At 60.6% G+C, this 112,748-nt stretch carries 112 protein-coding genes, 1 other RNA gene, 1 pseudogene and 1 riboswitch (2 of these 115 running past the window's edge); of the genes and pseudogenes, 48 read left to right on the top strand and 66 right to left on the bottom strand.

The window, feature by feature from the left end; genetic code table 11:
- From glmM to ybgC, 10 genes are all read right to left on the bottom strand, one after another.
- A protein-coding gene (gene glmM, locus C5748_RS08980; RefSeq protein ID WP_105741590.1) for a phosphoglucosamine mutase crosses the window boundary here: on the bottom strand, positions 1-710 show its 5' portion. 643 nt of this gene lie to the left of the window's left edge; only the first 710 of its 1,353 coding nucleotides appear in the window; its start codon is at positions 708-710; its stop codon lies off the left edge, out of view.
- Positions 711-1,050: 340 nt separating this feature from the next.
- Entirely contained in the window at positions 1,051-2,982 is a 1,932-nt protein-coding gene (ftsH, locus tag C5748_RS08975) for an ATP-dependent zinc metalloprotease FtsH (RefSeq protein WP_105741589.1), read from the bottom strand.
- A gap of 128 nt (positions 2,983-3,110) precedes the next feature.
- Positions 3,111-4,553: a tRNA lysidine(34) synthetase TilS gene (tilS, locus tag C5748_RS08970; protein ID WP_105741588.1), complete on the bottom strand. Its 1,443-nt coding sequence runs from the start codon at positions 4,551-4,553 to the stop codon at positions 3,111-3,113.
- On the bottom strand, positions 4,528-5,574 hold the full coding sequence (ybgF, locus tag C5748_RS08965) for a tol-pal system protein YbgF (RefSeq protein WP_245428905.1): 1,047 nt from the start codon (positions 5,572-5,574) through the stop codon (positions 4,528-4,530). The genes tilS and ybgF overlap by 26 nt, the downstream gene beginning before the upstream one ends.
- Positions 5,575-5,846: 272 nt before the next feature.
- Positions 5,847-6,353 (bottom strand): peptidoglycan-associated lipoprotein Pal, encoded by a 507-nt coding sequence (gene pal / locus C5748_RS08960; RefSeq protein WP_105741586.1) that lies wholly within the window; start codon positions 6,351-6,353, stop codon positions 5,847-5,849.
- A 214-nt stretch (positions 6,354-6,567) separates the two neighbouring features.
- Positions 6,568-7,881, bottom strand: coding sequence for a Tol-Pal system beta propeller repeat protein TolB (gene tolB, locus C5748_RS08955; protein WP_105741585.1), 1,314 nt, complete (start codon positions 7,879-7,881; stop codon positions 6,568-6,570).
- Positions 7,882-7,936: 55 nt separating this feature from the next.
- Entirely contained in the window at positions 7,937-9,001 is a 1,065-nt protein-coding gene (locus tag C5748_RS08950; protein ID WP_105741584.1) for a cell envelope integrity TolA family protein, read from the bottom strand.
- 7 nt (positions 9,002-9,008) lie between these two features.
- On the bottom strand, positions 9,009-9,455 hold the full coding sequence (gene tolR, locus C5748_RS08945) for a protein TolR (RefSeq protein WP_105741583.1): 447 nt from the start codon (positions 9,453-9,455) through the stop codon (positions 9,009-9,011).
- Between the two features lie 30 nt (positions 9,456-9,485).
- Positions 9,486-10,199: a protein TolQ gene (tolQ, locus tag C5748_RS08940; protein WP_105741582.1), complete on the bottom strand. Its 714-nt coding sequence runs from the start codon at positions 10,197-10,199 to the stop codon at positions 9,486-9,488.
- Positions 10,200-10,446: 247 nt separating this feature from the next.
- On the bottom strand, positions 10,447-10,935 hold the full coding sequence (gene ybgC, locus C5748_RS08935; RefSeq protein ID WP_105741581.1) for a tol-pal system-associated acyl-CoA thioesterase: 489 nt from the start codon (positions 10,933-10,935) through the stop codon (positions 10,447-10,449).
- 57 nt (positions 10,936-10,992) lie between these two features.
- Between ybgC and C5748_RS08930 the strand changes: the two genes are divergently transcribed.
- Entirely contained in the window at positions 10,993-12,255 is a 1,263-nt protein-coding gene (locus C5748_RS08930; protein WP_425350227.1) for a glycoside hydrolase family 5 protein, read from the top strand.
- Between the two features lie 52 nt (positions 12,256-12,307).
- Here the strand turns inward: C5748_RS08930 and ruvB are convergent, their stop codons facing one another.
- The 6 genes from ruvB to C5748_RS08900 all read right to left on the bottom strand — a co-directional run bounded on the left by ruvB (position 12,308) and on the right by C5748_RS08900 (position 17,955).
- Positions 12,308-13,348, bottom strand: a complete 1,041-nt coding sequence (ruvB, locus tag C5748_RS08925) for a Holliday junction branch migration DNA helicase RuvB (protein ID WP_105741699.1) — start codon at positions 13,346-13,348, stop codon at positions 12,308-12,310.
- A 262-nt stretch (positions 13,349-13,610) separates the two neighbouring features.
- Positions 13,611-14,228: a Holliday junction branch migration protein RuvA gene (gene ruvA / locus C5748_RS08920; RefSeq protein ID WP_105741580.1), complete on the bottom strand. Its 618-nt coding sequence runs from the start codon at positions 14,226-14,228 to the stop codon at positions 13,611-13,613.
- On the bottom strand, positions 14,225-14,740 hold the full coding sequence (ruvC, locus tag C5748_RS08915; protein ID WP_105741579.1) for a crossover junction endodeoxyribonuclease RuvC: 516 nt from the start codon (positions 14,738-14,740) through the stop codon (positions 14,225-14,227). Before ruvC ends, ruvA begins: the two co-directional genes overlap by 4 nt.
- A 103-nt stretch (positions 14,741-14,843) precedes the next feature.
- On the bottom strand, positions 14,844-15,368 hold the full coding sequence (gene rcdA / locus C5748_RS08910) for a protease adaptor protein RcdA (protein ID WP_105741578.1): 525 nt from the start codon (positions 15,366-15,368) through the stop codon (positions 14,844-14,846).
- A gap of 452 nt (positions 15,369-15,820) precedes the next feature.
- On the bottom strand, positions 15,821-17,023 hold the full coding sequence (locus tag C5748_RS08905; RefSeq protein ID WP_105741577.1) for an OpgC family protein: 1,203 nt from the start codon (positions 17,021-17,023) through the stop codon (positions 15,821-15,823).
- A gap of 164 nt (positions 17,024-17,187) precedes the next feature.
- A complete protein-coding gene (locus tag C5748_RS08900; protein ID WP_105741576.1) occupies positions 17,188-17,955 on the bottom strand; it encodes a sulfite exporter TauE/SafE family protein in 768 nt (255 codons plus the stop codon).
- Between the two features lie 169 nt (positions 17,956-18,124).
- On the opposite strand from C5748_RS08900, the gene C5748_RS08895 reads away from it, so the two are divergent.
- The 7 genes from C5748_RS08895 to C5748_RS08865 all read left to right on the top strand — a co-directional run bounded on the left by C5748_RS08895 (position 18,125) and on the right by C5748_RS08865 (position 25,586).
- Positions 18,125-18,781: a thiamine phosphate synthase gene (locus C5748_RS08895; protein ID WP_105741575.1), complete on the top strand. Its 657-nt coding sequence runs from the start codon at positions 18,125-18,127 to the stop codon at positions 18,779-18,781.
- Positions 18,782-18,784: 3 nt separating this feature from the next.
- Positions 18,785-19,774, top strand: a complete 990-nt coding sequence (locus tag C5748_RS08890; protein WP_105741574.1) for a tetratricopeptide repeat protein — start codon at positions 18,785-18,787, stop codon at positions 19,772-19,774.
- 144 nt (positions 19,775-19,918) lie between these two features.
- Entirely contained in the window at positions 19,919-20,482 is a 564-nt protein-coding gene (efp, locus tag C5748_RS08885) for an elongation factor P (protein ID WP_105741573.1), read from the top strand.
- A gap of 124 nt (positions 20,483-20,606) precedes the next feature.
- Positions 20,607-21,407: an inositol monophosphatase family protein gene (locus tag C5748_RS08880; RefSeq protein WP_105741572.1), complete on the top strand. Its 801-nt coding sequence runs from the start codon at positions 20,607-20,609 to the stop codon at positions 21,405-21,407.
- A gap of 219 nt (positions 21,408-21,626) precedes the next feature.
- On the top strand, positions 21,627-22,664 hold the full coding sequence (locus C5748_RS08875; protein WP_105741571.1) for a MotA/TolQ/ExbB proton channel family protein: 1,038 nt from the start codon (positions 21,627-21,629) through the stop codon (positions 22,662-22,664).
- A gap of 3 nt (positions 22,665-22,667) precedes the next feature.
- A complete protein-coding gene (locus C5748_RS08870; protein ID WP_105741570.1) occupies positions 22,668-23,699 on the top strand; it encodes a peptidoglycan -binding protein in 1,032 nt (343 codons plus the stop codon).
- Between the two features lie 228 nt (positions 23,700-23,927).
- Positions 23,928-25,586 carry an FAD-binding dehydrogenase gene (locus C5748_RS08865; RefSeq protein ID WP_105741569.1) on the top strand — a complete coding sequence of 553 codons (1,659 nt, stop codon included), beginning with the start codon at positions 23,928-23,930 and terminating at the stop codon, positions 25,584-25,586.
- 230 nt (positions 25,587-25,816) lie between these two features.
- Here C5748_RS08865 and C5748_RS08855 read toward each other — a convergent pair whose 3' ends face one another.
- Entirely contained in the window at positions 25,817-27,604 is a 1,788-nt protein-coding gene (locus tag C5748_RS08855; protein WP_105741698.1) for an ABC transporter transmembrane domain-containing protein, read from the bottom strand.
- A 222-nt stretch (positions 27,605-27,826) separates the two neighbouring features.
- Between C5748_RS08855 and rpmE the strand changes: the two genes are divergently transcribed.
- Positions 27,827-28,048 (top strand): 50S ribosomal protein L31, encoded by a 222-nt coding sequence (rpmE, locus tag C5748_RS08850; RefSeq protein WP_105741567.1) that lies wholly within the window; start codon positions 27,827-27,829, stop codon positions 28,046-28,048.
- Positions 28,049-28,171: 123 nt separating this feature from the next.
- Here rpmE and C5748_RS08845 read toward each other — a convergent pair whose 3' ends face one another.
- Positions 28,172-28,921 carry a YebC/PmpR family DNA-binding transcriptional regulator gene (locus C5748_RS08845; RefSeq protein ID WP_105741566.1) on the bottom strand — a complete coding sequence of 250 codons (750 nt, stop codon included), beginning with the start codon at positions 28,919-28,921 and terminating at the stop codon, positions 28,172-28,174.
- 268 nt (positions 28,922-29,189) lie between these two features.
- Between C5748_RS08845 and C5748_RS08840 the strand changes: the two genes are divergently transcribed.
- From C5748_RS08840 to C5748_RS08825, 4 genes are all read left to right on the top strand, one after another.
- Complete coding sequence (locus C5748_RS08840) at positions 29,190-30,041, top strand: MBL fold metallo-hydrolase (RefSeq protein ID WP_245428900.1); 852 nt, start codon at positions 29,190-29,192, stop codon at positions 30,039-30,041.
- Positions 30,042-30,108: 67 nt separating this feature from the next.
- Positions 30,109-30,777, top strand: coding sequence for a GntR family transcriptional regulator (locus C5748_RS08835; protein WP_105741565.1), 669 nt, complete (start codon positions 30,109-30,111; stop codon positions 30,775-30,777).
- A gap of 219 nt (positions 30,778-30,996) precedes the next feature.
- Positions 30,997-31,578 (top strand): biotin transporter BioY, encoded by a 582-nt coding sequence (locus C5748_RS08830; protein ID WP_105741564.1) that lies wholly within the window; start codon positions 30,997-30,999, stop codon positions 31,576-31,578.
- A 9-nt stretch (positions 31,579-31,587) separates the two neighbouring features.
- Complete coding sequence (locus tag C5748_RS08825) at positions 31,588-32,010, top strand: DUF1284 domain-containing protein (protein ID WP_105741563.1); 423 nt, start codon at positions 31,588-31,590, stop codon at positions 32,008-32,010.
- Positions 32,011-32,017: 7 nt separating this feature from the next.
- Here the strand turns inward: C5748_RS08825 and C5748_RS08820 are convergent, their stop codons facing one another.
- From C5748_RS08820 to C5748_RS08795, 6 genes are all read right to left on the bottom strand, one after another.
- On the bottom strand, positions 32,018-32,770 hold the full coding sequence (locus C5748_RS08820; RefSeq protein ID WP_105741562.1) for a TerC family protein: 753 nt from the start codon (positions 32,768-32,770) through the stop codon (positions 32,018-32,020).
- Positions 32,771-32,874: 104 nt separating this feature from the next.
- Positions 32,875-33,699, bottom strand: coding sequence for a TIGR00282 family metallophosphoesterase (locus C5748_RS08815; protein WP_105741696.1), 825 nt, complete (start codon positions 33,697-33,699; stop codon positions 32,875-32,877).
- Between the two features lie 12 nt (positions 33,700-33,711).
- Positions 33,712-34,317 carry a 5-formyltetrahydrofolate cyclo-ligase gene (locus tag C5748_RS08810; RefSeq protein ID WP_105741561.1) on the bottom strand — a complete coding sequence of 202 codons (606 nt, stop codon included), beginning with the start codon at positions 34,315-34,317 and terminating at the stop codon, positions 33,712-33,714.
- A gap of 76 nt (positions 34,318-34,393) precedes the next feature.
- Positions 34,394-34,551, bottom strand: a non-coding RNA gene (ssrS, locus tag C5748_RS08805) — 6S RNA.
- 121 nt (positions 34,552-34,672) lie between these two features.
- Positions 34,673-35,041: a cell division protein ZapA gene (locus C5748_RS08800; protein ID WP_105741560.1), complete on the bottom strand. Its 369-nt coding sequence runs from the start codon at positions 35,039-35,041 to the stop codon at positions 34,673-34,675.
- A gap of 19 nt (positions 35,042-35,060) precedes the next feature.
- Entirely contained in the window at positions 35,061-35,333 is a 273-nt protein-coding gene (locus C5748_RS08795; protein WP_105741559.1) for a DUF4164 domain-containing protein, read from the bottom strand.
- Positions 35,334-35,665: 332 nt separating this feature from the next.
- On the opposite strand from C5748_RS08795, the gene tkt reads away from it, so the two are divergent.
- The 5 genes from tkt to C5748_RS08770 all read left to right on the top strand — a co-directional run bounded on the left by tkt (position 35,666) and on the right by C5748_RS08770 (position 41,866).
- Positions 35,666-37,660, top strand: a complete 1,995-nt coding sequence (gene tkt, locus C5748_RS08790) for a transketolase (protein WP_105741558.1) — start codon at positions 35,666-35,668, stop codon at positions 37,658-37,660.
- A 168-nt stretch (positions 37,661-37,828) separates the two neighbouring features.
- Complete coding sequence (gene gap, locus C5748_RS08785; RefSeq protein WP_105741557.1) at positions 37,829-38,839, top strand: type I glyceraldehyde-3-phosphate dehydrogenase; 1,011 nt, start codon at positions 37,829-37,831, stop codon at positions 38,837-38,839.
- Between the two features lie 4 nt (positions 38,840-38,843).
- Positions 38,844-39,413 carry a putative glycolipid-binding domain-containing protein gene (locus C5748_RS08780; RefSeq protein ID WP_105741556.1) on the top strand — a complete coding sequence of 190 codons (570 nt, stop codon included), beginning with the start codon at positions 38,844-38,846 and terminating at the stop codon, positions 39,411-39,413.
- Positions 39,414-39,484: 71 nt separating this feature from the next.
- Positions 39,485-40,678, top strand: coding sequence for a phosphoglycerate kinase (locus tag C5748_RS08775; protein ID WP_105741555.1), 1,194 nt, complete (start codon positions 39,485-39,487; stop codon positions 40,676-40,678).
- 162 nt (positions 40,679-40,840) lie between these two features.
- On the top strand, positions 40,841-41,866 hold the full coding sequence (locus tag C5748_RS08770; protein ID WP_105741554.1) for a class I fructose-bisphosphate aldolase: 1,026 nt from the start codon (positions 40,841-40,843) through the stop codon (positions 41,864-41,866).
- Positions 41,867-41,916: 50 nt separating this feature from the next.
- Here the strand turns inward: C5748_RS08770 and C5748_RS28530 are convergent, their stop codons facing one another.
- On the bottom strand, positions 41,917-42,087 hold the full coding sequence (locus tag C5748_RS28530; RefSeq protein WP_199194740.1) for a hypothetical protein: 171 nt from the start codon (positions 42,085-42,087) through the stop codon (positions 41,917-41,919).
- 153 nt (positions 42,088-42,240) lie between these two features.
- On the opposite strand from C5748_RS28530, the gene C5748_RS08765 reads away from it, so the two are divergent.
- The 5 genes from C5748_RS08765 (at position 42,241) to C5748_RS08745 (ending at position 46,615) form a co-directional block, all read left to right on the top strand.
- Positions 42,241-44,142, top strand: coding sequence for a propionyl-CoA synthetase (locus C5748_RS08765; protein ID WP_105741553.1), 1,902 nt, complete (start codon positions 42,241-42,243; stop codon positions 44,140-44,142).
- Between the two features lie 63 nt (positions 44,143-44,205).
- Positions 44,206-44,991: an SDR family NAD(P)-dependent oxidoreductase gene (locus C5748_RS08760; protein WP_105741552.1), complete on the top strand. Its 786-nt coding sequence runs from the start codon at positions 44,206-44,208 to the stop codon at positions 44,989-44,991.
- Between the two features lie 89 nt (positions 44,992-45,080).
- On the top strand, positions 45,081-45,281 hold the full coding sequence (locus tag C5748_RS08755; RefSeq protein ID WP_105741551.1) for a hypothetical protein: 201 nt from the start codon (positions 45,081-45,083) through the stop codon (positions 45,279-45,281).
- Positions 45,282-45,314: 33 nt separating this feature from the next.
- Positions 45,315-45,902, top strand: coding sequence for a DJ-1/PfpI family protein (locus C5748_RS08750; protein WP_105741695.1), 588 nt, complete (start codon positions 45,315-45,317; stop codon positions 45,900-45,902).
- Positions 45,903-45,907: 5 nt separating this feature from the next.
- Positions 45,908-46,615, top strand: a complete 708-nt coding sequence (locus C5748_RS08745) for a helix-turn-helix transcriptional regulator (protein WP_105741550.1) — start codon at positions 45,908-45,910, stop codon at positions 46,613-46,615.
- 95 nt (positions 46,616-46,710) lie between these two features.
- On the opposite strand, the gene C5748_RS08740 is transcribed toward C5748_RS08745, so the two are convergent.
- Complete coding sequence (locus C5748_RS08740; RefSeq protein ID WP_105741549.1) at positions 46,711-47,409, bottom strand: DUF1013 domain-containing protein; 699 nt, start codon at positions 47,407-47,409, stop codon at positions 46,711-46,713.
- 223 nt (positions 47,410-47,632) lie between these two features.
- Between C5748_RS08740 and C5748_RS08735 the strand changes: the two genes are divergently transcribed.
- Positions 47,633-49,846: an esterase-like activity of phytase family protein gene (locus C5748_RS08735; RefSeq protein WP_105741548.1), complete on the top strand. Its 2,214-nt coding sequence runs from the start codon at positions 47,633-47,635 to the stop codon at positions 49,844-49,846.
- 50 nt (positions 49,847-49,896) lie between these two features.
- Here the strand turns inward: C5748_RS08735 and C5748_RS08730 are convergent, their stop codons facing one another.
- A complete protein-coding gene (locus C5748_RS08730) occupies positions 49,897-50,901 on the bottom strand; it encodes an NAD(P)H-quinone oxidoreductase (protein WP_105741547.1) in 1,005 nt (334 codons plus the stop codon).
- Between the two features lie 146 nt (positions 50,902-51,047).
- Between C5748_RS08730 and C5748_RS08725 the strand changes: the two genes are divergently transcribed.
- Both C5748_RS08725 and C5748_RS08720 read left to right on the top strand, forming a co-directional pair.
- Complete coding sequence (locus C5748_RS08725) at positions 51,048-51,236, top strand: DUF1192 domain-containing protein (RefSeq protein ID WP_105741546.1); 189 nt, start codon at positions 51,048-51,050, stop codon at positions 51,234-51,236.
- Between the two features lie 157 nt (positions 51,237-51,393).
- A complete protein-coding gene (locus C5748_RS08720) occupies positions 51,394-52,638 on the top strand; it encodes an MFS transporter (protein WP_105741545.1) in 1,245 nt (414 codons plus the stop codon).
- Positions 52,639-52,741: 103 nt separating this feature from the next.
- Here the strand turns inward: C5748_RS08720 and C5748_RS08715 are convergent, their stop codons facing one another.
- The gene (locus C5748_RS08715; protein ID WP_199194745.1) at positions 52,742-52,924 is read right to left on the bottom strand and encodes a YdcH family protein; all 183 of its coding nucleotides are present in this window, start codon (positions 52,922-52,924) and stop codon (positions 52,742-52,744) included.
- Here C5748_RS08715 and C5748_RS08710 point away from each other — a divergent pair.
- The 6 genes from C5748_RS08710 (at position 52,914) to C5748_RS08685 (ending at position 56,194) form a co-directional block, all read left to right on the top strand.
- Positions 52,914-53,153 (top strand): hypothetical protein, encoded by a 240-nt coding sequence (locus tag C5748_RS08710; RefSeq protein ID WP_105741543.1) that lies wholly within the window; start codon positions 52,914-52,916, stop codon positions 53,151-53,153. The genes C5748_RS08715 and C5748_RS08710 overlap by 11 nt on opposite strands.
- Before the next feature lie 154 nt (positions 53,154-53,307).
- Positions 53,308-53,511 (top strand): YdcH family protein, encoded by a 204-nt coding sequence (locus C5748_RS08705; protein WP_105741542.1) that lies wholly within the window; start codon positions 53,308-53,310, stop codon positions 53,509-53,511.
- 110 nt (positions 53,512-53,621) lie between these two features.
- Positions 53,622-54,119 carry a 5-(carboxyamino)imidazole ribonucleotide mutase gene (gene purE / locus C5748_RS08700; protein WP_105741541.1) on the top strand — a complete coding sequence of 166 codons (498 nt, stop codon included), beginning with the start codon at positions 53,622-53,624 and terminating at the stop codon, positions 54,117-54,119.
- Positions 54,120-54,121: 2 nt separating this feature from the next.
- Complete coding sequence (locus C5748_RS08695; protein ID WP_105741540.1) at positions 54,122-55,195, top strand: 5-(carboxyamino)imidazole ribonucleotide synthase; 1,074 nt, start codon at positions 54,122-54,124, stop codon at positions 55,193-55,195.
- Positions 55,196-55,338: 143 nt separating this feature from the next.
- A complete protein-coding gene (gene ykgO / locus C5748_RS08690; RefSeq protein WP_105741539.1) occupies positions 55,339-55,464 on the top strand; it encodes a type B 50S ribosomal protein L36 in 126 nt (41 codons plus the stop codon).
- A gap of 97 nt (positions 55,465-55,561) precedes the next feature.
- Entirely contained in the window at positions 55,562-56,194 is a 633-nt protein-coding gene (locus tag C5748_RS08685) for a tetratricopeptide repeat protein (RefSeq protein WP_105741538.1), read from the top strand.
- 65 nt (positions 56,195-56,259) lie between these two features.
- Here the strand turns inward: C5748_RS08685 and pyk are convergent, their stop codons facing one another.
- Both pyk and C5748_RS08675 read right to left on the bottom strand, forming a co-directional pair.
- Positions 56,260-57,696: a pyruvate kinase gene (pyk, locus tag C5748_RS08680; RefSeq protein WP_105741537.1), complete on the bottom strand. Its 1,437-nt coding sequence runs from the start codon at positions 57,694-57,696 to the stop codon at positions 56,260-56,262.
- Entirely contained in the window at positions 57,693-58,151 is a 459-nt protein-coding gene (locus C5748_RS08675; RefSeq protein WP_105741536.1) for a DUF1036 domain-containing protein, read from the bottom strand. The genes pyk and C5748_RS08675 overlap by 4 nt, the downstream gene beginning before the upstream one ends.
- Before the next feature lie 265 nt (positions 58,152-58,416).
- On the opposite strand from C5748_RS08675, the gene C5748_RS08670 reads away from it, so the two are divergent.
- From C5748_RS08670 to C5748_RS28820, 5 genes and pseudogenes are all read left to right on the top strand, one after another.
- Positions 58,417-59,238: an N-formylglutamate amidohydrolase gene (locus tag C5748_RS08670; protein ID WP_105741535.1), complete on the top strand. Its 822-nt coding sequence runs from the start codon at positions 58,417-58,419 to the stop codon at positions 59,236-59,238.
- Positions 59,235-59,540, top strand: coding sequence for a DUF1244 domain-containing protein (locus C5748_RS08665; RefSeq protein WP_105741534.1), 306 nt, complete (start codon positions 59,235-59,237; stop codon positions 59,538-59,540). The genes C5748_RS08670 and C5748_RS08665 overlap by 4 nt, the downstream gene beginning before the upstream one ends.
- Positions 59,541-59,668: 128 nt before the next feature.
- Positions 59,669-59,932, top strand: a complete 264-nt coding sequence (locus tag C5748_RS08660) for a DUF2312 domain-containing protein (protein ID WP_105741694.1) — start codon at positions 59,669-59,671, stop codon at positions 59,930-59,932.
- Between the two features lie 77 nt (positions 59,933-60,009).
- Positions 60,010-60,312, top strand: a pseudogene (locus C5748_RS08655) (aldo/keto reductase); the annotation flags it as partial.
- Entirely contained in the window at positions 60,222-60,446 is a 225-nt protein-coding gene (locus C5748_RS28820) for a hypothetical protein (RefSeq protein ID WP_245428938.1), read from the top strand. The pseudogene C5748_RS08655 and the gene C5748_RS28820, both read left to right, overlap by 91 nt.
- A gap of 323 nt (positions 60,447-60,769) precedes the next feature.
- Here C5748_RS28820 and C5748_RS08650 read toward each other — a convergent pair whose 3' ends face one another.
- The 3 genes from C5748_RS08650 to C5748_RS08640 all read right to left on the bottom strand — a co-directional run bounded on the left by C5748_RS08650 (position 60,770) and on the right by C5748_RS08640 (position 63,753).
- Complete coding sequence (locus C5748_RS08650; protein WP_105741533.1) at positions 60,770-62,587, bottom strand: ABC-F family ATP-binding cassette domain-containing protein; 1,818 nt, start codon at positions 62,585-62,587, stop codon at positions 60,770-60,772.
- A gap of 137 nt (positions 62,588-62,724) precedes the next feature.
- Positions 62,725-63,006: a hypothetical protein gene (locus C5748_RS08645; protein ID WP_105741532.1), complete on the bottom strand. Its 282-nt coding sequence runs from the start codon at positions 63,004-63,006 to the stop codon at positions 62,725-62,727.
- An 84-nt stretch (positions 63,007-63,090) separates the two neighbouring features.
- On the bottom strand, positions 63,091-63,753 hold the full coding sequence (locus C5748_RS08640) for a thiamine diphosphokinase (protein WP_105741531.1): 663 nt from the start codon (positions 63,751-63,753) through the stop codon (positions 63,091-63,093).
- 126 nt (positions 63,754-63,879) lie between these two features.
- A riboswitch (TPP riboswitch) is annotated at positions 63,880-63,994 on the top strand.
- Positions 63,995-64,038: 44 nt separating this feature from the next.
- On the opposite strand from C5748_RS08640, the gene thiB reads away from it, so the two are divergent.
- From thiB to C5748_RS08615, 4 genes are all read left to right on the top strand, one after another.
- Positions 64,039-65,043: a thiamine ABC transporter substrate binding subunit gene (thiB, locus tag C5748_RS08635; protein ID WP_105741530.1), complete on the top strand. Its 1,005-nt coding sequence runs from the start codon at positions 64,039-64,041 to the stop codon at positions 65,041-65,043.
- Between the two features lie 193 nt (positions 65,044-65,236).
- Positions 65,237-66,877: a thiamine/thiamine pyrophosphate ABC transporter permease gene (gene thiP / locus C5748_RS08625; RefSeq protein ID WP_105741529.1), complete on the top strand. Its 1,641-nt coding sequence runs from the start codon at positions 65,237-65,239 to the stop codon at positions 66,875-66,877.
- On the top strand, positions 66,874-67,602 hold the full coding sequence (gene thiQ / locus C5748_RS08620; protein ID WP_105741528.1) for a thiamine ABC transporter ATP-binding protein: 729 nt from the start codon (positions 66,874-66,876) through the stop codon (positions 67,600-67,602). Before thiP ends, thiQ begins: the two co-directional genes overlap by 4 nt.
- Before the next feature lie 235 nt (positions 67,603-67,837).
- A complete protein-coding gene (locus C5748_RS08615) occupies positions 67,838-69,316 on the top strand; it encodes a M48 family metalloprotease (protein WP_425350226.1) in 1,479 nt (492 codons plus the stop codon).
- Positions 69,317-69,350: 34 nt separating this feature from the next.
- Here the strand turns inward: C5748_RS08615 and C5748_RS08610 are convergent, their stop codons facing one another.
- From C5748_RS08610 to C5748_RS08580, 8 genes are all read right to left on the bottom strand, one after another.
- The gene (locus C5748_RS08610) at positions 69,351-70,301 is read right to left on the bottom strand and encodes an RNA polymerase factor sigma-32 (RefSeq protein WP_280953474.1); all 951 of its coding nucleotides are present in this window, start codon (positions 70,299-70,301) and stop codon (positions 69,351-69,353) included.
- Between the two features lie 344 nt (positions 70,302-70,645).
- Positions 70,646-71,221 carry a CarD family transcriptional regulator gene (locus tag C5748_RS08605; RefSeq protein WP_105741525.1) on the bottom strand — a complete coding sequence of 192 codons (576 nt, stop codon included), beginning with the start codon at positions 71,219-71,221 and terminating at the stop codon, positions 70,646-70,648.
- A gap of 405 nt (positions 71,222-71,626) precedes the next feature.
- Positions 71,627-71,965 carry a ferredoxin FdxA gene (gene fdxA / locus C5748_RS08600; protein WP_105741524.1) on the bottom strand — a complete coding sequence of 113 codons (339 nt, stop codon included), beginning with the start codon at positions 71,963-71,965 and terminating at the stop codon, positions 71,627-71,629.
- 240 nt (positions 71,966-72,205) lie between these two features.
- Positions 72,206-72,610 (bottom strand): RNA-binding S4 domain-containing protein, encoded by a 405-nt coding sequence (locus tag C5748_RS08595; protein WP_105741523.1) that lies wholly within the window; start codon positions 72,608-72,610, stop codon positions 72,206-72,208.
- A gap of 1 nt (position 72,611) precedes the next feature.
- The gene (locus tag C5748_RS08590) at positions 72,612-75,785 is read right to left on the bottom strand and encodes a helicase-related protein (protein WP_105741522.1); all 3,174 of its coding nucleotides are present in this window, start codon (positions 75,783-75,785) and stop codon (positions 72,612-72,614) included.
- A 382-nt stretch (positions 75,786-76,167) separates the two neighbouring features.
- Positions 76,168-76,392: a hypothetical protein gene (locus tag C5748_RS27805; protein WP_146119493.1), complete on the bottom strand. Its 225-nt coding sequence runs from the start codon at positions 76,390-76,392 to the stop codon at positions 76,168-76,170.
- On the bottom strand, positions 76,393-77,118 hold the full coding sequence (gene phbB / locus C5748_RS08585) for an acetoacetyl-CoA reductase (protein WP_105741521.1): 726 nt from the start codon (positions 77,116-77,118) through the stop codon (positions 76,393-76,395).
- Positions 77,119-77,178: 60 nt separating this feature from the next.
- Positions 77,179-78,372, bottom strand: a complete 1,194-nt coding sequence (locus tag C5748_RS08580) for an acetyl-CoA C-acetyltransferase (protein ID WP_105741520.1) — start codon at positions 78,370-78,372, stop codon at positions 77,179-77,181.
- A gap of 224 nt (positions 78,373-78,596) precedes the next feature.
- On the opposite strand from C5748_RS08580, the gene phaR reads away from it, so the two are divergent.
- Together phaR and C5748_RS08570 are read left to right on the top strand one after the other, a co-directional pair.
- A complete protein-coding gene (phaR, locus tag C5748_RS08575) occupies positions 78,597-79,220 on the top strand; it encodes a polyhydroxyalkanoate synthesis repressor PhaR (protein WP_105741519.1) in 624 nt (207 codons plus the stop codon).
- Positions 79,221-79,348: 128 nt separating this feature from the next.
- Complete coding sequence (locus C5748_RS08570; RefSeq protein ID WP_105741518.1) at positions 79,349-79,780, top strand: GlcG/HbpS family heme-binding protein; 432 nt, start codon at positions 79,349-79,351, stop codon at positions 79,778-79,780.
- A gap of 98 nt (positions 79,781-79,878) precedes the next feature.
- Here C5748_RS08570 and rpmF read toward each other — a convergent pair whose 3' ends face one another.
- Positions 79,879-80,061 carry a 50S ribosomal protein L32 gene (rpmF, locus tag C5748_RS08565; protein WP_105741517.1) on the bottom strand — a complete coding sequence of 61 codons (183 nt, stop codon included), beginning with the start codon at positions 80,059-80,061 and terminating at the stop codon, positions 79,879-79,881.
- A 166-nt stretch (positions 80,062-80,227) separates the two neighbouring features.
- Entirely contained in the window at positions 80,228-80,956 is a 729-nt protein-coding gene (gene mtgA / locus C5748_RS08560; protein WP_199194739.1) for a monofunctional biosynthetic peptidoglycan transglycosylase, read from the bottom strand.
- A gap of 217 nt (positions 80,957-81,173) precedes the next feature.
- On the opposite strand from mtgA, the gene C5748_RS08555 reads away from it, so the two are divergent.
- Positions 81,174-82,094, top strand: a complete 921-nt coding sequence (locus C5748_RS08555) for a polyprenyl synthetase family protein (RefSeq protein ID WP_105741515.1) — start codon at positions 81,174-81,176, stop codon at positions 82,092-82,094.
- Between the two features lie 205 nt (positions 82,095-82,299).
- Here C5748_RS08555 and ispG read toward each other — a convergent pair whose 3' ends face one another.
- On the bottom strand, positions 82,300-83,571 hold the full coding sequence (gene ispG / locus C5748_RS08550; RefSeq protein WP_105741514.1) for a flavodoxin-dependent (E)-4-hydroxy-3-methylbut-2-enyl-diphosphate synthase: 1,272 nt from the start codon (positions 83,569-83,571) through the stop codon (positions 82,300-82,302).
- A 227-nt stretch (positions 83,572-83,798) separates the two neighbouring features.
- On the opposite strand from ispG, the gene C5748_RS08545 reads away from it, so the two are divergent.
- A complete protein-coding gene (locus C5748_RS08545) occupies positions 83,799-84,581 on the top strand; it encodes a 3-hydroxybutyrate dehydrogenase (RefSeq protein WP_105741513.1) in 783 nt (260 codons plus the stop codon).
- Positions 84,582-84,587: 6 nt separating this feature from the next.
- On the opposite strand, the gene C5748_RS08540 is transcribed toward C5748_RS08545, so the two are convergent.
- The 12 genes from C5748_RS08540 to C5748_RS08485 form a co-directional block, all read right to left on the bottom strand.
- The gene (locus C5748_RS08540) at positions 84,588-85,805 is read right to left on the bottom strand and encodes an MFS transporter (RefSeq protein WP_105741512.1); all 1,218 of its coding nucleotides are present in this window, start codon (positions 85,803-85,805) and stop codon (positions 84,588-84,590) included.
- Positions 85,806-85,819: 14 nt separating this feature from the next.
- Entirely contained in the window at positions 85,820-86,635 is an 816-nt protein-coding gene (locus C5748_RS08535; protein WP_105741693.1) for a DeoR/GlpR family DNA-binding transcription regulator, read from the bottom strand.
- A 309-nt stretch (positions 86,636-86,944) separates the two neighbouring features.
- Positions 86,945-90,433, bottom strand: a complete 3,489-nt coding sequence (gene pyc / locus C5748_RS08530; protein WP_199194738.1) for a pyruvate carboxylase — start codon at positions 90,431-90,433, stop codon at positions 86,945-86,947.
- 314 nt (positions 90,434-90,747) lie between these two features.
- On the bottom strand, positions 90,748-91,863 hold the full coding sequence (locus C5748_RS08525; protein WP_105741510.1) for a branched-chain amino acid ABC transporter substrate-binding protein: 1,116 nt from the start codon (positions 91,861-91,863) through the stop codon (positions 90,748-90,750).
- Positions 91,864-92,054: 191 nt separating this feature from the next.
- On the bottom strand, positions 92,055-92,417 hold the full coding sequence (locus tag C5748_RS08520; protein WP_105741692.1) for a DUF6867 family protein: 363 nt from the start codon (positions 92,415-92,417) through the stop codon (positions 92,055-92,057).
- Between the two features lie 16 nt (positions 92,418-92,433).
- Positions 92,434-93,165, bottom strand: a complete 732-nt coding sequence (locus C5748_RS08515) for an ABC transporter ATP-binding protein (protein ID WP_105741509.1) — start codon at positions 93,163-93,165, stop codon at positions 92,434-92,436.
- Complete coding sequence (locus C5748_RS08510; RefSeq protein ID WP_105741691.1) at positions 93,165-94,229, bottom strand: ABC transporter ATP-binding protein; 1,065 nt, start codon at positions 94,227-94,229, stop codon at positions 93,165-93,167. Before C5748_RS08510 ends, C5748_RS08515 begins: the two co-directional genes overlap by 1 nt.
- Positions 94,230-94,246: 17 nt before the next feature.
- The gene (livM, locus tag C5748_RS08505; protein ID WP_105741508.1) at positions 94,247-95,626 is read right to left on the bottom strand and encodes a high-affinity branched-chain amino acid ABC transporter permease LivM; all 1,380 of its coding nucleotides are present in this window, start codon (positions 95,624-95,626) and stop codon (positions 94,247-94,249) included.
- 2 nt (positions 95,627-95,628) lie between these two features.
- Complete coding sequence (locus C5748_RS08500; RefSeq protein WP_105741507.1) at positions 95,629-96,537, bottom strand: branched-chain amino acid ABC transporter permease; 909 nt, start codon at positions 96,535-96,537, stop codon at positions 95,629-95,631.
- A 295-nt stretch (positions 96,538-96,832) separates the two neighbouring features.
- Positions 96,833-97,834: a 4-hydroxyproline epimerase gene (locus tag C5748_RS08495; RefSeq protein ID WP_105741506.1), complete on the bottom strand. Its 1,002-nt coding sequence runs from the start codon at positions 97,832-97,834 to the stop codon at positions 96,833-96,835.
- A gap of 12 nt (positions 97,835-97,846) precedes the next feature.
- Complete coding sequence (locus tag C5748_RS08490; RefSeq protein ID WP_105741505.1) at positions 97,847-99,106, bottom strand: NAD(P)/FAD-dependent oxidoreductase; 1,260 nt, start codon at positions 99,104-99,106, stop codon at positions 97,847-97,849.
- A 70-nt stretch (positions 99,107-99,176) separates the two neighbouring features.
- Positions 99,177-100,070, bottom strand: a complete 894-nt coding sequence (locus C5748_RS08485; RefSeq protein ID WP_105741504.1) for a dihydrodipicolinate synthase family protein — start codon at positions 100,068-100,070, stop codon at positions 99,177-99,179.
- A gap of 99 nt (positions 100,071-100,169) precedes the next feature.
- Between C5748_RS08485 and C5748_RS08480 the strand changes: the two genes are divergently transcribed.
- Positions 100,170-100,847, top strand: a complete 678-nt coding sequence (locus tag C5748_RS08480) for a GntR family transcriptional regulator (RefSeq protein WP_105741503.1) — start codon at positions 100,170-100,172, stop codon at positions 100,845-100,847.
- Between the two features lie 98 nt (positions 100,848-100,945).
- On the opposite strand, the gene C5748_RS08475 is transcribed toward C5748_RS08480, so the two are convergent.
- Positions 100,946-101,230 (bottom strand): hypothetical protein, encoded by a 285-nt coding sequence (locus C5748_RS08475; protein WP_105741502.1) that lies wholly within the window; start codon positions 101,228-101,230, stop codon positions 100,946-100,948.
- A 204-nt stretch (positions 101,231-101,434) separates the two neighbouring features.
- Between C5748_RS08475 and C5748_RS08470 the strand changes: the two genes are divergently transcribed.
- The gene (locus C5748_RS08470) at positions 101,435-101,863 is read left to right on the top strand and encodes an ElaB/YgaM/YqjD family protein (RefSeq protein WP_105741501.1); all 429 of its coding nucleotides are present in this window, start codon (positions 101,435-101,437) and stop codon (positions 101,861-101,863) included.
- Between the two features lie 75 nt (positions 101,864-101,938).
- Here C5748_RS08470 and C5748_RS08465 read toward each other — a convergent pair whose 3' ends face one another.
- From C5748_RS08465 to C5748_RS08430, 8 genes are all read right to left on the bottom strand, one after another.
- The gene (locus C5748_RS08465; protein WP_105741500.1) at positions 101,939-102,400 is read right to left on the bottom strand and encodes a MarR family winged helix-turn-helix transcriptional regulator; all 462 of its coding nucleotides are present in this window, start codon (positions 102,398-102,400) and stop codon (positions 101,939-101,941) included.
- 223 nt (positions 102,401-102,623) lie between these two features.
- Positions 102,624-103,031 (bottom strand): F0F1 ATP synthase subunit epsilon, encoded by a 408-nt coding sequence (locus C5748_RS08460; RefSeq protein ID WP_105741690.1) that lies wholly within the window; start codon positions 103,029-103,031, stop codon positions 102,624-102,626.
- Between the two features lie 163 nt (positions 103,032-103,194).
- Positions 103,195-104,754 (bottom strand): F0F1 ATP synthase subunit beta, encoded by a 1,560-nt coding sequence (atpD, locus tag C5748_RS08455; protein ID WP_105741499.1) that lies wholly within the window; start codon positions 104,752-104,754, stop codon positions 103,195-103,197.
- A gap of 77 nt (positions 104,755-104,831) precedes the next feature.
- Entirely contained in the window at positions 104,832-105,722 is an 891-nt protein-coding gene (locus C5748_RS08450) for a F0F1 ATP synthase subunit gamma (protein WP_105741498.1), read from the bottom strand.
- 21 nt (positions 105,723-105,743) lie between these two features.
- Positions 105,744-107,273, bottom strand: a complete 1,530-nt coding sequence (atpA, locus tag C5748_RS08445; RefSeq protein WP_105741497.1) for a F0F1 ATP synthase subunit alpha — start codon at positions 107,271-107,273, stop codon at positions 105,744-105,746.
- On the bottom strand, positions 107,273-107,833 hold the full coding sequence (locus C5748_RS08440; RefSeq protein ID WP_105741689.1) for a F0F1 ATP synthase subunit delta: 561 nt from the start codon (positions 107,831-107,833) through the stop codon (positions 107,273-107,275). The genes atpA and C5748_RS08440 overlap by 1 nt, the downstream gene beginning before the upstream one ends.
- 241 nt (positions 107,834-108,074) lie before the next feature.
- The gene (locus C5748_RS08435; RefSeq protein ID WP_105741496.1) at positions 108,075-108,464 is read right to left on the bottom strand and encodes an AGROH133_08824 family phage infection protein; all 390 of its coding nucleotides are present in this window, start codon (positions 108,462-108,464) and stop codon (positions 108,075-108,077) included.
- Between the two features lie 126 nt (positions 108,465-108,590).
- A complete protein-coding gene (locus C5748_RS08430) occupies positions 108,591-110,777 on the bottom strand; it encodes a primosomal protein N' (RefSeq protein WP_105741495.1) in 2,187 nt (728 codons plus the stop codon).
- A gap of 102 nt (positions 110,778-110,879) precedes the next feature.
- Here C5748_RS08430 and fsa point away from each other — a divergent pair, with 102 nt between their 5' ends.
- Positions 110,880-111,533 (top strand): fructose-6-phosphate aldolase, encoded by a 654-nt coding sequence (gene fsa, locus C5748_RS08425; RefSeq protein ID WP_105741494.1) that lies wholly within the window; start codon positions 110,880-110,882, stop codon positions 111,531-111,533.
- Between the two features lie 421 nt (positions 111,534-111,954).
- On the opposite strand, the gene C5748_RS08415 is transcribed toward fsa, so the two are convergent.
- Positions 111,955-112,748, bottom strand: partial view of an AAA family ATPase gene (locus C5748_RS08415; RefSeq protein ID WP_105741492.1) — the 3' portion only. 304 nt of this gene lie beyond the right edge of the window; 794 of the gene's 1,098 nt are visible here — the last part of the coding sequence; its start codon lies off the right edge, out of view; it ends in the stop codon at positions 111,955-111,957.

The raw sequence follows: 112,748 nt of genomic DNA, 5'->3' as shown, positions 1-112,748 counted from the left end.
TCGGCCCGCACCTCATGCACCTTCTTCTTAAGGCCAATGGGATGGGTCGAGCCGCAATCCACGTTGATATTGATGCCGTTCGGCTCGTCATTGATCGTGACCACCTCCGCACCCAACTCCCAAAGCGCCGTGGGAGCGACCTTGTAGGCTGCGCCATGCGCGCAGTCGACGACGATGCGCAGTCCGGAAAGCGACAAATTGCGCGGCAGGGTCCGCTTGGCGAATTCGATATAGCGGTAGATATCGCCATCGACACGCTTGGCCCGCCCGATCTCGCCATTGCTGGCCAGCTTGCTGCTCATATCCTCATCGATCAGCTTTTCGATTTCCAGTTCGAGTTCATCGGAAAGCTTGAAACCGTCGGGACCGAAAAGCTTGATGCCGTTATCATAATAGGGATTGTGCGAGGCGGAAATCATCACGCCGATATCGGCGCGCAAGGAACGGCATAGCATCGCCACGGCCGGCGTCGGAATAGGTCCGAGCAGGAACACATCCATGCCGGTCGCGGTGAAGCCGGCCACCAGCGCATTCTCCAGCATATAGCCGGAAAGCCGGGTATCCTTGCCGATCACGACACGGCTGCCCTGGCCGGAGCGTTTGAAGGTCAGGCCGACGGCCATGCCGACTTTCATGGCGATATCGGGCGTCATGGGGAAACTGTTGGCTTTTCCGCGGATGCCGTCCGTTCCGAAATATTTGCGACTCATGATTGTGCCTTATATGAGCTTGGCCAATTTTTGGCTATTTTATCGCAGAAATAGCAACTCTGCGCAATTTCACCTTTGTAAGCAGCCTACATCATACCGGTAATGGGTGAAAAAGATGCAAACGGAGTTATAGACCCGAAATCCTTGATCAAGGCTTTCAATCTGCTTTGCCGGCAATCTGCTTTGCCCGCCCGGTGCAACCATGGCGTATGGGAGCGCGGTGCGTCCTTTTTAGGGCGCCACGCAACGACCTCGTAACTTTTTACTGAAGGCGCATCGGCTCAAACGAAACAGCCGGACTTTCGCCCGGCTGCTGTTCGTTGGAAATATGAATCCAGTCTTATGACTGCGGCTGCGGCTCCATCCCGGTATCGGGTTCGTTGCCCTTGCGCTTCTTGGCGGCACCGGCTTTGGGGACGCTGGACCCGCGCGAGGGCGGTGTGTCGTCGCCCATATCACGCGCCGGTTTCTTGCCGGCAATCAGTGCCTTGAGCTCTTCGCCGGACAACGTCTCATATTCCAGCAGCCCTTCGGCGATGGCGATCCATTCCTTCTTCTTCTTGGTCAGGATGCCGCGAGCCTCGGTATAGGCGTTTTCGATCAGCACGCGGACCTCCGCATCGATCAGCTGCGCGGTTTCTTCCGATATGTTCTGCTGGCGGGCAACGGAGTGGCCCAGGAAGACCTCTTCCTGGTTTTCTCCATAGGCCACCTGGCCGAGCTTGTCGGAGAAGCCCCAGCGCGTCACCATGGCACGGGCAAGCTTGGTCGCCTGCTCGATATCGGAGGATGCGCCCGAGGTGATGTTCTCCTTGCCGAACTTGATCTCCTCGGCAATGCGGCCGCCCATCATGATGGCGAGCCTGGAAACCATCCACTTGTAGCTCATCGAATATTTATCGCCTTCCGGCAGCTGCATGACCATACCCAGCGCCCGGCCACGCGGGATGATGGTGGCCTTGTGTACCGGATCGGCAACGGCAACGTTCATGGCGACAACGGCATGACCGGCTTCGTGATAGGCGGTCAGCTCTTTTTCTTCCTGCGTCATGGCGCTCGACCGGCGCTCCGCGCCCATCATCACCTTGTCCTTCGCATCCTCGAATTCGAGCATGGTCACGAGGCGCTTGTTGCGCCGCGCCGCCATCAGGGCGGCCTCGTTGACGAGGTTCATCAGATCCGCACCGGAGAAACCGGGCGTACCGCGCGCCAATATCTTGAGATCGACATTGGGCGCCAGCGGCACGTTGCGCACATGAACCTTCAGAATCTTTTCGCGGCCGGCGACATCCGGGTTCGGCACGACCACCTGACGGTCGAAGCGGCCCGGACGAAGCAGCGCCGGGTCGAGCACGTCGGGACGGTTGGTCGCGGCAATGAGGATCACGCCCTCATTCGCTTCGAAACCGTCCATTTCCACGAGAAGCTGGTTCAAGGTCTGCTCGCGCTCGTCATTGCCGCCGCCGAGACCGGCGCCGCGATGACGGCCCACGGCGTCAATCTCGTCTATGAAGATAATGCAGGGTGCATTCTTCTTCGCCTGCTCGAACATGTCGCGCACACGAGAGGCACCAACGCCGACGAACATTTCGACGAAATCGGAGCCGGAGATGGTGAAGAAGGGCACGTTCGCTTCGCCTGCGACGGAGCGGGCGAGCAGCGTCTTACCTGTTCCGGGCGGGCCGACAAGCAGCACGCCACGCGGAATCTTGCCGCCGAGCCTCTGGAACTTCTGCGGATCACGCAGGAACTCGACGATTTCCTCGAGATCTTCCTTGGCTTCGTCCACACCAGCCACGTCCTGGAACGTGACGCGGCCATGCGCTTCCGTCAAAAGCTTGGCCTTCGACTTGCCGAAGCCCATCGCCCCGCGTGAACCGCCTTGCATCTGGCGCATGAAGAATATCCAGACGCCGAGGATCAGGATCATCGGCAGCCATGAAAGCAGAATGCCGATGAGCGAACTGGAGCCGTCACTTTCGGGACGCGCCGTAATAGCCACACCCTTGCCCTCGAGCCGCGAGACAAGCCCGGTATCGCCGGGAGAGTAGGTCTGGAAGGTGGTGCCATTATCTGAGTAGGACCCGCTGATCCGCTCTCCGGTAATGGTCACCGACTTGACCCGCCCGTTCGCAACATCATCGATGAACTGTGAATAGGAGATTTCGCGTGACGACGTGCGCTGCGCCGGGCTCTGGAACAGATTGAAAAGCGCAATCAGAAGAAGGGCAATAATCGCCCACAGGGCGAAGTTGCGATAATTCGGGTTCATAACGGGTCCAATCGGTCATCACATCCATTCCAGAAATACCCGGAATAGCAATTTCATCTAACATAGGATCGAAGCAAGGCCTTGCCAAGGCGGACCAGACATGTTGCAGCGATTCTTATCACTCTGGTTTACAACATATTTGGTGATCTTGGGGGCTCCGGATAAGGCCCCCGCGCGAACAGATGCGCCGCGGCATTTGCAAGCACGAGATCGTGCCCTGGCAGGACCTTGTCGAACAGGGCTATATAGCGCGTCACCGTCAGCCCGGCAGGCAGGAAGCGGTCGCCCGTCAGCGAGGGAATATCCACCATTTCTCCTCCAACACATACCCCGGGGCCCGTCAAGGCGGCGGCGCGATAAAACGTCCCGCGCTCAATCCCGCGATCCGTGCAAAACGTGTCGAATTCTGCCGCAGATGGCGGCGCGATCCGCACGCTCTCGCCGCCTGGAATATTGTTGGCGATCCGGTAGCGTCCATCCCAGGCAGCACTTTCGCCGCAAGCGAGCACCAGTTCCGGCAGTCCCCGCGCCTCACGCCAGATACGATGCCGCTTCGTCCCGAACTGGATGATACAGCCGCCGAGACCAAGTCTGGCTGATCCGCCGCCCTTCGCTGCGAGGTGGGATGCCAGACGCTCGCGCTCCGCTTCGCCAGGCAGGAATCTGCGTCCGCCGATGATGGCGACGAGGACGCCGAGTGACAGAGCAGCGACATCTTGTCCCGCATCTGCGAGCCATCCGGCGTCGACGACCGCCACTTCGCCGGGTTCGACATGTACCTTGTCGCTTTCCCCGGACAGAAAAGCCGCCGCCGCGCGACTTTGCGCCTTGCGCGCCGCCGTTCGTGCCGCGATCTCCTCGAGAGCAGCGCCGGCTTCCACCTCGCCGCTGCGGCTGCGGATGCGCGGGCGTTCGAAAGCCATGTTCTCATTGGTCGGGTCATCGAACCAGTCGATCTGCCGTTCCAACAGAAATGCGCGCAGATCCCCCCTGCGCGTGCCCAACAATGGACGCAGGAGCCAGACATGGCCATCGAGCCCATGACCGTTAAGCCCATGACCGTTAAGCAATGTCAGATTCGCCATTCCCGCCAGCCCCCGTTCGCCGCCGCGCGCCTTGCGCATCAGGAACGTCTCGATCTGGTCCTCCCGCGTGTGGCCGGTGAAGACAAATCGGGCGCTGGCATCGCGCGCCGCCTCCGTCAACAGACGATAACGGGCATCGCGCGCTGCCGCCGGAATGCCGGCGATCGGCTTCTCGCCCTCCCAGCACAGGATGCGGTGGGCAATGCCATGGCTGAGGCAAAGCTTTGCCACTGCCGCCGCTTCGTCCCTTGATTCCGGCCGCAGACCATGGTCGACGGTAGCCGCGATCAGTTGCGGCGGATCGCCCATCCCTGAGAGATAGTCCTTGAGAAGAAAAAGCAGAGCCAGCGAATCGCCGCCGCCCGAGACCGCCGCCATGACGGTACGCTCATTGCTGAAATCGATCGGCGCAAATATCCGGGCCGGATCCACCGGAGAAAAATCATCCGGGGGAAATCGATCAGCAGCGATTCTTGGTACGCTCATCCGTGACTCGATCCAGAACGGCTGGTGATGCGCTTGGATAACGCGTCGGAACCTGGGCGAGCGTGGCGCAGGCGACGTCGTGATCCTGCAACTTCGCCAGGGTCATGCCAAGCTTCAAAAGATTTTCGGCGCCACGTTTCGATTGTGGAAAATCGCGCTGCGTGTCGATGAAGACTGTCGCAGCTTCGGGATAGCGCTCCTGGCCATAGAGTGATTCTCCCAGCCAGAACCGCGCGTCGGCGGTGGAAGGATCATTGGGGAACCGGTTGATATGCTCGCGGAAAGCCGTTTCCGCCGCGCGGTAGTCACCCGCCAGAATATACTGATAGGCAAGCTGATAGAGCTCCTGCGGATTATCCGTCTCGGGGAGCGAGGCAATGGCGTTGCCGCCCTTCGGCACGATGGGCAGTGCACCGTTCGATCCCGCAGCCTCGTCCATCGTTTCGCCGATTGCATTGCCATTGGCGTCAAAGCGGATAGTACCGAGCGAACGGGGCGAGATGCCCTGGTCCGCTTTCGATGCGCTTTGCGGTTCAATGGCAATGGAATCGGCGCCGGCGGATTGTCCATTCGAAGCAGGCGCGGACACCGAAGCGGTCGAAGAGGCATCTCCCGATGCCCCAACCTTACCGGTGCCGTGGGCGGCGGAAGCCGTCGCCCTGTCCTGGCGCCCGCCCGCATCCGAACGCTTGCTCTTCTCAAGCTCCTCAAAGCGGAATTCGTTGTCCTCCTGCACCTTGCGCATCTGCTCCTGCATCTGGAGTATCTGGAAATTCAATTCCTCGACCTTGCCGGTCAGGTTGCGTATCTGCTCTTCGAGCTGGCTGACGCGCGGGTCGGCAGCCTGCGCCAACTGCACCTGACCATGCGCCGCGGAACCTTCCGCATCGGATTTCTGCGTGATCCACGCCGGCAGAAGCTTGTCTGCGAGGGTCGCGCGCGGAGCCTGCACCGGTCCGCCCTCATGACCGGCACTCGCGGCGAGTACCGGCGCTCCGACAAGCAACGGTAGCAGAGCCATGCTTAACATCAGTTTTTTCAATGGTCCGTTCATTCCTCTTTGGCCCCTTTGTCGGCCCCTATGCCGTGAGAAGAAACACCGCCACATCGGTCGGCTTGCTCATTTATGAGTCCATGCCCTATTTGAAGGCAAGCGAGTTCGGCCAAAATTTGTTGAATGGAGAGACGAAACAAAAAAGCGGCCGATAAGGCCGCTTTTCATGATCCATATGTGGCTTTTTTGCAAGTCCCGCCCGAATGCCTGCGGCAAAGGGGCGATTTTTGAGACTTGTCTCAGCTTCCCGCACCACCGAGAACGGTGACGGCGCGACGGTTCTGCGACCAGCAGGAAATATCGTCGCAAACGGCGACCGGACGCTCCTTGCCGTAGGAAATGGTGCGCATGCGGCTGGCGGGAACGCCCTGCGAGGCGAGATAGTCGCGCGTGGCGGCGGCACGGCGCTGTCCAAGCGCAAGGTTGTATTCGCGTGTACCACGCTCGTCGGCATGGCCTTCGACGGTGATCGCATAGTTCGGATAACGCGAAAGCCACTGAGCCTGCTTCGAGAGCGTCTGCTGCGCATCGGCGCGGATGACCGAGGAATCGGTATCGAAGAAAATACGGTCACCGACATTGACGGTGAAGTCCTGCGCCGAACCGGCAACAGCTCCATTCGCGCCCAACCCAAGATCACCGGCATTGTTCGGGAGATTTTTCTTGGAAGCGCATCCGGCAAGGGCAAGCGACATGAAAAGAGCAACCGCAATCGGGCTGCGTGCAATCGATTGGATACGGCGCATGAGCCGGAACTCCTTGAAATTTTAAAGTGTTGCGGTGAACAACCAGTAACCATATCGAGGTTAAGACGCACCCAAGAAACGTGGTTAATTATTTCTTGAGAACCGCTCCCGTCCCCGGCGGCCTTAGTGTCCGCAGATTAAAAAACAATGCGGCGGAAAGACGGCCAGCGGCAGGAAATCGCCGCTGTGCCGCCCGATTGTGACAGGACCGACGCTAATCGAGCAGAGGCGACCAGGCCGGATCCGAAGCAAAGTTCGGCGTCTGGATCTGGCGTTCGTTGCGCCCCGTCACATCGATCGTGAAAAGACGCGATCCGGCACCGGGAGGCTGGCGGAAGAACATCAGCACCCGGCCATTGGGCGCCCAGGTCGGCCCCTCATTGTGGAAGCCTGTGGTCAACAGCCGCTCGCCCGAACCGTCGGTCTTCATCACACCGATGGAGAACTGGCCGCCGGACTGCTTGGTGAAGGCGATCAGGTCGCCGCGCGGCGACCAGACCGGCGTCGAATAGGTGCCGTCGCCAAACGAGATGCGGCGCGGATTGGAACCGTCGGCGCCCATCACGTAGATTTGCGGACGGCCGCCGCGGTCCGACTCGAACACGATCTGTGTGCCGTCCGGCGAATAGGACGCCGAGGTATCGATCGCCGAACTGCTGGTGAGACGCGTGGTCGTGCGGCTGCGCAGATCCATCGTGTAGATATTGGCGCTGCCATTGTCCTGAAGCAGGCTCATGATGACCTTCTGCCCATCGGGAGAAAAGCGCGGTGCGATCGTCATTCCGGGAAAATTGCCGACGATCTCGCGCTGCCCGGTATCGAGTTGCAGGAGATAGACGCGCGGCCGGTCGCCGGCGAACGACATGTAGGTGATTTCCTGGCGGTTGGGCGAAAAACGCGGCGTCAGCACCAGATCGCGGCCGTCGGAGAGATAGATGACGTTGGCGCCATCCTGATCCATGATGGCGAGGCGTTTGACGCGCTTTTCCTTGGAGCCCGATTCATCGATGAAGACGATGCGCGAATCGAAATAGCCCTTCTCGCCGGTGAGACGCTCATAGATGGCGTCGGCGATGATATGCGCGATGCGGCGCCAATTATCCGGCGAGGTATAGAATTGCTGCCCGGCAAGCTGCTGCCCGGCAAATGTGTCCCACAGGCGGAATTCCGCTTTCAGCCGTCCATCCGCCTCCTTGGTGACGCGGCCCGTCACCAGCGCCTGCGCATTGATGACCTTCCAGTCCTCGAAACGCGGCGTGGCGTCGGGATTGGTGATCTTCTCGATGAATGCGCCCTTGTCGATCGGCGCGAACAGTCCGGAGCGCTCCAGGTCTGCGGCAATGATCGAGGAGATCTTGGTGCCAAGCTGGTCGCCCGATAGAAAGTCGGTGATCGCGATCGGCAGCGGCTCCACATTGCCTTTGTTGATGTCGATCTCGACGACAGCGCGGGCAGGCAGAACCGCCGCTACGCTCACCGCCATGAACACGGCAAAAGCCGAAATAAACGTCCGGATCATTGTCTTCATAATGTCGGGGACCTCGTTTGTCCTTGGCACTCGATTGGCAAAGCTGTTGAAATTGTCAAAACATTTCACTGGGGTCGAAATTGACGATCACATCGGCCCAGGCGTCATATTTGTCGCGCGGCAAATTGTAGGGGGCACAGCGGATGACTGCACGACGTGCGCTTTCCGCGGCGACCCGGCCGATGCCGGAATTCCCGCCGCCGGAAACGACCTGGGGCGAACCTTCGATATCACCTGCTTCGGTGAGCTTCATTTTCACCGTGACGCGCAGCCCCTTGGCGTCCACCGCCCCGGCAGGCACGTTCCAGCACCGGGATATCTGACCGCGCAGCGCGTCCATTTCGCTCTGGCTGAGCTTCGACCCGCCGGTCGTCTTCCGACCGCCGAGCGAGGCCTGTTCGGTCGAACGCTTCGCACCGCCGCCGGCAGCCTTTTCGCGGTTGAGAAGAGCCGTGACCTCGTCTGCAATGGCGTCTTTTTCCTCAGAGGAGTTCTTCGCCGACGATGTCGTCTTCTGCGTCTGCTCGGTCTGCTTGCGATCCGGCGTCTTGGCCGTCTGCGCCTGCGGCGGCGTCGGTTTCACATCGGGAGCGGGAACCTTGTCGGGAAGCTTGATGGTCTCGGCGTCGGGGCTTTCCGTCTGCTTTTCGATCGCCTCGGCCACGGCGTCGGGCTTGACCTCCTGCCTGGGCTCGGGCTCGGGCTGAACTTCGGTTGCCGGAACAGCGGCGGGTTCGGGCTTCGGCTCCGGCTTGGGATCGGGAAGCGGCTCCGGCTTTTCGACCGGCTTCGGCTCGGGCTTGGCGGCTTCCGCCGTCTCCACGGGTTTGGCCTTCAAGTCCGGCTTGGGCGGCGTTTTCAGATCAAGGTCGTTGTCGCCGGCGTTTTCGGCATTCTCGGTCGTTTTCGGCTTGGTTGTCGGCTTCGGCGCCGGCTTTTCCGTCAGCGCCGCCTTCTTTTCACCCTGCTGTACCTGCGTGATCGATTCGATCGGCACGACGTCCACCGGCAGCGCCTCGGCATCGGACACGTCAAAGGCCTGCGGCGACGAGAAGGAAAACAATCCCCACCCGATGACGACGGCATGCAATATAGCGGAGGATGTCAGGCCAGCCTTCATGATGGCGTCAGCTATCCTGCTCCTGGAGTGTCACAAGACCGATATTCTTGAAACCGGCCGCCGAAATCCGCGCCATGACCCGCATGACGGTACCATAGTCCGCCGTCCTGTCGCCGCGCACGAAGATGCGTTCCTCATAGCCGGTCTTGGAGATGGCCTCGAGCTTGGGCACGACTTCATCAAGGCCGATTTCGGTCTCCTGGAGATAGATCTGGCCCTTGTCATTGACCGAAACGGTGATCGGCTGCGTCTGGGCGTTCATCGCCTTCGCCTGGGTTTCGGGCAGGTCGATGGGAACACCGACGGTCAGGAGCGGTGCCGCAACCATGAAGATGATGAGCAGCACCAGCATCACGTCCACGAAAGGCGTGACGTTGATCTCGCTCATCAGCGCTTTCCTGCGGCGACGACGACGACCCGACTGCAGTCCCTGATTTCCCACCGACATGCCCATGGCATAGCTTCCTGCGTCTAGAATCTGCTGTTACGGATTGCGAGGTGCGAGCTTCTCATCGATTTGCCGCGAGAGTATGGCGGAAAATTCGTCGGCGAAGCCCTCCATGCGCGCGCTGATCTTGCCGGCATCGCCTGAAAGCTTGTTGTAGGCGATAACGGCCGGAATAGCCGCCAGAAGGCCGATCGCTGTGGCGAGCAAGGCTTCCGCAATGCCCGGCGCGACCACCGCCAGATTGGTCGATTTCGAAGCGGCGATGGCCTGGAACGAGGTCATGATGCCGACGACCGTGCCGAACAGGCCGATGAACGGCGCGGCCGAACCGATGGTGGCGAGGAAGCCGAGCCGGGCTTCCAGCTTGTCGCTCTCGCGTGCCAGTGCGACGTCCATCGCCTTGTCGATGCGCATCTGCAGGGCGATCGGGGAACGTGCGCCTTTCTCGAACGACTTCTTCCACTCGCGCATCGCCGCCATGAAGATAGCGCTCATTCCCGTCGCGCGGCGGTCGCCGAGATTGCGATAGAGCTCCTCGAGCGACTGCCCGGACCAGAACACCTGTTCGAAGCGGTCGAGCGCGCGCCGCGCCCGGCCAAAGCCGAGCGTCTTGTCGACGATGATCGCCCATGTCCAGATCGATGCGAAGAGAAGCCCGAGCATGACGAGCTTGACCACCCAGTTCGCCTGAATGAACAGGCCCCAGAGAGTGACGTCAGCGCTGGGCGCCGCAAGCGCAATGTTTTCCATAAGTCCACCATCCTCGAATCCAAACGCCCGGCTGGTCACCGGGCGGCAAGGGTCGCATTCATTGTCGCAATCGCCGCTTTTATAAGGGTCCGATAGCCCTAGTGCGGCTTCTTGCGGCTAAATTTGGTGAAAGGAAGGCGCTTTAGTAAAACGCACCTTCCCACTCAGCCCGTTCCTTCGCCATTGATGGATTGTTATGGTTAAGAATGCGTTAGGATTCCGGATAATTCTGAGAGGCCCGAAACAATCATAAGACCTTGAACAGAAATACGTCTTTCCATTCCTTCGGAAAACGGCGCGGCCTTCCCTGATTGTTTGTCAGCGCCGCTTCGACCTCCGCCTCGATCAACAAGGTGCTCTCCCTAAAAATTGCCTGCCGCATATGGATGCGAGCGCCGGAAACATCCTCCACCCGGGTTTCGATCGCCAGAACGTCGTCGATGCGCGCCGGGGCTCGAAAATCGATTTTCATGCGCCGGACGACCCAGACAAGCTGCTCGCCATGCAGCCCATCGGCCAACTCCGAATGGTGGATACCCGTCAGGCGCAGGAAATCCGTGCGACCGCGCTCGAGGAATTCGAGATAGCGGCCATGATAGACCACACCGGAAAAGTCGGTATCCGCGTAATAGACCCGCGCAAGAAGCCGATGGCCGCCATTCACCAATGTACCGGAAAGCAGCTTTTCATCCCCGGTCTTTGCATTATGATCCGCGAGCCGGTTCCGTTCGATCATCCCGCTTTCCTTTCACTGGAAGCATTCTCTAGCAACATTACTGGCGACGGGAAAGCGATGGCGCTCTTACCAATCATATTCAGGAAGTTATCGACGCTCAGGCTGGTATTGGGCCTGCTGACCGCAGCCGCATTCTGCATGCCGGCCGAGGCGGCGACATTCAAGATGAAACGCGGCGTCAATCTCGACATCTGGACAACCTGGCCGGATGAAAGCCGCTGGAGCGACGAAAGCGTGCTCCTGCCTTACCCTGAATGGCGCAAGACACTCACGCAAAATAACTTGCACGCCCTGAAGCAGGCGGGCTTCGATTTCGTCCGCATCCCCGTCGATCCCTCGCCCTTCCTTTCCGGCCAGACGGCGGCGTTTCGCGATCGCCTTTATCAAAGCGTGCTGCAGTCCGTCCGCCTGGTCAATCAGGCGGGATTGAAGGCGATCGTCGATCTTCACCTCATTCCAACCGGCGGCAACCGCGGCGCCGGAATGACCGAGGTCATGGAAGACCCCGCCGTCTTCGAGCGCTATCTCGAAATCGTCCGCACGATGGGCCGCACCCTTGCGCAGGAAGCGCCGGAGCAGGTGGCGTTCGAACTGATGAACGAGCCGGTCATCGATTGCGAACCGGAAATCTTTGCCCAATGGCCGGAGAAGCTGCGTCAGCTTTTCACCGCTGCGCGTTCCTCGGCCACGCAACTGACCCTGGTGTTATCAGGCGGCTGCTGGGCGAAGGCCGATTTTCTGGCGAGACTTGATCCAGGAGATATTCCCGATGACAACATCATCTGGACATTCCATTCCTACGAACCGTTCCTTCTGACGCATCAGGGCGCGCTATGGGCGGGAGATTTCATCCGCTACGTCACCGGCATTCCCTATCCGCCCTTCAGCGTTCCGCAGCCACAACAGCAGAAAATCCTCAATGATATCCGCCGGCGCATAGAGGAACAGGCGCCGCCGGAGCGCCAAGCCGGCATGCTCGCTTATCTCGACGAGCAATATGCGCTCATCGATACGCCGGAGAAGCTGTCCGCAATCATGCAAGCACCCTTCAAGAACGTGAAGGCCTGGGCGGAGAAATATGGCATCGACCAGGAAGATATCTTTCTCGGTGAGTTCGGCATGATCCGGCAGGAATATGAAAACCCTTACAGGATGCCCGCAAAATGGCGCGCCGCCTATCTGCGCGACGTCACCACATTGTCGGAGCGCTATGGATATGCCTGGGCAGTCTGGTCATGGGGCGGTGCATTCGGCATTACCACCGACGACAAGCGCGGCACATTGGACCCCGTCATCCTGAAAGGGCTGGGGCTGCAATAGCCTCTTCCAAGAACCTTCCGCTCGAGGAGAACCGTTCCAGCCGGATTGACGCTCAATCGTCGTCCTCAAACAGCCTTATCTGGGTCTGGGCGAGATCCGACGGCGCGGTCAGCCCGAGATGCTTCCACGCATTGACGGTCAAAACCCGCCCGCGCGGCGTGCGCTGGATGAAACCCTGCTGGATCAGATAGGGCTCGATGATATCCTCGATCGCATCGCGCGGTTCGGAAAGGCCGGCGGCGATGGTTTCGATACCCACGGGACCGCCGCCGAAATTCCTGGCGATCATGTTGAGGTAGCGCCGATCGAGCTGGTCCAAACCGATGCTGTCGACCTCGAGCCGCAACAGCGCCTCGTCGGCAATCTTGCGGTCGACGGTGTCGGCACTCGCCACCAGCGCGAAATCGCGCACCCGCCGCAACAATCGCCCGGCGATGCGCGGCGTGCCGCGCGCCCGTCGCGCGATCTCCAGCGCCCCGTCATCGGAGATGCCCAATTGCATGATGCGGGCGCCGCGCCGCACGATATGCTCCAGCTCCGGCACCGTATAGAAATTGAGCCGCACGGGAATGCCGAAGCGGTCGCGCAGCGGCGTGGTCAAAAGGCCAAGCCGGGTGGTCGCGGCGACCAGGGTGAACCGTGACAGGTCGATCTTGACCGAACGTGCCGCCGGTCCCTCGCCGATGATGAGATCGAGCTGGAAATCCTCCATCGCCGGATAGAGGATTTCCTCCACCGCCGGACTGAGCCGGTGGATCTCATCGATGAACAGCACATCGCGGTCTTCGAGATTGGTCAAAAGCGCTGCGAGATCGCCCGCCTTGGCGATCACCGGACCGGAGGTGGACCGGAAATTGACGCCCAGCTCCTTCGCCATGATCTGCGCCAGCGTCGTCTTGCCAAGCCCCGGCGGTCCGACGAAGAGCACATGGTCGAGCGCCTCGCCGCGCGTCCGCGCCGCCTCGATGAACACTTTCAGATTGGCCCGCGCCGCCGCCTGGCCGACAAAATCGTCGAGCGTCTGCGGCCGCAGCGACGTGTCGATATCCTCGCCGCGCTTATCGGGGGAAATCAGGCGGTTGGCATCGTTCATGCCGCTTTCCTCGCAAAGGCCATACCCCTCATCCGACCGCTTCGCGGCCACCTTCTCCCACAAGGGGAGAAGGAAGGAGCATTGCATTGACCTAGCTGCCAAACACCAACGTTTACGATTGGCAAATGCGTCGATGCAGCATCTCCCTTCTCCCCTTGTGGGAGAAGGTGGCCTCGCCCCCGGGTCTTGCCTCCGGCAAGCCCGAGGACAGGCTGTGCGAGGTCGGATGAGGGGTATCGGAAACCCCGACGGATCAGAGAGGTCACCGCGACAATTCCTTCAAACCAAGGCGAATGAGCTTTGCCGAATCGGCCCCCTCGCCCGCCTCCCGCAACGCCGCCACCACCGCATTGGCCGCCTGGTCGCGCGAATAGCCGAGATTGCTGAGCGCTGAAACCGCATCGGCAACCGGCGCTGGCGCCACGCCTTCGCCCAGTTCCTGCTTCAGGCCGATGGCACCAGTTGCCTCGCCGGCGAAGGTCGGAGCCTTGTTCTTCAATTCGGTGACGATACGCTCCGCCACCTTCTTGCCGACGCCTGGCGCGCGACTGACCATGGCGATGTCGCGCAGCGCGATGGCATTGGCAAGTTCCGAGGTCGTCAGCGTGCCGAGCACGGCGAGCGCCACCTTGGCGCCGACCCCTTGCACGTTTTGCAACAGGCGGAACCACTCGCGCTCCAGCCTGGTGCCGAAACCATAGAGCCGGATCACATCCTCGCGCACATAGGTCTCGATCAGCAGTGTCGCCGCCTCGCCCGGTCCCGGCAGATTGCCGAGCGTGCGCGTCGAGCAAAAGGCGATATAGCCGACGCCGTGCACATCGATCACCACATGGTCCTCGTCGATCTCGTCGACCGTCCCTTTGAGCTTGCCGATCATGCGATTGCCGCGAGCCTCCCGCTTCCAAGAAAACTTTGCCTGTTATGGGCATGGCAGACCGCGATGGCCAGCGCATCCGCGGCATCGTCACTGTCGAAGGAGGCCTTCGGCATCAGCACTTTGACCATCATGTGGATCTGCCGCTTTTCGCCATGCCCGACGCCGATCACCGCCTTCTTGACCGCATTCGGCGCGTATTCTGCAACGCGCAGGCCGGCCTGCGCCGGCACCAGCATGGCGATGCCGCGCGCCTGGCCGAGCTTCAGCGTCGCGGTCGCATCCTTGTTGACGAAGGTATGTTCCACCGCCGCCTCCTGCGGCATGTGCAGATGCAGGATCGCCGAAAGCCCCTCATGCAACTGGCAAAGCCTGGAAGCCAGATCCGTCTTATCGTCGGACTTGACCGTGCCGGCCGCAATGAAGCGCAAAGAATTGCCGAGCGTTTCCACCACGCCCCAGCCCGTGCGCCGCAGCCCCGGGTCTATGCCGATGATCCGAATCGCTTCCTTCATGTGCAGACCTTATCTTTTGACAGGCGCACTTGACAGCAGAAATGTGAACAAAAGAGAAACAGACGCCCGCAGCCGGACGGCGTCTGCGAACTGATAACCGCGGTCAGCGTCCGCCGAAGGCCGTCTGCAGCAGCACGAGCTGATCCGATACCGGATTGCTGTTCGCCACGGCCAGCGAACGGCGGGGCTCGCCATAGATCTCATCGTCCATGCGCCGCACGCGGGCTTGCAGCCGCAGCGACCGTTCGATGATGTCGGTGAAATTTTTCGGCATTTCCGCCCAGCCCGGCAGCACCTGGGCTGCCGAGAGCGTATCGAGGCGGACCTTGGATTTTTCCAGCGCCACCTGCTCGCGTGTCAATTCACCACTGCGGGCGGCACGCTGCAGAAGAAGCCATGACGCCACCTGCATGAGCCGCGTCGTCAGGCGCATCGATTCCGCAGCATAGAATGTCGCTGCGGTCCGCGACAGGGATTTCGCCTCGTCACGACCGGCGCCATCGAGATAGGCTGCCGCTTCCTCGACCAGGCTCATGCCCTCCTTGTAGAGAGGCTTGAACGAATCGGAGAAAACGACACGCTCCGCCAACCGAATGGTATTGTCGTCCCGGCACTCATGCTCAATCATGATATTCTTCGCAACCTCGTATCGCCGCTATCCATGGCAAGTGATCGTCAAGTCCGTCACCAAAGTCCACCGCGGTTCCAATCATGAACCCAAGGCGGACGGAACAGGCACTGCCATGAATTCCACTGCAAACTGCATCGCAATACACTGCTGCGCAAGAGTATGTTTAAGGAAAGGTTAATGCAATCCACTCCCTCCCATAAAATTGTGAACAAAAAAAGAGCCGCATAGGCGGCTCTCAGGAGTTTAACAGGGAGGCGTCAAACAGAGTGGCAAAACCACTCGGTAAGTATCCAGACGAACTGGATAGCAAGCATTTGACACGCTTAGGATTAATGAACGGTTAACGCGGTTAAGGATTTCCGAACCATCTGCATCGATTCTGGACGGAAGCCTGTCCAGAACAGAAAAACGGCGCGGCGATCTCCTCGCAGCGCCGTTGATATCCGGGATCAGACCGGTTGGAGAACCGGCTTGGCAGCGGGAAAATCATTGCTCGGTACAGGGCCGTGCCCTCCAGCCGGCACGACCGTTGCCGCCGGTTTCGACGCGCTCTTGCCACCCCAGCCGATGCGCGGCAGCCACTCCAGATAATAGGCCAGCGCGAACTGCACCACGATCCCCGTGGCAATCAGCAGCGTGTCATAGGGAATGCCGCCCGGATTGACGAGCTTCAACGCCTGCGCCGTCATTGAAAGGATTGTGCCCGCGATGAAGACCGGCAGCGAATGTTTGCCGAGGATCGCCAGCGGATGATCGGGCGCGGTGCGCGCCAGATTTGAAATCGCCGGGATCGCCACGATCAGATAGCTCAGCGCCAGAACGTGCAACAACCGCGGCGCAGACAGGAACGTCTTGTCGAAGCCTGTCAGCACAGCCGGCAGGCCCATCGAAACATCGATGCCCCACAATGGCAGGCGCACCCAGGCAAGGGCAAGCAGGAGATAGGCCGCCGAAGCGCCGATCAGCCAGGGATTTGCCGAAATGCGTCCGCCGCGGCGCACATGGAGGATTCCGGCGATGCCGATGACGAACAGGAACTGCCATGACAGCGGGTTGAGAAACCAGAATCCGTTATTTGGATAATTGGCGGGTGCGATGTGGAAAATACCTGCCAGAAGCCAGAGGACGCCCGAAACGCCGACCATGAGCGACAGGCTTGTTCTCGCCAGGAACAGGAAGATGGGCGCCATCAGCAGTAGCACCGCATACATCGACAGAATGTTGTTGTAGCCGAGTTGATGACCGAGCGTGATGATGCCGAAGAGCGCCTCCACCGGACGTTCCATCACCGGCCCGATATTGATCTTGGACAGGAACTCCGGGCGTTTGAGGAAGATCGCGGTGCCGCAGAAGATGGCAAGCGTCACCATGGTCGTCATGATGTGGGTGGTATAGAGCACACCGGCCCGACGCCACATCTTCAGCCCGATCAGAAGACGGCTGCCGGGCTGGAATTTCGTCCCGTAGGCAAGCCCGACCGCGATGCCCGAGATGAGCACGAAAGCTTCCGCCGCATCGGAAAAGCCCAGATTCCTGTGGGTCAGGTGCTCGTAGATCGTACCGGGCACATGGTTGACGAAGATCGTCAACAGCGCCAGCGCCCTGAATACGTCGATACGGGTGTCCCGCTTATGGAGAACTTGCATTGTCATTTCTGTAAAAGCCTAAGAAGAAGCCCAGGTTTCATGCGCCAACTTCGAGTTGAATTCGTAGCCAGCTGGATAATCGTATACCGACATCAACAAAGCCGATGAAAGCCATTTTCCCATGAAAAGGGCCCGAATTCGGTATTGAGGCGATCAACTTTAATTCCAGCTCAAAACATACTGACAACGCCGTCATAAATCAGCTTGATCCCGGTCAGGAAGACCATGACGTACATGAAGGGATAGAAAACCTCCGGTTTCATCCGGCGCACGATCCACGCTCCGGCGAAGGGCGCCGCCAGCGCCAGCGGCGCGAGAGCGGCGGAAGCAGACAGATTGGTCGCGTCGAACTGGCCCTGTTCGAAATAGGGAACGACCTTCACGGTATTCATGATGGCAAAGAAGATGACACTGGTGCCATTGTAGATTTTCGGATCCTGTCGCAACGGCAACGCATAGATCTGATAGGGCGGTCCGCCGGCATGGGCGACGAAGCTGGTGAAACCGGCCACCATCGACCAGCCGGTCGCGGCGACGAAATTATGCGGCTTGGCCTTCGCCCGCCCGGCTGCGCCGGCAAGCACGTAGCGCAGCACGAACAGCACCGCGACCGCGCCGACGATCAGCCGGACCATGCCGTCGGTCACCACCGCCACCATCAGCCAGGCGATCCCGATGCCGATCAGCCCGCCGGGCAGCATGTATTTGAGCGTCTTCATATCGCGATAGCCGCGCCAGGTCCAAAGGCTCGCCACGTCCATCACCAGGAGGATCGGCAGCATGATTGCCGCCGCCTGCACCGGCGCCATCACCAGCGTCATCAGCGGCACGCCAAGCTGTCCCATGGCTCCGCCGAGCCCGCCCTTTGAAAGGCCGACGAGAATCACCGCCGGGACAGCGGTCGCATAAAACCAGGGATTGGCGAGAAGGTCGGGCATGGAAGATACTCTGCGGAAACAACGGTTCATAACCATCTGCCGCACCAATGGCGAGACGTGTTTTCTTGGAAAGGACCTGTTCAACACTTTACATGAAGGGGACTGTTCAACCGGCAAACCATGCTCTATGCCCGAATTCGATCACTTTCTTCCGTTTTAGGCTTCACCCATGAATGCGTCCAACCAAGCCGACCGCTGTCGTATCGTTCTCGTCGCTCCGCCGCTCGGCGATGGCGATGCTCTTGCCGGCCTCCTCAAAAAGGCGCTTTCCGGCGGCGATGCGGCAAGCGTGATACTCGATTCCTCCGGACTGGACGAAGCGATGTTCCAGGCGGCGGCGCAAAAAGCCGTTCCCGTTATCCAGGATGCGGGCGTGGCGGCGCTGATCCTCAATGATACGCGCGCCGCCGGCCGCGTCGGTGCCGATGGCGTACATGTCGAGGGCAAGATTGCCGACCTCGCGGAAGTCATCGAGCGCCATTCGCCCAAGCTGATCGTCGGCATGGGCAATCTGCGCGACCGTCACGGCGCGCTGGAGATCGGCGAGTTGCAGCCCGATTACGTCATGTTCGGCAAGGTCGGCGCCGACAAGAAGCCCGAACCGCATTCGCGAAATATCAATCTTGCCGAATGGTGGGCCTCGATGGTCGATATCCCCTGCATCGTGCAGGCCGGGAATACGCTGGCGAGCATAGAGCGGACGGTCGCGACCGGCGCGGAATTCGTGGCGCTTGGCGCCGCCATTTTCGAAAGCGCCGATCCCGCGGAAGCGATGCGTGAGGCAAATCGGCTGCTTGACGAAACCGCGCCGCGTTTCGAGAATTGAACGATGAGACGACTGCCGATCATTGCTCTTGCGATATCCGCCGTCATGCCGGGGGCTTTTGCGCAGGCGGCAGCACCCACGGAAAAAGACGACAAGCCGGTCATGCTGCGGCAACCGGCATCGACCGACGCCGTGCCGACCATCGACCCCAACCGCTTCGGCGATAAGCCGGCGGACGAGGCCTTCGGTGCATTTCAGCGCGGGCTCTATCTGACGGCGCTCAATCTGGCGCTGCCGCGCGCGCAAAAGGGCGATCCCGCGGCACAAACGCTTGCCGCCGAAATCTATGCGCGTGGGCTTGGCGTCCCCATCAATCAGACCGAAGCAGCGCGCTGGTACGGCGAAGCAGCCGAGCAGGGTGTCGTCGAAGCGCAATTCCGTTATGGCGCCATGCTGCTTCAGGGCAGATATGTGCCGCGCGACAAGGCCAAGGCCGAAAAGCTGATGAAAGCCGCGGCGGAAGCTGGAAACCGCATGGCGCAGTTCAACTACGGTCAGCTGATGATGGTCGATCATCCCGGCGACGCTGGCCTCGACGAGGCGTTTCCATGGTTCATGAAAGCGGCAGGAGCCAGGCTTGCCGACGGGGAATATGCGGTAAGTCAGATCTATGCCAACGGCACCCTGAAAATTCCGCGCGACGATAAGAAGGCCAGAGCCTACCTCGAACGGGCGGCAAAGCAGGGCTACGACACCGCGCAGCTCGATCTTGCCGCATGGTATATCGAGGGGCGCGGAGGCCCGCGCGATTACCAGACCGGCTTCCGCTGGATGCACCGCGCCGCCATCACCGGCAATGTGGCGGCCCAGGCCCGCCTTGCCAGGCTCTACCGCGACGGCATCGGCACCGATGGCGATTCCATCGAAGCGGCCGCATGGTACATCGTCGCACGCCGCGCCGGGCTCGCCGCCCACGATCTGGATTCATTCATGGACGGCCTTTCTGAGGATCAGATCAAACAGGCCATGACCCGCGCCAACAGACTGCGTTGACGCAGAGTTCCGGTTGCAACAGGTGAATCCGCCTCTATCTCTTGCGTAATTCCCCATTTTATGGTCTTGGAAGCCCGATTGCTGCGGCTTAAGTCGTCCCGGCACTACCGCGCCCCTCTTTCAGATAAGATCCGGAACAACCCCATGAAGATCAATGGTAACGAAATCCGCCCCGGCAATGTCATCGAACACAATGGCGGCCTTTGGGCCGCGGTGAAGACCAATGCGGTGAAGCCCGGCAAGGGCGGCGCCTATAATCAGGTCGAGTTGAAGAACCTCATCGACGGCACCAAGCTCAACGAACGCTTCCGCGCTGCCGAAACGGTCGAGAAGGTTCGCCTCGAACAGAAGGATTTCACCTTTCTCTACGAGCAGGGGGAAGCGCTGGTTTTCATGGATTCCGAAACCTACGAGCAGCTCGAGCTCCAGAAGGAGTTCGTCGGCGACCGTGGCGCCTTCCTGCAGGACGGCATGCTCGTGACCGTCGAGCTCTACGAGGAAAAGCCGATCGGCATCTCATTGCCCGATTATGTGACGCTGACGATCACCGAGGCGGATCCCGTCGTCAAGGGTCAGACGGCGGCCTCTTCCTATAAGCCGGCCATCCTGGAAAACGGTATCCGCATTCTCGTTCCGCCCTTCATCGGGTCGGGCGAGCGCGTGATCGTCGATACCAACGAGCTGACCTATGTCCGCCGCGCGGATTGAGACATTAGGGGAGTAAGGGAATAGGGAGTAGGGGAATATGTTTGGTATATAACATATTCCCCTACTCCCTTGCTCCCCTACTCCCTTTTGAAATTGCATCAATAACAAAAGGTACCAACTCGAAATGGCGCGTTCGGCGATACTCAATGTCATGGTCCAGGCCGCGATGAAGGCCGGGCGGTCCCTGGCGCGCGATTTCGGTGAGGTGCAGAACCTTCAGGTCTCGCTGAAAGGTCCCGGCGATTACGTCAGCCAGGCGGACAAGCGCGCCGAAGGCATCGTCCACACGGAACTGAGCCGGGCACGGCCCGACTACGGCTTCCTGATGGAGGAGGCCGGAATCATCGAAGGCCGCGACAGCCAGCACCGCTGGCTGGTCGATCCACTCGACGGCACGACCAATTTCCTGCACGGCATTCCGATCTTCGCCGTCTCCATCGCGCTGGAGCGCCAGGGGCAGATCGTTGCGGGCGTCATCTACAATCCCGTCATGGACGAGCTTTACACGGCGGAACGCGGCGGCGGCGCCTTTTTGAACGACCGCCGGCTGCGCGTTGCCGCGCGAGCCAAGCTGCCGGATGCCATCATCGGCACCGGCGTGCCGCATCTCGGCCGCGGCCATCACGGCAATTATCTGCTCGAACTGCGCAATGTCATGGGCGAGACGGCGGGTATCCGCCGCCTTGGCGCTGCGGCGCTCGACCTGGCTTATGTCGCAGCCGGACGCCTCGACGGCTTCTGGGAAGAGGCGCTTTTCCCCTGGGACATCGCTGCGGGCATGATCCTCATCCGTGAGGCAGGCGGGTTTCTCTCCGACAAGAACGGCGGTCACGACATGTTCGAGACAAAGTCCATCGTCGCCGGCAACGAGGCTATCCATTCCGCGCTGCTGAAAGTCCTGAAGAAGCCCGTCAAGCCGGAGTGACCGCTGTAAGTCAATTCAATCTGCGCAGCGCGCTTCAAAGCGCCAGCGCCTTTCCAGATCAATCGCACAGCGCCACCAACAAGATATAAGGACAACAGGAACGGAAGCCTCCGTTTCGTCCTTTCAATTTCGCCGCAATTTCGGTTAGGCTCCGCATCCTGTAGCATTGTCCCATGGCATTGCTTAGGCAGGCGCGGGTTTGGCTGGGAGTTGGAATATATGGCGAGATCAAGAGCATCGAAGACGGAACTGGACATCGGAGAGGACTTCGATCTCTACAGGCTCTCCAGTCCGCGCATTGTCGTTCTGTCGATGGTGATCTTCCTGATCATCGTGGCCTTTCTCGCCGCCATTCTGTTTCGCCAGATACAGAGCTTCTTCATGACCAATCCCGGACTGAACGGACTGATCCTCGGCGTCCTCCTGGTCGGCATCCTGCTGGCCTTCGGCCAGGTTCTGCGTCTGTTTCCCGAGATCCGATGGGTCAATTCGTTTCGCGGCGGCTTCGAGGAAAAAAGCAACCGGCAACCGGTCCTGCTCGCGCCCATGCGGGCGCTGATCGGCCGCCGTCAGTCGATGGCGCTTTCCACGAGCTCGATGCGCTCGATCCTCGATTCGATCGCCACCCGTCTCGACGAGAGCCGCGATATTTCGCGCTATCTGATCGGGCTTCTGGTCTTCCTCGGTCTGCTCGGCACCTTCTGGGGCCTGCTCGAAACCATTGGCTCGATCGGTCAGACGATCCAGTCTCTCGACCCGAGTTCGGGCGACACCAGTGATGTCCTGGATGCGCTGAAGGCAGGGCTGCAATCACCGCTGCACGGTATGGGCACGGCGTTTTCCTCATCCCTTTTCGGTCTGTCCGGCTCGCTCGTCCTCGGCTTTCTCGACCTGCAGGCGGGCCGGGCCCAGAACCGCTTCTACACGGAGCTGGAAAACTGGCTCTCCTCCGTCACCGACCTTGGCTCGGATCTGATCTCTCCGGAAAGCGCCACCGGTTCGACGGAAGAGATACGCGTTCTCACCGAACGCCTGCAATCCATGCACGACACCGGCGGTTCCAGCCAGCGTACCACCGCGGCGCTGGCCAATCTCGCAGAGGGTATTCAGGGTCTGGTCAAGAATATGCGCAGCGAACAGCAATTGATGCGCGACTGGGTGGAGAAGCAGGCGGAAGAGCAAAAGGCGATCCGCACGACGCTCGACAAACTCGGCACCGCCATCGCCAAGCAGCAACAGCACCGCGAGGTGAAATAAGCCATGGCGCTCGCCCGCAACCGTCGCCAGAACAGGACCATCGACTACTGGCCGGGTTTCGTCGACGCGCTATCGACGCTGCTTCTGGCCATCATGTTCCTGCTGTCGGTCTTCGTCCTGGCACAGTTCCTTCTGAGCCAGGAGGTGACCAGTAAGGATACGGTGCTGAACCGGCTCAACAGCCAGATCAATGAATTGACGCAGCTCCTCTCCCTGGAGCGCAGCAACAAGCAGGATCTGCAGGACAATATCGCCGATCTGCAGGCGTCATTGACACAGGCGGAGAGCGACCGCTCCCGCCTCCAGACACTTTTGAGCGCGGGAGCCGGTGCGGGCGCCGCAGCCGAAGGCCGTATCGGCGAACTTTCGAGCAGCCTTGAAAGCGAAAAACAGGTCAGCGCCCGGGCGCTGTCGCAGGTCGAACTGCTCAATCAGCAGATCGGCGCGCTCCGCCGCCAGATCGGCGCACTCGAAGCGGCGCTCAACGCCTCCGAAGCGCGCGACCGCGAATCGAATACCAAGATCGCCGATCTCGGCAGGCGGCTCAATGTGGCGCTCGCCCAACGCGTCCAGGAACTCAACCGCTACCGCTCCGATTTCTTCGGACGCTTGCGCGAAATCCTCTCCGACCGCCAGAACATCCGCATCGTCGGCGACCGTTTCGTCTTCCAGTCCGAGGTGCTGTTCCCGACCGGATCGTCCGATATCAACCCCGCAGGCCAGGAGGAAATGAAGAAGCTCGCCGGTGCCATCATCGAACTGACCAAGGAAATTCCCGACGATATAAACTGGGTCCTGCGCGTCGACGGACATACCGATAATATACCGCTCGCCGGTACGGGACGTTTCCGCGACAATTGGGAACTGTCATCGGCACGCGCCACGGCGGTGGTGAAATTCCTCATTGCCAACGGCGTTCCGGCCAATCGTCTGGTGGCCGCAGGCTTCGGCGAATATCAGCCGCTCGATCCCGCCGACACGCCCGAAGCCAGAAGCCGCAACCGCCGCATCGAACTGAAGCTGACGGAGCGATAGAGTCTGTCGTGGTTCATTGAAATGCTGGGAGGAGCCCGCCCCCTGTTTCGCCGTCATTCTCGGGCTTGTCCCGAGAATCTGCGACAAGGAAAAGAAAAGCAATTACCGTTCTGGCAGATCATACCGTTGTAGATTCTCGGGACAAGCCAGAGAATGACGGACAGCGGGGAGGCTGTTTCAAGTTTGTTCTGACAGACTCTGGAGCAAGCAAAATTCCTGGGAGGGGAAATGAAAACCGATGCGGACGTCATCATCGTCGGAGCGGGTCTGGCCGGGCTTGTTGCCGCGGCTGAGCTGGCGGATGCAGGCAAGCACGCCATCATCGTCGAGCAGGAAGGCGAAAACGCCATCGGCGGACAGGCCTTCTGGTCGCTGGGCGGGCTGTTCATGATCGATACGCCGGAGCAGCGGCGCTTAGGCATCAAGGACAGTTTCGAACTCGCCCGGCAGGACTGGCTGGGCTCCGCCGGCTTCGACCGGCCCGAGGATCACTGGCCCAAACAATGGGCCGAAGCCTATCTGCAATTTGCCGCCGGCGAAAAGCGCGCCTGGCTTCATTCCATGGGGATGCGCTGGTTTCCGGTGGTCGGTTGGGCCGAGCGCGGCGGCAGCCTCGCCACGGGACACGGCAATTCCGTGCCGCGCTTCCATATCACATGGGGCACCGGACCGGGCGTGCTCGAACCATTCGAGCGCCGCGTGCGTGAAGCAGTCACCAAAGGCCGCATCACCATCAAATGCCGCCACCGTGTCAGCACAATCCTCAAGACGAACGACGCGGTCACCGGCGTCGCGGGCGAAATCCTGGAACCCACCTCCATTGGTCCGGGAGAAAAATCGAGCCGCGAAGTCGTAGGCTCGTTCGATTTGTCGGCCGGCGCAATCATCGTCACCTCAGGCGGCATCGGCGGCAATTTCGATCTGGTACGCAAGAACTGGCCGCGCGACCGGCTGGGCGAGCCGCCGGCCCACATGGTCGCCGGTGTCCCCGATCATGTCGACGGCCGGATGATCGGCATCACGGTTGCGGCGGGCGGCACGACTGTTAACACGGACCGCATGTGGCATTACACCGAAGGCCTGAAGAACTGGGACCCCGTCTGGACCAACCACGGCATCCGCATCCTGCCCGGCCCCTCCTCGCTCTGGTTCGACGCCAATGGCAACCGCCTCCCCGCTCCTTGTCTGCCGGGCTTTGACACGCTCGCCACGCTCAAGCACATTCTTTCGACCGGCCATGATTATTCCTGGTTCGTCCTGACCCAGAAGATCATCGAAAAGGAATTCGCCCTCTCCGGGTCGGAACAGAACCCCGATCTGACCGGAAAAGACTGGAAGCTGCTACTCAAGAGCCGGCTCGGCAAGGGCGCGCCGCCACCGGTCGAGGCGTTCAAGAGCCAAGGCGAGGATTTCATCGTGCGCAACACGCTCCCCGAGCTGGTCGAGGGAATGAATGCGCTGACCGGCGAGAAGCGCATCGATCTCGACCATCTGCACACGCAGATCGAAGCGCGCGACCGCGAAATCGCCAACAAATTTTCCAAGGACGCGCAGGTGATCGCGCTGCGCGGCACGCGCAACTATATCGGCGACAGGCTGGTCCGCACGGCAAAGCCGCATCGCATCCTCGACCCTGAGGCAGGCCCCCTGATCGCCGTCCGCCTCCATATATTGACGCGCAAGACGCTTGGCGGTCTGCACACCAATCTGCAATCACAGGTACTGGACAGTTCAGGCGAACCGGTCCCCGGCCTTTATGCGGCCGGTGAAGCCGCCGGCTTCGGCGGTGGCGGTTACCACGGCTATAACGCGCTGGAAGGCACGTTTCTCGGCGGCTGCATCTTCTCGGGGCGGGTGGCGGGCCGCGCCGCTGGAAAGAATATTTAGAGCATTTTTTAAATAGAACCGCTGGTGGGGCAGCACCCCCCTCTGCCTTGCCAGGCATCTCCCCCACAAGGGGGGAGATTGGCTGACACAACTCACCGCGTCCATTCTGCAACATTTGCGATTGGCACCGCGCGTTCATGAAGGCGTAATCTCCCCCCTTGTGGGGGAGATGGCTGGCAAGCCAGAGGGGGGTGAGAGGAAGCGCGCTTTCATCAAAAGCTGTTTCCTGCCTACTCCGCCGCCCCGCGAAACGCATCCGCCCCCGCCTCGAACTGCAGCTTGGCGAGGCGCGCATAGATCCCGCCTTTTTTGACAAGGCTTGCATGCGTGCCTTCCTCGACGATCCGCCCCTGATCGAGGACGAGAATGCGGTCGGCCTTGAGCACGGTGGCGAGCCTGTGCGCGACGACCAGCGTCGTGCGCCCCTGCATGAGATGCTCCAGCGCCTTTTGCACCAGCATCTCGCTTTCCGCGTCCAGCGCCGAAGTTGCTTCATCCAAGAGCAGGATTGGCGCATCGCGCAATATGGCGCGGGCGATGGCGATGCGCTGGCGTTGGCCGCCCGAAAGCGTCACGCCGCGCTCGCCGACTTCCGAATCATAACCATTATCAAGCGCCAGGATGAAATCATGGGCGAGCGCCGCCTTCGCCGCCGCCTCGATGTCCGCCGTGCCGGCACCCGGCCTGCCGAAACCGATATTGTCGCGCACTGATGCGGCAAAGACTGCGACATCCTGCGGAACGACCGCAATGCGGCTGCGCACGTCGAGCGGATCGGCTTTGCGCAGATCGACGCCGTCTATGGCGATGCTGCCCGATTGCGGATCGTAATAGCGCAGGATCAACGAGAAGATGGTGCTCTTGCCGGCGCCCGATGGGCCGACGATGGCGATGGTCTCGCCGGGCTTCGCCGTAAAGCTGATATCGTGGAGGGATGGCGCGTCGGGCCGCGCCGGATAGCTGAAGCGCACATGGTCGAAGGCAAGCGCGCCGCGCGCCGGCTCGGGCATCGCAACCGGATGGGCCGGAGCGGCAATGGCCGGCTCCTCGTCCAAAAGCTCGGTCAGCCGCTCGGTGGCGCCTGCCGCCTGCGCCAGTTCGCCCCAGACCTCCGACAGCGCGCCCAGGGCGCCCGCCGCGAACACGGCGTAAAGCAGGAACTGGCCGAGCGTGCCCGGCGACATCGTCCCGTTCAGCACGTCGCGCGACCCGAACCACAACACCGCGACGACACTGGAAAACACCATGAAGATGGCGAAGGCCGTCAGGAACGAGCGCGCCAGGACCGAGGCGCGTGCAGCCTGGAACGCGTGGTCCACGGCATCGGAAAAGCGCTTCGTCACCAACGTCTCGTTGGTGAAGGCCTGCAGCGTGCGCACCGCCGATATCTGTTCGCCCGCATAGGCGGTGGCATTGGCCAGCATGTCCTGCGCGGCGCGCGAGCGGCGGCGCACCGAACGCCCGAAAGCGATCAGCGGCAGGACGACCAGCGGAATGGCCGCTATTACAAGCCCCGACAGTTTCGGGCTGGTGACGACCATCATGGCGATCGCGCCAAGACCAAGGATGAGATTGCGCAATGCCGTCGATGCGGTCGCCCCCACGGCGGATTTGATCTGCGTGGTATCGGCGGCAAGCCTGGAGACGATCTCGCCCGACAATGTGCGGTCGAAGAAGATCGGCGACAACGTCGTCACATGGGAGAACACGTCACGGCGCAGATCGGCGACGACCCGCTCGCCAAGCGTGATGACGAAATAATAGCGCGCCGCGGAGGCGCAGGCGAGGATCGCGGCGAGCGCCACCAGCATGCCGAAGTAATTGTTGATGAAATGGCTGTTGGCGGCGGTGAAGCCATGATCCACCATGCGGCGCACGGCCACGGGCAGGGTCAGCGTGGTCGCGGCGGCAACGACCAGCGCGACGATGGCTCCCGCGACCATGCCCTTGTACCGGCCGAGATATGGCGCCATGCGCCGCAACGGCGCTACCGACCGGCGGTTGCCGTCAACTGCCATCCCTTTGTCCCGGTCGGTATCTTGCGAAATTGTCTCGGCCATCTTTTCCTGCGGTTTGGAATGCCCTTGTTATTGCCGTTCGGCTGATGTATAGGCTCGCCAACGCTTTTGGAAGCCGTAGCCTTTGGTCTGCGGCTTCAAGTTTGCCAGTGGGCGGAAGTGCCGCAGTTTCGATGTGCGTCGGAACGTGGTCCTCGCCAGAATTCTTCAGGAATGTGACCTATGAAAGCCAATATCCATCCCGATTACCACACCATCAACGTCGTGATGACCGATGGCACCCAGTATACGACCCGTTCGACCTGGGGCAAGGAAGGTGACACGATGAATCTCGACATCGATCCGACCACCCATCCGGCCTGGACCGGCGGTTCGCAGCATCTCGTCGACCGTGGCGGCCGCGTCTCCAAGTTCAAGAACCGCTTCGGCAATCTCGGCCTCTGAGCCGGATCTGGGGCGGCAGCTATCAAAAAGCCCGGCGGGTTTTTTTTGTTGCAAACATGCCAAAAAGAAAATCCCCGGAGCCAGCGGCTTCCGGGGATCTTTCATTCGGAATTATAGGCTGACCTATGCCGCGCTGAGCTTCGCCAGCACCTCGTCGCTCACCTCGAAATTTGCATAGACGTTCTGCACGTCGTCATCGTCTTCGAGCGTGTTGATGAGCTTCAGGATCGATTGCGCCTTGTCCTCGTCAACGGGCGCGCCGGTCTGCGGTTTCCACACGGTCTTGATCGACTCGGCCTCGCCGAGCAACGCCTCGAGCGCCTTGAAAACCTCGCCGATACTCTCGAAAGCACAGATGATGATATGGCCGTCCTCATCCGACTGCACATCATCGGCACCCGCTTCGATTGCCGCTTCCATGACCTTGTCGGCATCACCGACGCTGGGCGAGTAGACGATCTCGCCGACACGATTGAACATGAAGGAGACCGATCCGGTTTCACCCATCGCGCCGCCGGCCTTGGTGAAGGCGGCTCGGACGTTCGAAGCGGTACGATTACGGTTGTCGGTCAGGGCCTCGACGATGACGGCGACGCCGCCGGGTCCATAGCCTTCGTAACGCACTTCGTCATAATTGTCGGCATCGCCGCCCGCAGCCTTCTTGATGGCGCGTTCGATGTTGTCCTTCGGCATCGACTGCGCCTTGGCATTCTGGATCGCCAGGCGCAGGCGCGGGTTCATCGTCGGGTCAGGCAGCCCCTGCTTGGCGGCAACCGTGATCTCGCGGCCGAGCTTGGAAAAGATTTTCGACCGCACGGCATCTTGCCTGCCCTTGCGGTGCATGATGTTCTTGAATTGTGAATGGCCAGCCATGGCACCCCTTTGACGTTCGATTGCGGCAGCACGGAGAGACGCCGGAGGCGCGCCGTCTCGCGCCATTGTGCAATCCGTGTGGAATGGCGGCCTTATAAGGAAAATGGGCGCCCGCGTCCAGAGAAAGCGATCCGCAAGGCTTCAGGCCATACGAAAATGCGGCACGACAACCAACTGTGACTTGCGGAGGACCTCGTCTTGATCCTACGCTTTCTTCACAGAATGCCGCCGCATCCATATCGGCTCCCCGTTTGATGGAGTGACCGTAATGCTGAATGTTTTGAAAGGCGTTTTTTCGGCCGCAGTGCTCGCAGCCGCAATGCTGCCGAGCGCTCATGCCCAATCGCTTGGAACGGAGGGCGATCCGGTGCCAAGCCAATGTCTCGCCATGGCGCAATCCCTGCCCGGTGCGATTTATGCCCGTTTCGATCCTCCCGCCGGTGCGGCAAAACCGCTGAAGGCTGCGGCGGAACCGGGCGTGGTGCGCATCACCTATGTCACCCATTCCACCTATCTGATCGAGACGCCGGAAGGCATCAGGATCGCCACGGATTATGCAGGCTGGGCCGGCGAAGGCGAGGCTCCGGATGTCGTGACCATGAACAAGGCGCATTCGTCCCACAATACGAGCTTCCCCGATCCGGCCATCAAATATGTGCTGCGCGGCTGGAATCCGGAAGGCGGCGCGGCGAAACACGCGCTGACCGTCGGCGATGCCTATATCCGCAACGTCACGACCGATATCCGTTCCGGCGCAGGCATGGAGAAGGACGGCAATTCCATCTTCATCTTCGAAACGGCCAATCTCTGCATCGGCCATCTCGGTCATCTGCATCACCCGCTGACGCCGCAGCACTTCGCCGCGATCGGGCGGCTGGATATCGTCATGGTGCCGGTCGACGGCGGCCTGACGATGAGCCAGGAGCGCATGAGCGACGTGATGAAGCGGCTGCAGGCCTCCATCGTCCTCCCCATGCATCGCTTCGCCATGCCGATGGACCGCTTCATTGCCCTGATGGGCGAGAACTTCACCGCCGATTACCGCGATAGCGACACGCTGGAAGTCTCACTTTCCACATTGCCGCGCCGGCCGACCGTCGTGGTTCTGGAAGGCACGTGAACGAACTTCCTGTGTTCAGGCCATACGCCGCCTCGACAGGAGGGGCGGCGTAAATTATCTATAATTCATGGCCAAGCAAAAAGACGATACGATTGCAGTCAGGATCAGCCGCGCTCTGGCGGAGCGCATCATCGCCGGGGCGATCGATCCGGGCACGAAACTTCGACAGGATCATATCGCGGAAGAGTTCGCCACCAGCCATGTTCCGGTGCGCGAAGCATTCCGTCGCCTGGAGGCGCAGGGGCTCGCCGTCAGCGAACCTCGCAGGGGTGTGCGTGTCGCCTCTTTCAATCTCGGAGAGATCAAGGAAGTCGCCGAGATGCGCGCCGCACTGGAAGTGCTGGCGCTGCGTCATGCCGCGCCGCATCTGACCCGCGCCATTCTCGATGAGGCTGAGGAAGCGACGAAGGCCGGCGACAAATCCCCTGATGTCCGCTCCTGGGAGGAAGCCAACCGCCGCTTTCACCGCCTGATCATCACGCCATGCGCCATGCCGCGGCTCCTTGCCTCCATCGACGATCTCCACGCCGCCAGCGCCCGCTTCCTGTTCAGCACCTGGCGGTCGGAATGGGAGGCGAGGACCGACCACGATCATCGCGCCATTCTCGCAGCACTGCGCCAGGGCGATATCGACGACGCCGCCACCATCCTCGCCCGGCATGTGCAATGGGTCGGCAAGAAGCCGGTCAAAACTGCCTCGGGCGCCATACGCGACAGCTTCGCCATCGTCGGCTGAGTGTGCCGGGCCTGCGCTGCGGCTTATGTGAGCGAAATCTCCCTACCTTCGTCATTCCTGTGCCTGTCACAGGTTGCCATGCCCCAGCGCCGCCGCAGCCGCTGCGGTGGCAACAGCATAGCCCAGCCAAAACAGGTGCTTGTATTTTCATGCGGGATATGGACTAATAAATAGATCGAATCTAAGTTTTATCTATAATATCAAATCCAGGAGCCTTTCATGAGCGACGCGACATCCCCGGCACTGCAACCCTCATTCAGCCCGCTGCGCCTCGGCAGCCGCTCTGCCGGCGTGCAAATTGGCGCGGTCCTGTGCGGCACTCTGGTTCTGGCCCTCGCCTCGCAGATCGAGGTGCCGATGGTTCCCGTAGTGATCACGCTGCAGACCCTCGTCGTGCCGCTGGTCGGCGCCCTCTATGGCTGGCGGCTCGGCACGTTGACCGTTCTCGCCTGGCTGGTCGAAGCGGCGATGGGCTTTCCGGTCCTGGCGGGCGGCGCAGGCGGCCTGCATCATTTCGCCGGTCCCACCGCGGGTTACCTCGTTTCCTTCCCCATCATCGCCGCCTTGACGGGCTGGCTCGCCGAGCGCGGCTGGAACGGGCGCAACGTGCTCCTCGCCTTCGCCTCCTTCCTCCTCGCCAACGCGCTGTGCCTGGTTATGGGAGCGATATGGCTTTCCTCGCTGATCGGCGTCGAGAAAGCCGTGGCCTTCGGCGTCACGCCCTTCCTTATCGGCGCGCTCATCAAATCGGCACTGGGCGCGGCGATCCTCAAGGCCTCGGTCCGCGAGAAAAGCGCGTAAGCGTCAGCCGTGACGATCCGCCTGCGCGCGCACCATCTTCTCTGTATGCTGACCTATGTCGGCAAAGGCTACAGCCCCGCTTTCATCGCCAATTACGATGCGATAGCGGGGCGGCTTGCCCGAGAGGATATTCTGCTGGTGGCGGGGCCCGATGACATCTGCGCCCCGCTGCTCGGCGATGACGATTGCCACTGCCATGAACAGACCGTCACGGAACGCGACGCCAGGGCAACGGAAGCTATATCAAACCTCCTCGCCCGCCCCTTGCGCCCCGGCAGCCGGATCGTGCTCGACGCGAACATGCTGTCAACGATGCGCAGGGCTTTTGCGGCAGGAAAAACCCGGCAGGCCTGCCGGGAATGCGAATGGTCGGAGCTTTGCTCAGAAGTGGCGGATGGCGGCTTTGCCGAAGCAAAAATCGCCATCCGTTAACAAGCTGTTACGACTTCGGCGCGCTCTTCTTTCTCTTCCGCGCCAGCATGTTCAGCCCTTCGACCAGCGCGGAGAAGCCCATCGCCGCGTAGATATAGCCTTTGGGCACATGATAGCCGAAACCGTCGGCGATCAGCGTCATGCCGATCATCAGGAGGAAGCCGAGCGCCAGCATGACGATCGTCGGATTGGCGGCAATGAATTTCGACAGCGGATCGGCGGCGACCAGCATGACGGTGACGGCAGCGATCACCGCGATCACCATGATCGCGATCTCATCGGTCATGCCGACCGCCGTGATGATCGAATCGATGGAGAAAACCAGGTCGAGCAACAGGATCTGCCCGATCGCCGCCCCCATCGTCAGCTTGACCACGCCGCCGACCATGCTGTCCTTGTGATCTTCCGGATCGACCGAGTGATGGATTTCCTTCGTCGCCTTCCAGACCAGGAACAGCCCACCCGCAATCAAGATGAGGTCACGCCAGGAAAAGCCATGGCCGAACAATTCGAAAATCGGCGCGGTCAGCTGAACGATGATCGATATGGTGAAGAGCAGCGCCAACCGCAGGAAGAGGGCGGCGCCGATGCCGAGACGCCGCGCCTGGGTCTGCTGCTCCGGCGGCAGCTTGTTGGTGAGGATCGAGATGAAGATCAGATTATCGATGCCGAGCACGATTTCCATGACGACGAGCGTAGCGAGCGCCGCCCATCCGGCAGGGCTGGAAAGGAATGCCAGATGTTCCGCAATGATATCCATATTTCGATGTCCCCTCTAGAAAATGCGCCATTGACCGAATAAGCGGCTGAGCACGTTAGGTAGGAATCACCCTGTTCGCCGTCAATTGGCCTTTAGATTTTCGGTCAGGACCAGAAATCCGGAATGCTCTCCTGAAGCCTGGGACCAATGCGCAACGGACCGATCTTTTCGGCAAGCCCGGTGCGATCGGATATCTCCACGCAGACACCGCTCAGCGTCGCGGGCCCGCCCGCCGCCTCGAAACGGCCCTTCGGCACCTTCGACAGAAAGCGGTTGAGCGGTTCTTCCTTGTCCATTCCGAGCGAGGAATCGTAATCGCCGCACATGCCGGCGTCGGACATGTAGCCCGTTCCGCCATTGAGGATCTGCCAGTCGGCGGTCGGCACATGAGTGTGCGTGCCGACGACCAGGCTGGCGCGGCTGTCGACGAAATGTCCGAAACACTGCTTTTCGCTGGTAGCCTCGGCATGGAAATCGAAGATCACCGCATCGGCCTGCTCACCCAGCGGACAGGCATCGAGGATTTCCGCCGCCGCCTGGAACGGATCATTGAGATCGGGATGCATGAACACCCGGCCCATGATGTTGGAGACGAGCACGCGCGCGCCATTGCGGGCGAGATAGACGCCCGCCCCCTTGCCGGCGGTGCCTTTGGGAAAATTGGCGGGACGCAGAAACCGCTCCTCGCGCTCTGCGAAATCCAGGGCCTCGCGCTGGTCCCAGACATGGTTTCCCGTTGTCACGACGTCGGCGCCGGCCCTGAGCGTATGGTTGAAAATGTCCTCGGTGATACCGAACCCGCCTGCCGCGTTTTCGCCGTTCACCACGACAAAATCCAATTTGAGATCGGCAATCAGCCCCGGCAGTTTTTCATACACCGCCGTGCGCCCCGACCGGCCCACCATATCGCCCAGAAAAAGAAATCTCATCATCTGCCTTTATCAGGCAGGCATAACGCCGCGCAAGCCGCTCTCGGTGAGGATCTGTGAAAGCCGCAGATCATGCGGCTCATCCGGTACGTCCGCCACTTCCTGGCAATCGAAGGCCAGACCGATCAGCCGCGGACGCAGGCCCTTCTCGGCGAGCCGCGCCAGAGCACGGTCGTAATGTCCGGCACCATAGCCGATGCGCCTGCCATATATGTCGAAGGCAGCGAGCGGCACCAGCATCAAATCCGGATCGAGCACCCGCGCCGCCGAGCTGGGCCCGATCGTGCCGAAACCGGTATCGACCATCGGCGTGTCGTCAAGCAATTCACGGAAGCTGATGGTTTCGCGGTCGAGCACGACAGGCAGGCAAAGCCTGGCGCCACGTTCCCGCAACGTGGCGAGAAGCGGACGTGGATCGATCTCGGAGCGAATCGGCCAGAAGCCCGAGATCACAGTACCGGGTGCAAAGGCGATGCCCTCGCCATGCCTGGCGGCCGCCAACGAAGCATTCGCGCGATAGTCGACGTCGAGCGCATCGCGCCGGGCAAGCGCTTGCCGCCGCAGCGCCTTTTTCAATTCCTTGCGATCAGGGACGATTTGCTCCACCCGCCACTCCATGAATAACAGCCGAAAACAACCGCAACGGGGCATTGAGGTCAAGTAAATTAGGGAGGTCAAGCAAATCGGAAAAGGGTGGCGACCACAACGACCGATGGAGAGATTGATCCCGGGAACCTACAACGTAGGTGGGCGCCGTATGAAAAAGCCCACGGGCCTTTCCAGGGACAGCTCCCTTGAGATCAATTAAGGCCCCGGGGATTGTGTTACTCCTGTCGGGAAGTGCAGTACGCCGACAGCCAATATAGGACTCCAGGGGCCCGTGCGCCAGTGGGGCAAGCCTGCTTGTTCATGCTTTTTGAATAAAAACACGAGACCGGAAGCGGCCTATCCGGCCTGCGCCGTTCAGCGCGCTTCACGCAACCGGCTTCACCGCGATCCTGGTCGCCAGCGTCTCGATACGCTGCGCCACGTCCGACAGGGTCCCGGTCAGCGCCGCGTCGTTCTTGTCGGCCTTGTTCAAGGCCTCGTCGCGCGAACGGCGCAGGGTTTCCGCCTCGTTTTCCAGCCCCTTCAGACGCTTCTGCATTTCGACCAGCTCGTCCATGACCATGATGCCGGCCATGACGGTCAAACGCTGGTCTCCGATCTCGCCGAAAGAGGATTTCAGATGGGTCACATAACGGTCGAAGCGCTCGGCCAACCCCGTCAGGTGCTGCTCCTGCCCTTCGTCGCAGGCCATACGGTAGGCTTTGCCGTCGATCGTAACAGTCACCGTTGCCATGTGATCTCTCCTATACGGCTTACCTGTCCAGCACGGCGCGGATCGTTTCCATCGCTGTGACAAGACGCCGCGACACTTCGCGGTTCGCAGATTCGAGACGTTCGGCACGGGATTCGGATGTGTCCAGCTCTTGCGCCAACCGGCTGCGGTCGGTGTTCATGCGCTGCACTTCTTCCTCGGCTTCCGCATAATCGCCCTCTTTCTCAAGCCTTAGATCGACTGCTTCCTCAAGCGCATTGAGCGCCCGGTCCAGCCTATCCATGACTTGTTTGAGAGTCGTTTCCGGTGCCATCCCTGGTTATTCCCTTGACCGTTCGTTGCAAAATCCAATGGCGACGAATCGCATTGCCAAGAACGGCTTCCAATCTGAATATTAGTGCCTGCTTTGATTGCACGCAACAAATCACGGCAGTCATGAAAAAGTCATACACCGGTTATCGACTGCATTATGTCCTTTTGCTGACAATGCACAAGTTCCGCACAGGCTTGGTTATCCGACCCGGCTGGCTGAATCGTAGGGCATGGTTTTATTGACTCCACATCTGCACCTGCTATGTGTCGCCTGCTCTTCCAGCATCGCCGAAACAGGCGCGCTCAAGTCCCTTTCGAAAGACGGCCGAGACCATGACCAATTCCGAAAAATGCAACAAAATGGCAAATGCGATCCGTTTCCTGTCGATGGACGCGGTGGAAAAGGCCAATTCCGGCCATCCCGGCCTGCCGATGGGCGCGGCCGATATCGCCACGGTTCTCTACACCCGGTTTCTTTCGCATGATCCGAAGAACCCGCATTGGCCCGACCGCGACCGTTTCGTCCTGTCCGCCGGCCATGGGTCGATGCTGCTCTATTCCGTGCTCTATCTCTCCGGTTACGAGGATATCACGCTCGACGAGATCAAGAGTTTCCGCCAGTTGGGTTCAAGGACCGCAGGCCATCCCGAATATGGCCATGCCGCAGGGATCGAGACGACCACCGGCCCGCTCGGTCAGGGACTGGCCAATGCCGTCGGCATGGCGCTGGGCGAACGCATCTTGAATGCGCAGTTCGGTGATGACCTCGTCAATCACTACACCTATGCGCTCGCCGGCGACGGCTGCCTGATGGAAGGCATCAGCCAGGAAGCCATCGCGCTTGCCGGCCATCTGAAGCTCAACAAGCTCATCGTCTTCTGGGACAACAACAGCATCACCATCGACGGTGCCGTGTCGCTCTCCGACAACACCGACCAGCCCGCGCGTTTCGCCGCATCCGGCTGGAACACGCTGAGCATCGACGGTCACGATCAAGATGCCATCGCCACGGCGATCGAAGAGGCCCGTGCCTCCGACAAGCCGACGATGATCGCCTGCAAGACCACCATCGGCTTCGGCGCGCCGAACAAGGCCGGCACCAACAAGGTCCACGGCTCGCCGCTCGGCGCCGACGAAATCGCCGCCACGCGCAAGGCTCTCGGCTGGGAAGAGACTCCTTTCGTCATTCCCGCTGATGTTCTCGATACCTGGCGCGTTGCCGGACTGAATGCAGCACGCAAGCGTCAGGAATGGGAAAAACGTCTGGCCGCTGCCGACGCCGACACCCGCGGAGAATTCGAACGCCGCATTCGCGGTGATCTGCCCGGCGGCTTCGAGCAGGCGATCGCCGATTACAAGAAGAAGGTTTCGGCGGAAAAACCCAAGGTAGCCACCCGCAAAGCGTCCGAAATGGCGCTTGAGATCATCAATGGCGTGGTACCCGAAACCGTTGGCGGCTCCGCCGACCTCACCGGCTCCAACAACACCAGGACCAGTCAGACCAAACCGATCACGCCTGATGACTATAGCGGGCGCTATATCCATTACGGTATCCGCGAGCACGGCATGGCGGCAGCGATGAATGGTCTGACGCTGCATGGCGGCATCATTCCCTATTCCGGCACCTTCCTCACCTTCTCCGATTACTGCCGCCCGGCAATGCGCCTGTCGTCGCTGATGGGTATTCGCGTGGTCTATGTGATGACGCATGATTCCATCGGCCTGGGCGAGGATGGCCCGACGCACCAGCCCGTCGAGCAGCTTGCGGCGCTGCGGGCGATCCCGAACCATCTGGTGTTCCGCCCCGCCGATGTGGTGGAAACGGCCGAATGCTGGGAATTGGCGCTGAAATCGACAAAGGCGCCATCGACCATTGCCCTCACCCGGCAGAACCTGCCGACGGTCCGCACCGATCATATCGAGGAAAACCTCTGCGCTTACGGCGCCTATGAGCTGGCGACAGCCGGCGACGATGCCAAGGTGACGATTTTCGCCACCGGGTCGGAAGTCGAGATCGCACTCGACGCTCGTGCCACGCTCGAGAGGAACGGCATTGCGACGCGCGTCGTCTCCGTCCCCTGTTTCGAACTCTTCGAACAACAGACGCCGGCCTATCAGCAGGCGCTGCTCGGCGATGCGCCGGTCAAGATCGCGGTCGAGGCGGCGATTTCGCTCGGCTGGCAGCGTTTCATCGGTGATGATGGAATCTTCATCGGCATGACTGGTTTCGGCGCCAGCGGGCGCATCGAAGACCTCTACAAGCATTTCGGCATTACCGCAGAGGCCGTCGTCAAGGCTGCCGAAGCCAAATTGCAGAAAGCCGCTTGATTAGCGGCACTGGCCACTAGAGCGCCGCGCGTCCAATTGGGCGCGCAAAGGACGCTCTAGCACTTTGAAATGCTGCATAATTTTATCCTTAAATCGATTCTGATTTAAGGAATTATGCAGTCGGGCTCATCAGGGCACCACCCACACCCAGTAGGGAGAGAATAGAAAATGGCAGTTCGCGTCGCAATCAACGGGTTTGGTCGTATCGGCCGCAATATCCTTCGCGCCATTGTCGAATCCGGCCGCACCGACATCGAAGTCGTGGCGATCAATGATCTCGGTCCGGTGGAAACCAATGCGCATCTGTTGCGCTACGACTCGGTCCACGGCCGCTTCCCGGCTTCCGTCAAGGTCGAAGGCGACACGATTACCGTCGGCGGCGGCAAGCCAATCAAGGTGACGGCGATCAAGGATCCGGCGATGCTCCCCCACAAGGAGCTCGGCGTCGACATCGCGATGGAATGCACCGGCTTCTTCACCACCCGCGACAAGGCTGCCGCGCATCTGACCGCCGGCGCCAAGCGCGTGCTCATCTCCGCCCCCGCCGAGGGCGCCGACCTGACGGTCGTCTACGGCGTCAATCATGACAAGCTGACCAAGGACGATCTGGTCATCTCCAACGCCTCGTGCACCACCAACTGCCTCGTTCCGGTGGTCAAGGTCCTGAACGACGCAGTCGGCATCGACCATGGCTTCATGACGACAATCCACTCCTATACCAACGACCAGCCGTCGCTCGACCAGATGCACAAGGACCTCTACCGCGCCCGCGCAGCGGCCCTTTCGATGATCCCGACCTCGACAGGTGCGGCCAAGGCCGTCGGCCTGGTGCTGCCGGAACTCAAGGGCAAGCTCGACGGCACCTCGATCCGCGTTCCGACCCCCAACGTCTCGGTCGTCGATTTCAAGTTCGTCGCCAAGCGCGACACGACGGTCCAGGAAATCAACGACGCCATCAAGGCTGCCGCCGACGGCCCGCTGAAGGGCGTCCTCGGCTATACCGACGAGCCTTTGGTGTCGCGCGATTTCAACCATGACAGCCAGTCCTCGATCTTCGCGATCGATCAGACCAAGGTCATAGAGGGCACCTTCGTCCGTATCCTTACCTGGTACGACAATGAATGGGGCTTCTCCAACCGCATGAGCGATACCGCCGTCGCCTTTGCCAAGGTGATCTGAGCCGATGTTCAGAGCCCTCTCCCAAAGAACGGTGCGCTGGCGCCTGCTTGAGGGAGAGGGTCTCGAACACCTCACCATCACGCCGCATGAAGGCGGTATCCGCGTCGATAGCGTGGTGATCGGCGATCGCGGCGGCATTCCCTACGGCGTGCGCTACCGCATCGATTGCGATGCACGCTGGCATGTCGGCAGCTTTTCCGTCGAGACCATGGCAGGACAGCGGCTGGCGCTTCTTTCCGATGGCAAAGGGCGCTGGCGCGATGAGGACGGCGATGCCTTGCCCGAATTCGACGGCTGCATCGATATCGACCTTGCCGGAACGCCTTTCACCAATACAATACCGATCAGACGTCTCGGCCTGACGCCGCAGTCGGAGACGGCGAAGCTCACCATGCTTTATGTGCCGTTCGATGGCTTCGAACCATTCCGCGACGGACAGAACTATACCTGCCTGGAAGCGGACCGGCTCTACCGCTACCAGGCCGAGGACCGCAGCTTCAGCGCCGACCTTCCTGTCGATGAGGACGGCCTTGTTATCGATTATCCAGGCCTGTTCGAAAGGCTGAAAGCGTGATTTGGTAGTGTTCGCGCCCTTTGCCCGGGACGATCCACGATCATGCGCAACACCGACCGGAGAGAAGACCGATGAGTTTCCGTACCCTCGATGATGCCGATATCACATCCAAGCGTGTTCTTCTCCGCGTCGACCTGAATGTCCCGCTGTCCAATGGCGAAGTAACGGATGCCACCCGTATCGAGCGCGTCGTGGAGACCATTTCCGAACTGTCGAAGAAAGGGGCGAAAGTCATCCTGCTGGCGCATTTCGGACGTCCCAAAGGCTCGCCATCCCCTGAATTTTCGCTGCGCCAGGTGGTGAAGGCGTTGGAGAAACATCTGCATCACCCCGTCCGTTTTGCCGAGGATTGCATCGGTGAGAAGGCGACAAGCGCTGTCGCGGCCATGAAGGACGGTGACATCCTGCTCCTGGAGAATACCCGTTTCCACCCCGGCGAAGAAAAGAACGACCCCGATTTCGCCAGGGCGCTGGCCGCCAATGGCGACATCTATGTCAACGATGCTTTTTCGGCCGCCCACCGCGCTCATGCCTCGACGGAAGGCCTCGCCCATCTGCTTCCCGCCTATGCCGGCCGTGCCATGCAGGCCGAACTCGATGCACTGGAAAAGGGTCTTGGCAATCCCGCCCGCCCGGTGGTGGCGATTGTCGGCGGCGCAAAGGTTTCCTCCAAGATCGATCTCCTGATGAACCTGATCGAAAAGGTCGATGCGCTGGTCATCGGCGGCGGCATGGCCAACACCTTTCTCGCCGCACGCGGCATCGGCGTCGGCAAATCGCTTTGCGAGCATGATCTCGCCGACACGGCGCGCCAGATCATGGCCAAGGCGGAGGACGCCAAATGTGCCATCATCCTTCCCGTCGATGCCATCGTCGCATGGCATTTCCAGGCTGATGCGCCCAACCACGCCTATGGCCTCGACGCGATTCCGGCCGATGGCATGATTCTCGATGTCGGGCCGCAGTCGATCGAACGCATCCAGGGCGCCATAGACGATGCCGCGACGCTGGTCTGGAACGGACCGCTCGGCGCTTTCGAACTTCGCCCCTTCGACAAGGCGACGGTCGCTGCCGCGCGCCATGTCGCGGCCCGCACCAGGGATGGCGATCTCGTCTCGGTCGCCGGCGGCGGCGATACGGTCGCGGCGCTCAACCACGCGGGCGTCGCCGATGATTTCAGCTATGTATCGACGGCGGGCGGCGCCTTCCTCGAATGGATGGAAGGCAAACCACTTCCAGGCGTCGACGTATTGCGGCAATCGTAGAACCGGGACGCCCTCCTTCTTTAACCGTCTGCCGAAAAAAGTGATACTCCTAAATCGTTTGAAATAAATTCAATCGTTTCAAAGGTTTGCACTGGCGTTTCGTTTACCGCACTCTTTTGTTATTGCGCTGATGAAAGAACGAAAAAGTTGGAGCCCCCATTGATGAGTGAACGTCTCGAAGATATCGCGATTGCCATGGTTGCCGACGGCAAGGGCCTTCTTGCCGCCGATGAAAGTTCGGGAACGATCAAGAAGCGGTTCGATACGATCGGCCTGACCTCCACGGAAGAAAGCCGCCGCGATTATCGCGAAATGCTGTTCCGCTCCGAAGAGGCGATGAAGAACTGCATCTCAGGCGTCATCCTCTATGATGAAACCATTCGCCAGAGCGCAGCCGACGGCACCAGGCTCGCCGACATCATCAAGCAGGCCGGCAGTATCCCGGGCATCAAGGTCGATGCCGGCGCAAAACCGCTGGCGGGCTTCCCCGGCGAGACCATCACCGAAGGGCTCGATGGCCTGCGCGAACGCCTGTCCGAATATTATGCGCTTGGCGCGCGTTTCGCCAAATGGCGCGGCGTGATCTCCATCTCCGATGGCCTGCCCAGCTGGGGCGCAGTCAAGCAGAATGCCCAGGCGCTGGCCCGCTATGCAGCACTTTGCCAGGAAGCCGGCATCGTCCCGATCGTCGAGCCTGAGGTGCTGATGGACGGCAAGCCCGGCGACCACTCCATCGACCGCTGCTATGAAGTCACCGAATGGGTGCTCAAGACGGTCTTCGCCGAACTCTATGACGCGCGCGTCTTGCTGGAAGGCATGATCCTCAAGCCGAACATGGTCATCGACGGCAAGAATGCCCGCAAAGCTTCCGTCGAGGAAATCGCCGAAAAGACAGTGCGCTGCCTGAAATCGACGGTGCCCTCGGCGGTGCCGGGGATTGCCTTCCTGTCCGGCGGCCAATCGGACGAGGAGGCGACGGCACATCTCTCGGCCATGAACGCCGCTTATCAGCTGCCGTGGAAGCTCACCTTCTCCTATGGCCGTGCATTGCAGGCAGCCGCACTGAAGGCCTGGGCCGGCAAGCCGGAGAATGTCGCCGCCGGACAGCGCGCCTTCTCCCACCGCGCCCGCATGAATGCGCTTGCCGCGACGGGCGGTTGGAAACGCGATCTCGAAAAGGCCGCATGAAGCCAGGACATTGTCCAATAAAAAGCCCGGATCGCACGATCCGGGCTTTTTTATTTAAACACGGCCCCTGCATGCAGGGCGACGACGAGGAACATCAGCCCGATCGCCACCACTGCGATCTTCCAGAAATCGCTGCGTTGCCTCAGGCCCGGCAGCCCCAGCGGCTTGACCAGATGCAGTGCCATCACAACGAGGAGCAGAACGAGTAGAATCTTGGTCAAGGGCCGGTCCTTTGAAAAGTCTCTTACAGCGCAGCACGCTGAACCGCCAAGCCTTTTCCGGTCCTGATTTTACGCCGATGCTTTAGTCCCATGGACGTCTGGATACCCGGAGGGCTAGAACAGGGGTGGAGGACTGTTTTTGGGAGGAACGGAATGTCGTCGCGCTATACCGCCACCTATGATTCATGGAAACGCGATCCGGAAGGCTTCTGGGCCGACGCCGCGCAAGCCATCGACTGGGTCCGGCCATGGGAGAAGGTCTTCGATTCCGATCTGGGCGTCTATGGGCGATGGTTCCCAGGCGCGCTGTGCAACACCTGTTACAACGCCCTCGACCGTCACGTCGAAAACGGACGCGGAGACCAGCCCGCCATCATCTATGACAGCCCCATCACCGGCAGCAAGCGCAAGCTGACCTATCGGGAGATTCTCGCAGAAGTCCAGGCGTTTGCCGCGATCATGCTCGATAATGGCGTGAAGACCGGCGACCGCGTCATCATCTACATGCCGATGGTGCCTGAAGCGGCGATTGCCATGCTCGCCTGCGCCCGCATCGGCGCGATCCACTCCGTGGTCTTCGGCGGTTTCGCCGCCAATGAACTCGCCAGCCGCATCGATGATGCGGCGCCGGTCATGATCATCGCCGCTTCCTGCGGCCTGGAGCCGGGCCGCGTCATCGCCTATAAGCCGATGCTCGACAAGGCCATCGACATGGCGGGGCACAAGGTCTCGCGCTGCATCGTTCTCGAACGGCCCCAACTTGCCTATGCTCCCGTGGAAGGCCGCGATATCGATTATGCGTCAGCCGTCGCCGCCGCGCGCGGTCGCACGGTCCCTTGCGCACCCGTCGCCGCCACCGATCCGCTCTATGTGCTCTATACCTCCGGCACGACGGGACAGCCCAAGGGCGTCGTGCGCGACAATGGCGGGCATATGGTGGCACTTGCCTGGTCGATGGGCGCGGTCTTCGATATCGGACCCGGCGACGTCTTCTGGGCGGCTTCCGATGTCGGCTGGGTCGTCGGCCATTCCTATATCGTCTATGGGCCGCTGCTTGTCGGCGCGACCAGCATCCTCTTTGAGGGCAAGCCCGTCGGCACGCCCGACCCCGGCACTTTCTGGCGCATCATCGATGAGCACGATGTGAAGACGATGTTCACCGCCCCGACCGCCTTCCGCGCCATCAAGAAGGACGATCCGGGCGGCGAATACGTGAAGCGTCACGATCTTTCGCGCTTCCGTTGTCTTTTCCTTGCCGGGGAACGCGCTGATCCCGATACGATCAAATGGGCCGAGGAAAAGCTCTCCGTTCCGGTGATCGACCATTGGTGGCAGACCGAATCAGGCTGGCCGATGGTGGCAAATCCCGTCGGCCTCGGTATCCTGCCGGTGAAATACGGTTCGCCCACCAAGACCCTGCCCGGCTATGAAATCCATGTGGTGGACGATGCCGGACATCAGGTGAAACGCGGCGATCTCGGCAATATCGTCGTCAAGCTTCCGCTCGCTCCCGGCTGCCTGCCGACGCTCTGGAACGCCGACCAGCGCTTCCGCGATGCCTATCTCGCCGAATTTCCCGGCTATTACAAGACCGCGGATGCCGGCTATATGGACGAGGACGGCTATCTCTACATCATGAGCCGCACCGACGACATCATCAACGTCGCCGGCCATCGCCTCTCGACCGGCGCGATGGAGGAAATCATCTCCGGCCACCCTGATGTGGCTGAATGCGCGGTCATAGGCATTGCCGATGCGTTGAAGGGGCAGGTCCCCTGCGGATTTCTGGTTCTCAACTCAGGCGTGACCCGCAACGCCTGCGATATCGAGGCGGATTGCATCGCCAGAGTGCGCGAGGAAATCGGCGCGGTCGCGGCCTTCAAACTGGCGCTCGCCGTCAAGCGGCTGCCGAAAACCCGTTCAGGCAAGATATTGCGCGGCACGATGCAGAAGATCGCCGATGGCGAGCAATGGAACATGCCCGCCACCATCGATGATCCGGCCATCCTGGCGGAAATAGCCGAAGCGCTGAAACTGCGTGGCATCGGCGGTTGACCCCTCACCGCGCCCGGTCCAATCTCCGCCCCTGGTGCGAATATCGAAAGGCAGGGAAGAACCATGGGGCTGGAAGGCAAAACAGCGATCGTGACGGGCGGCGCGCAGGGCATCGGATATGCCATCGCGAAACGCTATCTGATCGACGGCGCCAGCGTGGTGATGGCGGATTTAGACGAAGCAAAGGGCGCCGCGGCGGCAAAGGATCTGTCGCAGTTCGGTGCGGTACGGTTTACGCCGGCCGATGTCGGCCAGAAACTCGACGTGCATAATCTGCTGGCGTTTGCGACCGATGCTTTCGGCGACATCGACATTCTCGTCAACAATGCCGGTATAGCGCACAACGCTGATTTCCTTTCATTGAAGGAGGAGGATTTCGATCGCGTGCTGCGGATCAATTTGAAAGGCTCCTTCCTCTGCGCCCAGGCCGTGGCGCGCCGGATGGTGGCGAGGGTCGAGGCGGGCGGCCCTGCTGGAACGATCATCAACATGTCGTCGGTCAATGCGCTGTTCGGGCTGGAGAGCCAGGTGCCCTACTCGATCTCCAAGGGCGGCGTGAACCAGCTCACCCGCGTCATGGCCGTTTCGCTCGCTCCCTACGGCATCCGCGTCAATGCCATCGGACCAGGTTCGATCAACACCGACATGCTGGCAAGCGTCAACGCCGATGCCGGTGCCATGGACCGCATCCTGTCGCGAACGCCGATGGGCCGCGTAGGTGAGCCCTCCGAGATTGCCGGCATAGCGGCTTTCCTCGCCTCTCCCGATTCGAGCTATGTCACGGGACAGACGATCTATGCCGATGGCGGACGACTACCGCTGAACTACACCGTTCCGGTCAAGGCATGACCCGTCCGACAATCTCCCGACACTCCTGACAGATAGCTGTCAGCAGGAGTGTGCGATGATACCTTCCTGAAACCAAGGGAGAAACCAGGATGGGTATCGTCATAGCTCCTATTTTGAGCGTGCTTCAGCACTATCGCCGGAAGATCCGGGCAAGGCGCGACCAGATCCGCACGGAACGCCTGATCGGCAACCTGCCGCGCTACATTCAAAAAGACATCGGCTGGCCGGACGCCTATCCCGAACGCAGGGCGGATCGCTGGAAGCTACCCTGTGATGCGCAAGAATTGTAGAATCGCCAAGAAAATCAGATAATGGGCGCGAAAATGACAGAAAAAAAGACAATCGGCCTCGTTTTCATCCAGGGTTATGCCGATTGGGAGTTCGGCTTCCTTTCCGGGTCCGCCGTCGAATATTTCAACGCGCGTGTCGTCGCTCTCGCGCCTGAGAAAAAATCCGTCAGGTCCATCGGCGGGCTGGTCCTGGCGCCGGATCGCGGTGTCTCCAGCGCTGAGAACGCCGATCTCGACGCGGTCGCAATCATCGGTTCGCAAACCTGGTTTTCCGCCACGCCTCCTGACATCGCGCCGCTGCTTCTGGCGGTTCACGCACGGGGCGGAACAGTCGGCGGCATCTGTGCCGGCACGCTGGCGCTTGCTCGCGCCGGCCTTTTCTCAGGCCGCGATCACACCAGCAACGGCGCGGGGTGGATTCAGGGGAAAATCGGCGATTACGATGGCTCCGACCATTATCGCGATGTACCCTTTGCCGTCAGCGACAGCCAAATCATCAGCGCCTCGGGTACGGCACCGGGGACATTTGCCGCAGCCTTTCTCGAAACGCTTTTCCCGACAAAGGCCGACGACATCGGGCAAATGCGCAGGCTTTTTTCGCGCGAATATGGGAGTGCCTGACGTCGATGCGGCGCGCCGACCGTCTTTTTCAGATCGTGCAACGCCTGCGTGGCGGCAGGCTGGTGACGGCGAGGCTATTGGCCGAACGGCTGGAGGTTTCGGAACGTACCATCTACCGCGATATCGCCGATCTGCAGTCCACAGGCGTTCCCATCGATGGGGAAGCGGGCGTCGGCTATATATTGCGCGAGGGATACGATCTGCCGCCGCTGATGTTCACGCGCGATGAAATCGTCGCCCTTGTCGCCGGTGCCAGGCTGGTTCGCGCCTGGGGCGGCGCATCCATGGCGCGCGGCGCGGAAGAAGCGCTGGTCAAGATCGAGGCCGTGCTCCCGAAAGAGGACCGTTCGCGCATTGCCAACACGCAGATCCATGCGCCCGCCGCCAATATCAGCGAATATGAGAGACAGATCATCGATATCGTCGAGCGCGCCGTTGATGGCGGCAATGTGCTGACCATCCGCTACAGGGATTTGGAAGGGCGCGAGAGCGGCCGTGATATCCGTCCGCTCGGCCTCTGGTTCTGGGGCAAGGTCTGGACCGTCATCGGCTGGTGCGAATTGCGGACTGCATTCCGCACATTCCGCACCGACCGTATTTCGCTTGCAGCGGATTCAGGCCGCCGTTTCCGCCCCGAGCGCGGCAAGACGCTCGCCGATTTCTACCGATTGATGGAAGCCCGCGAGTTCAACGCCTACAAGGACCAATATTAGTATTATTTCTCCCAAGCACATCAGGACCGGCACATGAAAAACCCGGCGTGGATATCTCCACGCCGGGTTTTCATCAATTCATCCGGGAAACGAGTTTATTCCTCGTCTTCATCCTCGTTGTTCGAACCCTTCAGCGAGGAAAGCTTGGCGAAAACCTTGTCGGCATCGAGCTCCTGCTCTTCGCTGGAAGACGGCTGGTCGCGGTAATCGGCATTCTCCGTCGCCGAAGCCGGAAGCAGCGTGTCGCCGGTTTCCGCCGCTGTGGCCGGACGGTTGCGCGAAGCGCGTTCGACCTCGAGATCGAGATCGATCTGCGAGCAGAGGCCAAGCGTCACCGGATCCATCGGCTGGAGATTGGCCGAATTCCAATGGGTACGGTTGCGGATCTGCTCGATGGTCGATTTCGTCGTACCGATGAGACGCGAAACCTGCGCATCCTTCAGTTCAGGGTGATTGCGCACAAGCCAGAGAATGGCGTTCGGACGGTCCTGGCGTTTCGACAGCGGGGTGTAGCGCGGTCCCTTGCGCTTGGTTTCCGGTACGCGCACCTTCGGCTCCAGGAGCTTCAGCTTGTGATTGGGATCCTTCTCGCCCTTGGCGATCTCCTCGCGGGAGAGCTGGCCGGTGATGACGGGATCGAGGCCTTTGATGCCCTGCGCGGCTTCACCATCGGCGATCGCTTTCACTTCAAGCGGGTGCAGCTTGCAGAAATTGGCGATCTGATCGAAGGATAGCGCGGTATTGTCGACAAGCCAGACGGCCGTTGCCTTCGGCATAAGAAGCTGGGTGGCCATTTAGATATAGTCCTCTTGTTCGTCCGCTCCGGGGGCGCGGGCCGTGGGTAACCACAATTTTCCGGGAATTCACGTCGTATATAGCGATGTTTTCATCGAGGGGCAAGGAAGCGCTGCGGATTGCCGTGCATTACCTTCCGTTTTCATCGAACTGTCATGAAAGCGTCATCGCATTGAAATGGAGTTGAACAAGGAGTTGCACAAGAAATAGGGAGATTCACTCATGCCCAAACTCAGGCAACACCATTCCGTATACCTTACCCTCTTCACCATCCTGACTGCCTCCGCTGCATTTCCGGCAGCCGCCGAGCCTGTCTTCAACCGCATCGCCACCTTCCCCGTCGCCAGCAATCTTCCGGCGGATGCCGACAAGACGACCGAGACATCGTCGGAGATCATTGCCGCTTCCGAGGATGGCAATACGCTTGTCTATTCCGACAGCCCCTATGGCGGCATCGGCTTCGTCGACATCACGGATCCGGCCCAGCCGAAACCAGGCGGCAGCATCAAGGTCGACGGCGAGCCGACATCGGTGATCGTGGTAGGCGGCAAGGTGCTCGCTGGCGTCAACACCTCGCAAAGCAAGGTGAAACCTTCCGGACGTCTCGATGTGATCGATCTCGCCACGCGCAAGGTCGAAGCAAGCTGCGACCTAGGCGGTCAGCCCGATTCCGTTGCGGTTTCACCCGACAAGGCGTTTCTTGCCGTGGCAATCGAAAACGAACGCGACGAGGATCTGAACGATGGCGAACTGCCGCAGCTTCCCGCCGGCGACCTCAAGATATTCTCGCTAAAGGACGGCCAGCCCGATTGCGCCAGCATGAAGACCGTGGCGCTGACCGGCTTGGCCGAGATCGCGCCGGAAGACCCGGAACCGGAATTCGTCAGCTTCAACGGCAAGAACGAAATCGCCGTGACGCTGCAGGAAAACAACCACATCGCCATCGTCGATGCGGCGAGCGGCAAGCTCCTTTCGCATTTCTCCGCCGGCAGCGTCGATCTCGACGGCATCGACAGCAAGTCTGACGGAGCACTTACTTTCGACCGCAGCCTGAAAGGCGTTCGGCGCGAACCTGACGCGATAAAATGGCTCGATGACGAGCGCCTCGTCACCGCCAATGAAGGCGATTACAAGGGCGGCTCGCGCGGCTTCACCATCTTCGCCCGCGATGGCAAGGTTCTCTACGAATCCGGCCCGTCGCTGGAACGGCGGATCGTGCAGATCGGCCATTATCCCGACAAGCGCTCGGGCAAGAAGGGCGCCGAACCGGAAGGCCTCGAAACCGCAACCTTCGGCGATGCGAAGTATATTTTCGTTGCCGCCGAGCGCGCTTCCGTCATCGGCGTCTACAAGGATACTGGAGGCGAACCGGAATTCGTCCAGCTTCTGCCTTCCGGCATTGCACCTGAAGGTCTTGTCGCGGTACCGGGCCGCGATCTGCTCGTCACCGCCAACGAGGCCGACCTGGTCGAGGATGGCGGCCCTCGCTCGCATGTGATGGTTTATCGGCTTGAGGACGGCACGCCGGCCTACCCGCAGATCGTCTCCGCCACCAAAAAAGACGGATCGCCGCTCGGCTGGGGCGCGCTCTCCGGCCTGGTCGCCGATCCCAAGGAACCGGGCAAGCTCTTCGCGGTTTCCGATTCCTTCTATTCGACGGCGCCGACGATCTTCACCATCGATGCAAACGCGCAGCCGGCGCGGATCACTGGTGCACTCGTCGTGACACGCGGCGGACAGCCGGCGCAGAAAATCGACCTCGAAGGCATCACCACCGACGGCAAGGGCGGTTTCTGGCTGGCCAATGAAGGCAATGCCAAGAAGCTCATCCCGCACGCCATCCTGCATGTCGACGAAAAAGGCGCGATCAAGCAGGAAATCGCCCTGCCCGAGGACGTTCTGGCGGGCCAGAAACGTTTCGGCCTGGAAGGCATCACGCTCACAGGCGAAGGCGACGACGCAACCCTGTGGATGGCCGTGCAGCGCGAATGGGCGGACGATCCGAAGGGTACCGTGAAGCTTCTCGCCTACAAGCCGAAGAGCAAGGAATGGACAGCGGTACGATACCCGCTCGACAAGACCGAGGCAGGCTGGGTCGGCCTTTCGGAGATCACCGCCCATGACGGCCAGCTCTATATCGTCGAGCGCGACAACCAGATCGGCGACAAGGCGGCGATCAAGAGGCTTTACCGCGTCGCCCTGGAAGGGCTGGAGCCTGCGAAGCTTGGCGGCGAACTGCCGGTGGTACAGAAGACGCTCGCGCATGATTTCATGCCCGATCTGAAATCGGCGAACGGTTACGTGGTCGACAAGCTCGAAGGCTTTGCCATCGACAGCAATGGGAAAGGCTATGCCGTCACCGACAATGACGGTGTGGACGACTCCTCGGGCGAGACCTTGTTCTTCACCATCGGCAAGGTCCAGGCCCTGAACTGAATGGAGCTTTTGAAGCACGGAAGGCCGCGCAATGCGCGGCCTTTTTCGTTTCACGCGACGTCGAGCACGATCTTGCCAATGTGATGGCCGTCTTCCATGCGTTCGTGTGCCCGCCAGGCATCGCGTAGCGGGAAGATCATGTCCATGACCGGCGCGATACGTCTTTCCGCCAGAAGCGGCCAGACCTTGCTTTCGAGCTCACGGGCAATTGACGCTTTGAACGCCACGGGGCGCGACCGCAGCGTCGAGCCGGTATGGGTCAGGCGTTTGGTCATCAGCTTCGAGAAATTGACATTCGCCTTCGCGCCGTTCAGGAAAGCGATCTGGACAATGCGCCCGTCGATCGCCGCCGCATCATAATTGCGGTCGATATAGTCGCCGCCCACCATGTCGAGAATGACCTGCGCGCCCTTGCCGTCGGTGGTTTCCTCAACAGCTTTGACGAAATCCTCCTCGTGGTAATTGATCGCCCTGTCGGCGCCGAGCCTGAGACAGGCCTCGCATTTCTCCGCCGAGCCGGCGGTCGTGATGACATAGGCGCCAAAAGCATTGGCAAGCTGGATCGCCGTCGTGCCGATGCCCGACGAGCCGCCATGCACCAGCAGTGTTTCCCCTTGCTTCAGGCCGCCCCGCTCGAACACATTGTGCCAGACGGTAAAGAAGGTTTCCGGAATGGCCGCTGATTCGGCATAGCCGAAGCCGGACGGAAGCGGCAGCGCGTTGCTTTCGTCCACGACCACGAATTCGGCATAGCCGCCGCCCGCAACGAGCCCCATCACCTGGTCGCCCACGCGGAAACGCTCGACCCGCTCGCCCACGGCCGCTACCTCACCGGCGATTTCCAGCCCCGGAATATCCGACGCGCCGGGAGGTGGAGGATAATGGCCCTGCCTTTGCAGAACATCGGGACGATTGACGCCCGCGGCCTTCACATGGACCAGGATTTCACTCGCCGCAGGTCTCGGCACGGGACGTTTCATCGGTTTCAGCACACGCGGACCGCCCGGTTGGGTGATCTCGATCGCCGTCATCTGCGATGGGTTTTGCAGAGACATATAGAATCGCTCCTTCGAATGATTTGCCTGATCGAATGATTTGATGTCAGGCCCAAGGGAATGTATCGTTTGACCCGCGTCTGGCAATGGGGTCGAACCAATGCCAGTACCGAGGAGCGTGCCGAGGGGGGAATGAGGAGAACATCATGACGCTTTTCGACGACGAGCCGCCTATCCGGAAAACCGCTCACGAAATCGGGCAGGATCTTTCCTTGTTATCGGTTGCGGAACTGGATGAACGTATCGCTATTCTGCGCGCGGAAATCGAGCGGCTGGAAGCCGATCGCGACAAAAAGGGAGACAGCAAAACGGCTGCTGAAGCGCTGTTTCGCTGAACCAGCCCGAATAATGGCCAATATCTTGGCCAATATCTCCGCCAGAATCGCTGCCCGGGATTTTACTGACGTTCCGGGCACGTAATCGATTTCTATTTTTGCCATCGGCCTTCGGCACTTCCTCCTTCGGTAGAACCTCACAAATTCGGGGACCATTTTGTTCAGTTCTTTTATTCAGGTCTTTGCGCTTCTCTGCGGCACGGCGTTTCTTCTGGCTGGATCCGGTCTTCATGGTCTTCTCCTGCCTCTGCGCGGCGGCAGCGAAGGCTTTGCGCTCGGTTCCCTCGGTCTTCTCGGCACCGCCTGGGCAGGCGGTTTCATCGCCGGCTGCCTGCTCGCGCCAAGGCTCGTGCGCCGGGTCGGCCATGTCCGCGCCTTCGGCTTCTTTGCATCCTCGGCCGCCATCATCGCCCTTCTCACCGGTCTCTTCATCGACCAGACCGTCTGGATCGTGCTGCGCGCCTTCACCGGCTTCGCCATGGCGGGTGCATTCATGGTCATCGAAAGCTGGCTGAACGAGCGCGCCACCAATGAAACCCGCGGTCAGATTTTCGGCCTCTACATGATGGTGAATTACGGCGCGGTGATGAGCGGCCAGTTGATCGTTGTCGCCGGCGACGTGCATACCGCCAGCCTCTTCATGGTCACGGGTATCTTTCTGTGCATGGCGCTGATCCCAACCGCCATATCGACCGCCATCAGTCCGAAGCCTCTCAGTGAAGTACAGCTCGACCTGAAGGTGCTCTACAAGAATTCGCCGGTGTCCTTCGTCAGTTGCATCCTGATCGGCATCGCCAACGGCGCCTGGGGTACGCTCGGCGCCGTGTTCGGTGCCGCCTCGGGCATCGATACCACCACGATCGCCCTGATGGTCAGTTTCACCATCCTGGCCGGCGCCCTCACGCAAATCCCCGTCGGGCGTTTCTCGGACAGAACGGACAGGCGTTTCGTACTCGCCGGTGTCGCGGGCGCCTCATCCATGGTCGGGCTTGCCATCTTTCTCATCGCACCGACCAGCGCCATCGTCATTCTCATCATGACCGCGCTCTATGGCGCTCTCACCTATGCGCTCTATCCGGTCGCCGTCGCCCACGCCAACGACTTCGCGGCCTCGGAGAACTTCGTGGAGATTTCCGGCGGGCTGCTCCTGCTTTACGGCTTCGGCACGATGATCGGACCGCTCCTGGCGGCGGTCGCGATGCAATATCTCTGGCCCTCTGCATTGTTTGCCGTGACCGCGCTTGCGCATATCTCGATCACTGTCTACGCCATCATCCGCTCACGTCAGCGCCCGGCGCCTTCAACGGAAGAAAAGGACAACTTCCAGAGCCTGCCTTCCCAACGCGCGGCGACGCCGGAAGGGCTCAGGCTCGTCCCACGCGCCGACGGAGAACAGGACTAAAGCACCTCACCCGAAAGTCGGAACCGGTTTCGGGCGATGGGCGAGAAATTTCCAGAGGCGCCTATAATTGCTACAGGCGTCCCCGGTCTACATTCCGAAAAATTCAGTGGCGGGTAACCTGTATTCTGAGCCTTTCAATCTGGTCTTTGAGCAGCAGTTTCTTGCGCTTGAGGTCAGCAATGCGAAGATTGTCCATTGCCGGACATGACATCGCTTCGGTGATTTCCCTTTCCAGGGCGCCGTGCTTCTTCTCCAGCGTTGCAAGATGGGACTCAATGGCCATGATTGCATCTCCTTCGGTTGCTTTCCTCGTAAAGGCTTCAGGTCATGAGCTCATAAATCCGATCGAATATGCAGCGATGAACAAGACAGCCATGCAGGCCTATGTCCATCAGGTTCCGCAAACCAATGTTGCAGAGGTCAACACGCATCTTTTTGCTGTTTCAGGCGTCATTCGATCAAATTCACGAGCCCATGACCTGACCCTGCCGGAAGACTTCGTGACAGAGCGATGACAGTCTGCCACGACTTGGTCCGGAAGTCGAATTTGGGATAGTAGCATTTTCTCCGAGGCAAAAATGTGGTATGGGCTCCGCCCGGCGTCGAAACGCGATCCCCGCGATTTCTTGGACGATCCCAAAGCAGATAATTAAGAACGGGACAAACCGCATGTCCGATCAGGACCAGGCAGAGATACGACTGGCTGTCGCACGTCTGAAACAGGAACACGCGGATTTCGACGCCGCCATCAACGCCATGATCCAGGTCGGCTGCGATCAATTGCGCATCCAGCGCATGAAGAAGAAGAAGCTCGTCATCAAGGACAAGCTTCAGGAACTGGAAGACGGGATCATCCCCGATATCATCGCCTGAGTTCATATGTGAATTCGTCAACGGGCTCTCTCACGGCCCCGTATCGTCCTTGCCTTGCGGGCTTTCCGCTTTTCGGCTAAGTGCCCCTTTCGAACAATGGGGATTTGGCGATGGCTGAAACACGTGCTGAAGTCGCGATCATCATGGGCAGCCAGTCCGACTGGCCGACAATGCGCCATGCCGCCGACACGCTTGAGGCCCTGGGCATCTCCCACGATGCCCGCATCATCTCCGCCCATCGTACGCCGGACCGCCTCGTCGCCTTCGCCAAGGGCGCCAGGGCCGAGGGTTTCAAGGTGATCATCGCTGGCGCGGGAGGTGCGGCCCATCTGCCCGGGATGGCCGCCTCCATGACACCGCTCCCGGTCTTTGGCGTACCGGTCCAGTCAAAGGCGCTTTCCGGCCAGGATTCGCTCCTCTCCATCGTCCAGATGCCGGCTGGCATCCCCGTCGGCACGCTTGCCATCGGACGCTCCGGTGCGATCAATGCAGCACTGCTCGCCGCCGCCGTTCTGGCGCTTTCCGACCCGGAGCTCGCCAAACGGCTCGATGCCTGGCGAGCGGAGCAAAGCGCCAAGGTTGCCGAACGTCCCCAGGACGAGGCGTGACCATGCTGCAGCCCGGATCGACGATCGGCATCATCGGCGGTGGCCAGCTCGGCAGAATGCTTGCCATGGCTGCGGCCAGGCTCGGCTTCCGCACAATCATTTTGGAGCCGCAGTCCGGCTGCCCCGCTTCGCAGGTGGCGAACCTTCAGATCGCCGCTCCCTATGACGATGAGAGCGCATTGGCTGAACTTGCGCAGGCCTGCGATGTCATCACCTATGAATTCGAAAATGTTCCCGTCGAGGCCGCACAGAGGCTCACGGAAAAAAAGCGCGTTTATCCGCCCCCCATCGCTCTCGAGGTTTCGCAGGACCGCTTCAGGGAAAAGGCCTTTCTCAATGATTGCGGCATAGAAACGGCGCCGTGGCAGTTGGTGAACGATTCCGCAGGCTTGGCAGCGGCGCTCGCCGCTTTCGATGGGCGCGGGATCCTGAAAACCAGGCGCCTGGGCTATGACGGCAAGGGGCAGGTGCAGTTTCGCGGCGACGGCAGTGACGATGTCGCCGAAGCGCTTGCTGCAATCGGCAATGCACCCGCCATTCTGGAAGGCTTCGTCGCCTTCGAACGCGAAGTCTCGGTAATTGCCGCGCGCGATCGCGCGGGCAATGTCCGCACCTACGACATTGCCGAAAACGTCCATTCCGACGGCATTCTTGCCACATCCACCGTCCCCTCCGCCATATCGTCGGCGACCGCTGAAATGGCCCGGCAGGCAGCCGAAAAGCTTTTGCACGCGCTCGATTACATCGGCGTGCTGGGGCTCGAATTCTTCGTGCTGCCCGATGGCACGCTACTTGCCAATGAATTCGCTCCGCGCGTCCATAATTCCGGCCATTGGACGGAAGCCGCCTGCGCCATATCGCAGTTCGAGCAGCATATTCGCGCCATTGCCGGCCTGCCGCTCGGCGAGACCGCGCGCCATAGCGATTGCGTGATGGAGAATCTGATCGGCAACGATATCGCGCGCGTGCCCGAGCTTTTAAGCGAACCTTTCGCGGTGCTCACTCTCTATGGCAAGGCGGAGGTCCGCCCCGGCCGCAAGATGGGCCATGTCACCAGGCTGAAAACCAGCAAATAGAATCGCTTATCGCGCATCTTTTGCCGGACGGGAGTTGACAAAAGACCCAATTCTTGGCTATTTCGCGCCAACCATTTACGGTGTGCCTTGGGCGCACCTTCATTGATGCCCGGCGACGGGCCAACCTGACACCGGTGATTGACATGAAGATCAAGAATTCGCTCAAAGCGCTTAGGGGCCGCCACCGCAACAACCAGATGGTTCGTCGCAAGGGTCGCATCTACATCATCAACAAGACCGCCCCGCGCTTCAAGGCGCGTCAGGGCTGAGCTGTTTGTGGTGAAGCGGGCATTCTCCCGCTTCACAAAATGCGCTTCACTAAATTTTGCATTTGACGTTTCGCTGTGCAGGGCTACCCTTGTCCACATGCGGAACGTTTTTGCATTTCTCATCCTGATCGCTTTTCCCGCTGCGTCGATGGCGCAGACCGTTGCGGCCACGGCACAGGAACAGCAGATTCCTGCAGCGCCCTCTCCGGCAAATCTGCCCGAAAGCGGAGCCACTATAGCGCAAAAGCGCACCGCCGAACTGGACAGGCTCTTTCTCGAGCTGCGCAAGGCGCATGACGAGACCAAGGCAAAACGCATCGCCGGCGAGATATACAGCCTATGGAATCAGTCGGGCAGCGCCACTGTCGATTTGATGATGCAATGGGCGAACGCCGCCATCCGGGAAAAGAAATATCCGGTAGCGCTCGACTTTCTCAACGAGATCGTCGTCCTCAAGCCGGACTATGCCGAAGGCTGGAATCGCCGGGCCACGCTGCATTTCCTGACGAATGATTATGGCCGCGCCATGGTCGACATCAACAAGACGCTGCAGTTGGAGCCGCGGCATTTCGCAGCTCTGGCAGGCATGGGCTCTATCCTGAAGGAAACGCGCCGGAAGGAAATGGCCCTGCGCGCCTATGAACGCGCCCTCGCCATTTATCCCATGATGCGCGAGGCACAAAAGGAAGTCGGCAAGATCGCCGACGAACTGGCCGGCACACGGACCTGAACCCTCAGTACCCTCAGGCCACGGCCGCCGTTTTCTGACGGCCATGGGATTTCAATTTCCGCAAATCAGATGCCCGTCAGCCCGTCGGTGCCGATATAGGCGATGCGCAGCATGTTGGTCGCGCCAGGTGTGCGCAGCGGCACGCCGGCCGTGACGATGACACGGTCGCCCGGTTTGGCGAATTCCTCGCGGAAAGCGATGTTGCAGGCGCGATCGACCATATCGTCGAGATTTTGCGCGTCCTCGGTCACGACGCAGTGCAGGCCCCATACGAGGGAAAGCTTGCGCGCCGTCTCGACGATTGGCGAAAGCGCGATGATCGGCGTCTGCGGACGCTCGCGGGCGGCGCGCAGTCCCGTCGTTCCCGATGCCGTATAGGTGATGATCGCCGAAAGCCTGAGCGTTTCCGCGATCTGGCGTGCCGCAAGCGAGATCGCATCGGCGCCGGTGGCTTCTGGCTCGGAGCGCTGGGCATAGATGATGCCCGGATAGGTCGGATCGCGCTCTACCTTCTCGGCGATGCGCGCCATGGTGGCGACAGCCTCCACCGGATAGTCACCCGCCGCCGATTCCGCCGAAAGCATGATGGCATCGGCGCCCTCGAACACGGCGGTAGCAACGTCGGACACTTCGGCGCGCGTCGGTACCGGCGCCGAGATCATCGATTCCAGCATCTGCGTCGCAACGACAACAGGCTTTCCGGCGCGCCGCGCAGCGCGCGTGATCTGCTTCTGGATACCAGGCACGGCTTCGAGCGGCATTTCCACACCGAGGTCGCCGCGCGCCACCATCAGCGCATCCGACAATTCGATGATCTCGTCGAGGCGGGTGACCGCCTGCGGCTTCTCGATCTTGGAGAGGAGACCGACGCGGCCACGCGCGATTTTACGCACCTCCGCCAGATCTTCCGGACGCTGGATGAAGGAAAGCGCCACCCAGTCGATTTCCTCCAGCAGCACCGCATCGAGATCCCTGCGGTCCTTCTCTGTCAGAGCACTGACGGAGAGCGTCGTATCGGGCAGGCTGACGCCCTTGCGATCGGAAATCCCCGTGCCGGAAACAACGCGGCAGCGGATCGACTTGCCGTCGACCGCTTCGGCAACCAGCGCCAGACGGCCATCGTCAATCAACAGCCGGTGCCCAGGCTCGACGGACTGGAGGATTTCCGGATGCGGCAGGAAAACGCGGGTGTTGTCGCCAGGCACGTCCTGATCGTCGAGCGTGAAGGTCTGGCCGGGCACCAGGCTGACCTTGCTATCCGCAAACTTGCCGACGCGCAGTTTCGGTCCCTGAAGATCGGCAAGAATGCCGATGGGCCGGCCCAGTTCCCGCTCCACATTGCGGATACGGCGGACGAGAGAGCGCATCAGATCATGATCGGCGTGGCTCATATTGATGCGGAAGACATCAGCTCCGGCCTCGAAAAGCTTGCGGATCGTTGCTTCTTCGGAGGATGCCGGTCCCAGAGTTGCGAGAATTTTGACCTTGCGGCTGCGTCTCATGGATTATTTGTTCCTGTCACTGTCGGATTTTCGGGCGGCGCCTCATCGGTCAGCTGGACCATCCAGCTCGATTGCTCACCCGTGTCGTATTCCTGGAAACCGGAGCGCTGGAAGCCGCGTGCAAAGCAGTCGTTGACGCCGGCGATCTTGAATTCCTTTTCGGCGACGCACATGTTGACCGGCCCGGCCCACCGGCCACCAGCCTCTGCATCCTCGGCGTAGAGATAATAATAGCGCTGCGAGAGCGGCCCCTCGATCAGCGTCTTACAACTCGAACCGTTGATGTGCCACCAACCCTCGGTGACCCAGCCTGTCTTGGCGCGATATCCGATGGCTACCCCCACCAGATTCTGCGTCGAATTGCAGACGCGGAAATCCGCACGGGCTTCCGCCGACATGAACATCATGCACACAGCGAAAATGCCGAAATATACCAGAGGGTGTCGAGAATGCATCCGCCGAAACCTTTCAGCGCATATCTGCGGGCCTGTCACGCTTGGAAATCCCATTTTTGTTGCCCTCTTTTCGGCAGTTTCGCAGGTGATGTCAACGCGCCCGAGGCGAGTTGTTGAGCAAGAAACAGCCGGCGAGAGGAAATTTCACCAGTGGTCCGTTATCGGTCCACGAAATCCCGCTCTAATGGCGGAAGAATGACGGTTGCAATTCATCCCTCCGCATGAGAGATCGAAAATCCCTTCCCGAGAACGATGGGCTCGATTCATGCATTTTTCACCCGTGCATCACGTCGAAGGCGACAACAGCCAGGGTCTGCTCCTGATCGCCGACCACGCCAGGCGCGACCTTCCGCCGGAATATGGCTCCCTGGGGCTCGCAGCCGAGCAGTTCGAAAGGCACATCGCCTACGATATCGGCGTCGAGACCCTGACGCGCAGCCTTGCCGAACGACTCGGGATTCCGGCGGTTCTCGGCGGCTTTTCCCGCCTGCTGATCGATCCGAACCGCGGCGAGGACGATCCGACCCTGATCATGCGGCTTTCGGACGGAGCCGTCATACCCGGCAATCATCCGCTGAGCGAAGCAGAACGCGAGAAGCGCCTTTCCCAGTTCTACCGCCCCTATGATGCAGCCATAGCGGATGCGATCAGGAAGATCGTGACCGCCACCGGAAAACCGCCGCTGGTCGTCTCGATCCATTCCTTCACCCCGTTCTGGAAGACCAGGAGGCGTCCGTGGCATGTCAGCCTCTTGTGGGATAGCGACCCGCGTGCCGTCGAACCACTTCTGGAATCCCTGCGCGCTGATCCCGCACTGGTGGTGGGCGATAACGAGCCCTATGATGGAGCGCTGCGCAACGACACGATGTTCCGGCATTGCATTACCGCCGGATATGCCCACGCCCTGATCGAGGTCCGGCAGGACCTGATCGCCGACCCCGCGGGAGCCGAAGCGTGGGCGGAGCGGCTTGCACCGATGCTTGCAGCCGTGAACGCCCGGCACGATATTCATGAGATCAGACATTTCGGTTCGCGAACCGGGCCGATTATCGAGCCGGCCCCACCATCGAAGGAGAAAGCGGCATGACCGAGCTTAGCCAACAGCAGCAAACGGAATTCGAGGCGGCGGCCTTCCGGACGCTGGTCGAGCATTTGCGCAAGCGCAGCGATGTGCAGAACATCGACCTGATGAACCTGGCCGGTTTCTGCCGGAACTGTCTCTCCAACTGGTACAAGGATGCGGCAGACGCTGCCGGTGTCGGTCTTTCCAAGGAGGAAGCACGCGAAATCATCTATGGCATGCCCTACGAAGAATGGCGCGCAAAACACCAGAACGAAGCATCTGAAACGCAAAAGGCCGCCTTCGAGACCAACAAGCCGGCACATTGACGGCCTTCGCTTCTCGATGACGCGCATCTGCGGTCTTGACCATGAGCATCTGGTCGGGCATCGAATTGCCCCGACCTTGGCCTGCGAGTCGCGGGCTGCCTTTTCTCACCAATCTGGAGAACGATCCCGTGAACGACGACATCACAAGCGACACCGCACAGACGGTAGCCGTCGGACAGCTGCGCGCTTTCATCGAGCGCATTGAGCGGCTCGAAGAAGAAAAGAAGACCATTTCCGAGGATATCAAGGAAGTTTACGCGGAAATGAAGGGCACCGGATTTGACACCAAGGCCGTGCGCACCATTATCCGTCTGCGCAAGAAAGAAGATCAGGAACGCCAGGAAGAAGAAGCGATGATCCAGCTCTACAAGGATGCGCTTGGCATGGGCTGACGTGCATGGGGCTGATCGTCGGGGCTTCATCCTGCGCAAACGGGCGGTGAGCCGCTCGAACGCAAAGGAGCAAAGCGATGACCCGTAGAAAGCTTGGACGCACCGATATCGAGGTTTCCACGCTTTGTTTCGGCGGCAATGTCTTCGGCTGAACGGCGGATGAAGCGACATCCTTTTCGCTGCTCGACCGTTTCGTCGATGCCGGGTTGAATTTCATCGACACGGCTGACTCCTATTCGTCATGGGCACCCGGCAATACGGGCGACGAATCGGAAACGATCATCGGCAATTGGCTGAAGCAGCGCGGCGGACGCGACCGGGTGGAGATCGCCACCAAGGTCGGCTCCGAAATGGCCCCCGGTCAAAAGGGGCTCTCGCCTGGCTCATCGCCCGCCCCTCGATCACCGCGCCGATCGCCAGCGCGACAAAGTTCAGCCAGTTGGAAGAGCTGATCGCCGCCACACGGCTCGATCTCGGCCAGTCGATCAAGATGTTGGATGCAGCGAGTGCGTGAAGGCGCTTGACATGATCGAATGAGGCAACGCTTAAGCGTTCTTTACGGCGGCAAACACCCTATTCCAACCATAGCAACAGCGGCATCGTTGAGGCAGGATTCCTGTGACAAGCACAGGCCCTGGCACAGGAATGACGGAAATGGAGAGGTGATTTCGCCCCCTATAACAACCGTTCTGCGGCGGAAACCTGCGATTGACCGCCAACAACCAAACTGCCGTCATTCCTGTGCTTGTCACAGGAATCCATGCCTCACCATCTCCGCATTTTCAACGGTGCAGGATGATGTAAGGCCAAGCGATTCCATCAAATTGGAACCGCCACCTACTCCCCAATCTCCTCGCGCAACATCTCGAGCTCCAGCCATTCTTCTTCCATGGCGGCGTGCGCTTGGCGTTTCTTCTCCAGTTCCGCCGCCGACTTTGCGAAAAGATCGGGATTTTTCGCATAAAGCTGCGGATCGGCGAGCTTGGCTTCCAGCCCGGCGATCTCTGTGGTCAGCGCCTCCAGCTTGCCCGGCAGGCTTTCCAGCGCGAATTTCTGCTTGTAGGAGAGCTTGCGCTTTTCCTCACGCCCCGGTTCGGATGAAGCGCCATCCGCCTGGGGCTGACTACGGGGAGCGGAAACCCTCGCCTCGCGCTTGATCAGCGCCGTCTCGCGCCGCTGCGCCATCATGTCGGCATAGCCGCCGGCATATTCCACCCAACGCCCGTCGCCCTCCGGCGCGATCACCGAGGTCACGGTGCGGTCGAGAAAATCGCGGTCGTGGCTCACCAGAATGACCGTTCCGGCAAACCCGGTCACCAGTTCCTGCAGGAGATCGAGGGTTTCCATGTCGAGATCGTTGGTCGGCTCGTCGAGGATCAGCAGGTTGGCCGGGCGCGCCAGCACACGCGCCAGCATCAGCCGCGCCTTCTCCCCGCCTGACAATTCGCGGATCGGCGTGCGCGCCTGTTCCGGCTGGAACAGGAAGTCCTTCATGTAGGAAACGACATGACGCTGCTCGCCATTGACGATGACGTTTTCGCCACGCCCATCGGTCAGATAATGCGCCAGCGTTTCGGTCGGATCGAGGCTGTCGCGCTTCTGGTCGAGCACGGCCATCTCCAGATTGACGCCCAACCGAAGATGGCCCTCGTCAGGCTCAAGCAGTCCCGTCAGCATCGAAAGCAGCGTCGTCTTGCCCGCGCCATTGGGTCCGACGAAACCGATGCGGTCGCCGCGCATGATGCGGGCGGAGAAATCGTTGACCAGCGCGCGCCCGTCATAGGATTTGCTCAATCCCTTCGCCTCGATGACCAGCTTGCCGGATTCTCTGGCGTCGCTCGCGGCGAGCACGGCGGACCCTTGCGCGCGGCGATGGGTGCGGAATTCATTGCGCATCGAGTGCAATTCGCCCAGCCGGCGCATGTTGCGCTTGCGCCGTGCCGTCACGCCATAGCGCAGCCAATGCTCCTCGCGCACGATCTGGCGGCCGAGCTTGTGCAGATCGCGCTCCTCCTCCTCCAGTATCTTGTCGCGCCATTCCTCGAAATGGCCGAAGCCTTGTTCGATGCGACGTGTCACGCCCCGGTCGAGCCAGATGGTCGAGCGGCTGACATTCTCAAGAAAACGCCGGTCATGCGAGATGAGCACAAGACTTGAGCGGATCTGGCGCAATTCATCCTCTAGCCATTCGATGGTGGTGAGGTCGAGATGGTTGGTCGGCTCGTCGAGAAGCAGAATATCGGGCTGCGGTGCGATCACCCGCGCAAGTGCTGCGCGCCGCGCCTCCCCGCCGGAAAGCTGGTCCGGTTTCTCGGTCCCCGTCAATCCAAGATGCTCCAGCAGATAGGTGACGCGGTAGGGATCGTCGGAAGGCCCGAGCCCCGCTTCCACATAGGCCTGAACATTGGCGAAACCGTCCATGTCGGGCGACTGCGCCAGATAGCGGATGGTTGCGCCCGGATGGCGGAACACATCGCCCGATGTCGGCTCGACAAGCCCCGCGGCTATCTTCAAAAGCGTCGATTTGCCGGAACCGTTGCGCCCGACGAGTGCAATCCGTTCGCCATCGCTTACCGAAAGCGCCGCCTCCTCCAGAAGCGGTGTGCCGCCGAAGGTTAGCTTTATCTGGTCGAGACGGAGAAGCGGAGGAGCCATGGAACTCTGATATTGTTGCTGGATAAGTTAACCGCGCTTGTCCGCGAGAACGCCGCGCGTGTCAAATGATACGAGGCGCGCAAAATAAAACAGGCCGGGTTTCCCCGGCCTGTCCAAATTCGCTTCTACAGTAACTGTTACCGGCAGGGCGCTTCGTAAACGCGACCGTTTGGTTCGCGATAGCGGCAATATTCTACACCGTTACGCGACTGGGCCGAGCCGATCAGAACACCTGCCAAGCCACCCAGCGCTGCACCTCCCAGTGCACCACGCGTACCGCCAAGGGCTCCACCGGCCAAGCCGCCAAGAGCTGCGCCACCCACGCCATATCCGGCGGTGCGTTGGTCGCCAGTGGTACAGCCGGCGACGGACAGGGCGAGCAGCCCGCTGACGACGATCATCGATAGACGTTTATTCATGGAGAATTCTCCCGTTCAAGAATCAAATGCGGCCAACGTTGCGTCCCCAAAGCGGCATGACAAGGTGGCACCATCCCGTTGAATTTACAATAGCCTTCTCTCCGGCCTCATCTCCTCACACTTCGGCGTGGCGACAAGAACACCACATCCTGAACGCAGCAAAATCCCCAGAGTTCCCCTGACGACATTGGAAACAGTGAGCGACGAGCCGAACGGAACCTTCACATTATCTAACGGCCACTCCACACTTGTGATCGTCAGGCCTTCGAGTTCCGTGAAGCCGATGATGCTGAAAAGCGACCCATCGGGCAAATCCGGGGCATGCGTTCCCGGCGGAATCGGCCAAGCCTCTTCCACACCGCTCGACAGCAGGATGTCGCGGCCCATGGCCGCCTGCGCAGCCGCCATGGTCAGGTGCAGCATCGTATGATCCGTCCGCAATCCCCCAAACGCGCCGCACAGAATGACGCTGGTTGCGCCCAGCGCAAACGCCTCGTTGAGCGCAAGTTCGCCATCGGTCATGTCCTTGGCGCGTGGAAAGGTGCGGCGGGGCACATGTTTGTAGCGGCGCGCCATGGCCGGCGAGGTCGAATCAAAATCCCCCAACCACAATTCCGGCTCGACACCGAGCGCGGCGGCATGGCGCATGCCGCTGTCGGCGGCCAGAACCCGCGCACCGGCAATCTGGCGCTTCAGTCTTTCCGTCACTGTCAGATGACCGCCAAGGAGAATGAGAAACGTGTTCATGCGCGGCTCTTATCATGCGTCGCGCCGAGCTGGAAGCAATGGGTTGCAATGCAGGTGTGCAGGAAGAAGGCTTTGCTCACCCGCCACAGACGCTTGCGAAGCCTGTTGCCCGCCATTACTGTCTGTCCTGCTCTAACGGGGTGCCGACTTCCCGAGAAATCGGCTGAGAGGCTGCTGACCCAGCCAACCCGCTGAACCTGATCCGGTTGATACCGGCGGAGGGATTAGACGCGGCCCTGATCCGGCGCTCGATCCTTTTGACCACGAACGACAAAGGAAACGCCGATGAAGCCATTGAAACTCCTTGCTCTGTCCGCTACCGCCATTCTCTGCCTCGCCACATCGGCGGCGGCAAAGGACACGCTCACCATCTATACCTATGAAAGCTTCACCGCCGACTGGGGTCCCGGACCGAAGGTCAAGGAGAATTTCGAGAAGGAATGTGATTGCACGATCGAATGGGTATCGGCGGCCGACGGCGTGGCGCTGCTCAACCGCCTCAGGCTGGAAGGTGCGAGCACGAAAGCCGAGATCGTGCTCGGCCTCGACACCAACCTCACCACGGAAGCAAAGCAAAGCGGCCTCTTTGCCCCGCATGGCATCGACACGTCTGACATAACCGTTCCCGGCGGCTTCAAGGACGACACCTTCGTGCCCTATGATTACGGCTATTTCGCCGTGGTATACGACAGCGAGAAGCTTGCCGATCCGCCGAAGAGCATGAAGGACCTGATCGAGGGAGACGCATCGCAGAAGATCGTCATCGAGGACCCGCGCACCTCGACGCCGGGCCTCGGTCTCTTGCTCTGGATAAAAGCGATCTATGGCGACGATGCCGCGGATGCCTGGGGCAAGCTGAAGGACCGCGTACTGACCGTGACGCCCGGCTGGTCGGAGGCTTACGGTCTTTTCACCAGGGGAGAGGCGCCGATGGTGCTCTCCTACACCACCTCGCCCGCCTATCACATCATCACCGACAAGGCGGATCGCTACAAGGCGGCAGCCTTCGCGGAAGGTCACTATCTGCAGATCGAACTCGCCGGCATCACCGTGAACGGCGCAAAAAACCCGCTTTCCGCGAAATTCCTGACCTTCATGACCGGCCCCGGCTTTCAGGATGTCATCCCCGAAACCAACTGGATGTTTCCGGCCGGCAAGACCTCGAAGCCGCTCAATCCCGCCTTCGACACGCTTGTGAAACCTGTGAAAACCCTGCTGCTGCCATCGGACGAAATTGCTAAGAACCGCAAGGCATGGATCGATGAATGGCTCGCGGCGATGAGTAAGTAATGGTGCGTTCGGCATCCCACCCCCCTCTGCCCTGCCGGGCATCTCCCCCACAAGGGGGGAGATTAGCTGGCATTGATGGCACCGTTCACTTCCCAGCGTTTACGATTGGCGCCGGCGTCAATGAAAGCCTAATCTCCCCCCTTGTGGGGGAGATGCCCGGCAGGGCAGAGGGGGGTATTCAAGCCCGCAACGCATGTCATTGATCTCAAGAACCCTCCCCGCCAAACCCCTCGCGGGCGCGATTGCCCTCGCCTTCCTCACCCTTCTCGCCGGCGGCGCGTTGTTTTCGCTTGGCTTCGAAGCCTCCCGTGAGACCGGCAACACCCTTGCCGCCTTCAATCCCTATCTCTGGCGGGTGGCGCGGTTCACGCTGTGGCAGGCACTGCTTTCGACAGCACTTTCGGTCGGCTTCGCCATTCCCATAGCCCGCGCGCTTCATGCGCATCAGCATTTCATGGGCCGGGCTTTCGTTCTGCGCCTCTTCGCCCTCCCTCTCGCACTGCCTGCCCTGGTCGCAGTGCTCGGCATCACCAGCATCTACGGGCGCAGTGGCATCATCTCGCAAATGTCGCAATATCTCGGCCTTGGCTTCATACCGGACATCTATGGCCTGACCGGCATTCTCCTGGCGCATGTCTTCTTCAATCTGCCGCTGGCGGTGCGTTTCCTGCTCACCGGGCTCGATTCCATCCCCGCCGATTACTGGAAACTCTCGGCGCAGCTCGGCATGGGCAATGGCGCCCGCTTCCGCCTCATCGAGTGGCCGGCAATTGCCCGCAGCCTGCCCGGCATCATGGGGCTCATCTTCATGCTCTGCGTCACCTCCTTCACCATCGTGCTGACGCTGGGCGGCGGCCCGCGCGCGACGACGCTGGAGGTGGCGATCTATCAAGCCCTGCATTTCGACTTCGACATCGGCCAGGCCGTCGCCCTGACGCTCATTCAACTGATGCTGACGCTCGCCATCCTCTCAGCTTTCCGGATTACCGGCAGGCCGACCGAGGAAGGCTTCTCGCTCGCCATCACCACGCGGCGCTATGAAAAGCTCGGCACCGGCGAGAGGCTCGCCAATTGGACCGCGATCCTGCTCGCCCTCCTCTTTGTCGCTCTGCCTCTTGCAGGCACGGTCGTCTCCGGGCTCGCCGCCGATCTTGGCAGATTGATGAGCGAGCGGACCGTATGGCGGGCAATCATGACCAGCCTTGTTCTCGGCGCGGCCGCCGCCCTTTTCTCCGTCGTCCTTTCGCTTGCCCTCGTCGCGGCCCGCGAGGCCGTGGCGGCAGGCCGGAAAGGACAGGAGACACAATCCTTCTTCGAACGCGGCCTCGACACCGGCGCCAGCCTCATCCTTGTCGTCCCGCCGATCATCATCGGCGCGGGCTGGTTCATTCTGCTGCGCCATTTCGCCGATCCGTTCGATTTTGCGCCGTGGATGGTGATATCGGTCAATGCCGCCATGGCGATGCCCTTCGCCGTGCGGCTCCTACGCCCGACATGGGATACGGCGAGCGCGCGGCATAACAGGCTTTGCGCACAGCTCGGCATTACAGGCTGGACGCGCCTGCGCCTTATCGACTGGCCGGTGCTGCGCCGCCCCCTCGGCGTCGCCTTCGCCTTCGCCATGGCCCTGTCGCTCGGCGACCTCGGCACCATTGCGCTCTTCGGCAGTGATGCGGTGCAGACCCTGCCCTATCTTCTGTTGCAGCGCATGGGCAGCTATCGCACATTGGATGCAGCGGGGCTTGCGCTGATTCTGGGGGTCTTGAGCCTCAGTCTGATGATGCTGGCCGATCGCGGATCGCAGCCTGCGGCACGTAAAGAAAGGTCGCCATGACCGGCAAGACAGGAGGGGCGGAAGTCACACTCAAACAGGTCCGCTTCAGCTATGGCGAAATGCGGATGAATTTCGACCTGACCGTTCCCGCCGCGCAGATCGCCGCCATCATCGGGCCCAGCGGTTCCGGCAAGTCGACGCTTCTCAACCTGATCGCCGGTTTCGAGATGCCGCAATCTGGCACGATCCTCATCGGCGGTATCGACATCACCCGCGCCGCCCCGGCGAAGCGCCCAGTTTCGATGGTGTTTCAGGAAAACAATCTCTTTGCCCATCTCGATGTCGAAGCGAACATAGGGCTCGGCCGTTCGCCGAAACTGAAGCTGACGGCCGACGACCGTGCCGCCGTCGCAAGCGCCATTGCCCGCGTCGGCCTCGCGGGCAAGGAGAAGCGCAAGCCGCAGGCGCTCTCCGGCGGCGAAAGGCAGCGTGTTGCGATTGCCCGCGCCCTGGTCCGCGACCGCCCGGTCCTGCTGCTTGATGAAGCCTTCGCCTCGCTCGGACCGGCGCTGCGCATTCAGATGCTCGATCTCGTGAAGGCGCTACACGCGGAAACGGCGATGACCGTCCTGATGGTCACGCATCATCCAGACGACGCGCTGCACCTCGATGCCACATTGTTTTTTCTGGAAAATGGAATGATTGCCGCAAGCGGCAGCGCAAAGGACCTGCTCTCGGACACTGGTCCGGAGGTGCTGAAGCGCTATATGGGCACGATGGCATAATTCCTGGAAAGGGAACGGAGATCAAATCGATCGGTCATTATGCGTCTGTTTGGACGCATATGCGGCAGATTTGACATATTTTGCCCCCAATCGGCGGCAAGAAGCTGCATCGGCGATCAACCGCACTTGTGCGCCGCACGCTCTCTGTTAGCGTGAAGGAAGCAAAGGCGGCACACGAAGAATCACGGATGAGGACACGATTCTGAATTCGCAGTCGGAACCAGCATGCGCAACAATGCGCCATAAAAGACGATTGCTGCCGCCCGGAATAATCCCGGGAATGCTCCTGCTCGTCCTCTTATCCGGCTGTCAGGCGCTCGACCTCGGCAAGCAGGATGTCGCTCTTGGGCCCTCCGCCAATCCCATCACCGTAGATAACGTTACCCGCAACGACCGGCTGGCCAAGCTCGGTGCCGCGCAGCATCCGCGGATTCTCGCCACCTACGGCGGTGAATATCCAGATGCGAAACTCGAACGCATGGTCGCCAAGATCGTCGGCAAATTGACGCTCGCTTCGGAAAACCCGCAGCAGACCTATCGCATCACCATCCTCAATTCGCCCAACATCAACGCCTTCGCCTTGCCGGGCGGTTTCGTCTATGTCACCCGCGGGCTTCTGGCGCTCGCCAATGATTCCGCTGAGGTCGCAGCCGTCATCGCTCATGAAATGGCGCACGTCACCGCCAATCATGGCGTGCAGCGCCAGCAAAAGGAAGCGGAAGCCGCAATCGCCGGCCGGGTCGTCTCCGAGGTGTTGCAAGGCGATACGGCAGGGCGCGAGGCGCTGCTTCGCGGCAAATTGCGGCTCGCGCAGTTTTCGCGCAATCAGGAACTCCAAGCCGATGCCGTCGGCATCAAGACCATCGGCGAAGCCGGCTATGATCCCTTCGCTTCGGCCCGTTTCCTGCAATCCATGGAAGCCTATCAGAGTTATCGCTCGGTCTCCGGCGCCACCGACGCAAGCCTCGACTTCCTGGCAACGCATCCGGCAACGCCGCAACGCATCGAACTTGCCATCGGACATGCGCGCAGGATCGGGGCACCGGGCGTCGGCACGACGGACCGCAACGCCTTCCTCAACGGCATCGACGGTATTCTCTATGGCGACACGCCCGACGAGGGCTATGTACGCGGCCGTACCTTCATCCACCCCAAGCTTGGCGTGACCTTTACCGTGCCCGCTGGTTTCAGCATCGACAATTCGGCGGATGCGGTGATGGCGACGGGACCGGGCGAAATCGCCATAAGGTTCGATGGTGCGCAGCTCGCCAAGGGCTCGAGCCTCACCGATTATATCAAGAGCGGTTGGGTATCCGGCCTCGATGATTCGACCGTTCGGTCTACGACGCTGAACGGCATGCCTGCCGCAACCGCGCGCGCCAGTGCCGACCGTTGGCAATTCGACATCCTGGTGGTCAGCGCCGGCGAGAAGGTCTACCGCTTCCTCACCGCCGCACCAAAGGGAAGTGCGGCTCTCATGCCGGCCTCGCAGGCTGTCACCCGAAGCTTCAAGCTCCTTTCGCCGGCGGAAAAAGCGGCGATCAAGCCCCTGCGTATCCGTGTCGTGACCGTGAAGCCGGGCGAAACCATCGGCACGCTATCGGCAAGAATGCAGGGAACAGATCGCAAGCTCGACCTCTTCCGCCTGCTCAACGCCCTCCCGCCCGGCGGCACCGTGTCGGTCGGCGATCGCGTCAAGATCATCAGCGAATAGTGCGGGGGCCAGGAAGCGCCCGAAGAAGCGTCGCTCAAACCTGGTAGGCGGAAAGCTCGTGCTCGCCGAGAAGAGCAGTCTTCAGCTTTTCCAGTGCCCGGTTCTCGATCTGGCGTACGCGCTCCTTCGATATTCCGAGGCTTTCGCCAAGCGCTTCCAGCGTCGCGCCTTCATCATCGAGGCGGCGCTGGCGAATGATGTGCAGCTCCCGCTCGTTGAGCACGGTCAGCGCCTGCATCAGCCATGACGATCGCCGTTCCGAGTCGATCGCCCCTTCGACGATTTCATCTTGCAGCGGATTGTCGTCGACGAGAAAATCCATTCTGTCGGCATTGCCGCTGTCATCGGGCGAAACGGGCGTGCTGAGCGAACTGTCCGGTCCGGAAAGCCGGAAATCCATCATTTCGACATCGGCCGCTGAGACGCCGAGACGGATGGAAATGCGGTGATATATATCCGCTTGAGATAGCGCTTCGCTTCCCTGTGCAAGCCGGGCGCACAATCTGCGTAGATTGAAGAAAAGCGCCTTCTGCGTCGAACTCGTGCCGCCGCGCACGATCGACCAGTTGCGAAGGATATAGTCCTGCATGGAAGCCCGGATCCACCACGTCGCATAGGTGGAAAATCGCACCTCGCGCTCTGGCTCGAAACGGACCGCCGCCTCCAGCAGCCCGACATGTCCTTCCTGGATGAGATCGCTCGTCGGTAGGTCGAACTTGCAAAATCTCGAAGCCATTGAGATGACCAGCCGCATATGGGCTGACGTGATGCGGTGCAGCGCTTCCTGATCCCGCTCCTCCTTCCACCGGATCGCCAATTCCCGCTCTTCGTCCCGCTCCAGATAAGGCGCGGCCATGGCGCTCCGTATCATGGACTGACTGAGAGAAGACCGCCCGGAGGATGGCCGCCCGGGAGATCGCCCCGGAGATGATTGCCCAGCAAATGATCGGATGGCGGAGGAACGGCGTTCGGCAGCCTGCTTCATATCGTTCTCCTGAACCTGGCCCACAGCGGCCATGGAGATTTCAAACAATAAAAAGAAGAGGCCAAAGAAGTCCCTGGCCATAGTGCAAACGCATGAGGCGCCCGACGGTTCCGCACCGCCGCATAATTCGTTGGACCGGAATGAGTTGAGGGAGAAGAATATGCGGTGTTTAAAAAGCCTCACATAGCCTCGAAACGGACGCGCGGCCTTTCACACTGTCATTCACACGGGCCCGGACGGAAAGGCTCTCATTTCCCCGGATCTGCTCGGGCGCGGAACCCAAGCAGACAAAAAAGCCCGGCAAGGTTGCCGGGCTTCTTAAAAGCAAAACAGATGATGCGATGTTATGCCGCTTCTGCCTCGTCTTCCTCGACCTCTGCATCGGTCTTGGCGCCGCGTTTCGGCCCCTTGGCGAGGTTGATCTCGATCAGACGCACAGCCTCGGTTTCCGACATCTTGTTGACGGCAGCGATTTCACGCGCCATGCGGTCAAGCGCCGCTTCATAGAGCTGACGCTCCGAATAGGATTGCTCCGGCTGGTTTTCGGCGCGAAACAGATCACGCACCACTTCCGAGATCGAGATGAGATCGCCGGAATTGATCTTCGCATCATATTCCTGCGCGCGGCGCGACCACATGGTGCGCTTGATACGGGCACGACCCTGCACGACCTTCAGCGCGCGTTCGACATAATCCGTTTCCGACAGCTTGCGCATGCCGATGGTGGACGCTTTTGCGACCGGCACCTTGAGGCGCATCTTGTCCTTTTGAAAGTCAATGACGAAAAGTTCAAGCTTGTGACCGGCCACTTCCTGCTCTTCGATAGCAACGATCTGGCCGACGCCGTGCGCAGGGTAGACGATGAACTCACTGGTCTTGAAACCCTGACGCGTCGCGGGCTTTTTCTGCTGGGATGTCATACGCTTCAATACTCCCTGTTGTGCCCGGCGGCACCCGCCGGTTGACACATGGTAAGCCGGTGGCCCGAGGATGCGGGACAGCCGGTGTGCCGATTTTTCCCTGAAAAGCGAAAATCAGAAAGCGCGAATATCTTCACCCGGAGGACGACGGAAACTGGAGGCGAACGTCAGTCGCACACTTTCCGGCCGGTACTGTAAAAGTCCGGGAAAAGGAAAACAGCCTTTCGGTGATTAACGCATCTGCGCCACGAGTTGACGTCCAGTCATCGACATTATGAACAGAACCCTACCACAAAAAGCTGAAAGAATCAACAATTTGCCGCAAGTGCTAAAAATGAGCCAGCAAATCCTGTTTCAGGCGACCAATGACATGAGCCCGCAATTTCGAGGGGGTCTTCGCAGCGGCTAATCGCCCTCACCCGGCTCCGGGGAAAAGAACTTTTCGAATTTACCCTCGACGCCATCCATTTCCTTGGCTTCGGGAAGTTCTTCTTTCTTTGCCGTCAGGTTCGGCCATTTGCTTGCATATTCTGTATTGACTTCCAGCCATTTTTCGAGGCCGGGCTCGGTATCCGGGCGAATGGCTTCGGCCGGGCATTCCGGTTCGCAGACGCCGCAGTCTATGCACTCGTCCGGATTGATGACGAGCATGTTTTCGCCCTCGTAGAAGCAATCGACCGGACAGACCTCAACGCAATCCGTGTATTTGCAACGGATGCAATTGTCGGTCACGACATAGGTCATTGTCGAACTCCTTGAAGGCGTATCTTCTGAATATGGGGTGTGGGGTAGCGATTTTGAAGCCGGCTGGCAAGAGGACAGAGCCATGTCTGCGACGCTTCGCTGCAGAACGCCAAACCATATCTGTCATCGTCGTGAAACGTGGAATATTTTACTACAGCGCCATGCGCCCTATATGACGCGCTAAGGACGCTGTAACATTTTAGATCTGCTGCACAAATCCAGGAAAAACGGGGGACTGCGCTACTCGGCTTCATCCCGGTCGCGAAGCCGATCCGTCAGCCTGCGCTCGCGCTTTGTCGGGCGACCGCTGCCTGCATCACGTAGCGGCGCCAATCCTCCCGGCCCGGCCTGCCCGCCGTCCTGTGGCGAAGGCTGCGGCGATACGTCCTGATAGAGAAGCCGCGCTTCCTCCGCCGGGCCGCGCCGGTGGCCGGTAGCGAGAACCCTGTAGACGAGAACCCGCCGATCGAGCGTGACGGTCAGCACGTCGCCAACCTTCACCGGATGCGAGGCCTGATCCACCTTGTCGCGGTTGACGCGCACGCGTCCGCCTACAGCAAGCTTGGCCGCCAAAGACCGGGATTTGACGACGCGCGCGAAGAACAGCCATTTGTCGATGCGCTGCCTGTCGCCCGCTGCCGTCATGCTACTTCTTCAATTGTTCCCTGAGCGCCGCCAGCTTGGCAAATGGCGAATCGGGATCGACCTTCACAGGCCGCTCCTGCCGCTCATGATGCTTGCCGCCGTCACGGCTCGGATGATGCCCCTTTGCGCCATTGCCGGCCCCGCTTCCCTTGCGCGCGTCGCGGCTTTCATGCCTGACATCGCCCGGCTGCCCCTTGTTGAAGCGTTTGCCGCCGTCCTTTGCGCCCTTGCCATGCCGGTCACGGGAATTGTTGCGGCGGTCGCCCTGAACCGCGCTCTTCTCACCCGCCTCTTCGGAAGGCTGGGCATTATTGCCGCGCTGCCGGTTGCGAGCCTGATCGGGCCGGCGTCCGCGCCCCTCGAAACGCCCCTGCCGCCACAACAGCACCGGCTTGGGAGCCTCCTCCGGCTCGGCTGCCGGCTCGGGAGCCGAAATGTCTGCCGCCGGCGTTGTAGCCGCGGCATCGGCCGGCGCTTCATCTTGCAGCGGCTGACTTGGTGATTCGACTTTGGTTTCAGTTTCAGCTTGGCTTTCAGCTTTGATTTCGACCGGAGCCTCCGGTTCGCTCTGTCCGGCATCGGCGGTCTCGTCCGCAGCCGCCGCCGCGACATCGCCCGTTTCGCCGAGGGGTTTCTGCGTCGTTTCGTCAGCCGGTGCTTCCGTCTTTTCCACCGCGGGGGCATCGAGTTCCGCGAGCTTCGCCGTCACATCGGCGGCATCGGCCGCTTCGTGGCGATAGCCGAGATTCCTCAACACTTCCTCCATGTCGTCGGCGGTCGCGCCGAGGATCGACATCATCGCAGGCGTGACGACGAAACGGCTGCCGTCATAGGCGCCATCCGGCCTCGGTCCGGAGCCGGGGCGCCAGGCAAGAGCCGGGCGGATGAGATCGGCAAGGCGCTCCAGAATATCGATTCGCACGGCACGGCGGCCAAGAATGCGGAAGCCCGCGAGCTTGTAGAAGGCCGGATCGAAAGACGCATCGGTGACGACCGACGTGCGGCCGGCAGCCAGCACATTGACCACATCGCCATAACCCGGGCGCTCGCGCGCATCTTCCTTCAGCGCCCAGAGCAGCGTGATCAGTCCCGCCGGCGCAGGCTTCAAAAGCGCCGGCACGAACACATGATAGGCACCGAAGCGCACGCCGAGGCGGCGAAGTGCAGCGCGCGAATCCTGATCGAGGCCACGCACCTCTTCCGCCACATCGCGGCGCTGCAGGATGCCGAGGTTCTCGACGATCCGGAAGGCGAGGCCTCGTGTCATGCCGGTCAGCGCATCGGCATTGGCGAGATCATGGAGCGGCTTCAAAACCGTTTCGAGATGATGGGCGACGAAACGGTCGATGCGGGCGGCGACCTTGTCGCGCGCCGATCCCGTCAATTGCTCGTCCGCCAGAAGCACCGCGCGCGGCTTCAGCGTATCCTCGCCCGCGACCAGCATGGCGACGGTCGCGCCGATCCAGCGCACCACACCGTCCGACGCAATCGCGAAATCGCCATTGGCTGACGCGGCAAAGCGTTCGGCTCGGCGTTCGAACTCGGCGGCGAGCGCCTTTTGCGCGGCTCCCTTCAGCGCCTTGGCATCAGACCCCTCGGCCTGCGTGTCGGCGGTGAAACGGAACCCTTCCAATTGCCCGACATGATGGCCCTCGACGAGGACATCACCGGACGGGCTGATTTCGGCTTCAAGCATGGCATTCTCTCTCAGACGCTTCATGAGCACGCTTGTCCTGCGGTCTACAAAGCGTTTCGTCAACCGTTCATGCAACGCATCGGACAGTCTGTCCTCGATTTCGCGCGTCTTTTCCTGCCAATGTGTCGGATCGGCAAGCCATCCGGGTCTGTGCGACACGAAAGTCCAGGTGCGAATCTGGGCGATGCGATGTGACAGCGTATCGATGTCGCCATGGGTCTGATCCGCCCGATGCACCTGTTCGCTCATGTAGTTCTCGTCCACGTGACCCCGGCGGACGAGGTCGTTGTAGATTGCAGCGATGATGTCGGCATGCTGCGCCGGCGCGATCTTGCGGTAATCGGGCAACGCGCAAGCGTCCCAAAGCGTTTCGACTCGCCCGGATGTATCCGCCAGCCTTGCGATATCGGGATCACGCGCCAGATGTTCGAGCGCATGACTGTCGACGGCGGGCAATGCGCGGATCAGGCCCTCCACAGGTGCCGGCGTATCGATCGAACGGCGCAGCGCTTCTATGGAGGAAAAATCGAATCGCGCCGTGCGCCATTGCAGGACCTTCACCGGGTCGAAGGCATGCGCCTCGATCCTCTCCACCAGTTCGTCATCGAGCGGATCCACCTGACCGGTGACGCCGAATGTGCCGTCGCGCAGATGCCGGCCGGCGCGACCGGCGATCTGGCCGAGCTCGGCCGCTGTCAGATTGCGGAACTGGTAGCCGTCGAATTTGCGGTTCTGCGCGAAGGCGACGTGATCCACGTCGAGATTGAGGCCCATGCCGATGGCGTCGGTCGCCACCAAGAAATCCACGTCGCCCGATTGATAGAGCGCCACCTGGGCATTGCGCGTGCGCGGGCTGAGCGCACCCGTGACGACCGCCGCCCCGCCGCGCTGGCGCCGGATCAGCTCGGCTATGGAATAGACCTCATCGGCCGCAAAGGCGACGATCGCAGAGCGGCGCGGCAGGCGGGTGATCTTCTTCGGCCCCGAATAGGCCAGATGCGAAAGCCGCGGTCGCGTGACGACGGAAATGCCGCGCAAGAGCTTTTCCAGAATGCCGCGCATCGTGGCAGCGCCGAGAAGAAGCGTCTCCTGCCGCCCGCGCAGATGCAGGATACGGTCGGTGAAGATGTGACCGCGCTCGAGATCACCGGCCAGTTGCACCTCATCGATGGCGACGAAAGCCACATCGGTGTAGCGCGGCATCGCCTCGACGGTGCACACCGAATAGCGCGCGCCTGCCGGCACGATCTTCTCCTCGCCGGTCACCAGCGAGACATTGGCCAGCCCGACGCGTTCGACGATCCGCCCATACACCTCGCGCGCCAGGAGACGGAGCGGCAATCCGATCATGCCGCTCTCATGCGCCAGCATCCGCTCGATGGCGAGATGCGTCTTGCCGGTATTGGTCGGCCCCAGCACGGCGGTCACATCGCGGCCGGAAAGGACCAGGGGCAATTCGTTGGCGGGCTGATGGTTCATCTTTTACACAGATCGAATTTCAGACTGAAACCCTGCGATAGCACTATCGGCAGCGCATCGAAACCTGAATGTGGTGGGGTGCCGATGCTTTCATCTGTTAAGAAACGGAACGGCAACAGAACGAATCGGCTACGAATCGCTGACTCGCATCGATTCCCGCTTTGTTCACGGCGATATGTGGTAGCAATGCCGTACTTCCTCACCACATGCTGAATCGATCGAGCGTACGAAACGCCAAATGAGAACATGACCGTTAACCTTTGCCATAAGGCATGCAAGCATGAATTGCCACCAGGCTCGATCTTTAAGAAAATCTCAATAATTCCTTACGGTTAGTTACCGGTGCGAACAGCGTTCAAGCGTCGTTGCATTAACGTTCCGATCAAACGCGGAACGAATCGGCGACGAATCGCTTCTTCGGCAGGTTTCCTGCTTTGTTCCAACCAGATATAGTGTCCTTGTCGATGATGTCTGCATAGGCGGGAGAAATTTCGGCATTCGATGCGACCCTCCCGTCGGCAGCATTAACCATTTGTGCCGTTTTGAAGCACAACGGTAATAGTTCGATTTCAAAATGTCCCAGATCAGCCGGCGACTTGGACAACATTCACACGATGTATTGTCCGCCATTGGCGGTGATGGTGGAGCCGGTGATGAAGCCGGAATCATCCGATGCGAGAAAGACGACGATCCGTGCGATCTCCTCCGGCTCACCCAGCCTTCCGACCGGGATCTGCGGCAGAACCCGCTCCTTCAGAACGGTTTCGTCCATGGCGCGCACCATCTCCGTGCCGGTATAGCCCGGACATATGACGTTGACGGTGATGCCCACCCGAGCCCCTTCCAAAGCCAGCGCCTTGGTAAAGCCGATATCGCCGGCCTTGGCGGCGGAATAATTGACCTGCCCCGCCTGGCCCTTCTGGCCATTAATCGAGGAGATGTTGATGACGCGGCCGAATTTGCGCTCGCGCATGCCGGGCCATAGCGGATGCGTCATATTGAAGACGCCGGAAAGATTGGTATCGACCACCTCCTTCCACTGCTCGACCGTCATTTTATGGAACATCGCATCGCGGGTGATGCCCGCATTGTTGACCAGAATCTCGACGGGGCCGAGATCGGCCTCGACCTTGGCGATGCCGGCGACGCAGGTCTCATAGTCGGAAACATCCCAGCGATAGATCGGAATGTCGTTGTCGGCGCTGAAGCGCGCCGCCACCTCGTCCCCGCCGCAATAGCTGGCTGCGACCCTATAACGGGCCTTCTTCAATGCGATGGCAATGGCGGCGCCGATACCGCGCGATCCGCCTGTAACCAGTGCGACTCTTCCCACATCCCCTCACTTTGTAATCTGCGCTCCGGCATATCGCTCATAGCCGGCTTCGGTCATTTTTCACAGACGCTCGACGCAAAGCGCAACGCCCATTCCGCCGCCGATGCACAATGTTGCAAGGCCCTTCCTGGCTTCCCGCCGCCTCAGTTCATAAAGCAGCGTGTTGAGGATGCGGGTACCGGATGCGCCGATCGGATGGCCGATGGCGATGGCGCCGCCATTGACGTTGACGATCGCCGGATCGAGACCGAGTTCCTTGTTGACCGCGCAGGCCTGCGCGGCGAAGGCTTCATTGGCCTCCACGAGATCGATATCCTGAACGTTCCAGCCGGCCTTATCCAGCGCCTTGCGCGATGCCGGGATCGGCCCGGTTCCCATGATCGAAGGATCGACCCCTGCCGTTGCCCAGGAAACGATGCGCGCCAGCGGCTCGATCCCGCGCCGTTCCGCTTCCGCCTCGCTCAACAGGACGACGGCGGCAGCACCGTCATTGATGCCCGACGCATTGCCCGCTGTTACCGTGCCCTCCTTGTCGAAAGCCGGCTTCAGCTTGGCCATTGCGTCCAGCGTCGCGCCATGGCGGATATATTCGTCTTCGGAAACGACGATATCGCCCTTTCGCGTCTTCACGGTGACAGGGACGATCTCGTCCTTGAAACGCCCGGCCTTCTGCGCCGCCTCCGCCTTGTTTTGTGAAGCGACGGCAAAACTGTCCTGCTCGTCGCGGCTGAGCTGCCATTGCCGGGCGATGTTTTCGGCGGTGATGCCCATGTGATAACCAAAGAAGGCATCCATCAGCCCATCCTTGATCATCGTATCGATCATCTTGAAATCGCCCATCTTCACGCCGCCCCGCAAATGCGCGCAATGCGGTGACATGGACATCGATTCCTGACCGCCGGCGACGATCACCTTCGCATCGCCCGTTGCGATCTGCTGCATGCCGATGGCGACCGCGCGCAGGCCGGAGCCGCAGACCTGATTGAGGCTCCAGGCAGGGGTCTCCTTGGCCAGACCCGCCGCCATCGCCGCCTGCCGGGCGGGGTTCTGCCCCTCGCCGGCGGTCAGCACCTGGCCCAGGACCACCTCATCGACCTCCACCGCCTCGATACCGGCGCGCGAAAGCGCCTCACGTATCGCTGTTGCGCCCAATTCGTGCGCGGGAACATTGGCGAACGCGCCATTGAACGATCCGACAGGCGTGCGGGCGGCACTGGCGATGACGATGCTGCCGTTCCCGGGCGTGCTGTTCATGGGATATTCTCCTCTGCCGGTATGGTCCGGTCTCTGGTCTCTTGGCGACAAGATGAAACGAGAAAAGCCGGCTTGGCAAGGGCACTGCACAATGAACTCGCCTTTGCCCGATGCCGCCCAGACTTTGCATTGCACAAAACGCTTTGAATTATGCGGATTTTGGGCCTATCCTTGGTGCCGGGAGATTATAACCAACAAAAAAGAAATTTGATCGGGAGGCGATCGTGGCATCAAAGTCGGACCATACCATTATCAAGAAATACGCCAATCGCCGGCTCTACAACACCGGGACGAGCACCTATGTGACGCTCGAGGATTTGGCCGAGATGGTCAAGAAGGGCGAGGAGTTCAGCGTCCAGGATGCCAAGACGGGCGAGGATATCACGCATGCCGTGTTGACGCAGATCATCTTTGAACTGGAGAACAAGGACGGCCAGAACATGCTGCCGATCCCGTTTCTACGCCAGTTGATCGCCTTTTACGGCGACCAGATGCAGATGATCGTACCGAGTTTTCTTGAACAATCGATGACGGCTTTCGTTCGCGAACAGGAGCGGATGCGCGAGCAGCTCACCGCGGCTTTCGGCAAATCCCCCGCCGAGCTCATGAGCATGAACCTGCCCGTCAAGCTGATCGAGGAGCAGGTGCGCCGCAATACCGAGATGTTCCAGCAGGCGATGAGCATGTTCACGCCGTTCCCGCTCGGCGGCGCGCCCGACAGCAAGGCTGCGGACACGCCCAGGAGCAACGAACCCGAAGCCGCAAAGCAGCAATCGAGCGATGATTTGCGCGAGTTGAAGGAACAGATTGCCGCAATGCAGCGCAAGATCGACGAGATCGCGAAGTAAGGCAGCACCCAGGCTTTGGGATTCATACCGTGGGAACAACAGTTTTTTCCTGAAATGCCCTGTTTTGCCGTGCATTCGCGTTTGCCTGCGTTAAAAAGGCGGCGGTAAAAATTTTTCAGGAGATTCCCATGGCGCGGCTGACACTCAACAAGGCGAACCAGATCATCAAGGGCGCATTTGCCAAAGCGGGCGAGATGGGGCTGAAGCCGCTTGCCATATCGGTCTTCGATGCGGGTGGAAATCTGAAAGCCTTCCAGCGGCAGGACGGAACCTCTATCCTGCGTTTCGAGATTGCCTCGGGCAAGGCTTTCGGCGCTCTCGCCGTCGGCACCGGCTCGCGCTGGCTCCACAATCAGGCGAAGGACCGCCCACATTTCCTCGAAGGTCTCTCAGGTGTTTCAGGCGGTCGCGTCGTGCCGGTTCCAGGCGGCGTCCTCATCAAGGATGCCAAGGGCGAGATATTGGGCGCGGCGGGGATTTCCGGCGATACTTCCGACAATGACGAGGCCGCCGCTGTCGCGGGCATCGAAACAGCGGGGTTCGTCGCCGACGCCGGCTGAACGGGGGCAACTCGAGGAATATGCGATGACGCAAACAAAAAGACCGGCCTTCGGGCCGGTCTTTTTGTATTCTCGATACTGAGCTACGTCGGAAGGCCTCAGCCTTCCTTCGACATCAGAACCTGACGGCCACGATACATGCCGGTCTTCAGGTCGATATGATGCGGACGGCGCAACTCGCCCGAGTTCTTGTCTTCGACATAGGTCGGCGCCTTCAGCGCATCGGCGGAACGCCGCATGCCGCGCTTCGACGGAGAAGTTTTACGTTTAGGTACAGCCATGGATTCTGCTCCACTGATCAGTCAACAAGGGTCCGGCCCGGCTCCGGTAGAGCCTGTCACGTCGGACAAAATTCCGGAAAGTCCGCGTGCCTATACACGCAACCAGGGTGTTTGACCAGCGTAATCGGTATTTTTTTTGGCAAGGTTCCGCCGGATCGCGCCGTTTTTATTGCAAGCAACCGACATAGGCCCCGGATCGCCGCGCCCGCGCTTCGACGACACGCGCCACGCGCTGCATTCCGCGTCCCGGCTTTGCCGGATTGCGCAGGATCGGATTGGGCAGCGTCACCGCGAGATAAGCCGCCTGCCGCGACGAAAGCTGCGAAGCCGAGCGCCCGAAATGATGCTGGGCGGCGGCTTCCACGCCATAGATCCCCGGACCCCATTCGGCGATGTTCAGGTAGATTTCCATGATACGCCATTTCGGCAATATCGCATCGGTAGCCACGGAAAGCGGCAGTTCGAGCGCCTTGCGGACGAATGAACGACCATTCCAGAGAAAAAGGTTCTTCACCGTCTGCATGGTGATCGTCGAAGCGCCGCGCATCCTTTCGCCGTCCACCGCGTCGGTGATCACCGCATTGATCTGGCGCCAGTCGATGCCCGAATGGCTGCAGAACTGGCCGTCCTCCGACACCATCACAGAATTGACCAGGGCGGGCGAAATCCGCTCGATGGGCATCCAGCGCCGATCATACCCGTTGAGCGTCACCACATCCTTCAGCATCAATGTCGAGACAGGATGGACGAAGGGGATCAGATAGACAAAAAGCAGAAGGATCGGCATCAAGGCGAGGATGACGATTATCCGTATCACTTTGCGGAGAAGCCGCGAGTGCATTGGATCAGCCAGATAGCCTCTGCCATTCCTGTTTCTGACCACAATTTTTGCCACGTGTTCTGCCCGCTTGCCAAACAGTCTTCGACATAAAGCATTCCTGGCGAAGATTGAACCCGTTGCTTTGGACAAGCTCGCATTATCCCGGCAGATCTCCCCTCATCCGGGCCGGAAACGGCGGAACTTATACGCTCATAATACAGTTCCGTGAAAAAGCTTCACGCGCAATCACCGACCTGTTGACCGGCGCACGCCTTTCGTCCATGCCCAATTCATGGCAACCGATGTTCTGCGCCCCGATTTCGAAACCGCTCTGGCGATACGCGCCCGTTCCGTGGAAGTGGCGCTGGAGAAGCTCCTCGACGATCGCGTGCGCAATGGCGAAATCGTCCGGCCGGAGCGTCTCATGGCGGCGATGCGCCATGGCGTTCTCAATGGCGGCAAGAGGCTCCGCCCCTTTCTGGTGATGGAAAGTTCAGCACTTTTCTCCGCCGACAAGGAGCCGGCGCTGCGCGTCGCAGCGGCACTGGAGTGCATCCACTGCTATTCGCTGGTGCATGACGATCTGCCGGCCATGGACAATGATGACCTCAGGCGCGGCCAACCCACCGTGCACAGGGCTTTCGACGAGGCGGCAGCCATTCTGGCAGGCGACAGCCTGCTCACCTACGCATTTGAAATCGTCGCCAGCGAAGAGACGGAGCTCCCGCCCTCGACGCGGGCAAAGCTCGTCGCCGCACTTGCCCGTGCTGCCGGGCATGGCGGCATGGCGGGCGGACAGATCCTCGACCTCGCCGCCGAAAGACGCAAGCCGGATGAAGCAGGCATCATCATCCTGCAGGCGATGAAAACCGGCGCGCTCATCCGTTTTGCCTGCGAGGCCGGCGCCATTATCGGCAATGCCACGCCGGAAGACCGCGAGCGTCTGGCCGAATATGGCGCGGCCATCGGCCTTGCATTCCAGCTTGCCGACGATCTCCTCGATGTGACGGCCGATGCGACGAGCATGGGCAAGGCGACGGGCAAGGATGCTGCCGCGGGCAAGGCGACGCTGGTTTCGCTGCATGGCGTGGCATGGACGAAGAAACAGTTGCACGGCCTCGTCGAGCAGGCCGAAACGCTGCTCGAACCCTTCGGTGCCGACGCAACGCTCCTGAAGCACGCAGCCCGCTTCATCGCCGACCGGCAGAGTTAGATAAGCTCCCATTTTGATGGCTTCCTCGGCCTTGAGCCATTCTGCATCGCTGCGGCCTATGGAGAGGACGAGGCAGGATTCCTGTGACAAGCACAGGCCCGGGCACAGGAATGCCTCAGCGGTGCCACTCCCGCTACGGTAAAAATATGATTACCCACCCGCTGCAGCAGATGAGATAAGCCCGCCGCTTCCGCCTGAAAGTGGATCAACCGGCCGACACCTGCTCCTTGCGATCGGCCCCGAAGCGGTTTTCGATATAATCGGCCACCATTTTCTGGAAATCCCGGGCAATGCCGGGCCCGCGCAAGGTCGTGACCTTCTTGCCGTCGATGAAAACAGGGGCCGATGGCGTTTCACCCGTCCCCGGCAGCGAGATGCCGATATCCGCGTGTTTCGATTCGCCCGGCCCGTTGACGATGCAGCCCATGACCGCGACCTGAAGCGCCTCGACGCCGGGATATTTCTCCCGCCAGACCGGCATATTGGCGCGCAGATCGTTCTGGATCGCCTGCGCCAGTTCCTGGAAGACAGTCGAGGTGGTGCGCCCGCAGCCCGGGCAGGCGGCGACAACAGGCACGAACTGCCGGAACCCCATGGTCTGAAGCAGTTCCTGCGACACCTGCACCTCGCGCGTGCGGTCGCCGCCCGGCTCCGGCGTCAGCGAAATGCGGATCGTGTCGCCGATCCCCTGTTGCAGCAGAATGCCCATCGCAGCCGATGACGCCACCACGCCCTTGGTGCCCATGCCGGCCTCCGTCAGGCCGAGATGCAACGCATGATCCGAACGCTTCGCCAGTTCCGTATAGACGGCGATCAGATCCTGCACCTGGCTGACCTTCGCCGAAAGGATGATCTTGGAGCGCGGCAGGCCGATTTCTTCCGCAAGCGTCGCCGAAATCAGCGCCGATTGCACGATCGCCTCGCGCATCACCTGCTGCGCCGTCAGCTTGAAGCCTTCTGCCTGGTTGCGGTCCATCAGCACCGTCAGCAGTTCCTGGTCGAGCGAACCCCAGTTGACGCCGATCCGCACCGGCTTGTCGTTGCGGATCGCCATCTCGACGATATCGGCGAACTGCTTGTCTCGTCTATCCTTGAAGCCGACATTGCCCGGGTTGATGCGGTATTTCGCCAAAGCCTCGGCGCAGGCCGGATGGTCTGCCAGCAGCTTGTGGCCGATATAATGGAAATCGCCGACCAGCGGCACGTCATGCCCCAGCCTGTCCAGCCGCTCGCGGATCTTCGGCACCGCCGCAGCCGATTCGTCGCGGTCGACGGTGATGCGCACGATCTCCGAGCCTGCGCGATGCAGCGCCGCCACCTGCGCCACCGTCGCATCCACATCGGCGGTGTCCGTATTGGTCATCGACTGCACGACCACGGGCGCGCCGCCGCCAACCATGACGCCGCCGACATCGACGCCTACCGATGAGCGGCGATCGAAGGGATGAGAGAAATAGCTAGGTGTCTCAGTTGCCATTTTGCTGCATTCGTCGATGGGGCATGTCTTGAGGTGGAGGAGACGAGGCGATCTGTCAACTCCCGGTCAATCATCATCCCTTCATGGCGATTTTATATTCGAGGTTTAGCATCTTGCCGAGAGGCTGTCGCCCTCGCATTATGCCCCTATCATGCCCCGTGCCAGGATTGCCTGGCGCACGTTGAAAATGTCGCGTCGAACCGGGCGCAAGGGAGGACGGCGAAGGAATGACCGCACGCAAGACCGCCATTATCACAGGCTCCAATTCCGGCATCGGCCTCGGCACCGCGCACGCGCTGGCTGCAAGCGGCCACGATATCGTGATCAATTCCTTCACCGACCGCGACGAGGATCATGCGCTTGCCGAGCTGATCGGCAAGGAACATAGCGTCAAGGCGATCTATCTCAAGGCCGACATGAGTAAGCCTGATGAATGCCGGGCTCTGGTCGCGAATACCGCTTCGACTTTCGGCGGCGTCGATATCCTCGTCAACAATGCCGGCATCCAGCATGTAGCAGCCGTCGAGGAATTTCCGACAGAGAAATGGGATGCGATCATCGCCATCAATCTCACCTCCGCCTTCCACACAGTTGCCGCGGCGATTCCCCTGATGAAAGCCGCCGGATGGGGCCGCATCGTCAATATCGCATCGGCCCATGGCCTGCGCGCCTCGCCGTTCAAATCAGCCTATGTGGCGGCCAAACATGGGATCGTCGGCTTCACCAAGACGGTGGCGCTGGAGCTTGCCGAAGAGAAGATCACCAGCAACGCCATCTGTCCGGGCTATGTCCTGACGCCGCTCGTCGAGACCCAGATCACCGACCAGATGAAGGCCCGCGACATGGACCGGGAGACCGTGATCCGCGAAATCATGCTGGACAAACAGCCGACCAAGCAGTTCGTCACCACCGAACAGATCGGCGCGCTCGCCGCATTCCTGTGCACCGACAATGCCGCGCAGATCAACGGCACGGCACTTTCGGTCGATGGCGGCTGGACGGCGGAATAATACGTCTCACGCATCCTGCGGGACAGCCTCTTCATGCGTGTTCGCATCGGCATAGCGTGCAAGGCCGGACAGTGCCAGCACGACAAGCAGAAGCAGGGGCAAGGCGGCGAATACAGCCGAAAAACCCGTATACTCGGCGATAAAGCCGATGCTGGACGGCGCAAAGAGAATGCCGGAATAGCCAAGCGTGGTGGCGATCGACAAGCCGACGCCGGGCGCCATGCCAGGCAGATTGCCGGCGATCGAGAAGGCAATCGGCACCATGTTGGAAATGCCGATCCCGCAGAGCGCGAAGCCGATGATGACCATGATCGGATCGGGCGCGAAGCTGGCGGCCAGCATGCCGATGATCGCCGTCACCGTGCATAATCTGAGCGTCAGGATGGCACCGAGCCTTTCGCGCACCAGATCGCCCGCGAAGCGCATGATCGCCATGGTCAGCGAAAAGGCGGCGAAGCCGAGCCCTGCGATACTCACGGGCGCATCCAGATCCTGCATGAGATAGAGCGCGCTCCAGTCGAGCACCGCGCCTTCGGGTATCATCGAGAACAGCGCCATCAACCCGACCAGCCAGGGAAGCGGATGCAAAGGCAGGCGGAAACGGGTCGGTGTACCGGCATGATGCACCGGGCGATCAGCATGAACCATCGGCCATGCGACGGCAAGGATTGCGACCGCCATCACCGTCGCAATGACCGCGTGCACCGTCGTGCCGAAATGACCGATGAGATACCCGCCGACGCCTGCGCCGATGAGCCCGCCCAGGCTCCAGAAGGCATGGCAGGACGACATGATGGCGCGGCGCATCTTTCGCTCGACCGCGACCGCATTGGCGTTCATGGCGACATCCATGCCGCCGACGAAGCCGCCGAAGAGAAAAAGCGCCACGGCAGCCGCCGGTATGCTCTGCGTGAAAGTCAGCGCAAGAATGGACGGCAGCAGCAGAACCGCGGTTATCTTGGAGACGCGCGCCCCACCGAGCCGGGCGATCTGCATTCCCGCCACCGGCATCATGACCAGTGACCCGATGCCGAAGACGAGGATCATCAGCCCGAGTTCACCCTTGCTCAAGTGAAGCCGTTCGGCGAATTCAGGTATTTTCGGCGCCCAGCTCCCCACGATGAAACCATTCATGAGGAAGAGCAGCCATATCGCCAACCTCTCCCTAGGCAAATAGCCGGACCGGCCCGTTTCCACTCGCGGCGTATCCACGCGCAACTCCATTGTCTTTCTCCGGCTTATATTTTGTCTGCTCTGATAATTTCGACGCCCAGCGCCACGATATCCCTGATGGCTTCCCCGTCCGCATCATGCTCGACGACGAGCCTTTCGCATTCGGCAATTCCAATCACGTCGTACGGCGCGGCGGTGCCGAGTTTCTTCACCGTCGCCGTCGTCATGACAGCACGACTGCGCCGGGCGATCATCCGCTTGAATTCGGCATCCTCCAGCTGAAATGCGGTGATCCCCGCCTCCGCATCCACACCGCAGGCGCCGAGGATGCACAGGTCAGGTCGCAGCAGCCCGGCATCGCTCGATGCCTTGCCGCCGACCGCTCCGCCCACGCGCCGGTCGACCATGCCGCCAATGAGGATGACATCGACACTTTCCATCAGGGCCGTGGCGATGCGCGGTGCATTGGTTGCGACCGTAACGCCGAAGGATGCCGAAATTTCCTCGGCAATCGCCAGATTTGTCGAAGACGCGTCGAGGAACACCAGCATCGCCGGCTCGATGGATCGCGCGGCGGCACGCGCCAGCGCCCGCTTGCGCTCCGGCTGGTCCGTCACCCGCTCCATGAAGGGCGCGGTGGGCGGTATCGGCGCAAGCGCTCCGCCATAGACCCGCTGGCAAAGCCCAGCCGCCGCCATTTCCCTCAAGTCGCGCCGGATCGTGTCTTCCGAAACCGAAAATTCGACCGCCAGGTCCCCCGCCAGCACCCTGCCCGATGCGGCGAGCTTTTCCCGGATGCGCGCCTGCCGCTCCTGAACGAGAAAATCGGATGTGGTCACGGAATCGTCCTCAATCATGCATAAACGTGCATCAACGTGCATGATTGTACATAGCGGCATAAAATATTGTTTGCAAGCGCCATTGTGCCCGGCTTTTCAGATGGGAGTGGATCTATAGAGCGGCCTTGTTTTGGTGGAATCGCGAGGCATACCCCCCTCTGCCCTGCCGGGCATCTCCCCCCTCAAGGGGGGAGATTGGCTGACACGATCTTCGGCATTTATTCTGGAGCGTCGGCGATTGGTGGCGAGCGCTATGAAGGCTTAATCTCCCCCCTTGAGGGGGAGATGGCTGGCAAGCCAGAGGGGGATGCGGGACGTCGAGCTATACAAAACAGAAACCGCTCCGCCCCCTCAGCCATAAACAACCAGCAGATCCTTCGCATCGATCTGGTCACCGGCGCGCACCAGCACCTCGGCGATCGTCCCATCCCGCTCCGCATGAATTGCCGTTTCCATCTTCATCGCCTCGATGGAAACGAGCACGTCGCCCGCCTTCACCGGCTGGCCGGCCGCAACCGCGACGGTCGAGATGATCCCCGGCATCGGCGCGCCGACATGATTGTCGTTTCCAAGCTCCGCCTTGCGCCGCGCCCCGTTGCCTGCCGCCCCATGCGCCCGGTCCGGCACCTTGACGCGCCGCGGTTGGCCGTTCAATTCGAAGAACACGGTGACCATGCCCTTCTCGTCAGTATCGCCGATGGCCTGATTGCGCACGACCAGCGTCTTGCCGCGTTCCAGGTCGACGAAGACCTCTTCTTCCTGCGCCAGCCCATAGAAATAGACCGGCGTCGGCAACACGCTCGTCGGGCCGTAGGTCTCCTGCGCCATCGCATAATCGGTGAAGACCTTGGGATACATCAGATAGGAAGCGAATTCCCGGTCGCTGATTTTCCGCCCAAGTTTCTCCTCGATTTCCTGGCGTTCCTTGTCGAGATCAGCGGGCTCGAGCAGCGAACCAGGCCGCACCGTAAACGGCTTCTCGCCTTTGAGAATTTTCTTCTGCAATGCCTTCGGCCAGCCCGATGGCGGTTGGCCGAGATCGCCGCGCATCATCGATACGACCGAATCCGGAAAGGCGATGTCCTTCTCCGGGTTCTCCACATCGGCGACCGTCAGATCCTGGCTCACCATCATCAACGCCATGTCGCCCACCACCTTCGACGACGGCGTCACCTTGACGATATCGCCGAACATCCGGTTGACGTCGGCATAGGCCTGCGCCACCTCGTGCCAGCGGGCCTCCAGTCCCAGCGACCGCGCCTGCTCCTTCAGATTGGTGAACTGGCCGCCCGGCATTTCATGCAGATAGACTTCCGATGCGGGACCCTTCAGATCGCTCTCGAAGGCTGCATATTGCGTACGCACCGCCTCCCAATAAAACGAGATCTTGCGGATCCAGACGGGATCGAGGCCGGGATCGCGCTCCGTACCCGAGAGCGCCTCGACGATCGAGCCGAGGCAAGGCTGCGAGGTATTGCCCGAAAGCGCATCCATCGCCGCGTCCACCGCATCGACGCCCGCCTCAACCGCCGCCAGAACCGTGGCCGCCGAAATGCCCGACGTGTCATGGGTATGGAAATGGATCGGCAGATCGGTCGCCTCGCGCAACGCCCCAAACAGCATCCTGGCTGCCGCAGGCTTCAGCAGGCCCGCCATATCCTTGACGGCGATGATATGCGCGCCGGCCTTCTCGACCTCTTGGGCGAGCCCGACATAATAATTCAGATCATATTTCGGTCGGGCGGCATTGAGGATATCGCCGGTATAGCAGATCGCCGCCTCGCAGAGCTTGTTCTCCTCGAGAATCGCGTCCATCGAGACGCGCATGTTCTCGACCCAGTTCAAGCTGTCGAACACGCGGAAAAGGTCGATGCCGCCACGCGCCGCTTCGCGCACGAAATATTTGACCACATTGTCGGGATAGCTCTTGTAGCCGACGCCATTCGCACCACGCAGCAGCATCTGCAGGAGAATATTGGGGGCGGCCTCGCGAACCAGCGCCAGCCGCTCCCACGGGTCTTCAGTCAGGAACCGCATCGACACGTCGAAGGTGGCGCCACCCCAGCATTCCAGCGAAAAGAGGTCGGGCAGCGCACGGGCATAAGTGCCGGCGATCCGCGCAATGTCGTAGCTGCGCATCCGCGTGGCGAGCAGCGATTGATGCCCGTCGCGCATCGTCGTGTCGGTGATCAGCACACGTTTTTCGTCACGCATCCACTGCGCGAATTTCTGCGGGCCCAGCGCATCGAGCCGCTGTTTGGTGCCGTCCGCGATCTTCGTCTCGCCGGCATAGGGAATGAGGGGTGCCGCAGCGTCGGCAGGCGGCTGCGCACGGCCCTTCGTCTCCGGATGACCGTTGACCGTCACATCAGCCAGATAGGTGAGAAGCTTCGTGGCGCGGTCCTGCCGCTTCACATGCTCGAAAAGCTCGGGCGTGTTGTCGATGAACTTGGTCGTATAGGTATTTTCTCGGAATTCAGGATGCGTGATGATCGCTTCGAGAAAGGTCAGATTGGTCGCCACGCCGCGGATGCGGAACTCGCGCAAGGCCCGGTGCATGCGCAGGATCGTTTCCTCCGCCGTCGGCGCCCAGGCCGTCACTTTTTCCAAAAGCGGATCGTAGAAGCGGGTGATCACCGCGCCCGAATAGGCGGTGCCGCCATCGAGCCTGATGCCGAAACCGGTGGCGCCGCGATAGGCGGTGATGCGTCCGTAATCGGGAATGAAGTTCTGCTCGGGATCTTCCGTGGTGATGCGGCATTGCAGGGCATGGCCGTTGAGCCGGATATCGCCCTGCGCCGGCACACCGGATTGCGGCGTGCCGATGGCAGCCCCTTCCAATATGCGGATCTGCGCCTTGACGATGTCGATGCCCGTCACCTCCTCGGTGACCGTATGCTCGACCTGGATGCGCGGGTTGACCTCGATGAAATAGAATTTGCCGGTATCGGCATCCATCAGGAACTCAATGGTCCCCGCGCCGATATAATCCGTCGCTGCGGCGATCTTCAGCGCGTAGCTGGCCAGCTCCTTGCGCTGGCTGTCGTCGAGATAGGGTGCCGGCGCACGTTCGACCACTTTCTGGTTGCGCCGCTGGATCGAGCAATCACGCTCGAAGAGATGCACGGCATTGCCATGGGTGTCACCCAGAATCTGCACCTCGACATGGCGGGCGCGCTCGACCAGCTTTTCCAGATAAACCTCGTCCTTGCCGAACGCCGCCATCGCCTCGCGTTTGGCCTCGGTCACCTCCCTGGCGATCTCATTGGCCGAGTAGATAGCGCGCATGCCGCGCCCGCCGCCGCCCCAGGAGGCCTTGAGCATCACGGGATAGCCGATCTTCTCCGCCATCGCCTTGACCGCATCCATGTCGTCGGGAAGCGGTTCGGTCGCGGGCACCACGGGGACGCCGATCTCGACCGCCAGATTGCGCGCCGCCACCTTGTTGCCGAGACGGCGCATGGTCTCCGGCTTCGGCCCGATGAAGATGATGCCGTTATCCGCACAGGCGTCGGCAAACTCGGGGCTCTCGGATAAAAGCCCGTAGCCCGGATGGATCGCGTCGGCGCCGGAGAGCTTGGCGACGCGGATGATTTCTTCGATGGAGAGATAGCTCTCGATCGGTCCCATATCATGCGAGAGATGCGGGCCACGGCCGACCTGATAGCTCTCGTCCGCCTTGAAGCGATGCAGCGCCAGCTTGTCCTCTTCCGCCCATATGGCGACTGTTTTCATGCCGAGTTCGTTGGCCGCGCGAAACACGCGGATGGCGATTTCGGACCGGTTGGCGACGAGGATCTTCTTGATCGGCAAGGCAGGTCTCCCAAGCTGCTGGCGCATCGGCCCGAAAACCGGTCAGTTTTCGGAAAGCACGATGCGTAGATCAATAACTTACAGCGTCCTTGTGTAGTGTCCTGAAGGACGCAAGGCGCTGTCGGACGGGCAATCTTTCGAGCGGTTCCGATCCGGTGAAGCCGATCGACCGCCCTGTTTCTTATAAGTAAGTTCAGACGGAAAACCGGTCCCGTTGGTCCCGACTTCAATGCTTACCGCGCAAAATGCTGCGGTGCAAACGATGTGTTGAAAGCCGCGCATAAAACAAAATGCCCGGCGCGAAGGCCGGGCATTCATATCATGATCTCTTTGAAGACGGCTTACTGCTGGACGTAGGTGTACTTGCCGTCGTCGCCCTTCTTCCACTCATACATTACGTAGCCGGGAAGCTTCGGATCGCCCTTTTCATCAAAGGAGATATCGCCGAGAACGGTCTTGAACGGTCCCTTCTCTTTCATTGCGGCCGCGACTTCCTGCGGATCGTTCGATCCGGCCGCTGCGGCTGCGGCTGCGATCGACTGGGCCGCGGCGTAAGAATAAAGGGTATAGGCTTCCGGCTCGAAACCGGCGTCGCGGAACTTCTTCACCAATTCGGCATTCGCCGGATTGGCGCGCGGATCGGGACCGAAGGTGTTGAGCGTTCCGGCAACGGCATCGCCGGCGATCGAAGCTAGCTCGTTGGACACGATGCCATCACCCGAAATGAACTGGACCTTCAATCCCTGATCGGCGAGCTGGCGCATGATCAGGCCGGCTTCGGTATGCAGGCCACCCCAGTAGATGACGGTGACGCCTGCCTGCTTCGCCTTGGCGATGATCGCGGAGAAATCCTTCTCGCCGACATTCACGCCTTCATACATCACTTCCTTGACGTCAGCTTCATTGAGCGCCTTCTTGGTTTCATCGGCAAGACCCTGTCCATAAGGCGTCTTGTCGTGAATGACGGCGATCTTGGCGTCCTTGAAATGGTCGGCGATGTATTTGCCGGCAATGGCGCCTTGCTGGTCGTCACGACCGCAGGTGCGGAATGTGTTCCACAGGTCGCGTTCGGTGAAGACGGGATTTGTCGAGGCGGGCGTGACCTGGAGAATGCCGTTTTCGGCATAGACATCCGAGGCCGGGATCGAGACGCCGGAATTGAAGTGGCCGATGACGAACTTGACGCCTTCGGCAGCGAACTTGTTGGCCACCGAAATGCCCTGCTTCGGATCGGAAACGTCATCGCCTAGGACGATCTTGATCTGCTCGCCATTGATGCCGCCGGCTGCATTGATCTCCTTGATGGCGGCTTCGGCGCCCTTCTGGATCTGCGCGCCGTAAACGGCGTTCGCGCCGGTCAGCGGCGCTCCAATGCCTAAAATGACATCGGCCCAGGCACTGCCGCTGCAAGCAAGCATTGCCGCGAGTGCAACGCCTGAAAATAGTGACTTCTTCATACGGATAACTCCCATTCTTCTTTCACCCCATACGATGCAAACTGCATCGCTTGTTAACACACTTGCCGATTTCCCGGCGCTTGTCACGCTGATTCATTTTGCGACCAGCGTGATTGGTCAAAGCATGATGTCGAAAGATGCGAAGCGGTTTTAGAGTGACATCACGCCCTATTTATTGGAACCGATCACGTTCAGGAGGCCGGGCTACCTTTCTTTTCCTTCCACGAGAGCGGAGAAACCTTTTCGTAGAGCCAGCTATACTGGCGCACCATCTGATTGGTGCGCGTATAGCGGTATCCGATGGTGCCGATGATGATCAGCACGATGGTGTCGACGATGTAATAGTGCAGCGACAGCATGTTTCCGCCGAACAGCGCATAGTGAATGAAGCGGACGGCGATGCCGAGCGGGATCATGTAAAGCAGGAAGGCGGCATAGGTGCGCCATGTCTGGGCGCAGGCCCGGCCCGTCATCCATGCAGCCCAGCCGCCCAGGATGCATGTGACGAACAGGAAGAGCAAGAACGACGGTTCCTCGTAGAGAATGCCTTGCATGGCCATGTCCCCTTAATTAGTGCCGCCCACCTTCGAGATAGGCGGCGCGCACTTCCGGATTGGCGAGAAGTTCTTTTCCGGAACCGCTCATGGTGATGGAGCCATTGACCATGACATAGCCACGGTTGGCCAGTTTCAGCGCACCGAAGGCATTCTGCTCGACCAGGAAGACGGTCAGGCCCTTGGTGCGGTTGAGCTCCTTGATCGCCTCGAAGATCTGCTTGATGATCAGCGGCGCCAGACCGAGCGAAGGCTCATCGAGCAGCAGCAGTTTGGGACGCGCCATCAACGCGCGCGCGATGGCCAGCATCTGCTGTTCGCCGCCCGAGAGCGTGCCGCCGCGCTGATTTATACGCTCTTTCAGGCGCGGGAAGAGATCGAACATCAGCCGCACGTCCTCGTCGAAAAACGCCAGATTATCGAGGCTCGCGCCCATCTGCAGGTTTTCCTGCACGCTCATGCGCGGGAAGATACGGCGGCCTTCCGGCGACTGGGCGATGCGCAACCTGGCGATCTCATGGGTCGGCATCCGCGTGATGTCCTGGCCTGCAAAGATGATCTTGCCGGTGCGAGCACGCGGGCTGCCGAAAATCGTCATCATCAGGGTTGATTTGCCGGCGCCGTTGGCGCCGATAAGGGCAACGATCTCGCCTTCATCGACTGTCATGTCGACGCCTTTGAGCGCACGGATATTGCCGTAATAGGTCTCGACCTTCTCCACCTTGAGAAGCGGATTCTTCTCCGACATCACTTGCTCCCCTCGGAAGGCTTCTTCTTCGCACGGGCAGACGTCCTGGACGACTTTCCCGCCGGTTGAGATGACGTCGGCTTTGCAGCAGGCTTTTTGCGCGCCGGCTTCGCCTTGGGCCCGCCCGCCTGCGCGGGGGGCTGCTCCTGCGCGATCTCGGCCACCGCCTCCTTGGTCAGATGAGCAACGGCGAGGTCGGTCGGATCGGCAACGCTGGGTGTGTCCACCTCCTCGATCAATTCGGCGATCTCCTCGTCCTCGACACCGAGATAAGCCGCGATCACCTTCGGATCGTTGCGGACCACTTCCGGCTGTCCGTCGGAAATCTTCGTGCCGTATTCGAGCACCACCACATGGTCGGAAATCTCCATCACCACCGCCATGTCATGCTCGATCAGCAGGACCGACGTACCGGTTTCGTCACGAATATCGAGCAGAAGCTTGTTGAGCTGCGCCGATTCACGGGGATTGAGGCCGGCGGCGGGCTCATCGAGACAAAGCAGTTCCGGATCCGTGCACATGGCACGCGCAATCTCGAGGCGACGCTGGGCGCCATAGGGCAGATCACCTGCCGGATCGTCTGCCCGATCGATCAGGTTGATTTTCTCCAGCCAAAACCTGGCTTTTTCGGTCGCTGCCGCCGAGGCTCGCTTGTAGCCCGGCAGGCCGAGAAGCCCAAGGATCGTATAGCCCGATGATTTCATCAGCGCATTGTGTTGTGCGACCAGCAGGTTTTCGAGCGGTGTCAGCCCCGGGAACAGGCGAATATTCTGGAATGTTCGCGCCACCCTTGCCTTGTGGGTGATGAGATAATCCGGCAGGCGCTCGAGGAGATATTTCTCGCCGTTCTTCCTTGCCAGCGTCAGCATCCCGCCTGTCGGTTTGTAGAAGCCCGTGATGCAGTTGAATACGGTCGTCTTGCCCGCGCCATTGGGGCCGATGATCGCGGTGATATCGCCGCGCTTTACCTCCAGGTTCAGATCGTTGATGGCCACCAGACCGCCGAACTTCATCGACAGATGTTCCACCTTGAGGATTGGATCCATTTCGGATTGACCAGACATGCTTTGCGTCGTCGACATCAGCCGTGCCCCTCCTTGGTGAAGGCCCCGGAGATCAGCTTGCGTTTGTGCAGGAATGCGCTTGGTTCACGGTTTCCCACGAAGCCGCGCGGCTTCCAGACCATGACCGTCACCATCGCCAGGCCAAAGATCAGCATGCGGTAGAGTTCGGGCGTGAAGCTCGGGCCGAAGATGAGTTTGAGGAATTGCATCTCGCGCAGGATTTCCGTTCCGCCGATCATCACCACCGCCGCGACGGCAATGCCGATGAGCGAACCCATGCCGCCCAGGACGACGATCGCAAGGATGACGGCGGATTCCAGGAACACGAAGGATTCCGGGCTGACGAACCCCTGGCGGGCGGCGAAGAAGGAGCCTGCAAAGCCGCCGAACATGGCGCCCGTGGCAAAGGCGGTAAGCTTGGTCGTCGTCGTATTGATGCCGAGCGAACGGCAGGCGATCTCGTCCTCGCGGAGCGCCTCCCAGGCACGCCCGACCGGCATCCGCCGCAGACGGATCGTCACCCAAGCCGTCAGCAGCGCCAGGAACAGGATCAGATAATAGAGGAATATCTTATAGTAGGCGGACGAGAGCGGCAGGCCGAATATGGCGGCAAAGCCGTCCTTGCCGGAGGTGAAGGGAATGCCGAACAGCGTTGCCTTGGCGATACCTGAAACGCCGAATGTGCCCTTGGTGACCGCCGTCCAGTTGACGAGGACGAGACGGATGATTTCGCCGAAGGCAAGCGTCACGATGGCAAGATAATCACCGCGCAGGCGCAGGACCGGAAACCCGAGGATGACACCCCATGTCGCCGCAAAAATGCCCGCCAACGGCAGGAGCAGCCAGAACGACAGGCCGAAATAGGTCGAAAGCAGCGCATAGGAATAAGCGCCCACCGCATAGAAGGCGACATAACCCAGATCGAGCAACCCGGCGAGACCGACGACGATATTGAGCCCCCAGGCGAGCATCACATAGATCAGGATCTGGATGCCGAAATTATCGACCCATTTCAGCGACCCCTGCATGCCGACCATCGAGACGATGAAAACCGGGTAGACCAGCAGGAAGACAATGGCCAGCCGCGAAAAGTTGCGCCGGAAGAAGGAAGGCTCCGGTGCCTCGACGACCTTGGCGGACTCCCTTGCCCTGATGCGCGCCGTCAGCCAGGGCGAAATGAAAGCCTTGAAAAGGAAACGCCCCACGGCAGCGATCGCCACCATGATGAACAGCAGCCCCCAACGCTGGGTGAGAATGGGTTCATTGCTGATGTTCTGATCGGTGCGGAAGCCGATGATCAGCACGAAAAGGCCGAAGGCAATCATGCCGGCTATGATGCCTTCGCGGATGGCCGAGGGAAAAACGGAATCCAGACGCGGTTTTGACAATTCGGCCATGGTTACACCTTTTCGACTTCAGGACGGCCAAGAATGCCGGAAGGCATAAAGATGAGCACGATCGCGAGAATGGAGAACGCCGCCACATCCTTGTAGTCACTGGAGAAATAAGCTGCCCACAAGGCTTCGATCAGACCGATGAGCAACCCGCCGACGACGGCGCCGGGAAGCGAGCCGATACCGCCGAGCACTGCGGCGGTGAAGGCCTTGACGCCGGGGATGAACCCATCGGCAAAGGAGATCACGCCATAATACACGAGGTAGAGCGTGCCCGCGACTGCCGCAAGCGCGGCGCCCATGACGAAGGTCAGCGAGACGGTCCTGTCGACGTTGATGCCGAGCAGCGCCGCCATCTTGCGGTCCTGCTCGCAGGCCCGCTGGGCGCGCCCGAGCGATGTGCGGTTGACGAGATACCAGAAGGCGGCCAGCAGCACGGCCGTCACCACGATGACGGCGATCTGCTTCAGTGAAATGGTGATGTTGGTGCCGTAGATCGTATAGCCGCTATTGATCAGCGGCGGGATCGACTTGTTGCGCGGCCCCTGCGTCACCTGCACGAAATTGGAAAGCGCGATCGACATGCCGATTGCCGTGATGAGCGGCGCCAGGCGGAACGATCCACGCAAGGGACGATAGGCGACGCGCTCGATGGTCCAACTCCACAGGCTGGTCAGGCACATGGATACGATCATCATCAAAAACAGCGCCAGCACGACCGGCACGCCGCCGATGAATGTCGTCAGCATCAAAAAGACGATGAGCGCCATGAAGGCGCCGAGCATGAAAATGTCTCCATGCGCGAAATTGATCATGCCGATGATGCCGTACACCATCGTATAGCCGATCGCGATCAAGCCGTAGATCGAGCCGAGCGTCAGCCCGTTGATCACTTGCTGGATAAAATATTCCATCGAAAAGCCACCCTTATTACGATCGGGACGTTATTTCCTGCCTTTTCCGGCGGTTCCCTTTTTCCCCGATCCTTTTTTTACACCTAACCGCTGCACCGCGGAAAGCAACCGTTTTTATATCAGACGAAGGACCAATAAGCCGCAGCTCGTATTTTAAGGATTTTTCACTAGAACCACAGGCTTATGCAAATGTTTTTGTCGACAATCCCTTTCTGAACGGGAATTTCCCCATCTCATTTCATGGCCGACATTGCTCAGCGGCAGCCATTGATGATGGCCCATACGCGACACCACGTTAAACGACGACGAAGCCATGCGCGAACGGATCGCGGTCGTCGATGAAGATCGTATTATAACCGGTCATCCGGGCCCACCCGGCGACGGAAGGAATGATCGCCGGACACCCCGCCACCTCGACTGCTTTTTCAACGCGGCCATGAAAGAGCGAGCCGATGATCGATTCGTGCACGAAATCATCGCCGGGCTTCAACATGCCCTTGCCGGCAAGCTGCGCCATGCGCGCCGAGGTTCCCGTGCCGCAAGGCGAGCGGTCGATGGCCTTGTCACCGTAGAAGACCGCATTGCGGCCATGCGCTTCGGGCAGTGTCGGCTTGCCGGTCCACAGAATATGGCTCAGGCGGTTGATATCAGGGTTTTCCGGATGGACGAATGTATAGAGTTCGTTCAGCCGCTGGCGCAGAACCGGGCTCCATCCGATCAGATCGAGCGCGCGATAATCCGCCATATCGGCATAGTTTTCCTGGGGATCGACGATGGCGTAGAAATTCCCGCCATAGGCGACGTCGACACGCAACAACCCCAAACCCGGACATTCGACCTCCAGCCCTTCCGCATGGAGGAAAGCCGGAACATTGGTGATCCGCACGCTTTCGACATATTGCCCCTTCTGCTCATATTCCGCCACGACCAGTCCGGCCGGCGTATCGAGCCGCAGGATACCCGGCGTCTTCGGCGTCACCAGCCCATGCTCGATCGCCATCGTCACGGTGCCGATGGTCCCATGCCCGCACATCGGCAGGCAGCCGGAGGTCTCGATGAACAGCACGGCCACATCGCAATCGGGCCGGGTCGGCGGATAGAGGATCGAGCCGGACATCATGTCATGGCCGCGCGGCTCGAACATCAGCCCGGTGCGGATCCAGTCAAATTCGCGCAGGAAGTGCGCCCGCTTCTCCATCATATTCGCGCCCTGCAGATTGGGTCCGCCACCCGCCACCAGCCTTACGGGATTGCCGCAAGTGTGCCCATCGACGCAGAAGAAGGAGTGCCTGGCCATTGTCTTTCAGCCTCAGAAACGTTGCGGGTTGAATGGCGCAAGATCGATCGCCGGAGTTTGCCCGGAAACGAGATCGCGGATCAAGCGGCCGGTCGCAGCCGACTGGGTGAGCCCCAGATGGCCATGGCCGAACGCATAGAAAACATTCGGCAGGTCTTTCGCCCTGCCGATCACGGGAAGCGAATCCGGCAGCGACGGCCTGTAGCCCATCCACCGCCGCCCGCCGCTGGCATTCAACCCCGGCAGGAACATCTCGGCCTTTTTCAGCATTGCGTCCGCCCGGGCATAGTTGGGCGGCAGGCGCAGACCGCCGAACTCCACGGCGCCGCCGACACGGATGCCGGTTTCAAGCGGCGTGACGACAAAGCCATGGCCGGAGAAAATCAACTGGCGTTTCAGGTCGAAGCTATCGACTGGAAGCGTGGTGTTGTAACCGCGTTCGGTCTCCAGCGGTATGGCGTCGCCGAACTGCCGGGCCAGCTGATGCGACCAGGCGCCGGCCGCGACGACGAGCTTGCCTGCCGACAATACGCGGCCATCGGCCAGTCGAACCATTGTCCTTCCATCGGAGGCGGAAACGGATCCAACTTCGCCCTTGATGAACCGGGCGCCGGCGCGCTCCGCATGGGCCCACAGCGCCTGCCCCAGCAGCTTGGGATCGCTCACCGTCTTCCAGTCCGGCACGAAGCCCCCGACGACGAAGCGCGGCGAAAGTCCCGGCTGATAGTCCGCCAGTTCCTTGCCGCGAATATGCCAGAAGGCGATGTCTGCCCGCTCCCGCGCATCCCAGTCGGGCTGTGCCGCCTTCAGTTCCGCCTCGCTTTCATAAAGCTCGAGCGAGCCATCCTCGCGCAGCATGTTCGAGACGCCGGCACGCTCAATGAGCGACAACATCTCCGCTTCGGCAAGCTGCATCATCGCCGTCTGCGCGCGCAAGCTGTTCGCCTGCGCCGATGCGCCGCTCGCCCGCCAGAAACGATAGAGCCACGGCGCTAGCTTCGGCAGATAGGAGGGGCGGATGGTGAACGGTCCGAGAGGATCGACAAGCCAGCCGGGCAGCTTCGCCAGAACGCCCTTGGAGGCGAGAGGCAGGATATCGGAAAAGGCGAGCGCGGCGGCATTGCCCGAACTCGTTTCCTCGCAAATACCGGTGCGGTCGACGACCAGGACCTCATGGCCCGCCTCGGCAAGAAAGGCAGCGATTGAAATGCCGATGATGCCCGCCCCGATGATGACGATCTCATGGTCGCGCTGGCTTTCGATGCCGGACATGCTGCTTCTTCCTGCTGAAAATACGCAGATACACGAAGCCCCCTTCCGGATGGAAGAGGGCTTGGGATCATCAGAACGAGGGAAGCGCCGGACGAACGGCCAGCGCGTCCTTGACGATCTTCTCCACCGCATTGCGCCGTCCGCCCTGGAGCGGCTGGCGCGGCATGCGCACGCGGTCGTTCGTCCCGATCGCATGAACTTCGGCAAGCTTGATATTCTGCACGAGATAGGTCGAGACATCGAGGTCGAGTAGCGGCCGGAACCAGCGGTAGATCGTCAGCGCCTCCGCGTAACGTCCCTGCTTGATGAGCTGATAGATCGCCACCGTCTCACGCGGGAAAGCCGTGACCAGACCGGCGACCCAGCCGACGGCACCGGCGGTCAGCGCCTCGAAGGCCAGATTGTCGACGCCGGTGAAGAGATCGTAACGATCGCCGAACTGGTTGATGATGTCGGTCGTGCGGCGAACATCGTCGGAGGATTCCTTGATGGCGACGAAATGCTCGTCGGAAGCAAGCTCCGCCAGGATATCGCCCGTTACATCGACGCGGTAGGCCATACGGTTGGAATAGATCATGACAGGCAGGCCGCCCGCAGCCGCAACCGCCTTGAGCGTCGCCGCGGTTTCTTCCGGGTTGGTATGATAGATCGGGCTCGGCACGATCATCAGGCCGTCGGCCCCGGCTTTGGCGGCCTTCTTGGCGAGTGCTGCACCGTCACGCGTCGCAGCCTCGTTGATGGTCAGCAGCACCGGCTTTCCCTTCGCGGCCGACTGCGCGATTTTGAGAATTTCGAGCTTTTCGTCATGCGACAGCATCGGCCCTTCACCGAGCGATCCCGCAACGATGAGACCATCGACGCCCGCTTCGATCTGGAGCCCGAAGCAACGCTCCATCTCCTGGTGATCCAGCGCATCGTTCTCTGTGAATTTGCTGGTGACTGCCGGAATGACGCCCGTCCACATAATGCGATCTCCTTATTGATATATCAGTGATATATCTCTACGGTGCGGAACCGTCAAGCATCATCTGATCCATCTGGCCCGATCCGAAAAGAATAGCACATGGAAGAAAGCCGATTGACCAAGCTGGTGAACGAAGCGCACGCGCCGCAAAGCCTGCCAAGCGAAAGTCTGGCCGAGCAGGCATACCGCACGCTCGAACGCCTGATCGTCACGCTCGTCCTCGAACCCAATATGGTGGTCAACGAACGCAGGCTGATCGAGTTGACCGGCATGGGCCGCACACCGGTACGCGAAGCCATTCAGAGGCTCGCCTGGGAAGGACTGATGGAGGTTCGTCCCCGCTCCGGCATCGCCATTACGCCGCTTGACCCGAAAGATTTCGCAAAGGTGCTCGATGCGCGTGAAGGCGTCGAGCAGGTGCTGGCGCGTGACGCCGCACGGCTTGCCGGCCCGCGCGACCACGAGCGCTTCCAGGCCGCCGCCGATGCCATGCGAAAGGCGGCCGCGGATGATGATGTCGGCCAGTTCCTCGATGCGGACAAAGCGCTCGATGCGGTCCTCGGGCAAGCCGCAGGCAATGTCTTCGCCGCGCGCCTTGCGGCGCCTCTGCAAACCCATAGCCGTCGTTTCTGGTTCCGCCTGAAGCGTGATGACGGCATCGCAGCATCGACCGATGCCCACATTGCCATGATCGACGCCATTACCGCCCGCACTCCGGAAAAGGCCATGGCAATGGCCGCAGATCTCATCCGCCATTTGCGAACGCTCGCGCCTTAGAACAGGTCGGGGAAAATCAAGCCGGGTTTTCCCTCCAAACCTCAATACGGCGATAACGAAAGCGGCGGGAACGGCTCCCATCGCCTTCGATCTTTCGATCAGTTACTCGTCATGTTCTGCATCATTGTCGTGGCCGGCCCCACATAGTCGGCGTAGAAATTGCCATTGAGGTTGTCCTGCCAGGCGATCACCACGGCGTCGCCGGGGCGTATGTCCGGATGATAGCTGGGGTTCAGGATGAACGACGAACCGCTATCCAACGTGACCACCTGGCTGTTCCGGTCATACATCTTCACCTTGCCGAAAGCGAAATCTTCCGCCTGCGCACTATAGGCGGAGAGGGCGAGAATGGCTGCTGCAGCCGAAAATATATGAATACGCATGGGATATCCTCCATCAGCGACGGGCGTCTTTTGAACACCCGTTCAGCAAAGAGCCGTCAGGTCTCGCCTGTGACGGATATATCGGACATGATCGTGCTTACCGGGCCCTCGATGTTACCGGTTACCTGTGCTGGATCTCTCATCCTATTCCGTCGGCGTTTCCCGGCTCTATGGAGGATATTGTGCGAGCCAGGGTGCACTTCCATGGCAACGCCGATCAATAGCTTTCACTTGTTTTCACGCAAACGCGACCGGAACCATTTCGTCAAGCACGGCGTTGCGCTTGCTGGCACCTCGAAAACAGCCGATGAAAGGAAATCACAGATGGCATCACCGGAGACAAGAACGCGCGCGCAGACCGGCAAGGATCTCGAAAACCAGATTGCTGAATTACGCCGGGAGGTGTCCGAAATTTCCGAGACGCTTTCCCGGCAGGGTTTCCATATTCTGGACAGTGCCAGAGACACGGCATCCGACGTCTACGGCCTTCTCAAAAACAAGAGTGCCAAGGCTGCCCATGTGGCAGGCAGGCAAGCCCATCACGTGGCTGATACGGCGCGGGAAAAGCCACTCGCCTCTGTTGCTCTCCTCGCCTGCATAGGCCTTCTTATCGGTCTGATGGTGCGCAGATAGCCGTTTCAGGCGAGAAAATTGCGTATTCTCTACGATGATCCGCAATGGGCGCTGACGCCAGCGGCGATCTAGGCGCTAATTTACTTGAGAGAGCGGCGGCCGGTCCGTCTTCTCCATCGAATGCCCCATGGCATGCAGCACACGGACCGTGGCGGCAATATCCTCGTCGCTGACCGTATCCAGCAGATCCTGCCTTACCTCTTCTGCGAGCTTCACCACCAACTCGGCCTGCTCGCGTCCTTCATGGGTCATGACGATCTGCTTTGCCCTGCGATCGCCTTTGACGGCGCGGCGTTCGATGAAATTCTGTCTTTCGAGACCATCGAGAAGACGCACCATCGTGGCGTTTTCGATTTCCAGCACCTCCGCCAGTTCTTTCTGGTAGAGCCCTTCCTGATTGCTGAGCACCAGGAGCGTCCGGGCCCGCGCCAGGGTCAGCCCCTGCTCCCTGACCCGTCCATCAAAAAGTGTACGCAGCTTCCGGCTGACTTTTGAAAGCGCGTCGACCATTTCCGTACGAAGTTCTTTGGTCCCCATAATACAAATCCATATATGTAGTATACTAATGATAATTAAGCGATTATATCCTGACGGAAACGGTTTCAAGTAAACATTTCGTTCTCACCTTGTTCTCACGCAAGTGTGAATGAAACGGCGAGCACCTGCGTGCAGCCAGCCATGGCCGTTCGACCGGACGCGGTACCGTCGCAACAAAAAAGCGGCCGGAGCCGCTTTTTCTCAAATCGCAGATGTAGGGGTGTCAGGCCGGCAGGATCGAGCCCTCGAGCGTCATGAGCTGATGCAGGAACTGCTCGGCTTTCGTGCGCTGTTCATTCGTGACGGCATCTTGTAGATCCTCACGGGCATCCTGGATGCGGCGCTGAAGCTCCTCGCGGTTCAGCTCATCGACATGAACGGCGGATTCGGCGAGGATCGTGCAGATTTCCTGCGACACATCGGCAAAGCCGCCGAAAACCACATAGGAACTTTCCTTGCCGTCGGCGAGCTTCACCCTGATGACCCCCGGCTTGATGGTGGTCATGAGCGGAGCATGGCGGGCCATGACGGTCATATAGCCCTCGCTTCCGGGGATCACGACTTCAGTGACCTCCGCGGAGAGCAGAAGACGTTCCGGCGATACCAGTTCGAAATGGAAGGCTTCGGCCATGTTCAATTGGTGAATGGTGAATGGTGAATAGCGAATAGAAACACGCAATTCTACCTATCTCACCACCTCACCACTCCCTATCCGTTACATGAGTAAGCGGCTTATAGTGAGGAACGAATATAAAATCGCCATCCTCACTATTCACCATTCACTATTCACTCGCTCAGGCAGCTTCCGCCGCCAGACGCTTTGCCTTCTCTACCGCCTCCTCGATGGAACCGACCATGTAGAAGGCGGCTTCCGGGAGATGGTCGTATTCACCGGCGCAAAGGCCCTTGAAGCCCTTGATGGTGTCGGCGAGATCGACGAGCTTGCCCGGCGCGCCGGTGAAGATTTCGGCGACGAAGAACGGCTGCGACAGGAAGCGCTCGATCTTGCGGGCACGCGCGACCGTGATCTTGTCCTCTTCGGAAAGCTCGTCCATGCCCAGGATCGCGATGATGTCCTGAAGCGACTTATAGCGCTGCAGGATCGACTGCACCTGACGCGCGATATCGTAATGCTCTTCACCGACGACCATCGGATCGAGCATGCGTGACGTCGAGTCGAGCGGATCGACCGCCGGATAGATGCCCTTTTCCGCGATCGAGCGCGACAGCGTGGTCGTCGCGTCGAGGTGGGCAAACGATGCAGCCGGCGCCGGATCGGTCAGATCGTCGGCAGGCACGTAGATGGCCTGCACCGAGGTGATCGAGCCCTTGGTCGTCGTCGTGATGCGCTCCTGCAGGGCGCCCATGTCGGTCGCCAGCGTCGGCTGATAGCCCACAGCCGAAGGAATACGGCCGAGAAGCGCCGACACTTCCGAACCCGCCTGCGTGAAGCGGAAGATGTTGTCGACGAAGAACAGAACGTCCTGGCCCTGGTCACGGAAATTTTCGGCAACCGTCAGACCCGACAGCGCGACGCGGGCACGCGCACCTGGAGGCTCGTTCATCTGGCCGTAGACGAGTGCTGCCTTCGAGCCCTCGCCGCCGCCGAGCTTGTTGACGCCCGACTCGATCATTTCGTGATAGAGGTCGTTGCCCTCGCGGGTACGCTCACCGACGCCGGCGAACACGGAATAACCGCCATGCGCCTTGGCGACGTTGTTGATCAGCTCCATGATCAGAACGGTCTTGCCGACGCCGGCGCCGCCGAACAGGCCGATCTTGCCGCCCTTGGCATAAGGCGCCAGAAGATCGATGACCTTGATGCCGGTGACGAGGATCTCGGCTTCCGTCGACTGCTCGATATATTCAGGCGCATTCTGGTGGATGGCGCGCCTTTCCTTTGTCTTGATCGGGCCGGCTTCGTCGACCGGCTCGCCGATGACGTTCATGATGCGGCCGAGCGTCGCTTCACCGACAGGAACCTCGATCGGAGTGCCGGTGTCGACCACGTCCTGCCCACGCACCAGACCTTCGGTGGAGTCCATGGCGATGGTGCGGACGGTGTTTTCGCCCAGATGCTGCGCCACTTCCAGAACTAGGCGGTTGCCGAGATTGTCGGTTTCCAGCGCGTTCAGGATCAGCGGCAGATTGTCGTCGAACTGCACGTCGACCACGGCGCCGATGACCTGCTTGACGCGGCCGACTGCACCCTTCGCCTTCAAAGTCGCGCTAGGCGTTTTCGCTGCTGCGGTCTTTGCAGGGGCTTTTTTTACTGCCGCGGCTTTCGGCGCGGCCTTTGCTGCCGGAGCCGGCTTGGCTTCGGCGGTTGTTTTCGGGGTCGCTGCTTTTGCCATCGATCCTTACCTTCCGTTAGCATGATCCCGAAAAGTTGGCTCGCTTTTCGGATAAGAGCATGCGGTAAAACTAAACTCTAGAGCGCTTCTGCGCCCGAAATGATTTCGATCAGTTCTTTTGTGATCTGAGCCTGACGTTGGCGGTTATACGTGATCGACAGCTTATTGATCATGTCGCCGGCATTGCGCGTCGCATTGTCCATGGCGCTCATCTTGGCACCCATCTCGCCTGCCACGTTCTCCAGGAGCGCCCGGAAAATCTGGACGGAGAGGTTGCGCGGAATGAGATCGTCGAGAATGACGCTCGGCTCGGGCTCATATTCGTAAAGCGCACCCAGGGCACTATCGGGGGCCCTGTCGGCCTCGGCATCGCCGCCGGCAGATGCCGGAATGAGCTGCAAGGCGGTCGGCACCTGGCTGATGACCGATTTGAATTCCGAATAGAACAGCGTGCAGATGTCGAAAGCGCCTTCATCGAAGAGCGCTATGACCTTGCGTCCGATCTGGTCGGCATTGACGAAGGCAAGCTGCTTGACCTCGCGCAGGTTGAAATGCTCCACGATCAGCGATCCGAATTCGCGCTTGAGAATATCAGCGCCCTTCTTGCCGACGGTGATGATCTTCACCGTCTTGCCTTCGCTCAGGAGCTTGCGTGCATGATCGCGCGCCAAACGCGCTATCTGCGAATTGAAGCCGCCGCAAAGGCCGCGTTCCGCCGTGCAGACGATCAAAAGGTGCACATTGTCGGCACCCGTACCGGCCATCAGCTTCGGCGCATCGTCACCGCTGACATTCTGCGCGATGTTTGCGAGAACCGCACCCATGCGCTGCGAATAAGGCCTGGCGGCCTCCGCAGCTTCCTGCGCGCGGCGCAGCTTCGCCGCAGCGACCATCTGCATCGCCTTGGTGATCTTCTGCGTCGCCTTGACCGAGGCGATACGGTTTCTCAGATCCTTGAGTGAAGGCATCCGTTTATCCCGTCAGAGGTTTCAGGCGAAGTTCTTGGCGTACGCGTCGACGGCCGCCTTGAGCTTGGCCCGGATATCGTCGGTGAGCTGCTTTTCCGTGCGGATCGCGTCGAGCACGTCCTTGTGTTCGGTGCGCAGCCAGGCGAGCAGGCCATCTTCGAACTTGCCGACCTGATTGACGGCGAGCTTGTCGAGATAGCCGTTGACGCCGGCATAGATCACCGCGACCTGCTCTTCCGTCTTCAGCGGCGAGAACTGCGGCTGCTTGAGAAGCTCGGTCAGACGCGCGCCACGATTGAGAAGGCGCTGCGTCGAGGCATCGAGATCGGAACCGAACTGCGCGAACGCCGCCATTTCGCGATACTGCGCCAGCTCACCCTTGATCGAACCCGCAACCTGCTTCATCGCCTTGATCTGCGCGGCGGAGCCGACGCGCGACACCGACAGGCCGACGTTCACCGCAGGACGGATGCCCTGGTAGAACAGATTGGTCTCAAGGAAGATCTGGCCGTCGGTGATCGAGATCACGTTGGTCGGAATATAGGCAGACACGTCGTTTGCCTGCGTCTCGATGACGGGAAGCGCCGTCAGCGAACCGCCGCCATTGTCGTCATTGAGCTTTGCCGCGCGCTCCAAGAGACGGGAGTGCAGGTAGAAGACATCGCCCGGATAGGCTTCGCGGCCCGGAGGACGGCGCAGCAGCAGCGACATCTGGCGATAGGCGACGGCCTGCTTCGACAGATCGTCGTAGCCGATGAGGGCGTGCATGCCGTTGTCGCGGAAATATTCGCCCATGGCGCAGCCGGCGAACGGCGCCAGGAACTGCATCGGGGCCGGATCGGACGCGGTGGCCGCAACGATGATCGAATATTCGAGCGCACCGCGCTCCTCGAGAATCTTGACGAACTGCGCGACGGTCGAACGCTTCTGGCCGATAGCAACGTAGACGCAGTAGAGCTTTTCCTTCTCAGGCCCCGAATCGTGAACCGCCTTCTGGTTCAGGATCGTGTCGAGGAGGATGGCGGTCTTGCCGGTCTGGCGATCGCCGATGACGAGCTCACGCTGGCCGCGGCCGACCGGGATCAGCGCATCGATGGCCTTGAGGCCGGTCGACATCGGCTCATTGACCGACTGGCGCGGGATGATGCCGGGCGCCTTGACGTCGACGCGGCGGCGTTCCGTCGCCTTGATCGGGCCCTTACCGTCGATCGGATTGCCGAGAGCGTCGACGACGCGGCCGAGCAGCCCCCTGCCGACGGGAACGTCCACGATGGAGCCGGTCCGCTTGACGGTGTCGCCTTCCTTGATGCCGCGGTCAGCACCGAAGATGACGACGCCGACATTGTCGCTTTCGAGGTTCAGCGCCATGCCGCGAATGCCGCCGGGGAACTCGACCATCTCGCCCGCCTGGACGTTGTCGAGACCGTAGACACGGGCGATACCGTCACCGACGGACAGAACCTGACCGACCTCGGAGACTTCTGCCTCCTTGCCGAAATTCTTGATTTGCTCTTTCAGGATTGCGGAAATTTCCGCAGCGCGGATGTCCATCAGCCGACCTCTTTCAGTGCAAGCTTGAGAGAAGAAAGTTTGGTGCGAAGGGAAGTATCGATCTGGCGTGACCCCATCTTGACGATGAGGCCGCCGAGGATCGACGGATCGACGGTGACGTTGATCGTCACGTCTTTTCCGGCCACGCCCTTGAGCGTCGCCTTCAATTCATTTTGCTGTGCAGCGGTGAGCGCATGAGCGGCAGTCACATCGGCGGAAACCTCGCCGCGATGCTCGGCCGCGATCTGGCGAAAGCTCTGGATGATGCCGGGCAGCACGAAGAGGCGGCGGTTTCCGGCGACGACGCGCAGGAAGTTGCCCACGAGGCCCTTGATGCCGGCCTTATCGGCGATGGCGGAGATCGTCTTCACCTGCTCTTTGGTCGAGAAAACCGGGCTGGCAACCAGCCGCTTGAGTTCATCGCTACCGTCCAGAAGCCCCTCGAACCGGGCGAGATCTTTTTCCACCTGGGCGACGGAGTTTGCTTCCAGCGCCAGATCGAAAAGCGATCCGGCATAACGCCGCGCGACACCTGAAATGAGCGATGAAGTTTCTGCCACGAACACCCAGCTCTCTGCTTTGATGCCAAGACCCGGACGCCCGAAGAGTAGGGTTAACCTAAGTCTTTGACTTTATTGAATTTTTCCAGCGATTTTTTGATGCGCTAAACATCCCCGCTGAAATCCGATTGCCGTCTAGCATACACAGACAGGACTCGCAACACGCGAATCCCTCTGTTTTTGGTCAGCTTTGTCGCAATCGCGGGTATTTTCTGCCTGCGAAGAGGCGTTTTCTGCCCGTTCAGGCGACAAATCCGAAAGCGAAAAGCAGCGGTCCCGCCGCCAGCAGGAACTCCAGCACCACAGCGATCCAGTTGTAGAATGTACCGCCTCGATCCGACATCATGGAAATGAGGCGGCCGAAGACCGTGAAGCCCCATGCCGCTCCGAGCGCGAGCCAGAGAAACGGCTGGGCGAATACGAGGCAACTAAGCCCGAGGCCGATATGGAATCCCGCCATTGTCGCGCGAATCGAGGCAAAAGCTTCGGATCGACCGCCTGCCGGCTCGAGCCGCAAAAGCTTCATCGACAGCCCCGGTGCGAAAAACAGGATCAACCCGAAAAGCACGGTGATCGCTGCGGAAACCCAGGCGAACCATTCGCCATCGCTCGCCGGCCAGTAGAACTCCATTTGCTGTCCTCATGCTTCAAAAACCGATCCGCCGTCTATAGAGCAGATCGACGGAAAGTGGCACGCCTTTTCCATCCGAGGTGCGATTGCATGCGACAAAAAGCGCTGCATGGTCCGAACAGACTCTCAGAGAAAACTCTGCGGGTCGATATCCACCTGCACCCGCACCGAACCGCGCTCTTTCGGCCCCGCAGCAAGAAGCGTGCGGATGAATGCCTGGATGTCGGCACGCTTTGTTCCATGGACGAGCAGCCGGAAACGGTGCCTGCCGCGAATCAGCGCCAGCGGTGCTTCCGCGGGGCCGAGCACCGCGATTTCCGGCGATGGCGGGGCCGCCCGGCGTAAGCCGCGAGCATGGCTCTCCGCCTCGCCACGCGAGTTGGCCGAGACGATCAGCGCCGCGAGCCGTCCGAATGGCGGCAGGCCGGAGCGTTCGCGCTCCTCGATCTCGCGTGCGTAGAAAGCCTGCGCATCGCCCGAGACAATGGCGCGCATCACCGGATGGTCGGGCTGATAGGTCTGGAGAAGCCCGAGGCTCTTGCGCCCCGTGCGCCCGGCCCGGCCGGTCACCTGGTTGAGCAATTGGAACGTCCGCTCGGCGGCCCGCGGATCGCCATTGGCAAGACCCAGATCGGCATCGATGACCCCGACGAGCGTCATGTCAGGAAAATTATGCCCCTTCGCCACCAGCTGCGTGCCGATGATGATATCCGCCTCTCCCTTGGCGATAGCGTCGAGTTCGAGCCGCAGCCGCTTCACCCCACCAAGAAGATCGGAGGAAAGCACGATGATCCGCGCATCGGGAAACGCCGCCGCCGTTTCCTCGGCGATGCGCTCCACGCCGGGGCCGCAGGCGACCAGATGATCGAGAGCCCCGCATTCCGGACAGGCCTGCGGCACAGGTTCGTGATAGCCGCACTGGTGGCACATGAGCTGGCCGCGAAAGCGATGCTCGACCAGCCAGCTCGAACAGCTCGGGCACTGAAAGCGATGTCCGCAGACGCGGCAGAGCGTCAGCGGCGCATAGCCTCGCCGGTTGAGGAACAGCAGCGCCTGCTCCTTGCGTTCGAGCGTTTTAGCCACCGCCGCCGTCAGCACCGGCGACAGGAAACGTCCCGGTGGCGGCGGGGAACGGCGCATGTCGATGGTCTTCAGATCGGGCATCGCCGCTTCGGCATAACGGGCGGAAAGCCGGATGCGCTTATAACGGCCCTGCTCGGCATTGACCTGGCTTTCGATGGATGGCGTCGCCGATGCAAGCACGACCGGAAAGCCGCCGATATGGCCGCGAACAACCGCCATGTCGCGGGCATTGTAGAAGACCCGGTCCTCCTGCTTGTAGGCCGGATCATGCTCTTCATCGACGACGATCAGCCCAAGATCGCAAAACGGCAGGAACAAGGCCGACCGCGCGCCCGCCACCACACGCACCTGGCCTTCCGCCACCTGCCGCCAGACCCGTTCGCGCATGCGCGGCGCCAGATCCGAATGCCATTCGGCGGGTTTCGTGCCGAAGCGGTCGTGAAACCGGTCGAGAAATTGCTGCGTCAGCGCGATTTCCGGCAACAGGATCAGCACCTGCCGGCCCTGCTGGATGGCTTGTCCCACCGCTTCGAAATAGACCTCCGTCTTGCCCGAACCGGTCACGCCATCGAGAAGCGAAACGGAAAACGCCTGTTTCGAGACATTCTCCACCAGCATGTCGGCTGCCGTCTGCTGGTCGGGCGAAAGATCGGCGCGGGCATAATCGATGTCGGGCAAGGCGACCACAGGACGCGGCGGGATCATCACCTCCTCGAAAACGCCCTGCGCCTTCAGCCCGTCGACGACGGTGAGCGATACGCCGGCGGCATGTGCCAGGCCGGAGCGCGTCCAGGCCATGCCGTCTTCGGCCAGCTCCATGATTCGGCTTCGCGCTTCGGTCAGCCTGTCCGGCCTTACCCCTGCATGGCGCAGGCCCGGAATGTGCGGCTCGGGATCGAAGGCGGCGGGAACGCGCAAAAGCATGCGTGCCACCATGCCCGGCGGCGAAAGCGTGTAATCCGCCGCCCACTGAATGAACCGCAGCATCTGCGGCTCGACCGGCGGACAATCGAAAAGCGCTGAAATCGAACGCAATTTCTTCGCATCGACCGAATCGGTTTCACCCGCTGTCACGATGCCCGCCACCTCGCGCGGCCCGAGCGGCACGCGCACGATCGAACCTGGGACGACCGTCATTCCATCCGGAACGGCATAGCTGTACGGGCGTTCCGCGGGCATCGGAACGAGCACCGGAACCGTCCTTAAGGGTGTTTGCGAATCTTTCGACATGACCGCGTGACCTTGGCGTGGCTTTGGGCTAAAGAAAAGCCATCTTCCTGGGATTATGATCCCTCAAACACCCAGCAAGCCCTGTTATGGAGGACCGCTGACATGAAATTCTTTGTCGATACCGCCGATGTAAAGGAAATCCGTGAGCTGAACGATCTCGGCCTTCTCGACGGTGTGACCACCAATCCTTCCCTGATAGCGAAATCCGGGCGCAGCATCCTCGAAGTCACCAAGGAAATCTGCGGCATCGTCGCGGGTCCCGTCTCCGCCGAAGTCACCGCCCTCGACTATGACGGAATGATGAAGGAAGCCGCCGTTCTCTCGAAGATCGCCGACAATATCTGCATTAAGGTGCCGCTGACGCTCGACGGCCTCAAGGCCTGCAAGGCGATCACCTCCGATGGTCGTAAAGTCAATGTCACGCTCTGCTTCTCGGCCCCGCAGGCTCTGCTCGCCGCCAAGGCCGGCGCGACCTTCATCTCGCCCTTCATCGGCCGCATCGACGATATGGGCGTCAACGGCATGGAACTGATCGCCGAAATCCGCACGATCTACGACAATTACGATTTCAAGACCGAGATCCTGGCCGCCTCGATCCGCACCGTCAACCATGTCAAGGAAGCCGCCCTCATCGGCGCCGACGTCGCCACCGTGCCGCCGGCAACGCTCAAAGCCCTGGTCAAGCACCCGCTGACCGACAAGGGCCTTGAGGCATTCCTCGCAGATTGGGCCAAGACCGGGCAGAAGATCGCCTGATCAGGAACGTTTATAACGAGCAGCGGCGCCTCTTCTTGCCGCTCTCGACATAGCAGGCGGAGCCGCTTTTGCCCTCAGCCGTGGATCCTCGGGTTTGCCTTTGAGTATCCACGGTTGGAGTGATTCAATTTTCCGGAATGGATCATCGGATCAAGTCCGATGATGACGGATTTTACGCTGCGGCCAATCATAAGCGCTGGTGCCGATCGCAAGCGAAGGCCGTCTCCGCCCGTCATCCTCAGAGCGCCCATCTTCGTCATCATCGGACTTGATCCGATGATCCATTCCGGAACAGCAAAACCAACCGCAATCATCTCTTCTAAAAAACTGATCCCACGGTCCCCACCCGCTTTTATCCTTCCCGCAGTTCGGCCGGACGCGAAAGCGGGCGTGGTGGCGATAGCCTGCCCTGCACTCCCTCTCACTCCTTCACAATCGTCTCGCCATTCCTACGCAACACGGTTGCCGGCCGCACACCTGTCTGCTCCCCGATAGCATCAGCCAGAGCCGCGGAGTGGGTGACGACCCAGACCTGGCAGCGTTCCGCCGCTTTGGCGATCATGCCGGCAAGCGCCGGCAGCATCGATGGGTGGAGGCTCGCTTCCGGTTCGTTGAGTGCAATCAGCGGCGGCAGGCGATAAGAAAGAAGCGCGCCGGCCAGAGCCAGAAATCGCATCTGCCCGTCGGACAATTCTTCTGGTTGAAAGACACGCTCTGGAAATTCCGGAACGACGAGGCCGAAACCTGCTGTCCGGCCGGGATAGGGGATGTCCAGCCTTGCACCGCCCAGGGCCTCGGCGACGCAGCGGTCGAGATCGACCGTATCTCCCCTTATATGGGCAAGCGTCGCAAAAACGGCGGCGAGATTGCCGCCATCCTCGTCCAGCATCGGTGATGTGACCGCGATCGAGGGCTGGCGTATCGGCGAATCCCGGTCCGTCCGGAAACCATGATAAAATCGCCATCCTTTCAGCGTGGCACATAGATCGCCAATTTCTGGATAACGGCCCGAATTGGCAAGCGAGGAAAGAGCTGTTTCGGATTCCAGCATCCGCACAGGATGCTCGATGCGCCTTCCCTCGCCGTCGCGGGCGAACACCGCCGGGCCCTTGCGGCTCATCAGATCGACGGGCCGGCGTCCCGTATCAAAGCTCAGTTCCTCTTCCTTCATATGCGGCTCGAACATGAAACCCGCCGACACCGGGGGAGGACGGC

The organism is Phyllobacterium phragmitis, from assembly GCF_002980495.1.
GTDB classification, from domain to species: Bacteria; Pseudomonadota; Alphaproteobacteria; order Rhizobiales; family Rhizobiaceae; genus Paramesorhizobium; species Paramesorhizobium phragmitis.
The sequence above is the reverse complement of the archived record's forward strand: the minus strand, read 5'-3'. Positions and strand labels throughout refer to the sequence as shown.

What these genes read in the sequence shown, in the direction of transcription:
- ftsH (WP_105741589.1), bottom strand. Translation starts at nt 2,982, where the DNA reads ATGAACCCGAATTATCGCAACTTCGCCCTGTGGGCGATTATTGCCCTT.
- tilS (WP_105741588.1), bottom strand. Translation starts at nt 4,553, where the DNA reads ATGAGCGTACCAAGAATCGCTGCTGATCGATTTCCCCCGGATGATTTT.
- ybgF (WP_245428905.1), bottom strand. Translation starts at nt 5,574, where the DNA reads ATGGCTCTGCTACCGTTGCTTGTCGGAGCGCCGGTACTCGCCGCGAGT.
- pal (WP_105741586.1), bottom strand. Translation starts at nt 6,353, where the DNA reads ATGCGCCGTATCCAATCGATTGCACGCAGCCCGATTGCGGTTGCTCTT.
- tolB (WP_105741585.1), bottom strand. Translation starts at nt 7,881, where the DNA reads ATGAAGACAATGATCCGGACGTTTATTTCGGCTTTTGCCGTGTTCATG.
- C5748_RS08950 (WP_105741584.1), bottom strand. Translation starts at nt 9,001, where the DNA reads ATGAAGGCTGGCCTGACATCCTCCGCTATATTGCATGCCGTCGTCATC.
- tolR (WP_105741583.1), bottom strand. Translation starts at nt 9,455, where the DNA reads ATGGGCATGTCGGTGGGAAATCAGGGACTGCAGTCGGGTCGTCGTCGT.
- tolQ (WP_105741582.1), bottom strand. Translation starts at nt 10,199, where the DNA reads ATGGAAAACATTGCGCTTGCGGCGCCCAGCGCTGACGTCACTCTCTGG.
- ybgC (WP_105741581.1), bottom strand. Translation starts at nt 10,935, where the DNA reads ATGATCGAACGGAACCGGCTCGCGGATCATAATGCAAAGACCGGGGAT.
- C5748_RS08930 (WP_425350227.1), top strand. Translation starts at nt 10,993, where the DNA reads ATGGCGCTCTTACCAATCATATTCAGGAAGTTATCGACGCTCAGGCTG.
- ruvB (WP_105741699.1), bottom strand. Translation starts at nt 13,348, where the DNA reads ATGAACGATGCCAACCGCCTGATTTCCCCCGATAAGCGCGGCGAGGAT.
- ruvA (WP_105741580.1), bottom strand. Translation starts at nt 14,228, where the DNA reads ATGATCGGCAAGCTCAAAGGGACGGTCGACGAGATCGACGAGGACCAT.
- ruvC (WP_105741579.1), bottom strand. Translation starts at nt 14,740, where the DNA reads ATGAAGGAAGCGATTCGGATCATCGGCATAGACCCGGGGCTGCGGCGC.
- rcdA (WP_105741578.1), bottom strand. Translation starts at nt 15,368, where the DNA reads ATGATTGAGCATGAGTGCCGGGACGACAATACCATTCGGTTGGCGGAG.
- C5748_RS08905 (WP_105741577.1), bottom strand. Translation starts at nt 17,023, where the DNA reads ATGACAATGCAAGTTCTCCATAAGCGGGACACCCGTATCGACGTATTC.
- C5748_RS08900 (WP_105741576.1), bottom strand. Translation starts at nt 17,955, where the DNA reads ATGCCCGACCTTCTCGCCAATCCCTGGTTTTATGCGACCGCTGTCCCG.
- C5748_RS08895 (WP_105741575.1), top strand. Translation starts at nt 18,125, where the DNA reads ATGAATGCGTCCAACCAAGCCGACCGCTGTCGTATCGTTCTCGTCGCT.
- C5748_RS08890 (WP_105741574.1), top strand. Translation starts at nt 18,785, where the DNA reads ATGAGACGACTGCCGATCATTGCTCTTGCGATATCCGCCGTCATGCCG.
- efp (WP_105741573.1), top strand. Translation starts at nt 19,919, where the DNA reads ATGAAGATCAATGGTAACGAAATCCGCCCCGGCAATGTCATCGAACAC.
- C5748_RS08880 (WP_105741572.1), top strand. Translation starts at nt 20,607, where the DNA reads ATGGCGCGTTCGGCGATACTCAATGTCATGGTCCAGGCCGCGATGAAG.
- C5748_RS08875 (WP_105741571.1), top strand. Translation starts at nt 21,627, where the DNA reads ATGGCGAGATCAAGAGCATCGAAGACGGAACTGGACATCGGAGAGGAC.
- C5748_RS08870 (WP_105741570.1), top strand. Translation starts at nt 22,668, where the DNA reads ATGGCGCTCGCCCGCAACCGTCGCCAGAACAGGACCATCGACTACTGG.
- C5748_RS08865 (WP_105741569.1), top strand. Translation starts at nt 23,928, where the DNA reads ATGAAAACCGATGCGGACGTCATCATCGTCGGAGCGGGTCTGGCCGGG.
- C5748_RS08855 (WP_105741698.1), bottom strand. Translation starts at nt 27,604, where the DNA reads ATGGCAGTTGACGGCAACCGCCGGTCGGTAGCGCCGTTGCGGCGCATG.
- rpmE (WP_105741567.1), top strand. Translation starts at nt 27,827, where the DNA reads ATGAAAGCCAATATCCATCCCGATTACCACACCATCAACGTCGTGATG.
- C5748_RS08845 (WP_105741566.1), bottom strand. Translation starts at nt 28,921, where the DNA reads ATGGCTGGCCATTCACAATTCAAGAACATCATGCACCGCAAGGGCAGG.
- C5748_RS08840 (WP_245428900.1), top strand. Translation starts at nt 29,190, where the DNA reads ATGCTGAATGTTTTGAAAGGCGTTTTTTCGGCCGCAGTGCTCGCAGCC.
- C5748_RS08835 (WP_105741565.1), top strand. Translation starts at nt 30,109, where the DNA reads ATGGCCAAGCAAAAAGACGATACGATTGCAGTCAGGATCAGCCGCGCT.
- C5748_RS08830 (WP_105741564.1), top strand. Translation starts at nt 30,997, where the DNA reads ATGAGCGACGCGACATCCCCGGCACTGCAACCCTCATTCAGCCCGCTG.
- C5748_RS08820 (WP_105741562.1), bottom strand. Translation starts at nt 32,770, where the DNA reads ATGGATATCATTGCGGAACATCTGGCATTCCTTTCCAGCCCTGCCGGA.
- C5748_RS08815 (WP_105741696.1), bottom strand. Translation starts at nt 33,699, where the DNA reads ATGAGATTTCTTTTTCTGGGCGATATGGTGGGCCGGTCGGGGCGCACG.
- C5748_RS08810 (WP_105741561.1), bottom strand. Translation starts at nt 34,317, where the DNA reads ATGGAGTGGCGGGTGGAGCAAATCGTCCCTGATCGCAAGGAATTGAAA.
- C5748_RS08800 (WP_105741560.1), bottom strand. Translation starts at nt 35,041, where the DNA reads ATGGCAACGGTGACTGTTACGATCGACGGCAAAGCCTACCGTATGGCC.
- C5748_RS08795 (WP_105741559.1), bottom strand. Translation starts at nt 35,333, where the DNA reads ATGGCACCGGAAACGACTCTCAAACAAGTCATGGATAGGCTGGACCGG.
- tkt (WP_105741558.1), top strand. Translation starts at nt 35,666, where the DNA reads ATGACCAATTCCGAAAAATGCAACAAAATGGCAAATGCGATCCGTTTC.
- gap (WP_105741557.1), top strand. Translation starts at nt 37,829, where the DNA reads ATGGCAGTTCGCGTCGCAATCAACGGGTTTGGTCGTATCGGCCGCAAT.
- C5748_RS08780 (WP_105741556.1), top strand. Translation starts at nt 38,844, where the DNA reads ATGTTCAGAGCCCTCTCCCAAAGAACGGTGCGCTGGCGCCTGCTTGAG.
- C5748_RS08775 (WP_105741555.1), top strand. Translation starts at nt 39,485, where the DNA reads ATGAGTTTCCGTACCCTCGATGATGCCGATATCACATCCAAGCGTGTT.
- C5748_RS08770 (WP_105741554.1), top strand. Translation starts at nt 40,841, where the DNA reads ATGAGTGAACGTCTCGAAGATATCGCGATTGCCATGGTTGCCGACGGC.
- C5748_RS08765 (WP_105741553.1), top strand. Translation starts at nt 42,241, where the DNA reads ATGTCGTCGCGCTATACCGCCACCTATGATTCATGGAAACGCGATCCG.
- C5748_RS08760 (WP_105741552.1), top strand. Translation starts at nt 44,206, where the DNA reads ATGGGGCTGGAAGGCAAAACAGCGATCGTGACGGGCGGCGCGCAGGGC.
- C5748_RS08755 (WP_105741551.1), top strand. Translation starts at nt 45,081, where the DNA reads ATGGGTATCGTCATAGCTCCTATTTTGAGCGTGCTTCAGCACTATCGC.
- C5748_RS08750 (WP_105741695.1), top strand. Translation starts at nt 45,315, where the DNA reads ATGACAGAAAAAAAGACAATCGGCCTCGTTTTCATCCAGGGTTATGCC.
- C5748_RS08745 (WP_105741550.1), top strand. Translation starts at nt 45,908, where the DNA reads ATGCGGCGCGCCGACCGTCTTTTTCAGATCGTGCAACGCCTGCGTGGC.
- C5748_RS08740 (WP_105741549.1), bottom strand. Translation starts at nt 47,409, where the DNA reads ATGGCCACCCAGCTTCTTATGCCGAAGGCAACGGCCGTCTGGCTTGTC.
- C5748_RS08735 (WP_105741548.1), top strand. Translation starts at nt 47,633, where the DNA reads ATGCCCAAACTCAGGCAACACCATTCCGTATACCTTACCCTCTTCACC.
- C5748_RS08730 (WP_105741547.1), bottom strand. Translation starts at nt 50,901, where the DNA reads ATGTCTCTGCAAAACCCATCGCAGATGACGGCGATCGAGATCACCCAA.
- C5748_RS08725 (WP_105741546.1), top strand. Translation starts at nt 51,048, where the DNA reads ATGACGCTTTTCGACGACGAGCCGCCTATCCGGAAAACCGCTCACGAA.
- C5748_RS08710 (WP_105741543.1), top strand. Translation starts at nt 52,914, where the DNA reads ATGGCCATGATTGCATCTCCTTCGGTTGCTTTCCTCGTAAAGGCTTCA.
- C5748_RS08705 (WP_105741542.1), top strand. Translation starts at nt 53,308, where the DNA reads ATGTCCGATCAGGACCAGGCAGAGATACGACTGGCTGTCGCACGTCTG.
- purE (WP_105741541.1), top strand. Translation starts at nt 53,622, where the DNA reads ATGGCTGAAACACGTGCTGAAGTCGCGATCATCATGGGCAGCCAGTCC.
- C5748_RS08695 (WP_105741540.1), top strand. Translation starts at nt 54,122, where the DNA reads ATGCTGCAGCCCGGATCGACGATCGGCATCATCGGCGGTGGCCAGCTC.
- ykgO (WP_105741539.1), top strand. Translation starts at nt 55,339, where the DNA reads ATGAAGATCAAGAATTCGCTCAAAGCGCTTAGGGGCCGCCACCGCAAC.
- C5748_RS08685 (WP_105741538.1), top strand. Translation starts at nt 55,562, where the DNA reads ATGCGGAACGTTTTTGCATTTCTCATCCTGATCGCTTTTCCCGCTGCG.
- pyk (WP_105741537.1), bottom strand. Translation starts at nt 57,696, where the DNA reads ATGAGACGCAGCCGCAAGGTCAAAATTCTCGCAACTCTGGGACCGGCA.
- C5748_RS08675 (WP_105741536.1), bottom strand. Translation starts at nt 58,151, where the DNA reads ATGCATTCTCGACACCCTCTGGTATATTTCGGCATTTTCGCTGTGTGC.
- C5748_RS08670 (WP_105741535.1), top strand. Translation starts at nt 58,417, where the DNA reads ATGCATTTTTCACCCGTGCATCACGTCGAAGGCGACAACAGCCAGGGT.
- C5748_RS08665 (WP_105741534.1), top strand. Translation starts at nt 59,235, where the DNA reads ATGACCGAGCTTAGCCAACAGCAGCAAACGGAATTCGAGGCGGCGGCC.
- C5748_RS08650 (WP_105741533.1), bottom strand. Translation starts at nt 62,587, where the DNA reads ATGGCTCCTCCGCTTCTCCGTCTCGACCAGATAAAGCTAACCTTCGGC.
- C5748_RS08645 (WP_105741532.1), bottom strand. Translation starts at nt 63,006, where the DNA reads ATGAATAAACGTCTATCGATGATCGTCGTCAGCGGGCTGCTCGCCCTG.
- C5748_RS08640 (WP_105741531.1), bottom strand. Translation starts at nt 63,753, where the DNA reads ATGAACACGTTTCTCATTCTCCTTGGCGGTCATCTGACAGTGACGGAA.
- thiB (WP_105741530.1), top strand. Translation starts at nt 64,039, where the DNA reads ATGAAGCCATTGAAACTCCTTGCTCTGTCCGCTACCGCCATTCTCTGC.
- thiP (WP_105741529.1), top strand. Translation starts at nt 65,237, where the DNA reads ATGTCATTGATCTCAAGAACCCTCCCCGCCAAACCCCTCGCGGGCGCG.
- thiQ (WP_105741528.1), top strand. Translation starts at nt 66,874, where the DNA reads ATGACCGGCAAGACAGGAGGGGCGGAAGTCACACTCAAACAGGTCCGC.
- C5748_RS08615 (WP_425350226.1), top strand. Translation starts at nt 67,838, where the DNA reads ATGCGCCATAAAAGACGATTGCTGCCGCCCGGAATAATCCCGGGAATG.
- C5748_RS08610 (WP_280953474.1), bottom strand. Translation starts at nt 70,301, where the DNA reads ATGAAGCAGGCTGCCGAACGCCGTTCCTCCGCCATCCGATCATTTGCT.
- C5748_RS08605 (WP_105741525.1), bottom strand. Translation starts at nt 71,221, where the DNA reads ATGACATCCCAGCAGAAAAAGCCCGCGACGCGTCAGGGTTTCAAGACC.
- fdxA (WP_105741524.1), bottom strand. Translation starts at nt 71,965, where the DNA reads ATGACCTATGTCGTGACCGACAATTGCATCCGTTGCAAATACACGGAT.
- C5748_RS08595 (WP_105741523.1), bottom strand. Translation starts at nt 72,610, where the DNA reads ATGACGGCAGCGGGCGACAGGCAGCGCATCGACAAATGGCTGTTCTTC.
- C5748_RS08590 (WP_105741522.1), bottom strand. Translation starts at nt 75,785, where the DNA reads ATGAACCATCAGCCCGCCAACGAATTGCCCCTGGTCCTTTCCGGCCGC.
- C5748_RS27805 (WP_146119493.1), bottom strand. Translation starts at nt 76,392, where the DNA reads ATGTTGTCCAAGTCGCCGGCTGATCTGGGACATTTTGAAATCGAACTA.
- C5748_RS08580 (WP_105741520.1), bottom strand. Translation starts at nt 78,372, where the DNA reads ATGAACAGCACGCCCGGGAACGGCAGCATCGTCATCGCCAGTGCCGCC.
- C5748_RS08570 (WP_105741518.1), top strand. Translation starts at nt 79,349, where the DNA reads ATGGCGCGGCTGACACTCAACAAGGCGAACCAGATCATCAAGGGCGCA.
- rpmF (WP_105741517.1), bottom strand. Translation starts at nt 80,061, where the DNA reads ATGGCTGTACCTAAACGTAAAACTTCTCCGTCGAAGCGCGGCATGCGG.
- C5748_RS08555 (WP_105741515.1), top strand. Translation starts at nt 81,174, where the DNA reads ATGGCAACCGATGTTCTGCGCCCCGATTTCGAAACCGCTCTGGCGATA.
- ispG (WP_105741514.1), bottom strand. Translation starts at nt 83,571, where the DNA reads ATGGCAACTGAGACACCTAGCTATTTCTCTCATCCCTTCGATCGCCGC.
- C5748_RS08545 (WP_105741513.1), top strand. Translation starts at nt 83,799, where the DNA reads ATGACCGCACGCAAGACCGCCATTATCACAGGCTCCAATTCCGGCATC.
- C5748_RS08540 (WP_105741512.1), bottom strand. Translation starts at nt 85,805, where the DNA reads ATGGAGTTGCGCGTGGATACGCCGCGAGTGGAAACGGGCCGGTCCGGC.
- C5748_RS08535 (WP_105741693.1), bottom strand. Translation starts at nt 86,635, where the DNA reads ATGCACGTTGATGCACGTTTATGCATGATTGAGGACGATTCCGTGACC.
- pyc (WP_199194738.1), bottom strand. Translation starts at nt 90,433, where the DNA reads ATGCGCCAGCAGCTTGGGAGACCTGCCTTGCCGATCAAGAAGATCCTC.
- C5748_RS08525 (WP_105741510.1), bottom strand. Translation starts at nt 91,863, where the DNA reads ATGAAGAAGTCACTATTTTCAGGCGTTGCACTCGCGGCAATGCTTGCT.
- C5748_RS08520 (WP_105741692.1), bottom strand. Translation starts at nt 92,417, where the DNA reads ATGCAAGGCATTCTCTACGAGGAACCGTCGTTCTTGCTCTTCCTGTTC.
- C5748_RS08515 (WP_105741509.1), bottom strand. Translation starts at nt 93,165, where the DNA reads ATGTCGGAGAAGAATCCGCTTCTCAAGGTGGAGAAGGTCGAGACCTAT.
- C5748_RS08510 (WP_105741691.1), bottom strand. Translation starts at nt 94,229, where the DNA reads ATGTCTGGTCAATCCGAAATGGATCCAATCCTCAAGGTGGAACATCTG.
- livM (WP_105741508.1), bottom strand. Translation starts at nt 95,626, where the DNA reads ATGGCCGAATTGTCAAAACCGCGTCTGGATTCCGTTTTTCCCTCGGCC.
- C5748_RS08500 (WP_105741507.1), bottom strand. Translation starts at nt 96,537, where the DNA reads ATGGAATATTTTATCCAGCAAGTGATCAACGGGCTGACGCTCGGCTCG.
- C5748_RS08495 (WP_105741506.1), bottom strand. Translation starts at nt 97,834, where the DNA reads ATGGCCAGGCACTCCTTCTTCTGCGTCGATGGGCACACTTGCGGCAAT.
- C5748_RS08490 (WP_105741505.1), bottom strand. Translation starts at nt 99,106, where the DNA reads ATGTCCGGCATCGAAAGCCAGCGCGACCATGAGATCGTCATCATCGGG.
- C5748_RS08485 (WP_105741504.1), bottom strand. Translation starts at nt 100,070, where the DNA reads ATGTGGACGGGCGTCATTCCGGCAGTCACCAGCAAATTCACAGAGAAC.
- C5748_RS08480 (WP_105741503.1), top strand. Translation starts at nt 100,170, where the DNA reads ATGGAAGAAAGCCGATTGACCAAGCTGGTGAACGAAGCGCACGCGCCG.
- C5748_RS08475 (WP_105741502.1), bottom strand. Translation starts at nt 101,230, where the DNA reads ATGCGTATTCATATATTTTCGGCTGCAGCAGCCATTCTCGCCCTCTCC.
- C5748_RS08470 (WP_105741501.1), top strand. Translation starts at nt 101,435, where the DNA reads ATGGCAACGCCGATCAATAGCTTTCACTTGTTTTCACGCAAACGCGAC.
- C5748_RS08465 (WP_105741500.1), bottom strand. Translation starts at nt 102,400, where the DNA reads ATGGGGACCAAAGAACTTCGTACGGAAATGGTCGACGCGCTTTCAAAA.
- C5748_RS08460 (WP_105741690.1), bottom strand. Translation starts at nt 103,031, where the DNA reads ATGGCCGAAGCCTTCCATTTCGAACTGGTATCGCCGGAACGTCTTCTG.
- atpD (WP_105741499.1), bottom strand. Translation starts at nt 104,754, where the DNA reads ATGGCAAAAGCAGCGACCCCGAAAACAACCGCCGAAGCCAAGCCGGCT.
- C5748_RS08450 (WP_105741498.1), bottom strand. Translation starts at nt 105,722, where the DNA reads ATGCCTTCACTCAAGGATCTGAGAAACCGTATCGCCTCGGTCAAGGCG.
- atpA (WP_105741497.1), bottom strand. Translation starts at nt 107,273, where the DNA reads ATGGACATCCGCGCTGCGGAAATTTCCGCAATCCTGAAAGAGCAAATC.
- C5748_RS08435 (WP_105741496.1), bottom strand. Translation starts at nt 108,464, where the DNA reads ATGGAGTTCTACTGGCCGGCGAGCGATGGCGAATGGTTCGCCTGGGTT.
- C5748_RS08430 (WP_105741495.1), bottom strand. Translation starts at nt 110,777, where the DNA reads ATGTCGAAAGATTCGCAAACACCCTTAAGGACGGTTCCGGTGCTCGTT.
- fsa (WP_105741494.1), top strand. Translation starts at nt 110,880, where the DNA reads ATGAAATTCTTTGTCGATACCGCCGATGTAAAGGAAATCCGTGAGCTG.